91 protein-coding genes, 1 tRNA gene and 2 pseudogenes (2 of these 94 running past the window's edge) are annotated in these 115343 nt (G+C 47.5%); 37 read left to right on the forward strand and 57 right to left on the reverse strand.

What is annotated here, in order from left to right; genetic code table 11:
- The 6 genes from iadA to prmB form a co-directional block, all read right to left on the reverse strand.
- Positions 1-621 carry the 5' portion of a beta-aspartyl-peptidase gene (iadA, locus tag CPY98_RS13860; RefSeq protein WP_096388111.1) on the reverse strand. 543 nt of this gene lie to the left of the window's left edge, so the window shows 621 of its 1164 coding nt (coding positions 1-621); the start codon lies at positions 619-621; its stop codon lies off the left edge, out of view.
- Between the two features lie 13 nt (positions 622-634).
- Positions 635-1099, reverse strand: a complete 465-nt coding sequence (locus tag CPY98_RS13865) for a YjiG family protein (RefSeq protein WP_025797773.1) — start codon at positions 1097-1099, stop codon at positions 635-637.
- A 4-nt stretch (positions 1100-1103) separates the two neighbouring features.
- Positions 1104-1784, reverse strand: coding sequence for a nucleoside recognition domain-containing protein (locus CPY98_RS13870; protein ID WP_046448606.1), 681 nt, complete (start codon positions 1782-1784; stop codon positions 1104-1106).
- A gap of 290 nt (positions 1785-2074) precedes the next feature.
- Complete coding sequence (gene mepA, locus CPY98_RS13875) at positions 2075-2902, reverse strand: penicillin-insensitive murein endopeptidase (protein ID WP_043494287.1); 828 nt, start codon at positions 2900-2902, stop codon at positions 2075-2077.
- Between the two features lie 46 nt (positions 2903-2948).
- Entirely contained in the window at positions 2949-4034 is a 1086-nt protein-coding gene (gene aroC / locus CPY98_RS13880; RefSeq protein ID WP_025797766.1) for a chorismate synthase, read from the reverse strand.
- Between the two features lie 138 nt (positions 4035-4172).
- Entirely contained in the window at positions 4173-5105 is a 933-nt protein-coding gene (gene prmB, locus CPY98_RS13885) for a 50S ribosomal protein L3 N(5)-glutamine methyltransferase (protein ID WP_025797764.1), read from the reverse strand.
- A gap of 242 nt (positions 5106-5347) precedes the next feature.
- Between prmB and smrB the strand changes: the two genes are divergently transcribed.
- Complete coding sequence (smrB, locus tag CPY98_RS13890) at positions 5348-5890, forward strand: endonuclease SmrB (RefSeq protein WP_040045550.1); 543 nt, start codon at positions 5348-5350, stop codon at positions 5888-5890.
- Positions 5891-5951: 61 nt separating this feature from the next.
- Here the strand turns inward: smrB and sixA are convergent, their stop codons facing one another.
- The 4 genes from sixA to CPY98_RS13910 all read right to left on the reverse strand — a co-directional run bounded on the left by sixA (position 5952) and on the right by CPY98_RS13910 (position 10943).
- Positions 5952-6434, reverse strand: a complete 483-nt coding sequence (gene sixA / locus CPY98_RS13895) for a phosphohistidine phosphatase SixA (protein WP_043494257.1) — start codon at positions 6432-6434, stop codon at positions 5952-5954.
- A gap of 378 nt (positions 6435-6812) precedes the next feature.
- Positions 6813-8960 (reverse strand): fatty acid oxidation complex subunit alpha FadJ, encoded by a 2148-nt coding sequence (gene fadJ, locus CPY98_RS13900; protein ID WP_096388114.1) that lies wholly within the window; start codon positions 8958-8960, stop codon positions 6813-6815.
- On the reverse strand, positions 8960-10288 hold the full coding sequence (fadI, locus tag CPY98_RS13905; RefSeq protein ID WP_046448610.1) for an acetyl-CoA C-acyltransferase FadI: 1329 nt from the start codon (positions 10286-10288) through the stop codon (positions 8960-8962). Before fadI ends, fadJ begins: the two co-directional genes overlap by 1 nt.
- A 358-nt stretch (positions 10289-10646) precedes the next feature.
- Complete coding sequence (locus CPY98_RS13910; RefSeq protein WP_074399238.1) at positions 10647-10943, reverse strand: YfcZ/YiiS family protein; 297 nt, start codon at positions 10941-10943, stop codon at positions 10647-10649.
- 404 nt (positions 10944-11347) lie between these two features.
- On the opposite strand from CPY98_RS13910, the gene fadL reads away from it, so the two are divergent.
- Positions 11348-12670: a long-chain fatty acid transporter FadL gene (fadL, locus tag CPY98_RS13915; RefSeq protein WP_043494264.1), complete on the forward strand. Its 1323-nt coding sequence runs from the start codon at positions 11348-11350 to the stop codon at positions 12668-12670.
- Between the two features lie 117 nt (positions 12671-12787).
- Here fadL and mlaA read toward each other — a convergent pair whose 3' ends face one another.
- The 10 genes from mlaA to ccmA all read right to left on the reverse strand — a co-directional run bounded on the left by mlaA (position 12788) and on the right by ccmA (position 20871).
- Positions 12788-13549 (reverse strand): phospholipid-binding lipoprotein MlaA, encoded by a 762-nt coding sequence (gene mlaA / locus CPY98_RS13920; RefSeq protein WP_043494267.1) that lies wholly within the window; start codon positions 13547-13549, stop codon positions 12788-12790.
- Positions 13550-13671: 122 nt separating this feature from the next.
- Complete coding sequence (gene ccmI / locus CPY98_RS13925) at positions 13672-14883, reverse strand: c-type cytochrome biogenesis protein CcmI (RefSeq protein WP_046448611.1); 1212 nt, start codon at positions 14881-14883, stop codon at positions 13672-13674.
- 2 nt (positions 14884-14885) lie between these two features.
- Positions 14886-15365 carry a cytochrome c-type biogenesis protein gene (locus tag CPY98_RS13930; protein ID WP_369828323.1) on the reverse strand — a complete coding sequence of 160 codons (480 nt, stop codon included), beginning with the start codon at positions 15363-15365 and terminating at the stop codon, positions 14886-14888.
- 5 nt (positions 15366-15370) lie between these two features.
- Positions 15371-15922 carry a DsbE family thiol:disulfide interchange protein gene (locus tag CPY98_RS13935; protein ID WP_025797743.1) on the reverse strand — a complete coding sequence of 184 codons (552 nt, stop codon included), beginning with the start codon at positions 15920-15922 and terminating at the stop codon, positions 15371-15373.
- Entirely contained in the window at positions 15919-17892 is a 1974-nt protein-coding gene (locus CPY98_RS13940) for a heme lyase CcmF/NrfE family subunit (protein ID WP_096388116.1), read from the reverse strand. Before CPY98_RS13940 ends, CPY98_RS13935 begins: the two co-directional genes overlap by 4 nt.
- Positions 17889-18395, reverse strand: coding sequence for a cytochrome c maturation protein CcmE (gene ccmE, locus CPY98_RS13945; protein ID WP_040045542.1), 507 nt, complete (start codon positions 18393-18395; stop codon positions 17889-17891). The genes CPY98_RS13940 and ccmE overlap by 4 nt, the downstream gene beginning before the upstream one ends.
- Positions 18392-18631, reverse strand: coding sequence for a heme exporter protein CcmD (gene ccmD / locus CPY98_RS13950; RefSeq protein WP_025797738.1), 240 nt, complete (start codon positions 18629-18631; stop codon positions 18392-18394). Before ccmD ends, ccmE begins: the two co-directional genes overlap by 4 nt.
- A complete protein-coding gene (locus CPY98_RS13955; RefSeq protein ID WP_025797736.1) occupies positions 18631-19386 on the reverse strand; it encodes a heme ABC transporter permease in 756 nt (251 codons plus the stop codon). The genes ccmD and CPY98_RS13955 overlap by 1 nt, the downstream gene beginning before the upstream one ends.
- A gap of 208 nt (positions 19387-19594) precedes the next feature.
- Positions 19595-20254, reverse strand: coding sequence for a heme exporter protein CcmB (gene ccmB / locus CPY98_RS13960; protein ID WP_025797734.1), 660 nt, complete (start codon positions 20252-20254; stop codon positions 19595-19597).
- Positions 20251-20871, reverse strand: coding sequence for a cytochrome c biogenesis heme-transporting ATPase CcmA (ccmA, locus tag CPY98_RS13965; RefSeq protein ID WP_096388118.1), 621 nt, complete (start codon positions 20869-20871; stop codon positions 20251-20253). The genes ccmB and ccmA overlap by 4 nt, the downstream gene beginning before the upstream one ends.
- 368 nt (positions 20872-21239) lie before the next feature.
- On the opposite strand from ccmA, the gene CPY98_RS13970 reads away from it, so the two are divergent.
- Positions 21240-21314 (forward strand) — tRNA-Arg (locus CPY98_RS13970).
- 115 nt (positions 21315-21429) lie between these two features.
- A pseudogene (locus CPY98_RS13975) lies at positions 21430-22021 on the forward strand (tyrosine-type recombinase/integrase); the annotation flags it as partial.
- Here CPY98_RS13975 and CPY98_RS20875 read toward each other — a convergent pair.
- A complete protein-coding gene (locus CPY98_RS20875; RefSeq protein ID WP_157743850.1) occupies positions 21972-22277 on the reverse strand; it encodes a hypothetical protein in 306 nt (101 codons plus the stop codon). The pseudogene CPY98_RS13975 and the gene CPY98_RS20875 sit on opposite strands and share 50 nt — an antisense overlap.
- Before the next feature lie 162 nt (positions 22278-22439).
- Entirely contained in the window at positions 22440-23258 is an 819-nt protein-coding gene (locus CPY98_RS13980; RefSeq protein WP_231899417.1) for a DUF2971 domain-containing protein, read from the reverse strand.
- Positions 23259-24249: 991 nt separating this feature from the next.
- On the opposite strand from CPY98_RS13980, the gene CPY98_RS21125 reads away from it, so the two are divergent.
- The 3 genes and pseudogenes from CPY98_RS21125 to CPY98_RS21130 form a co-directional block, all read left to right on the forward strand.
- A complete protein-coding gene (locus CPY98_RS21125; RefSeq protein WP_369828235.1) occupies positions 24250-24441 on the forward strand; it encodes a hypothetical protein in 192 nt (63 codons plus the stop codon).
- A complete protein-coding gene (locus tag CPY98_RS14000) occupies positions 24441-24947 on the forward strand; it encodes a YbjP/YqhG family protein (RefSeq protein ID WP_046448614.1) in 507 nt (168 codons plus the stop codon). Before CPY98_RS21125 ends, CPY98_RS14000 begins: the two co-directional genes overlap by 1 nt.
- 231 nt (positions 24948-25178) lie before the next feature.
- Positions 25179-25463, forward strand: a pseudogene (locus tag CPY98_RS21130) (recombinase family protein); the annotation flags it as partial.
- Here CPY98_RS21130 and fusA read toward each other — a convergent pair.
- Positions 25403-27505: an elongation factor G gene (fusA, locus tag CPY98_RS14010; protein WP_096388125.1), complete on the reverse strand. Its 2103-nt coding sequence runs from the start codon at positions 27503-27505 to the stop codon at positions 25403-25405. The pseudogene CPY98_RS21130 and the gene fusA overlap by 61 nt on opposite strands.
- 161 nt (positions 27506-27666) lie before the next feature.
- Between fusA and CPY98_RS14015 the strand changes: the two genes are divergently transcribed.
- The 4 genes from CPY98_RS14015 to CPY98_RS14030 all read left to right on the forward strand — a co-directional run bounded on the left by CPY98_RS14015 (position 27667) and on the right by CPY98_RS14030 (position 38960).
- A complete protein-coding gene (locus CPY98_RS14015; RefSeq protein ID WP_043494408.1) occupies positions 27667-27969 on the forward strand; it encodes a helix-turn-helix transcriptional regulator in 303 nt (100 codons plus the stop codon).
- A 785-nt stretch (positions 27970-28754) separates the two neighbouring features.
- On the forward strand, positions 28755-29426 hold the full coding sequence (locus tag CPY98_RS14020) for a helix-turn-helix domain-containing protein (RefSeq protein ID WP_226930237.1): 672 nt from the start codon (positions 28755-28757) through the stop codon (positions 29424-29426).
- Between the two features lie 57 nt (positions 29427-29483).
- The gene (locus CPY98_RS14025; protein ID WP_043494410.1) at positions 29484-29942 is read left to right on the forward strand and encodes a hypothetical protein; all 459 of its coding nucleotides are present in this window, start codon (positions 29484-29486) and stop codon (positions 29940-29942) included.
- 216 nt (positions 29943-30158) lie between these two features.
- Positions 30159-38960, forward strand: coding sequence for an Ig-like domain-containing protein (locus CPY98_RS14030; protein WP_172863847.1), 8802 nt, complete (start codon positions 30159-30161; stop codon positions 38958-38960).
- A 131-nt stretch (positions 38961-39091) separates the two neighbouring features.
- Here the strand turns inward: CPY98_RS14030 and CPY98_RS14035 are convergent, their stop codons facing one another.
- The 3 genes from CPY98_RS14035 to CPY98_RS14045 all read right to left on the reverse strand — a co-directional run bounded on the left by CPY98_RS14035 (position 39092) and on the right by CPY98_RS14045 (position 40834).
- Positions 39092-39550 (reverse strand): hypothetical protein, encoded by a 459-nt coding sequence (locus tag CPY98_RS14035; protein ID WP_025797598.1) that lies wholly within the window; start codon positions 39548-39550, stop codon positions 39092-39094.
- A gap of 64 nt (positions 39551-39614) precedes the next feature.
- On the reverse strand, positions 39615-40094 hold the full coding sequence (locus tag CPY98_RS14040; protein ID WP_043494412.1) for a hypothetical protein: 480 nt from the start codon (positions 40092-40094) through the stop codon (positions 39615-39617).
- Complete coding sequence (locus CPY98_RS14045) at positions 40091-40834, reverse strand: winged helix-turn-helix domain-containing protein (RefSeq protein WP_046448616.1); 744 nt, start codon at positions 40832-40834, stop codon at positions 40091-40093. The genes CPY98_RS14040 and CPY98_RS14045 overlap by 4 nt, the downstream gene beginning before the upstream one ends.
- A 1597-nt stretch (positions 40835-42431) precedes the next feature.
- On the opposite strand from CPY98_RS14045, the gene CPY98_RS14055 reads away from it, so the two are divergent.
- Entirely contained in the window at positions 42432-51185 is an 8754-nt protein-coding gene (locus tag CPY98_RS14055; protein WP_172863848.1) for an Ig-like domain-containing protein, read from the forward strand.
- 195 nt (positions 51186-51380) lie between these two features.
- Here the strand turns inward: CPY98_RS14055 and CPY98_RS14060 are convergent, their stop codons facing one another.
- On the reverse strand, positions 51381-52238 hold the full coding sequence (locus CPY98_RS14060; RefSeq protein WP_046448620.1) for an SIS domain-containing protein: 858 nt from the start codon (positions 52236-52238) through the stop codon (positions 51381-51383).
- A gap of 242 nt (positions 52239-52480) precedes the next feature.
- Here CPY98_RS14060 and murQ point away from each other — a divergent pair, with 242 nt between their 5' ends.
- The gene (gene murQ, locus CPY98_RS14065) at positions 52481-53395 is read left to right on the forward strand and encodes an N-acetylmuramic acid 6-phosphate etherase (protein ID WP_025797588.1); all 915 of its coding nucleotides are present in this window, start codon (positions 52481-52483) and stop codon (positions 53393-53395) included.
- A gap of 2 nt (positions 53396-53397) precedes the next feature.
- On the forward strand, positions 53398-54855 hold the full coding sequence (gene murP / locus CPY98_RS14070; protein WP_096388133.1) for a PTS N-acetylmuramic acid transporter subunit IIBC: 1458 nt from the start codon (positions 53398-53400) through the stop codon (positions 54853-54855).
- Positions 54856-54901: 46 nt separating this feature from the next.
- On the opposite strand, the gene CPY98_RS14075 is transcribed toward murP, so the two are convergent.
- The gene (locus CPY98_RS14075) at positions 54902-56356 is read right to left on the reverse strand and encodes a phospholipase D family protein (protein ID WP_046360610.1); all 1455 of its coding nucleotides are present in this window, start codon (positions 56354-56356) and stop codon (positions 54902-54904) included.
- Between the two features lie 356 nt (positions 56357-56712).
- Between CPY98_RS14075 and leuE the strand changes: the two genes are divergently transcribed.
- Together leuE and CPY98_RS14085 are read left to right on the forward strand one after the other, a co-directional pair.
- Complete coding sequence (gene leuE, locus CPY98_RS14080) at positions 56713-57348, forward strand: leucine efflux protein LeuE (RefSeq protein WP_025797575.1); 636 nt, start codon at positions 56713-56715, stop codon at positions 57346-57348.
- A gap of 347 nt (positions 57349-57695) precedes the next feature.
- The gene (locus CPY98_RS14085; protein ID WP_025797573.1) at positions 57696-58049 is read left to right on the forward strand and encodes a helix-turn-helix domain-containing protein; all 354 of its coding nucleotides are present in this window, start codon (positions 57696-57698) and stop codon (positions 58047-58049) included.
- Between the two features lie 135 nt (positions 58050-58184).
- Here CPY98_RS14085 and eco read toward each other — a convergent pair whose 3' ends face one another.
- On the reverse strand, positions 58185-58697 hold the full coding sequence (gene eco / locus CPY98_RS14090; protein ID WP_025797571.1) for a serine protease inhibitor ecotin: 513 nt from the start codon (positions 58695-58697) through the stop codon (positions 58185-58187).
- A gap of 225 nt (positions 58698-58922) precedes the next feature.
- A complete protein-coding gene (locus tag CPY98_RS14095) occupies positions 58923-60515 on the reverse strand; it encodes an ABC-F family ATPase (RefSeq protein WP_096388135.1) in 1593 nt (530 codons plus the stop codon).
- Between the two features lie 34 nt (positions 60516-60549).
- Between CPY98_RS14095 and CPY98_RS14100 the strand changes: the two genes are divergently transcribed.
- Both CPY98_RS14100 and CPY98_RS14105 read left to right on the forward strand, forming a co-directional pair.
- The gene (locus CPY98_RS14100; RefSeq protein ID WP_096388137.1) at positions 60550-62046 is read left to right on the forward strand and encodes a recombinase family protein; all 1497 of its coding nucleotides are present in this window, start codon (positions 60550-60552) and stop codon (positions 62044-62046) included.
- 288 nt (positions 62047-62334) lie between these two features.
- A complete protein-coding gene (locus tag CPY98_RS14105; RefSeq protein WP_096388139.1) occupies positions 62335-62739 on the forward strand; it encodes a hypothetical protein in 405 nt (134 codons plus the stop codon).
- A gap of 72 nt (positions 62740-62811) precedes the next feature.
- On the opposite strand, the gene CPY98_RS14110 is transcribed toward CPY98_RS14105, so the two are convergent.
- Positions 62812-63096 carry a helix-turn-helix transcriptional regulator gene (locus CPY98_RS14110; protein WP_096388141.1) on the reverse strand — a complete coding sequence of 95 codons (285 nt, stop codon included), beginning with the start codon at positions 63094-63096 and terminating at the stop codon, positions 62812-62814.
- Positions 63097-63705: 609 nt separating this feature from the next.
- Here CPY98_RS14110 and CPY98_RS14115 point away from each other — a divergent pair.
- Positions 63706-64011 carry a hypothetical protein gene (locus tag CPY98_RS14115; RefSeq protein WP_096388143.1) on the forward strand — a complete coding sequence of 102 codons (306 nt, stop codon included), beginning with the start codon at positions 63706-63708 and terminating at the stop codon, positions 64009-64011.
- On the forward strand, positions 64008-64382 hold the full coding sequence (locus CPY98_RS14120; protein WP_096388145.1) for a hypothetical protein: 375 nt from the start codon (positions 64008-64010) through the stop codon (positions 64380-64382). The genes CPY98_RS14115 and CPY98_RS14120 overlap by 4 nt, the downstream gene beginning before the upstream one ends.
- A 586-nt stretch (positions 64383-64968) precedes the next feature.
- Here the strand turns inward: CPY98_RS14120 and CPY98_RS14125 are convergent.
- The 7 genes from CPY98_RS14125 to CPY98_RS14155 form a co-directional block, all read right to left on the reverse strand.
- Positions 64969-65610 (reverse strand): recombinase family protein, encoded by a 642-nt coding sequence (locus CPY98_RS14125; protein ID WP_096388147.1) that lies wholly within the window; start codon positions 65608-65610, stop codon positions 64969-64971.
- Between the two features lie 82 nt (positions 65611-65692).
- A complete protein-coding gene (locus CPY98_RS14130) occupies positions 65693-66877 on the reverse strand; it encodes a response regulator (protein WP_096388149.1) in 1185 nt (394 codons plus the stop codon).
- Positions 66858-67331: a response regulator gene (locus CPY98_RS14135; protein ID WP_096388150.1), complete on the reverse strand. Its 474-nt coding sequence runs from the start codon at positions 67329-67331 to the stop codon at positions 66858-66860. The genes CPY98_RS14130 and CPY98_RS14135 overlap by 20 nt, the downstream gene beginning before the upstream one ends.
- Positions 67321-70677 (reverse strand): hypothetical protein, encoded by a 3357-nt coding sequence (locus CPY98_RS14140; protein ID WP_096388153.1) that lies wholly within the window; start codon positions 70675-70677, stop codon positions 67321-67323. Before CPY98_RS14140 ends, CPY98_RS14135 begins: the two co-directional genes overlap by 11 nt.
- A gap of 481 nt (positions 70678-71158) precedes the next feature.
- Positions 71159-73027, reverse strand: coding sequence for an amidohydrolase (locus CPY98_RS14145; protein WP_096388155.1), 1869 nt, complete (start codon positions 73025-73027; stop codon positions 71159-71161).
- A gap of 27 nt (positions 73028-73054) precedes the next feature.
- Positions 73055-73597 (reverse strand): antibiotic biosynthesis monooxygenase, encoded by a 543-nt coding sequence (locus tag CPY98_RS14150; protein WP_046448622.1) that lies wholly within the window; start codon positions 73595-73597, stop codon positions 73055-73057.
- Between the two features lie 71 nt (positions 73598-73668).
- Positions 73669-74310 carry a hydrolase gene (locus CPY98_RS14155; RefSeq protein WP_025797567.1) on the reverse strand — a complete coding sequence of 214 codons (642 nt, stop codon included), beginning with the start codon at positions 74308-74310 and terminating at the stop codon, positions 73669-73671.
- Positions 74311-74719: 409 nt separating this feature from the next.
- Here CPY98_RS14155 and CPY98_RS14160 point away from each other — a divergent pair, with 409 nt between their 5' ends.
- Positions 74720-75634, forward strand: coding sequence for a LysR family transcriptional regulator (locus CPY98_RS14160; protein WP_046448623.1), 915 nt, complete (start codon positions 74720-74722; stop codon positions 75632-75634).
- Between the two features lie 9 nt (positions 75635-75643).
- Here CPY98_RS14160 and CPY98_RS14165 read toward each other — a convergent pair whose 3' ends face one another.
- Positions 75644-76549, reverse strand: coding sequence for a LysR family transcriptional regulator (locus CPY98_RS14165; protein WP_096388157.1), 906 nt, complete (start codon positions 76547-76549; stop codon positions 75644-75646).
- Positions 76550-76670: 121 nt separating this feature from the next.
- On the opposite strand from CPY98_RS14165, the gene CPY98_RS14170 reads away from it, so the two are divergent.
- Both CPY98_RS14170 and CPY98_RS14175 read left to right on the forward strand, forming a co-directional pair.
- Positions 76671-77429, forward strand: coding sequence for an SDR family NAD(P)-dependent oxidoreductase (locus CPY98_RS14170; RefSeq protein ID WP_096388159.1), 759 nt, complete (start codon positions 76671-76673; stop codon positions 77427-77429).
- 348 nt (positions 77430-77777) lie between these two features.
- Positions 77778-79430, forward strand: a complete 1653-nt coding sequence (locus tag CPY98_RS14175; protein WP_096388161.1) for a methyl-accepting chemotaxis protein — start codon at positions 77778-77780, stop codon at positions 79428-79430.
- 223 nt (positions 79431-79653) lie between these two features.
- Here CPY98_RS14175 and CPY98_RS14180 read toward each other — a convergent pair whose 3' ends face one another.
- From CPY98_RS14180 to tam, 3 genes are all read right to left on the reverse strand, one after another.
- Positions 79654-80571 carry a DUF808 domain-containing protein gene (locus CPY98_RS14180; protein WP_096388163.1) on the reverse strand — a complete coding sequence of 306 codons (918 nt, stop codon included), beginning with the start codon at positions 80569-80571 and terminating at the stop codon, positions 79654-79656.
- Positions 80572-80738: 167 nt separating this feature from the next.
- Positions 80739-81677 carry a D-alanyl-D-alanine endopeptidase gene (gene pbpG, locus CPY98_RS14185; RefSeq protein ID WP_043494464.1) on the reverse strand — a complete coding sequence of 313 codons (939 nt, stop codon included), beginning with the start codon at positions 81675-81677 and terminating at the stop codon, positions 80739-80741.
- 256 nt (positions 81678-81933) lie between these two features.
- Positions 81934-82722 carry a trans-aconitate 2-methyltransferase gene (gene tam, locus CPY98_RS14190; protein ID WP_025797555.1) on the reverse strand — a complete coding sequence of 263 codons (789 nt, stop codon included), beginning with the start codon at positions 82720-82722 and terminating at the stop codon, positions 81934-81936.
- A 202-nt stretch (positions 82723-82924) separates the two neighbouring features.
- Between tam and CPY98_RS14195 the strand changes: the two genes are divergently transcribed.
- A complete protein-coding gene (locus tag CPY98_RS14195; protein ID WP_025797552.1) occupies positions 82925-83836 on the forward strand; it encodes an EamA family transporter in 912 nt (303 codons plus the stop codon).
- A gap of 16 nt (positions 83837-83852) precedes the next feature.
- On the opposite strand, the gene dusC is transcribed toward CPY98_RS14195, so the two are convergent.
- Together dusC and CPY98_RS14205 are read right to left on the reverse strand one after the other, a co-directional pair.
- Positions 83853-84797: a tRNA dihydrouridine(16) synthase DusC gene (gene dusC / locus CPY98_RS14200; protein WP_038502962.1), complete on the reverse strand. Its 945-nt coding sequence runs from the start codon at positions 84795-84797 to the stop codon at positions 83853-83855.
- A gap of 64 nt (positions 84798-84861) precedes the next feature.
- Positions 84862-86313: a PLP-dependent aminotransferase family protein gene (locus tag CPY98_RS14205; protein WP_096388165.1), complete on the reverse strand. Its 1452-nt coding sequence runs from the start codon at positions 86311-86313 to the stop codon at positions 84862-84864.
- Between the two features lie 130 nt (positions 86314-86443).
- Between CPY98_RS14205 and CPY98_RS14210 the strand changes: the two genes are divergently transcribed.
- Positions 86444-86872, forward strand: coding sequence for a carboxymuconolactone decarboxylase family protein (locus tag CPY98_RS14210; protein ID WP_025797546.1), 429 nt, complete (start codon positions 86444-86446; stop codon positions 86870-86872).
- Positions 86873-86875: 3 nt separating this feature from the next.
- Here the strand turns inward: CPY98_RS14210 and CPY98_RS14215 are convergent, their stop codons facing one another.
- Positions 86876-87769 carry a LysR family transcriptional regulator gene (locus tag CPY98_RS14215; RefSeq protein ID WP_096388167.1) on the reverse strand — a complete coding sequence of 298 codons (894 nt, stop codon included), beginning with the start codon at positions 87767-87769 and terminating at the stop codon, positions 86876-86878.
- 127 nt (positions 87770-87896) lie between these two features.
- On the opposite strand from CPY98_RS14215, the gene CPY98_RS14220 reads away from it, so the two are divergent.
- The gene (locus tag CPY98_RS14220; protein WP_043494472.1) at positions 87897-88433 is read left to right on the forward strand and encodes an NAD(P)H-dependent oxidoreductase; all 537 of its coding nucleotides are present in this window, start codon (positions 87897-87899) and stop codon (positions 88431-88433) included.
- Positions 88434-88501: 68 nt separating this feature from the next.
- On the opposite strand, the gene CPY98_RS14225 is transcribed toward CPY98_RS14220, so the two are convergent.
- From CPY98_RS14225 to bioB, 8 genes are all read right to left on the reverse strand, one after another.
- Positions 88502-88798: a VF530 family DNA-binding protein gene (locus CPY98_RS14225; RefSeq protein WP_096388169.1), complete on the reverse strand. Its 297-nt coding sequence runs from the start codon at positions 88796-88798 to the stop codon at positions 88502-88504.
- A gap of 119 nt (positions 88799-88917) precedes the next feature.
- Entirely contained in the window at positions 88918-90936 is a 2019-nt protein-coding gene (uvrB, locus tag CPY98_RS14230; protein WP_025797538.1) for an excinuclease ABC subunit UvrB, read from the reverse strand.
- Between the two features lie 953 nt (positions 90937-91889).
- Positions 91890-92420 (reverse strand): AlpA family transcriptional regulator, encoded by a 531-nt coding sequence (locus tag CPY98_RS14235; RefSeq protein WP_096388171.1) that lies wholly within the window; start codon positions 92418-92420, stop codon positions 91890-91892.
- A gap of 16 nt (positions 92421-92436) precedes the next feature.
- On the reverse strand, positions 92437-92682 hold the full coding sequence (locus tag CPY98_RS14240) for a hypothetical protein (RefSeq protein WP_072008178.1): 246 nt from the start codon (positions 92680-92682) through the stop codon (positions 92437-92439).
- A gap of 159 nt (positions 92683-92841) precedes the next feature.
- Complete coding sequence (gene bioD / locus CPY98_RS14245) at positions 92842-93549, reverse strand: dethiobiotin synthase (protein ID WP_096388173.1); 708 nt, start codon at positions 93547-93549, stop codon at positions 92842-92844.
- Positions 93542-94309 carry a malonyl-ACP O-methyltransferase BioC gene (bioC, locus tag CPY98_RS14250; protein WP_096388175.1) on the reverse strand — a complete coding sequence of 256 codons (768 nt, stop codon included), beginning with the start codon at positions 94307-94309 and terminating at the stop codon, positions 93542-93544. Before bioC ends, bioD begins: the two co-directional genes overlap by 8 nt.
- The gene (gene bioF / locus CPY98_RS14255) at positions 94284-95444 is read right to left on the reverse strand and encodes an 8-amino-7-oxononanoate synthase (RefSeq protein ID WP_096388762.1); all 1161 of its coding nucleotides are present in this window, start codon (positions 95442-95444) and stop codon (positions 94284-94286) included. Before bioF ends, bioC begins: the two co-directional genes overlap by 26 nt.
- A gap of 5 nt (positions 95445-95449) precedes the next feature.
- The gene (gene bioB, locus CPY98_RS14260; RefSeq protein WP_025797528.1) at positions 95450-96487 is read right to left on the reverse strand and encodes a biotin synthase BioB; all 1038 of its coding nucleotides are present in this window, start codon (positions 96485-96487) and stop codon (positions 95450-95452) included.
- A 106-nt stretch (positions 96488-96593) separates the two neighbouring features.
- On the opposite strand from bioB, the gene bioA reads away from it, so the two are divergent.
- From bioA to CPY98_RS14280, 4 genes are all read left to right on the forward strand, one after another.
- Complete coding sequence (gene bioA / locus CPY98_RS14265; protein WP_096388177.1) at positions 96594-97883, forward strand: adenosylmethionine--8-amino-7-oxononanoate transaminase; 1290 nt, start codon at positions 96594-96596, stop codon at positions 97881-97883.
- Between the two features lie 180 nt (positions 97884-98063).
- Positions 98064-99827, forward strand: a complete 1764-nt coding sequence (ggt, locus tag CPY98_RS14270) for a gamma-glutamyltransferase (RefSeq protein WP_025797524.1) — start codon at positions 98064-98066, stop codon at positions 99825-99827.
- 183 nt (positions 99828-100010) lie between these two features.
- The gene (locus CPY98_RS14275) at positions 100011-103268 is read left to right on the forward strand and encodes a DEAD/DEAH box helicase (protein WP_096388763.1); all 3258 of its coding nucleotides are present in this window, start codon (positions 100011-100013) and stop codon (positions 103266-103268) included.
- Positions 103269-103393: 125 nt separating this feature from the next.
- A complete protein-coding gene (locus tag CPY98_RS14280; protein ID WP_096388179.1) occupies positions 103394-104212 on the forward strand; it encodes a pyridoxal phosphatase in 819 nt (272 codons plus the stop codon).
- Positions 104213-104849: 637 nt separating this feature from the next.
- Here CPY98_RS14280 and modC read toward each other — a convergent pair.
- From modC to CPY98_RS14300, 4 genes are all read right to left on the reverse strand, one after another.
- On the reverse strand, positions 104850-105908 hold the full coding sequence (gene modC, locus CPY98_RS14285) for a molybdenum ABC transporter ATP-binding protein ModC (RefSeq protein ID WP_096388181.1): 1059 nt from the start codon (positions 105906-105908) through the stop codon (positions 104850-104852).
- Between the two features lie 5 nt (positions 105909-105913).
- Positions 105914-106603: a molybdate ABC transporter permease subunit gene (modB, locus tag CPY98_RS14290; protein WP_025797515.1), complete on the reverse strand. Its 690-nt coding sequence runs from the start codon at positions 106601-106603 to the stop codon at positions 105914-105916.
- Complete coding sequence (gene modA / locus CPY98_RS14295; RefSeq protein WP_181875337.1) at positions 106603-107370, reverse strand: molybdate ABC transporter substrate-binding protein; 768 nt, start codon at positions 107368-107370, stop codon at positions 106603-106605. The genes modB and modA overlap by 1 nt, the downstream gene beginning before the upstream one ends.
- A 198-nt stretch (positions 107371-107568) precedes the next feature.
- Positions 107569-107718 (reverse strand): AcrZ family multidrug efflux pump-associated protein, encoded by a 150-nt coding sequence (locus CPY98_RS14300; protein WP_025797511.1) that lies wholly within the window; start codon positions 107716-107718, stop codon positions 107569-107571.
- A 205-nt stretch (positions 107719-107923) separates the two neighbouring features.
- Here CPY98_RS14300 and modE point away from each other — a divergent pair, with 205 nt between their 5' ends.
- The 7 genes from modE to galM all read left to right on the forward strand — a co-directional run.
- Complete coding sequence (gene modE / locus CPY98_RS14305; RefSeq protein ID WP_096388182.1) at positions 107924-108715, forward strand: molybdenum-dependent transcriptional regulator; 792 nt, start codon at positions 107924-107926, stop codon at positions 108713-108715.
- A gap of 156 nt (positions 108716-108871) precedes the next feature.
- Positions 108872-110338, forward strand: coding sequence for a molybdate ABC transporter ATP-binding protein ModF (gene modF / locus CPY98_RS14310; RefSeq protein WP_096388183.1), 1467 nt, complete (start codon positions 108872-108874; stop codon positions 110336-110338).
- Between the two features lie 127 nt (positions 110339-110465).
- The gene (locus CPY98_RS14315; protein WP_096388184.1) at positions 110466-111281 is read left to right on the forward strand and encodes a CPBP family intramembrane glutamic endopeptidase; all 816 of its coding nucleotides are present in this window, start codon (positions 110466-110468) and stop codon (positions 111279-111281) included.
- Positions 111282-111549: 268 nt separating this feature from the next.
- The gene (gene galE, locus CPY98_RS14320) at positions 111550-112566 is read left to right on the forward strand and encodes a UDP-glucose 4-epimerase GalE (protein ID WP_025797504.1); all 1017 of its coding nucleotides are present in this window, start codon (positions 111550-111552) and stop codon (positions 112564-112566) included.
- Between the two features lie 32 nt (positions 112567-112598).
- On the forward strand, positions 112599-113648 hold the full coding sequence (gene galT, locus CPY98_RS14325) for a galactose-1-phosphate uridylyltransferase (RefSeq protein WP_043494520.1): 1050 nt from the start codon (positions 112599-112601) through the stop codon (positions 113646-113648).
- A 10-nt stretch (positions 113649-113658) separates the two neighbouring features.
- Positions 113659-114816 (forward strand): galactokinase, encoded by a 1158-nt coding sequence (gene galK / locus CPY98_RS14330; protein ID WP_025797500.1) that lies wholly within the window; start codon positions 113659-113661, stop codon positions 114814-114816.
- Positions 114810-115343: the 5' portion of a galactose-1-epimerase gene (galM, locus tag CPY98_RS14335; RefSeq protein WP_096388185.1), read on the forward strand. 522 nt of this gene lie beyond the right edge of the window; the window shows 534 of its 1056 coding nt (coding positions 1-534); it begins with the start codon at positions 114810-114812; its stop codon lies off the right edge, out of view. Before galK ends, galM begins: the two co-directional genes overlap by 7 nt.

Consider the following 115343-nt stretch of genomic DNA (forward strand, 5'->3'; position numbering starts at 1 on the left):
TCCTTTTTTGCTGCTTCCCATATGAAATACGCTGATGCCCGCTTTGTTACCCAGTAATCCACCCACCCGTGACTGAGCCGCCATGTTCGCTAATGCGGCGTCATGCGGCGCTGAAGAACGGTGATCGGATACCGCGCACTTCACGCCGATAACGCGGTCAATCAAAGCCACGTCGCGCTCAATGCTGCCGGTGATCGTCGGCGACGGAATGCTGTAGGCCCCCGTCAACATATAGGCGGTGATCCCCTCTTCGTTCAGCGCACGTGTTTTTGCTAATAATGACTCAGGATGTCGCGTTACCGAATCTGTGCCGAGCAGGCCAATGGCCGTTGTCACGCCCGCCTCAACCAGCTTTGATAAACGCACCTCCGGCGTGCGCGTGGCAGGCCCTGCTTCACCGCCGCCGCCGATGAAATGAATATGCTGATCGATAAATCCGGGACAAAGTATCAAGCCGTTTAGATCGACAATTTTACAGTCGGGCAAAACATCGCTCGGGATCTGCGGAGCAACGGCTAAAATCTTGCCATATGCCAGTAACACATCCTGCACACCCAATGACTGAGGTGCATAAACCTGAGCCCCACGTAACAACATAAATCCTGCGGAAGTTAAGTCCATTTCCGGATCCTCGTTATCTCACAATCAGTTGCATAACCCAGATCGACAGCAGTGAATTAATCACGCAAATGCCGATAATGTGGGGATAATATTTGGCGTTAACTTCAGCCGTACCGAGGCAACGCCCGACGTTTTGTACCGGATTTCCCATCAAGTAGATGGCAGGTAATAACACCGTAACGTCATGTCCACTGAGCGTTCCCGCCGTCACTAAACTGGCGGCAACGCCAACCGCACCGCCCATGCTCAGCAACGACGCTAGCAAAACCGTCGCCGCCTCTCCGGGCAATCCCCATAGCGCCATTATCGGCTGACAAACGTCGCCCACTAAAGTGAGCAATCCGGTAATTTTCAATGCTTGAATAATAACGAATGCCATCACCACGTTAGGCAGTAAATTCGTTGTTGCGATGGTAAAGCCACGCCGGGCGCCATCAATAAACATATCCATCACATTTTTACGTACTTGAGCCGTCATGGTTTTATTCCTTATTTTTGACTACGCGCTGCTCAGCCACATTGATATATATTCGCAGAATGTTCGCACCAACAAATTTAAATAATAAAATAACGCCAAGTGGAACAATTACCGACGTTCCTAAAAAGGCAAATACGGCGACGCCTGATGAAAAATAGTTAGTAATAATGGCGCTTCCGCTGGTTTGGTAGGCGGCAAAAATAACTTTTTCCTGCTCGGTGATTTCACCATCCTGTGCCAGTTCTTTGGTCATCCCTGCTGCTGCATCGGTATTTTGTAGGTTGGCAATCAGCGCCAGCGAACAAACTCCGGGGATACCCAGCAAAGGACGTAATATGGGCGTCATCAGCTGCTGGGCAGCGCGCAGGCCGCCGAGCCCATCGGTAACGGCAATAATTCCCAGCGATAAAATCACCGACGGTGCCAACTCAAGCGCAAACAGAAAACCATCTTTAGCGCCCGTCCCATTTACACCTCGGAATGTTAATGCTGTCTTGGCACTATCACCGTTTACATGCCCGAAGGAACCATTGAGAACGGTAAAATCAAAAACTCGCCACCAGCCATCGCTGCCGGAAAATACACCAGAAAAGAAAATAATGGTGAGAAAAAATGAAAGGTAGCCTACCCACGTGACTTTTATTTTCTGGCTGGGTATTGCCAGTTCTGCTTCTTGGTTTGCCATATATTCCCTGCCCTGTGTTTGCAAATATATCCCGCCATACTTGAAATTACCGTTTTGATGCAATGTCAATTATTTGGGATATAGATTAATAATGTTTATGAAAATCTATTCTGCACTTCTCCGAGCGCTTAATAATTTAAATAGCGTGGTCAGATGATCGATTTCGAACATAGCATGTGATGAATAACGTGGGAAAATGCAAGAATGGTTTTTGCTATGCAAAAAACGCATAGCAAGGGGGATGACGATAAAAAAACGCCCCATAATAGGAGCGTTTTTATTTCACGGAATTAACCCGCAAAGTGGTTATCCAACAATGCCTGACACGATGGTGGCAACGGTGGTGGCGTAGATGGCCTTGATGGTTTACTGCCCGGAGGCGGTGGCTGGAACCAGCTTGCCAATTCCGCACCACAGCCATCACCGGCCGGTGGTGGCGTTTGGTCTTCGCACTCCAGACTATTTGCCGGACAACGCAAACGCACATGCATATGCGCGCGATGCGCAAACCAAGGTCGCACCTTGCGCAACCAATCACGGTCGCTGCCTGCGGTGTCACACAGTTTTTGTTTAATCGCTGGATTAACAAAGATGCGCGTCACTTCGTTATCTTTGGCCGCCAGCTTAATCAGTTCACCGGTCTCAGGACGCCACTGTGATGGGATCACGTTGCGGCCATTCACCGCCACTAAATCAATCGGCGTTGGCTTCAAAAGCTGTTGCTGGCTCCAGCGCTGTTTAGGCAGCTGTAGCCAAATATCAACGTCTAGGCCAGATTGGTGGCTCGCATGGCCGCCGTTGAAACGCCCACCGGCAGGCATCGCCATATCCCCAATCAGCAGCGTCCCCATTTGGCGTTGATTCACTTCTCCCGCCAAACGGTTAATAAACGCTAATAAATCTGGATGTCCATAGTAGCGGTGCTGATCGGGACGCATCACCTGATAATCATTAGCCTGTAGCGGCAACGGGTTCGCTCCTACGATACAACCATTGGCGAAACCACCAATCGCCTGCGCCGCTCCCGGCACGGGCTGAGTAATTTGCTGCCACGGCGTGAGCGCCATCGCTTGTGCGCTGACGGCTAGCGCAAACAAACCCGCCATGTAATGCTTCATTCTTTGCATAAAAGACAACCCATCATCAAAATGAGCCCAAGGCCATTTAGAAACGAGGAACGTTAGAAATTACGTCCCCACACTGCGCACGTTGGCGCAGCAAATGATCCATCAGCACGATCGCCATCATCGCTTCCGCAATCGGCACCGCACGGATCCCAACGCACGGATCGTGACGCCCACGCGTCACCATTTCAACGGCTTCGCCTTGGCGATTGATCGTTCTGCCCGGCACCATGATGCTAGACGTCGGCTTTAAGGCTAAGTGCGCAACAATATCCTGTCCGCTACTAATGCCGCCCAAAATGCCACCAGCGTGGTTGCTTTGAAAACCTTCCGGCGTAATTTCATCGCGATTTTCACTGCCGCGCTTATTCACCACCGCGAAACCATCACCAATTTCAACGCCTTTAACCGCATTGATGCTCATCAGCGCATGGGCTAAATCCGCATCTAAACGATCGAACACCGGTTCGCCTAAACCCACGGGAACTTGTTCAGCAACCACGGTCACTTTAGCCCCGATGGAGTCGCCCTCTTTTTTCAGCGCGCGCATCAGTTCGTCTAAATTTTCGAGCTGAGAAGGATCGGGACAAAAGAACGGGTTTTGTTCTACCTGTTCCCAATCTTTGATTTCACAGGTGATATCACCCATCTGAGTCAAGCAGCCACGGATCTGAACGCCGTATTTTTCTTTTAAGTATTTTTTGGCAATCGCGCCTGCAGCAACGCGCATCGCAGTTTCACGCGCAGAAGAACGGCCGCCACCGCGGTAATCGCGCGTACCGTATTTTTGTTCGTAGGTGTAATCCGCATGGCCAGGACGGAATAAATCTTTAATAGCGCCGTAATCTTGCGAACGCTGGTCGGTATTTTCAATCATTAGCCCAATGCTGGTGCCGGTGGTAATACCTTCAAACACCCCAGAAAGAATACGCACCTGATCGGGTTCACGGCGCTGCGTGGTATAGCGCGAAGTCCCCGGACGGCGGCGATCTAAATCGTGCTGGAGATCGGCTTCGGTCAAAGGAATGCCCGGTGGCACGCCGTCAACGATACAGCCTAATGCGATACCATGTGATTCACCGAACGTGGTGACACGGAAAAATTGCCCAATGCTATTGCCTGCCATGCGCGGCTCCTTAGCGTTGTTTTCTGACTTGCAGATGAATGTTGTGTTTTAGTGTCATGAATCGCGCAGGGTCGCTCTGCCTCTCCTTTTCAATAAGAAGAGGCGCATACCTGCGCGATTTGCACGCGTAACCTGTTTCTACGAACGGTAGAGCGCGAAGTGCGGTGCACAGTCGATCAGTTGCTGTTTGGTCAACATGAAGACGCCGTCGCCGCCGTTTTCAAACTCTAACCATACAAATGGAATTTCTGGGTACTGATCCATCAGGTGAACCATGCTGTTACCCACTTCGCAAATCAGCACGCCATCATCGGTAAGATAATCAGGCGCACAGGCCAGAATGCGACGCGTCAGTTTCAGTCCATCGCTGCCCGCGGCCAAGCCCAATTCTGGCTCGAAGCGGAACTCTTCCGGTAGATCAGACATATCTTCTTCATCCACATACGGCGGATTAGTGACGATCAGATCGTATTGCAGCGGCGGCAACTCGCGGAACAGATCGGAGCGGATCGGCGTAACGCTTTGATCCAGACCATGCTCCTGAATATTTTGCTCGGTGACAGACAGAACGTCCGTTGAAATATCAACGGCGTCAACTTCGGCTTCTGGGAATGCATAGGCGCAAGCAATCGCAATGCAGCCGCTGCCGGTGCACATATCTAAAATGTGGCTTGGGTTATGGTCGATAATGCCGCTGAAACGGTTGTCGATCAGTTCACCAATTGGAGAGCGCGGAACCAGCACGCGCTCATCCACATAGAATTCATGCCCACAGAACCACGCTTTGTTGGTCAGATAGGCAACCGGAATACGGTCGTTAACGCGACGGATCACGCGCTCAACGATGCGATGACGTTCGCTCAACGTTAGACGCGCAGAGCGCATATCTTCAGGAATATCCATTGGCAGGTATAAGGTCGGCAGCACCAGTTGCACGGCTTCGTCCCACGGATTATCAGTGCCGTGACCATAATAGATATTCGCTGCATTAAAACGACTGACGGTCCAGCGCAGCATATCTTGAATGGTGTGCAGCTCATTCACCGCTTCATCGACGAAAATCTTGTCCAAATTAGCCTCCAACAGACCTGTTCTTTGACCCCATGCGCGCCGTAAAAGCGGTCATGAAGTCTCAATAATGAGAAAAGTAAGCAATCCCGTAGTTTGCCATGAAGAGCCCCACAAATCAGCAGGAATATAGCTGGCATGGATATGAGCGCCTATCGCTGCGGAAAGATTGGCGACGAGTTTTTCTTAGATGCTGCGTGAAGTTTAGATACACTACGTGTAAGAGTGACTAAGGCAGATTAATAATGAAGAAAAATAAAACAATCAGCGGTGAAGATGCCGCCCTTTTTCGTGAGTCCATCAGTGGAGCACGTAAGATCGCGCAAGACACCGTGGTACACAAGCCTAAGCGCAGTACACGCAAAATAGCGCCAGAAAAAATGCTGCAAGAGCAAATTGATGCCAGCTTCTATTTCTCAGATGAATTTCAGCCACAGTTAGATAGCGAAGGGCCGATGCGTTATATCCGCCCCGATGCCAGCCATTTTGAGCTTAAAAAACTGCGGCGCGGAGATTATTCACCCGAGCTGTTTTTAGATTTGCATGGTTTAACTCAGCTGCAGGCAAAGCAGGAACTGGGCGCGCTGATCGCAGCATGTCGGCGGGAACATGTGCATTGCGCCTGCGTCATGCACGGTCACGGCAAACATATTCTTAAACAACAAACGCCGCTTTGGCTTGCTCAGCATCCAGACGTAATCGCCTTTCACCAAGCGTCCCGCGAATGGGGCGGCGATGCAGCGTTGTTAGTGTTGATTGAAATTGATGAGCGGGAAGAACGTCGGTAATCGATGGGTGTGGCGGCGATGACCGCCACATTGCCAAAAGCAGATTGCCAAAAAGAGAACGCTAAACTTTCGCCAAGACCTGCGCAGGCCCAACCTGCCAGTCAAATACGCCGCGTTCGGTGCTGATATCGAAAGAGACACCGGCAATCGCAGACGTTGCAAACATCGGCGGGGCTTCTTCTGGACAGAGCTCAGAAACCAAATAGCCAACCAAAGGCAGATGTGAAATCACCAACACGCTGCCAACACCGGTTTTCGCTAACGCTTCTAGATAGCATCCGACCATAGCGGGATCGCCGCCTGGCGTTAGCTCTGGCATCACCTCAACATTTTCAGGTAATGCTAAGCCTTCACGTACTGCCGCCAGCGTTTGCTGGGCTCGCAGATAAGGGCTCACTAACACTTTTTCAATTTTGCATGATTGCGTCTGTAGCCAAGAGGCCATACAGACTGATTCATCGTGACCACGGGTCGTCAGAGGCCTAATTGAATCGCTAGCTGCTTCAAGAGCGGCCTCACCATGACGCATAATAAAAACTTGCATATTGCACCGCTATTGTTGGCTGAATCCTGTACCGTCAGGCCAGAGGGCATTTGACGGTCGGGCATTCTGCCTGATTCGACACAGAATTAACACGCTAATTTTACCGCGCGTTAGTCACGCGGACTGAAAACATCCACGTGGGTATTGATAACAGCACACATAACTGCTGTTTATCTTTTATCCAATATCTAAATATACTACGAAACGCCGCTCAGCGCATCAGCACCGATACCGTCAGTCCAAGGCCGTAAATTACCTTGCACAGAATTGCCTGTATAGAGGCAAACAATGAAAGAGTTGCAAGCAGTGATCGACCTCTCATTCCCAGATAAATGCTTGCAACCAAGCAACATGCAGTTTTATATGAAACTCTACGAATTACGAATAAAAGCGCTGATTTTGCTCTTTCATCCGCAACAATCTCTCACACGGCGTGAAATGTGTTCCATGGCGCACACTGAGCGTCTGCAATATCTCAATCACGTTATCAATGCCTAAACGGTCCATATAACGGAATGGCCCACCCAAAAACGGAGGGAAACCGATGCCAAAAACGGCACCAATATCGCCATCTCTGGCGCTGCGAATAATCCCTTCATCTAAACAGCGAGCAGCTTCGTTGAGCATCAGCATCACGCAACGCTGAAAAATATCTGCGTCACTCATTTGTGGTTTCGGCGTCACACCGAGCAATGAATAAACTGAGGTATCAACCTCTTTCTTGCCCTTTTTCCCTTTGGCTTTATAGAGATAAAAACCGCGGCCGTTCTTACGCCCTTTACGGTTATCTTTAATCAAGGCATCAAACGCCGCGGGTGCCGCAAAGCGCTCGCCCAGTTCAGCCACCAGAATGGGAATGATTTTGGTGCCCACGTCGATACCCACTTCGTCCAACAACGCAAATGGCCCCACAGGGAAGCCGCCTTTCAGCATCGCCTGATCGATGCCATTGATGGACTCCCCTTCTAATAAACAGCGTGCCGCTTCGCTGATATAGGGAGCCAAAATGCGGTTTACGTAAAAACCGGCACGATCGCCGACGACAATCGCCGTTTTGCCCTGCTTGTGCGCCAATGCCACCGTGGTCGCAATAGTTTGCTCGCTGGTTCCTGCATGTGGGATCACCTCCACCAGCGGCATTTTGTCTACCGGACTGAAATAGTGCAGACCGATCACCTGCTCAGGCCGTTGTGCCTGCGCCGCAATCTGACTAATCGGCAGCGATGACGTATTCGAGGCAAAGACAGTATGCGCGGCACCATATTGTTCAATATCAGCCACCATTTGCTGTTTGAGTTTCAGATCCTCAAACACCGCCTCTATCACCACGTCCATCTGATTAAATCCGCTGTAATCCGTGCAGCCGGATAACAACTGCATCTGCTTTTGTCTCTCAGCCGGGCGCATACGACGAGCGCGAACCCGCTTGGTCAACGTATCCCAGCTGTAGCTGAGTGCGTGGCTAATTCCCTGCTCGCTGATATCTTTGATACGCACCGGCAATCCGCCGCGCGTGGCCGTAACACAGGCAATACCGCCGCCCATCAGCCCGCCGCCTAATACGCCGATATGATGTAATGCATGCGGTTTTGCGGCACCTCCAGCCTCTTTTTTCAGCGATGTAGAAGCGAAGAACAGGCTACGTAACGCCGCAGACTCTGGCGTCATAACCAGCTCACCAAACGCCTTCGCTTCAGCTTCATAACCACTGGCGCTACCGTGTTCTAACCCTTGGCGCACCACCTGAATAATTTTTTCCGCCGCCGGATAGTTGCCCTGCGTCTTGGCTAATGTCTTCTTACGCACGATGCTAAACAGCAGCGAACGCCCTAATGGCCCGTTAAGCAGACGTTCGATCACTGGCAGTTCAGGGCGGGTACGCCATCCCTGACGTGCCAATTGGATCGCGCTTTCCAACAGAATCGAAGCAGGAACTGCATCATCGACCAGCCCCATTTTCAATGCCTGCTTCGCACGCACATGCCTACCGGTCAGCATCAAATCTAAGGCCTGCGAAGCGCCGATCAAACGCGGCAATCGCTGAGTACCGCCTGAGCCAGGCAGCAAACCAAGCTGAACTTCTGGCAGGCCTAGTGCGGTTTTATCATCCAGTGAACAAATACGACGATGACAGGCTAATGCCAGTTCCAAGCCGCCGCCTAAGCAACCGCCGTGGATAGCCGCGACCACAGGAATAGAAAGCGCGGCAATCTTCGCCATCGTAACCTGCCCTTTTTGTGCCAATGAGCGCGCCTGTTGCTCACTTTGGCAGGCATCAAGCATGGTGATATCCGCACCGGCAATAAATGAATCCGGCTTTCCAGAAATAATCACAATGCCCTGTAACTTGTGCGTTTGCGCCTGTTGCAACACGTCTTCGATCTGCTGCACAAATTCTGCTTTAAGCGTATTCACGCGCTCGCCGGGCACATCGATGGTAATCACACCGATATCGTTGTCTACCACGCTAAAACGAAAAGCGCTCGGCTGAGTTTCTTGCATGGCGAGGTTTTCCTGAACTGACATTATTCCACCTCCACGATCATGGCAGCACCGAGCCCACCCGCGGCGCAGGCGGTCGTCAGCCCAAGCCCTCCGCCGCGACGGCGTAATTCATTCAGCGTCTGTGTGATCATGCGCGCTCCGGTGGCGGCAAAAGGATGTCCATACGCAATAGAGCCACCTAATACGTTGAACTTATTCATATCGACTTCACCAATCGCCTGCGGGCGGCCCAATTTTTCGCGCGCAAACTCATCGCTGGCAAACATTTTTAAATTCGCCAACGTTTGTGATGCAAAAGCTTCATGCATATCAATCAGGGTGAGATCCTGCAACGAGATACCGGCGCGATCTAATGCCAGCGGCGTCGCATACGACGGCCCAAGCAGCATATCCTCCCAAACATCGATCGCAGAGAATGCAAAGCTGCGCAGATAGCCTAACGGGACTAACCCCAGCTCACGCGCGCGTGATTCACTCATCATCAGCACCGCGGCGGCACCATCGGTTAATGGCGTACTGTTCGCCGCCGTTACGCTACCGTGGCGGCGATCGAAGGCGGGTTTAAGTTTGCTATAAGAGGCCATAGAAGAATCGCTGCGCACGTTATTGTCTTTATCGAGCGACTGCTTGTAAGGCGGAATATAGGCAGTGATAACTTCATCGCGCAAAACGCCTGATTCCCACGCTTTCGCCGCTAAAGTATGCGAGCGATGCGCCAAGGCGTCCTGTTCTTCTCGGCTAATGTGATGGCTTTTTGCCATCTGTTCCGCGGTGTCGCCCATACGCAGCCCGGTTGAATACTCCGCAACCGCAGGAGGCACTGGCAGGAGATCGCGTAGCTTCAGCTTGCTGAATAATTTCAAACGTTGGGACAACGTGCGCGCTTTGTTGGCATCGACCAGCGTGCGCGCCAGTGCCTTGCTAACGCCAATGGGGAGAACCGAGGACGAATCAGCGCCCCCCGCAATACCCACAGAAATGGTACCCGCCATAATGCTCTCTGCCACGTTGGCTATTGCCTGAAAACTGGTGGCACAGGCTCGCGATACGCTGTAAGCGTCGGTATGAATGCTCATTCCGGTACCTAAAACAATTTCTCGTGCAATATTCGGTGCTTCTGGCATTTGCACCACCTGCCCAAACACCAGTTGATCGATAGCCTCAGGAGAAATATTGCTGCGAGCCAGTAATTCACTCACGACCATTTTGCCTAAATCAACGGCAGGAATGCCATGAAACGCCGTCGCTTGACGAGCAAAGGGCGTTCTTAGTCCCTGCACAATCGCGATGCGATCGCCTGTGCGAGTCGTCAGAGCCAATGGGGATGACAAAGGAAGTGCCTGACTCATTTTGTGCTCCTGCGCAATACGCTAAAAATACCAAAATTGTTACCAAACCCTGAACGATGAACGTGGGGCGAACATGATTCGCATCTCGCTTTCAGTTAACAGGTCTGACCTGATAGCGTAAATTCTTAACTCAATTTTTACATTTAGCAAACAACAAAACGTAAGAACTGAGACCAGAAGCAGGTTTCTTATTCAGAGAGAATGTGGGAGAAGGAGAATAGATTTCGAGGAAATAATATAGCTAGTGAATATATGCACGGATAAAAATAGAAATACAGGCACATTAGCGGCTTTATTTAAATATAAAAAAAGCGCGGCCTAAGCCACGCTTAAAATACGACCAACTCACGCGATGCGATTAACGCAGGCCAAGTTGGAAAATTAGAGTTTCAGCTTCACAGGCAAAAGCAAAATCAACGGTCAGCGCATAGCCTTCTGCTGTTTTAGTGATGTTGCTCTTAATTTCACATGGGTCTGATTCAATACCACGTGCTTTTTGTGTCAGCTGTTCCAGCATGGCTTTCGCATCAGCTTCCGTAGCAAATACATTGCTATAGGATGCGGTGCAGTCGGTGTTATCCATGATGGTGCCGACATCAACGCAACAGCAAGCGGCTGTTTCTTGTGCACTGCATTTTTTAATAGCATCAGTCATTTCAATCATCTCCTCGATGGGGAATGAACCCCTTTTATATCGCCAATTATGATCTGGCTCAAAAAATATAAAAACTGTGGGTATTTTACTCCTCTCCCACCACAGAGACTAGTGATATGCCAGATGAATGACATTAAGTGAGCAAAATCACATTATTTGGCGGTTATTTCTCCGCACTTGTAATCAGTTCTTTATTAGTTCCGTTGTTTTTTGTTACAGAGATCTCTTTTCTTGAATCAATTTGGAAATATTTAATAAACATTCTTGCAACATACCAAGAGGTCAGACCTATACTCAGCTCACTGGTCTGATTTGTCAGATCGAACTCGGACCCTACAATCCGCGCTCCTTGTTACAGTACGTAACATAGTTTAAATAAAACACACAATAATGAGGTTTCGGTCATGCGCCAGAAAAACCTGTTTACTAAGTCAGCATTAGCTGCAGCAGTGGCACTGCTTTCATCAAACGTCAATGCCGCTGGTTTCCAGCTGAATGAGTTCTCAGCCGCTGGCTTGGGCCGAGCCTATTCCGGTGAAGGCGCCATCGCAGATACCCCGGCATCTGCCAGTCGCAACCCGGCACTATTGAGCATGTACGATCGCCCAGCGATGTCTATCGGCGGCGTATTTATCGATCCAGACGTTGATATCTCTGGTCGTTCTCCAAGCGGTCAGAGCCTGAACGCGAAAAACATCGCACCAACCGCATGGGTACCTAACTTCCATTACGTACAGCCGATCAACGACCAATGGGCCGTAGGCGCGTCTGTCACCTCTAACTATGGTCTGGCAACCGAGTTTAACGATAACTACGCAGCAGGCTCTATGGGCGGTACTACCGACCTGACCACTGCTAACCTGAACCTGAGCGCAGCATACCGTGCCAACGAGCATTTCAGCTTCGGTTTAGGCTTTGATGCGGTCTACGCCAAGGCTAAGATTGACCGCTACGCAGGTGACCTGCCGCTGCTGATTGCAGGTTCAGGCAAGTTGCCACCAGCTCTTGCGGGCCAGGTCGCACAAATCCCTGCGAATACTCAGATCAGCCACCTGAAAGGTGATGAGTGGGGCTTTGGTTGGAACGCAGGTATCCTTTATGAAGTGGATGAAAACAACCGCTTCGGCTTTACCTATCGTTCAGAAGTCAAAATTGACTTCGACGGTGATTACAAAAGCGACCTGCCATCTTCTCTGAACGGCATTGGTTCAATGATTGGTCTGCCTGCGGGTACCGATGGCAGAACCGTTCCAGGTTCTCTGACCTTAAACCTGCCTGAAATGTGGGAAGTCTCTGGTTACCACAAAGTGGCGCCACAGTGGGCCGTTCACTACAGCCTGGCATACACCAGCTGGAGCCAGTTCCAAGAGCTGAAAGCGAAAGGTTCTAACGGCCAGACGCTGTTCTATAAAGACGAAGGCTTCAAAGATGCTTACCGCATCGCGATCGGTACTACTTACTTCTACGACGACAACTGGACCTTCCGTACCGGTATCGCGTTCGATGATAGCCCAGTACCAGCCGGTACTCGTTCTATCTCGATTCCCGATCAGGATCGCGCATGGATCAGTGCGGGTACCAGCTACGCCTTCAACAAAGATGCTTCTGTTGACGTAGGTGTTTCCTATATGCACGGCTCAAAAGTGACCATCAACGAAGGTCCATACGAGTTCAAGTCCGAAGGTAAAGCGTGGCTGTACGGCGCTAACTTCAACTACGCGTTCTAATTTTTAAAACGCATCGCTATCTAAAAGCGCCCTTCTGGGCGCTTTTTTGTTTGGGAAAATATAAGTTTCAGGCATAAAAAAAGCGCCCTAAGGCGCTTTCTCACATCAAGCTTAGCGTCAGTTTGAATCGATATCTTTCAAGTCATCCTGAATCGCGGACGCATTCGGATTGATTGGCGCGGTTAGCTGTCCACCGGTTGCCAAGAAATCGTAGCGTTGGAAATACGCTTCGCGCATAAAGATATAAGGATCTGAAGAATTTTTCAGCAGGCCATCAGAATCCAGTAACTGTGCACGCGTTTCGATACCTTCAACCACCCATTTACCCGCAGACATCCAGAATGTCAGCCAGCTTAAGGTTGGATACAGATAGTCAACGTAGTCACCGCCGTCCTGACGTGGCGTCACGCTGCCGTAACCCGGAAGCACAACATACGGGCCATAAGGCACGTCGTAATAACCTAGCGTGCTACCAAAACGATGCGGCTCCTGCTTCGCTAACTTAGGATTCGCCATCGTGGCAACGTCAATGAAGCCGCCCATACCTAAAATAGTATTCAGGAAGAAGCGGTTAAAGTGCACGAAGCCATCGTAAACCTTGCCTTCAAGGAAGCTGTTCACCATGCTAGCCGGTTCTTCAAGGTTGCTGGTGAAGTTCGAGATACCGGTTCTTGCAGGCACGGGTACGTAGTCTCGCCAAGCGACGGCGACAGGACGCAGTACATACGGGTCTAGATAGTCATAATTCACGCTAAACATCGCGCGGTTAAAACCCTCTAACGGGTCAGATCGCCCCTGGGCTTCTGGTTTAGATGAACTAGACGCACACCCCGCCAGCAATACGCTTGCCAGAGCCACTCCTGTCAGCCGAAGTTTCATATCTTCTCCATGAAAAGGGACCGCTGATAACCGGCTGAAAATTGACTCTGCCGTCAGCGATCCTCATATTTTTATTCTGATCGTTCTTATGCCCAGATGCTTAGGTCTTTGCAACAGACGATTTATGGTACTTGATGATCAATCTGTACGCTAATCTGACTCTCTTTATTATAGGGCATAACCGCACTTTCACCGAACCAGTCACCCGGTTGCGGATTGGCTAAACCATCTCGAGAGATCCGCGCACGCACCTTCACCTGCTTTTGTGCCGAAAGCAAACGCTCTGGCATCATGGCATTCGCATCGGATAACGATACCGTAACCGGGAAATGCCCCAAAGGCAGCTGTTTAACCGCCACAGGAATAGGCGCAACGCCATCGGTTACAGACACCACCAGTACCGCCGTGGGCGGCAATTGGCGTTCGACATCCGGTGACAGATTAATCGTAACACTCAGCTGCGTATTATCCTCACCAGACTGCGCTTTGGCTTGCTCAATGCTGCGCTTTAACACTTCGCGGCGGCTATCATTTTCCGGCAACACGCGCAGCATCATCTCCCACGCACCGATTGCTTTCTTATAGTCACCCTGCTCGAAAGCATTAAAGGCTAACAAACTGAGAACCCGCACATCTTGATGGTTGCGCGCCATCATATTGCCCAACATATCCGCCGCTTGTTTATTGTCTTCAGGATCGTTGGAACGGGTGAGCACTTCTGCGTAACCCAATGCCACTTCCGGCTCATTCGGTGCTAACTGATACGCATGGGAAAAGGCCTGAGTAGCGGTCGTTGCATTATTCAGCGCCATACCGATACGGCCTAACATTACCCAGTCAGCCACATTGCGCGGATCGGTTTGCAGCTCGGTACGCAAGCCTAATCCTAAACGCGCAATCTCTTCCATCGTCAGCGGCTGCTTATCTTCATTCATCACGCGCTCACGCAGGGAAGGCATTTCGCTCATGACCAAATTCCAGCCCTGAACCTGCGCCAGACCGCCGGTTTTAAGATAAAAACCAACGGAAATCAGCACCAAAATGACCACGCCCGGCAGTAACACCCAGCGGTTTAACGGCTCAGGTTTCGCCGCTTGTGCATCAGGCACATCAGACAACAGATTTTGCTGTAGTTCCTCAATCATCACCTGACGCTCAGCCACCACGCCCTGCTCTTCGTCTTGCTCAAGCTCTTGCAAACGCTGATGGTAAAAACGCGTATTAAGGCGATCGCGATCTTCCGGCAGATCGCGCTGAGGCTGACGTAGCACTGGAACCAGCAATAATGCGGCAGCGATAATCAACAAAACTAAAACTATCAACCAAAAAGCCATTATTAATGTTCCCTGTCGCTGTCGTTAAGTAGCTGGTTTAAACGTTGTTTCTCGGCCTCGCTGAGCGTCTCGCTGCTCGATACCTCAGGCTCGTTAGGACGGCGACGGCGTGCTCGGGTAATCACCACGATAGCGCCCAGTAAAACAAACAGCGCAGGACCAGCCCAAAGAATAAGGGTCGCCGCGGTTAACGGCGGCTCATAGGTGACGAAGTTGCCATAACGCGCCACCATATATTCAGTAATCTGCTTGTTGGTGTAGCCCTTTTCCATCAGCTCATACACTTTCTGACGCATATCGGAGGCGATGATAGCGTTAGAATCTGCGATGCTGTTGTTCTGGCATTTTGGACAGCGCAGCTGTTCGGTTAACTCACGATACTGCTGCTCTTGTTCCACGCTTTTAAAGCTATAGGTATCTATGGCTGCCCATGCGCTCACCGAAAGCATAATGCCCGCCAGCGCACTAACCCATCGTAGCATTCGCATTATTTAGCTCCTTCATATTGGCGGTATAAAGGCTCGATCTCTTGTTGCCATACGCGATCGTTGAGATCGCCCGCATGGCGATAGCGAATAATGCCATTGCCATCGATCAGGAAAGTTTCAGGTGCGCCATAAACGCCGAGATCCAAACCCAACATGCCGTCGCCGTCATACAGGCTTAACGCATAAGGATTCCCTAAATCATTCAGCCATTTGACCGCTTTCTGGCGGTCATCTTTATAGTTCAGCCCAACGACGCGGATCCCTTTCGCCGCCAGCTTATTCAGATACTGATGCTCGGCATAGCAGGTTGGACACCATGTCGCCCATACGTTCAGCAACATCGGTTTGCCGTCGTGCAGCACGCCTTGGTCAAAGGTTTTGCCCGGCTGATCCAACGATTCCAGCTTGAATTCAGGAACAGGTTTACCGATCAACGCAGATTCCAGCATGGTGGGATCTTCCCCACCCGCGTTGCGCTGTAGCTGGATAACAAACGCCAGCACCAGCAGCATAAATAACACTAACGGGATAAAGAGCAGCTTGCGATTCATGCTGTTTTCTCCGCTTTCTCTTGTTGTGCCTTTTCTTTACGGCTTGAGCGATAGCGCGGGTCGAGCATGCATAACACGCCGCCAATCGCCATCAGCACGCCGCCGTACCAGATCCAGCGCACAAAAGGCTTGTAATAAAGACGCACAGCCCACGCGCCGTCATCGAGTTCTTCACCCAATGCCGCATACAGATCGCGAGTTAAACCGCCGTCAATGGCCGCTTCGGTCATCATGCTGCGCGCGGTCGCGTAGTAACGTTTTTCAGCACGCAGAGTGGCCTCTGGCTTACCGTCGCGCGTAACATCAATGATGCCCACCCCGCCGGTATAGTTCGGGCCTTTGATGTCATGCACATCGCGGAACACAAAGTGATAATTGTGAATATCGACGCTATCACCAGACTTCATGCGCACATCGCGCTCGATGCTGTAGCTTTGGCTAAAGGCGATACCAATTACCGTCACGGCAACGCCCAAATGGCCTAGCACCATGCCCCAGTGGCTGCGAGGCAGTTTAGTCAGCCCCTTCCAGAAACCGTGGCGATGCGTAGCGCGCTCGTGTAATTCCATCAGCGTAAGAATCACTACCCAGAATGCCATCAGCAGGCCAACCACCGTCATACCTTCAACGCGGTCCTGCATCAGCCAAGGCAGCAGCACGGAAAGGATCACGGTCACAATCATCGCAACCAACAAACGTTTCCAGAACTTAGCCGGTTCATCACGACGCCAGCGCACTAACGGTCCAACGCCTAGCAGCAGCGCGAACGGCGCCATCAGCCAGGTAAACATCGAGTTAAAGAAAGGCTCACCGATGGAAATACTGCCCAAGCCAAGCTGTTTATGCACCAGCGGCAACAACGTCCCTAACAGCACCACCAGCATGGCAGCAACTAACAGTACGTTGTTTCCTAGCAAGAAGGTTTCGCGTGAAAACACCTCGTGCTGCGTGCGGCTACGAACCTGCGCACCTTTGACCGCATACAGCAGCAATGAGCCACCGATGACGATAACCAAATAGGCCAGAATGAACATTCCACGCGCCGGATCGGAAGCGAATGAGTGCACTGAAACTAATACGCCGGAACGTACAAGGAACGTCCCCAACAGGCACAGAGAAAAAGCCGTGATCGCTAGCAGCACCGTCCACGCTTTGAACGTCCCGCGTTTTTCAGTTACCGCCAACGAGTGCAGCAGCGCCGTACCCGCCAGCCATGGCATAAAGGAAGCATTTTCTACCGGATCCCAGAACCACCAGCCGCCCCAGCCCAGCTCGTAATAGGCCCAGGCGGAACCTAAAACAATGCCCATGGTGAGGAAAATCCATGCTGCCATCGTCCACGGACGTGACCAACGCGCCCATGCGGTATCTAAGCGCCCCGCCATCAGTGACGCAATGGAGAACGCAAAGGCGACCGAGAATCCAACATAGCCCATATACAGCAGCGGTGGATGGAAAATCAGACCAATATCCTGCAACAGCGGATTCAGATCGCTGCCGTCAATAGGGAAGTTCGGTAACGTGCGCGTAAAGGGGTTGGAGGTGAGAATAATGAACAGCAAGAAGCCGACGTTAATCATCCCCATCACCGACAGCACGCGTGCCACCGAGTCCTGCGGCATGCTGCGGCTAAATAGCGCCACGGCCAGCGTCCAACAGCTTAACAGCAGCACCCAGAGGAGAAGCGATCCCTCATGTGCGCCCCACGTTGCTGCGATGCGGTAATAGACCGGAAGCTGGGTATTCGAGTTTGCCGCAACGTAGGACACCGTAAAATCGTTGGTAATAAAGGCATACACCAAACAACCAAATGAAATCGCAATGCTAAAGAACAAGCCATAGGTCAATGGACGCGCCACCGACATCATACGCACGTCTTGTCGCGCGGCCCCCCATAGCGGATAAATGCTCAGCAATACGGAGAGCGCTAATGAGAGCGATAGCAGGAAATTGCCAATTTCAGGGATCATGACTGCGGGCTCCCCGCATTCGCATTGCCACTATTCTGCTGATAGGAATCAGCTGGGCGATTATGGTTTTGCTCCATCGCTTCTTTTACCTCAGGTGGCGTATATTTTTCATCGTGTTTTGCCAACACTTCTTTGGCATGCACCACGTTGTCTTCACCCATCACGCCTTGTGCAACGACGCCCTGCCCTTCGCGGAATAAATCCGGCAAGATGCCTTCGTAAGTCACACCAATAGCGCCATGCGCATCGTAGATTTTAAATGAGACTTTCAGGCTTTGCTGATCGCGTTTCACCGATCCGGGCATCACCATCCCGCCAATACGCAAACGCTGACCCACTTCAGGCTTCTCATGGTTTTCACCTTTACCCTGTAGGATCTCCGTTGGCGTATAAAACAGATCAATATTCGAGCGCAATGCATAAAGCACCAAAGTGATCGTCACTGCCAAGCCGAGTAAAACGACAATGGCCAGATAGAGGCGACTCTTACGACGCGGGTTCATGATGATTGCTCTCCTTGTGAAGCTGACGAAGCGCGCTGCTGACCCTGCGCTTGTTTCATTCGCTGTTCACGCGCCTGATGGCGGCGAACTTCAGTCAAAATTTGGCGGCGTTGCCACTGGGTATGGCAAACCAATAAAAGTAATGGGATAAGCGTTGCGGCAACAGAAAGCCAAACGTAAAAGGCATAACCGCCCATCGCGAAGAAATCCTGCCAAGAGGAAAATGCTGGGCTCATCAGGAACGCTCCTTAGGCTGATTTTTTAGGCGAGGGTTCACTAACGCATTCACCCAAGGACGTCTACGCTCTTGCAGTAAAATTAAATTGCGTAAACGCATCAACGTTAAGGTGATGAAGAAAAACAGGTAGCCGAAGATCGCCCAACGCAGCGGATAGCGCATGCTCGGATCAATGGTATTTTGCATATTGGTCGATCCCTGATGCAGGGTATTCCACCACTCAACGGAGAAATGAATAATCGGCAGATTGACCACGCCAACGAGAACCAGAATACCGGCGGCGCGACCAGCAGTACGGCGATCCTCAAAGGCGTTATACAACGCAATGGCGCCTAAATAGAGGAACAGCAGCACCAGCTCGGAGGTTAAACGCGCATCCCAAACCCACCACGTTCCCCACATCGGCTTGCCCCACGCCGATCCTGTCGCCAGCGCAATAAAGGTAAACACCGCGCCAACCGGCGCCATTGCTGCGCTGACCAGATCGGACATTTTCATCTGCCAGACCAAACCGATAAACGCCGCAATCGCCATGGAGGCATAGATCCCCATCGACCAGATAGCCGCAGGCACATGGATGTACATAATGCGATAGCTATTACCCTGCTGGTAATCGGACGGCGCATAGCCAAAGCCCCAGATCCAACCCACTAACAGGCATACCGCCCCGGCTAATCCAAGCCACGGGACGAACTTACCGCAAAGATGATAAAGCCGCTCAGGCTTGGCAAGCTGATGTAGCCATTTCCACATTGAGATTTATGCTCACAAAACGAAAAATTTTTGTCTCGGCGTCACTGCCGAAACCCCACAAAAAGGCGCTGTCTTCTACTGCTTGCAGGCTCTTTTCAGACAATCTACTTTCATACCGCAATACATATTCGTTCGTTAGTTTGACGCATGATACTAGCGACAAACAAAAAGGTTTTGTTAATAGCTGAATTCGGCTTTACCGAATACGCTATTGCACGCTAACCCGAAGCGCAGCTGCCGCAGCAAAAGGCGACAGCGTAATACTTCCCGCCAGCATCGCGCCTAAAATGGCCAAATATCCACCGATAGGCATTCCCATCGAAGCCGCATCAATTGCCGACGTCGCAAAAATCAGGATAGGTATATAAAGAGGCAGCACCAGCAAGCTCAACAAAACGCCGCCTTTGCGCAATCCAACCGTTAACGCAACGCCAATCGAACCAATAAAGCTCAACGTCGGGGTGCCAAGCAACAGCGTTAATGCCACAGCCCACCACGTTGCCATATCAAAAGAGAGCAATAGCGCCACTAACGGAGAAAGGATTAGCAGCGGTAGTCCTGTCACCAGCCAATGGGCCAATACCTTTGCCAACACCGTTAACGCTAGCGGAGATGGCGTGAGCATCAGTTGCTCTAGGGTGCCATCCAGATAATCGTCTTTAAACAATCGTTCTAACGAAAGTAACGCCGCCAGCAAAGCCGCAACCCAGACCACGCCTGGGGCGATACGCGCCAACAGCTGGGGTTCAGGGCCGATACTTAATGGAAACAGCGTAATGACAATCAAAAAGAACCACAGCGGATTAATAATTTCAGCGCCGTTGCGAAAGGCAATTTTCAGCTCGCGGCGCAAAACGGTCATGATCATAGTGCCGTTTCCTCTCCGCTTAGGCGCAACTTACGCATGCGATAATCCAAATCCTGGTGCGTGGTTAGCAAAATAATGCCTCCCGAGCGCGTGTGTTGCTCAAACAGTGCGATCAACTTCGCCACGCCGGATTTATCAATGGCGGTAAGCGGTTCGTCTAAAATCCAGAGCTTGGCTTTACTCAGCCAGAGTCGCGCCAGCGCAACTCGGCGCTGCTGCCCGGCAGAAAGCTGGGCAACGGGAACGTCTTCATAGCCGATAAGATCAACCTGAGCCAGTGCGTCCCAAATCGCATCTTGATTATTATCGCCTTGCACTTCTTGATAAAACGCGAGGTTTTCGAACGGCGTTAACACCGATTTCACCCCGGCCTGATGGCCAACATAAATCATCTGCTGTTGATACTCTTCGCGCTGTTTACGAATAGATTTTTGTTGCCACTGAATATCGCCACTTTCAGGCTGAGACAGTCCGGCAATCATCCGTAGCAAGGTGGTTTTTCCTGCCCCATTGGGACCTTCTATTTGCACCATTTCACCCGCATTAACCTGAAAACTAAGCTGGCTAAACAGCACTCGCTCGTCACGGCTACAGGTTAGAAGGGAGATATTCAGCATCGAAGAATGTATTCCTAAAATCGAGATAGCACATCATATCATAAGCCTATAACAGCTCGTACCCCGCAGCCTGTGCGAAAACTACCCACATGGAGGTAAAATTCCGCGTCAGATCAAGGAGTGATATCACACCCTATCCAGCAGAGCACCGCCAATAGTGAGATTAGCACGCCTCCCTCTCCACCGATGCAGCGTTACGGCGAGTTACATTTGATTAATATATTTCATAAACACATAACATTGGGGAATATCGAAAAGAGAAAGTAACGCGCTTTACGAGGAAAACTTCACAAGATTGGTGACAAAGCAGGCAATCAACACCAACCACACTTATTCTATTGATAAAAATGCGTATAATGGCGGCCGTTGTCCTCTTAGTTAAATGGATATAACGAGCCCCTCCTAAGGGCTAGTTGCAGGTTCGATTCCTGCAGGGGACACCATTCTGAGTTCTCAAACCATCTCACGAAGTCCATTATTCCTTTAAATTCAAACAATAAAATTGGATCATAGTCTAAGGAAGTCTCATTCTTTCTACTGGAATCTATACACTCTTGCGATAAGCCACAAACGAATCACTTCCCGTTCTTAACAGCTGATGAGATTCCCGAATTTGTGGCTGCTTTAGAAAACTATCAGGGAAGCCAATTATCGAAGTACGCCACACAGCTGCTGATGCTGATGCTGATGCTGATGCTGATGCTGACAGGAGTAAGAACTATTGAACTGCGCGCCGTAGAGTGGAAAGAGTTCAATCTCGATAATGCTCTATGGGAAATACCAAAAGAACACATAAAAAAAAGTCGTCCCCATTTGGTTCCTCTATCAAAGCAAGCAATTGACATACTGAAAAAACTAAAAGTCATCTCTGGCAATTACACACTGGTTTTTCCTGGTCGCAATGATGTGCGTAAGCCAATGAGCGAGGCGACTATAATATAAATTCATCAAGATGATTGGCTATCATGGCAGATTAACCGGTCACGGATTTCGACATATGATGAGCACAATTCTGCATGAGAAGGGTTTTGATAGTGCTTGGATCGAAATGCAACTTGCGCATGTTGATAAGAACTCTATTAGAGGAAATTATAATCATTTTATTTATATTGAACAAAGACAACAGGATTTATTCTGTCACCTTTATTAACAGAGAGTTCGACGTCAATTATAGATTTACTATCAGGAAATTTTCTGACAATATCTATTGCTTTCAAAAAGTAATCCTCATACTTTTTACCCCCCTCGTAAATATAAGGGATTCCTTTATCTACTGTAGCAATCATTCCTTTGCCATAAGCCATTCCTGCATATTTATCCTCTATAATTACACGTCCTAAAGAGTAAGAGTCTTTTTTTAACCTCATTTTATAATATTTTAGATTTCGTCCCTGCAACACTTTCATTACTAATTTAAATAATAGGTCATTAGTTCTACATCCAAAATATATCATTTAAACTACATATAGGCGCGCCATAAATTTCATTATTAACTAAACTTTTCAAATCTCTCTTTATAATATCTCTATTTTCACCGCGATATTTATAAACCCTCATTGATAATTTCCTTAAAGCCTCCCAGTCCCAACATGCAAATTATAGTCATGTGTACCACGTTCTATTTTTTTGAAAAAAACCTTTTTGTCATTAAATATGGACTTCAATAACTTCAAGTTTTTCTCACCTGCAGAATATCCTAAAATAATACAGTCAATAGCATCATCGGAATAATCACAAACTCTATAATTATCACTATCATTAACCGCTAATTCAGAATGAATTAATCTATATTCGTCCTCATATTTCCAAGGGAGTGATTTTGAAAAAATTATATCCTTAGCTGCATTACTTCCATCATATAATCCATTCATTAAGTTTACTGGGCTATTGCTGTATTTAACATCACCATGTTGAGATGGTAATAAATCTTTTAAAAGAATTTCTTTTTTAAATCTTATACAATAACCTGAGTGTGAGCCAGCATAATGAGACCATAGCAAAGGGTTAGTTGCATTTTTAGAGAAACAACAGACAAATGATCTTAATAATGCGCCTGACACTATATTAAATACGGGGGATAGCTCATGATTTTCAATCCCATATTTTTCAAGCTGAATTTTCGCTGCATTAAATTGGCTATCAACAATATTCTCTAGAAGGCTGTGGTCATTTTTAGCCATCTCGACAAGAGAGCTTTTTGTTGGATTATTTATTATAAAATTCTTTATAGACTCTCTGCTGGTCAAAGTAACCGGAACATTCATTGAACAATCAAAAGGATCATTAAAATTACTCCCTCTTGAAAACCAAATTTTATTATCTTGTAATGCATTGAGATTGTTTATACTAAACTCACGATATTTATAAATATACAAAGCGCCCACCATAAAAAATCACATAATCCATGATTGTTTGATCATACCTCAAGTACATCAAACATTAAAATGACGAAAACGGCACTACACCGCACCCGCCTGCGGCTTTTGTATCTGAAAAATTTTTCAGTTTTGATTTTCTACAACTCGGTAGGCTAACCCGCGCCACTACTAGGATTCAGCAAAGGAATACAAACTGAAAACATTGAAAAGGATTTCAGTGTTTTTCAGTTTAGCCTCTTAATAGCTCATTCATTAAGAAAAATAACTTATTGAAATAAATATATTTTTTAGTTTTCGCGACTAGAGTTTTGTTTTTTGCAATTTGTCATGACATAAAAAAACCGAGCAGATTGAAATGCTCGGCTAACGGCAAACTTTTAATTTTATCTTGTGTAAGCCATGCAGCTTTTTTCTTTCGCCTCTGGACGTCTTGAATACGCGCACGAACATAATCACGGTATTTATCCAGAACGGAGGAGGCTCTGGGTCTTGACGTGTATTCTGGAAGCTCAGATTTTACCTTCAGGTAGCGCTTGGCGGTGTTAGGAGAGATGCCTAGTTTTTTGACGATAGCCCAACGGCTCAGTTTTGCACCGTTGGTAACACTCCCCCCATTCCGTTCCCGCTGCTGAGTTCGGTCTATTAGTGGTAGTTAAGTGTTTACAGTTAGTTAAGGGTGCAAGAGAAGAGAACTACTAAGTACGGTTTCAGAGTGGCTTGTGAAAAGCGTAATCTCATATATTTTTCGCATTTTTTGATGAGTAGAAATTTAAGTTAAGGAGTAAGAAGTAATTTTAGGCCATATCAGGGATATAAAATGAGCTGGAACAAGCAGGTAGCAATATCGTATTTGAGGACGCATGCACTCGGCAGATCGCATAGTGAATGTGCCAGATTTACCCGACTAGCAATTCTGGCGGGCGGTGTTGATATTGGTTCGCCAAACTCGCATTACGCAAAGGACTACGGTGCAAATCTGATAAGAGCGGGATTTAGCGAGGTGCCACCAGGCTCTATGTTGCTTCCCGGTGACGTGGCAGTGATTCAACCTTATCCCGGAGGTAATGGGATTGGTCATATGACTATGTCTGACGGTATGACTTGGATTAGTGACTTTGTTCAAAGTGGTATGTATCCCGGCCCTGGCTATCGCCGCTTGCACCCGTCTTTCAAAATCTATCGGATGAACTGATGAAAAGATTACTTTTGCCGGCTGTCATCTTGCTGGTAGCATGCAGCTCGGTTCCCAATCAAAACCAGCAGGCGACCAAACAGGCCAAAGAGTTTTACACGTCGTATCTGACGCAATTCGGTAGCAATGTCACGGCACCATACCCTTCTGATAAACTTAATAAATACGTATCAGCCGATACGATAGGCCGTATTAACGCTATCCAGGATATTCCAGAGCAAGAGCTAATGGAGTCTGATTACTTTACCTACGTGCAAGATTATTCAAGTGATTGGGTTCCACAGTTGCGCGTTGAGGGTGCAACGCCATTTTTGGGCGGAGAAGTGGTTCAAGTAATGGAAGGTGTTGAAAACGGCGGCTATATCCATCTTGAGGCGTTTTTACGTCGTGAGGATGGAATCTGGAAAATCTACCGAGTGCGCGATGTAACGAACAACCATGAGCATCCGATATTTAGCAGTGGGGCCATCGCTCAGGCAAAAGCCCTGAAAGAAAGTGGAAGGTAATTTAATTAACAATAAGGGGCTTAAGCAGATTTGCTCGTACCCCTTTTAACTGTTCAGAAGGACTCTCCTTTACGGACAGTCTCAATCATAGCGTTTTATGCATTCGCAAAGGTTGATTATGTTTTTATGAACGGCCATGATTTACGAACAAATCACCCAGAGAATTTAGCATAGCTGTTATTCCTTACCTAATGTGTATCAACCAGCGACTAGACTGTAAAAAATCAGCACCAGCAAATCGTGGCTGATGGTTATGCTCTGGAAGATGACTTTGTGTTTGTTGATGAGAATGTTAGCGGAACGGCCCCCGCGGAACAAAGACCAGCGTTGATGGGGGCAATCCGAACTGCTCGCCGTAATGATATATCTGTAGTAGTCGCAATTGACTGTCAAGGGCGCCACACTATCGACGTGCTAAGCACTGTCGAGACCATCAAGGCCAAATGCGCAGCAAACTATGCTTTTGCGCGGTTGGCAATGATATCTTCGGCCACGTTGCGCGGTGCTTCGGCATAATGGTGAAACTCCATGCTGTAGGTTGCGCGCCCCTGAGACATCGATCTCAACGTGGTTGCGTAACCAAACATCTCGGCCAGCGGAACGTCAGCACGAATAATCTGGCTGCCAAACCGCTCTTCCATGCCCTGCACCATGCCGCGACGGGAAGAGAGATCGCCCATGATGTTCCCTGCGTACTCTTCCGGCGTTTCCACCTCGACGTGCATCACCGGTTCCAGAATGGCCGGATCGGCTTGGCGCGCGCCGTCTTTAAAGCCAAAGATCGCCGCCATACGGAAAGCCATTTCCGAAGAGTCGACGTCGTGATACGAACCAAACGTCAGGGTCGCTTTTACGTCCACCACCGGATAACCCGCCAGCACACCGTTGCTCATGGCTTCGCGCAGGCCTTTCTCCACGGATGGAATGTACTCGCGCGGCACCACGCCGCCTTTGGTGGCATCTTCAAACTTAAAGCCGCTGCCCGGCTCAAGCGGTTCCAGACTCAGAACCACATGACCGTACTGCCCTTTCCCACCGGACTGACGCACAAATTTACCTTCGATCTCTTTCACCGCTTTGCGTAACGTCTCGCGATAAGTCACCTGCGGACGCCCGATATTGGCCTCAACGCCAAACTCGCGTTTCATGCGGTCGACGATAATTTCCAGATGCAGCTCGCCCATTCCGTAGATGATTGTCTGACCGGACTCTTCGTCCGTGTGCAAGCGGAACGACGGATCTTCCGCCGCCAGACGCTGCAATGCGATACCCATTTTCTCCTGATCGGCCTTGGTTTTCGGCTCGATCGCCAGCGAAATCACCGGTTCTGGGAATTCCATGCGCTCAAGCGTGATCACGTGATCCGGATCGGTCAGTGTATCGCCCGTCGTGACATCTTTCAGTCCAACACAGGCGGCAATATCCCCCGCCCGCAGCTCGTCGACTTCATGACGATCGTTGGCATGCATCAGCACAATGCGTCCAATACGCTCTTTTTTCCCTTTAACCGGGTTGTACACCGCGTCGCCTTTTTTCAGCACGCCGGAATAGACACGGATAAAGGTCAGTTGACCAACGTACGGGTCGGTCATCAGCTTGAACGCTAACGCCGAGAACGGTTCATCGTCACTCGGATGGCGTTCCGCTGGCTGCCCTTTTTCATCCACGCCATCAATAGCCGGAACGTCGAGGGGCGACGGCATCAGTTCGACCACCGCATCAAGCATGCGCTGCACGCCTTTGTTTTTAAACGCACTGCCGCACAGCATCGGCTGGATCTCACCTTTGATAGTGCGCTTGCGCAGCCCTTCAATGATTTCCGATTCGCTTAGCTCGCCTGTTTCCAGGTATTTATCCATCAGAGCATCAGTGGCTTCCGCCGCCGCCGAGACCATTTTGTCCCGCCAGATTTGCACAGTACTCAGCAAATCGTCTGGTACCGGACCATAGCTGAAGGTCATTCCCTGAGTGGCATCGTCCCACAAAATGGTGCGCATTTTGATGAGATCGACCACGCCGGTAAAATGCTCTTCTGCACCGACAGGAATGACAATCGGCACCGGATTAGCTTTCAGGCGGTCAATCATCATCTGTACCACGCGGAAGAAATCGGCTCCCTGACGGTCCATTTTATTCACGAACGCCAGACGCGGTACGTGATATTTATTTGCCTGTCGCCAGACAGTTTCTGACTGCGGCTGTACACCACCGACGGAGTCATACACCATCACCGCGCCGTCGAGCACGCGCATGGATCGCTCCACTTCAATGGTGAAATCCACGTGCCCTGGGGTGTCGATAATGTTGATCCGGTGCGGTTCAAAATTTCGATCCATACCAGACCAGAAGGCACTCACCGCGGCGGAGGTAATGGTAATCCCGCGCTCTTGCTCCTGCGCCATCCAGTCTGTTGTTGCCGCGCCATCGTGAACTTCACCCATTTTATGGCTCATTCCGGTATAAAACAGAATGCGCTCGGTGGTCGTCGTTTTACCGGCATCGATATGCGCGGAGATACCGATGTTGCGATAACGTTCGAGAGGGACGGGTCGGGGCATGATAAATCCTTAGTCAGTTTGACTTAAATAGAACAACCGAAATGGTCGTCTGTGTGTTCGTCTGTTATAATAGTCCTATTGTACGAGTATATACGAACTATTTTTTTAAGGATGAGCCTATCATTAAGATAGCTCAAACTGTGCGCTAACTTAGGAAGCCTATGATTGCTAACCATCCCGAACCTGAACAGATCACGTTGGAAAATGTCCTATTAGCCCTCGGTAACCCGCTAAGACTGGAGATCCTCCGCCTGCTCGCCGACGGCGGCGAACTCAGCTGCAACGCGCTACGTCCAGAAGAAATTGCCAAATCCACCATGACGCATCACTGGCGTGTATTGCGCGACAGCGGCGTGATCTGGCAGCGTCCACAGGGACGCGAGAATATGATTTCTTTACGTAGAGAAGATTTAGATACCCGTTTCCCAGGGTTGCTGGATACGTTACTGAGAGTGATGCAATAACCTTTGCTTCTATGCTGGGTGGCACTCACGCTAACCCAGCCTGATTTCTACAGCCGCGTCGAGCACGACTGCTGCCGATCTTGACCCAACGCCATAATACGATTGTCTCCCTTTGCTCCTATTCCCTCACTCACGTCCTATCAGCTCACTATTAAATTTCCCCCCTCAAAATCCCCATCACGAATACCTTTTACATCATCACGAATATTCCAGAATTGGATGAGTCATCCGATGAGTGGCTTATAAAACCGAATTAAAACTCTAAAAAAACCAATATAACCAGACGATAAAATTATAAAACAAAATTTCACTGATATAAATATCTGACAAGAGTAGGCCTAAGTATACTTTTGCTCAAGAAAACGAAGGCGCACCATAAAGCGCACCAATAATATCTTCACCTCTGGTCATCTAATAATAATCAGCACTAGACAGGTAGAAGAGTTACGCGGTTTTAGCCTGCGGCTGCCGCTGAGCAACATCGCTGAACAACAGAGCTCCCTTAATTTGGCCATTGTTCATTCTGTTATACGTATATTGAAGCGCGGAGTATTTCCGTTTTTTAACCATTCGTTTTTAACATAGAACGTAAAAAATGATAGTAGCCTAATGATGATTGTGGAATTTGAATTTTCAAAGTTAATAGACCGCCTCCTTCCTCAATCTATGCGGCTCAATGCCGTAAGTCATATATCGAGATTTGACTCGTTATGCTGCTGACGCTATCGCTAACCTAAGATGAGTTTCATGCTTGATTTGGACATAAACATAAAATGAAAATTACCATGAATGATGACAAGAGACACAACAAGATTTCCATTATTACGGATAACGAATACCTAAAGTTAGGTCTATTCTCCTTACTTGACGATCTTGACCCAAAAATCATCGTCAATAAGGCTATTTTTATTGATGTAGATAGTTTGAAACTTATGTCAGATCTTGGGATTATTTTAAAAAATGCCTATGCAAACCGTACATCAGTGATCCTTATTTGTTCAGCCGGCGATATGTCGATGGTATTAGAGCGATTACCGCATATCGATATTAATGCTCCGCTGTCAGTTTGGATGCGTGATATGCCCTCGTTGCTCAGATCAAGCTTAACTTATTACTTCATTAAAGAGTTCAACGATCTTATTTGTGTTAAAAAATTGGGCTCAATGAAAATGGCTATTATTCTTATGGCAAATAAAGGATGGACGTTTAGCCTGATAGCCAGAACGCTTAGAATTTCGCATAAAACGCTTTACCGCTATACGGGTGGACTCGTCTCATACTTTAATGTGAAAAATATCAACTTCTTATTTTATTTTTTGAGAGCGAGATTTCCGCCCTCTTATTTTGATTCGCGTTTTGGTGACTATTCACCAAGAACGCCGTTGTTGTCATTCGTTGCAGGGAAAGTTCTTCCTCAACACCCTGCGCGAGTTGCACCACACTTGCCCCAACCGTAGCCAATACTGGCCGTTTAATAATGATTTAATCATGATGTAATTAAGGAGCTATTTTATATGAACATGGGTTCATCAAAATTATTGATCTTGGGATCAATCTGTCTGTTGGCTGCATGCTCAACTCAGCCAACAAAGAAGCCTCAGAGCAACAACCATAAAACAGCTGCGGCAACGACTGGGTATACGAATGCAAATACACCAACGGATAATTATATTGCAAAACGCACCGCAAACTTGACCGGCATCACTTTGGCTTCAACCAATAACGTTTGTGTTGACCACTTTAATTTCCTCAGAGAGACACAGGCTCCTCAATATCAAAAATATACCAAAGACTATGGTGACATTGGCAAAGGATATCGTTTCTTGAACGTCAATAAAAACATTATGGATAACGACGCCAAAGAAGTTTATACCATGTCGCTTGAAATGAAATTAGATACATTATGTTCAAAAGTGCAATACACCGGATATTCCGTTGTTAAAGGAAAAATAAAAGAACTCGCCGGAATTTAATTCCACATAAAAATAGATTTCTAGCAAGAGCCCTTCTTTTAAGAAGATAGGGCTCTTTGTGTATTTCATAAAAATATTACATTGGTATTCGTTATGAGAAAAATAATTTCACCTAGAGGGATGAAAATAACCTCTTGGGGGATAATCTTTATTCAGGTTCTTACACCATTGTTAATTTCCGCCAGCTCTGTTGCTCGGGCCACTGAATATAACAATATGGAGGAGACAATTCTTGGGCTGCAATCCGTCGTTGATAATAATGCGAAAACGATCATTCAGCCGACGTCTCCTCTAATAACGAAAGAAAAAAAGAACCTGCCAGCGTTAACCACAACGCCAGAATTTCAATCTCTTTTTCCGCCGGAAACAACTCCGACGCCTTCAGCTCCCGTAAGCATAACACCAGAACAACCTTTATCTCATTTACCCTCTCTCGGCAGCGATGCAGCTTCCCGTGATTCAGCTCCAGCCGCCGATCTCACGGGTAATGCAATGCAAGCAGGGCAAATTCTCTCCAGTGATAACGTCACCAATGCATCAATTAATTATGCTAAAAGCATTGGCGAGGGATTAATTAATCAGCAAATCAACGATTGGCTGAACCAAAAAGGTACTGCGCGCGTTAGCGTAGGTTCTGATAATAAAATTGCAGGCGATATGTTACTTCCCATCATCGGGGATAATGACAGTCTGTTCTTCTCTCAGGTTGGGCTTCACGGAAATGAAGACCGAAATACCGCTAACTTAGGCCTCGGCTATCGTCAGTATATTGGCGATTGGATGTACGGGGTTAACACCTTCTACGACTACGATTACACCGGCAAAAATGCGCGACTCGGCGTTGGCGGTGAAGCGTGGACCGATTATTTGAAACTGGCGGTTAACGGCTACTATGGCTTAACCGACTGGCATCAATCTCATCTCTCGGACATGAAGGATTACGATGAGCGCCCTGCCAATGGTTTCGACCTACGTGCAGAAGCCTACTTGCCGTCATACCCCCAGCTTGGGGCGAATATCAAATATGAACAGTACTTCGGCAAAGGGATCGATCTTGGTACAGGCACAAATCCAGATGATTTAAAAAATAATCCAAAAGCCCTGACGCTAGGTTTGAACTATACGCCGGTGCCATTAGTCACCATTAAAGGCGAACACTCCATGGGTGATAAAGATGATAGCCGCATTGGGCTGGACATCAACTATCGCTTTGGTGTGCCTTGGGCGCAGCAAATCAGCGCAGACTCCGTTGACGCACTCCGCAGCCTGATGGGCAGCATGTATGAGTTTGTCGATCGTAACTATGAAATTGTAATGCAGTACCGCAAGCAGGATTTACTGCGTATTTCCCTGCCGAATAAAGTGACGGCCAAAGCGGCTGAAACCATCATCCTTCCATTGACGGTTTCTAAAGCCAAATACGGTCTGAAAGACGTTGACTGGACGGCATCAGCAGAATTCCTAGCGAACGGTGGTTCATTCCGAAAATTATCGTTAACGCAGTTGGAAGTTAAATTACCGCCCTACGTCTATACCAAACGCGCGAATGCCGCTCAGGGTTACGTGATTAAAGCCGTTGGCGTCGATAACAATGGTAACAATTCGAATACTGCGGCAACTACGATTAACGTGGAGCCTTCTAAGAATATCATTAGTGAATTGGCTATTACCCCATCAGGTTCGGTTCCAGCCAATGATTCTGATTACTTCACCGTAACGGCCTTTGTTCGCGATGAACAAAGCCAGCCGATGGTGGCTGAGCCTATCACTTTTGATATTGATAACCTTAAAGGCGCAGACGGGCGCTCAGCGGCCACATTGTTTAAAGATGGACGTTCCAGCCCTCAATCGTTGACGGTTAACACCGACGGCAACGGTAAAGCGACGGTCTTCGTACGGAGCAAACTGGCAAAAATCGGCGTCATTACGGCTACCATGAATAATGGTAACTATAAGTCGGGTCAGGTTGAATTCATTGCCGACGCGGCTTCCGCGCAGATCAGTGCGCTAGAAATCATTAAAAACCACGCGCTGGCCGATGGGAAAAGCACCAATAAACTGCAAGCCACGGTAAAAGATGCCAACGGCAACGCGCTTGCCAATGTGCAGGTCGGTTTAGATGCAACGCACAATGCCAGCCTAGTGAATGGTTCAACGATGATGACCGATTCCGAAGGTCAGGCCATGGTGTTAGTCACCAATGCCATCGTCGGTGATAGCACCATCACGGCACGTATTAACGGCAGCGCAAAAACCCAAGCAGTGACGTTTATTGCAGACAAATCAACGTCTGTGATTAGACAAGGTGATATGACCGCGACTCAGGACGCTATCGCCAACGGCACCGCAACCAACAAGATTACCGCCAAAATCACCGATGCTAATGCGAATACTGTTTCTGATGTCACGGTACATTTCACCGTCAGCAACGGGGCCAAAATCACCACGGTGAAAGGCGTGACAGGCGATGATGGGATTGCTACGGCGACGGTGACCAGCCTCAAGGCCGATACCTATACCGTAACGGCGCGAATTCAAGAATCAGGAAATAGCGCTCAAGCGGATACTCGCTTTATTGCTGATAGTTCAACTGCAACCATCACCGATAGTAATTTGACCATCGATCCGAACGGCGCATTGGCCAACGGCGTAAACACCGACAACGTAGCCGTTATCGTTACCGATGCCAATAATAACCTCGTACCAAATGCTACGGTGAATTTCGTTGTCGCATCTGGCGCAACCATTACCACGGTGATCGGCACCACCGGCGCAGACGGCAAGGCGACCGCAACGGTCACCAGTAGCACATCCGGCACATACGCCGTCACAGCGACGGTTAATGGGCATTCAGCCAGCAAAGACGCGGTATTCGTTGCCGATAGCGGCACAGCGACCATTACGTCTGGCGATCTGAAAGTCACCGCCGATAACGCGTTGGCCAACGGAACCGCGATGAATGCGGTACAAGCCAAAGTAACCGATGCGCATGGCAACACCGTTCCCAACGTTACGGTGAATTTTACCGCTGACCACGGCGCAATCGTCACCACTGCATCAGCGGTAACAGACGCCAGCGGCTTGGCCAGCACGACCCTCAGCAATATAACGTCGGGGACAACCAACATTGTTGCCGCCATTAACGGCACAAACCAGAATGTAAATACTAACTTCGCACCGGACGATTCAACGGCAACGATCACCAAGGGGAACCTCGTCGTTATCCAGAATAACGCCAAGGCCAACGGAAGTGATGCCAACTCGGTACAGGCGAAAGTTACCGACGCCAACGGAAATCTGGTACCAAATGCCACGGTTAACTTTAGCGCTAATCATGGTGCCACAGTCGTTACGGCATCAGCGATCACCAATGCGCAGGGTCTTGCCAGCACTGAGCTGACCAATACGCTGTCGGGTGCCGCTACCGTCACGGCGAAAATTAACGGTCAGAGTATCGCCGTTGATACTCAGTTTGTGGCCGATGGTTCAACGGCGGTCATTGTCAAAGGCGATCTAACGGTCACCGCTGATAACGCCAAAGCCGATGGGCATGCAACCAATGCGGTGCAGGCGAAAGTCACGGATGCAAACGGGAACCTTGTGCCTAATGCGTCGGTCAGTTTCAGCGCGGATAACGGGGCGACTATCGCAACGGCCACCGCCACCACCAACGATCAAGGCTTAGCAACGACGTCGCTCACCAACTTGACGACCGGCGTAGCGAAGGTTACCGCAACCATTAACAGCAGCAGCCAAGTCGTAAATACTCACTTCGTGGCTGATGATGGCACCGCAACGATTGTCAGTGGCAACCTCACCGTTCTGGTGAATAACGCCAAAGCCAACGGCGCAGACACCAACTCAGTTCAGGCGAAAGTCACGGATGCCAATGGTAACCTCGTCCCAAATACCGTGGTTAGCTTCACGGCAAATCATGGCGCAACGGTGATCACGGCTTCTGCTACCACCAATGAAAACGGCCTAGCAACGACAACACTAACCAACGTGAGCGCGGGGGTCACCAACGTTTCCGCCGCGATTAACGGGAATAGCCAGAATATCGATACAACGTTTGTGGCCGACGATAGCACCTCGACGATTGTTAAAGGTGACTTAACGGTTATCATCAACAATGCTAAAGCCAACGGTACGGACAGCAACAAAGTTCAAGCCAAAGTGACAGACGCCAATGGCAACCTTGTTCCTAATACGCCGGTCAACTTTACGGCGAATAATGGTGCAACGGTGGTGACTGCATTAGTCACCACGGATAGCCAAGGGTTAGCAAGCACTTCCCTCACCAACATCACGGCAGGCATCACCAAAGTAACCGCAACGGTCAACGCCAATAGCCAAAATGTTGATACAACCTTTGCCGCCGATGACAGCACGGCAACCATTGTCAGCGGCGATCTCACTATCACCATTAACAATGCAAAAGCCAACGGCACCGACGCGAATAAGGTTCAGGCCAAGGTAACAGATGCCAATGGCAACCTCGTTCCCAATACCGCCGTCAGTTTCGCCGCCGATAACGGCGCAACGATTGCCACAGCGTCAGCCATGACGAATAGTCAGGGCTTGGCTAGCACTACTCTGACTAACGTCAAGGCTGGAATCACCACCGTCACCGCAACCATTAATGGCGATAGCCAGAACGTGGCGACCACCTTCGTGGCTGATGACAGCACGTCAACGATAACCAGCGCGAACTTAACGGTTACCGTGAACAATGCGAAGGCCGATGGCGTTGATATCAATACGGTGCAGGCTAAGGTCACTGATGCGCAGGGAAACTCGGTTCCTAACGCAACGGTCAGTTTCACAGCCAATAACGGCGCAGGCGTCGCGACGTCATCCGTCACGACCGATGCTCAAGGACTTGCCAGTACCAATCTGACCAACGTGACAGCCGGGATCACCAAAGTGACTGCTGCCATCAACGGCACAAGCCAAACGGTGGACACGTCCTTTGAGGCGGATGGCGGAACTTCAACTATCACCGATGGCAACCTAACCGTAACGCTTAACAACGCCAAAGCCGATGGCTCAGCCACCAATGCGGTTCAAGCAAAAGTGACCGATGCAAAAGGCAACGCGGTGCCTAATGTTGATGTCAGCTTCAGTGCCAATAATGGCGCCACGGTTATCACTGCAACGGTCACCACCAATGCTCAAGGCTTAGCGAGCACAACGTTAACCAACGTTACCGCGGGCACCACCAAAGTAACGGCGGCTATCAACGGCAATCGCCAAAGCGTTAACACAACGTTTATCGCCGATGATGGCACCTCCACCATTACTGATGGCAACCTGACCGTGACCGTCAATAATGCCAAAGCAAATGGTTCGGCAACCAATGAGGTTCAAGCAAAAGTCACCGATGCCAACGGCAATACGGTGCCAAACGTTGAAGTGCGTTTCTCTGCTAACAACGGTGCATCGATTATTGATGCCGCTGTAATGACCAACGAAAACGGCGTAGCGGTAACCACGCTCACCAACGTGACTGCGGGAAATACCAAGGTCACCGCAGTGATTAACGGATCGAACCAAACCGTTGATACCACCTTTGTCGCGGATGACACGACTGGCACCATCGTCAACGGCAATTTAACGGTCACCGCAGACAATGCGAAAGCTAACGGCACCGCCACCAATGCCGTTCAGGCCAAAGTGACCGATGCTAATGGCAACCTTGTGCCAAACACCGTGGTGAGTTTCACCGCCACTAACGGCGCAACGGTCACTACCGCATCGGCAACCACTAACGCTCAGGGATTAGCAAGTACCACTCTCACTAACGTGAAAGCGGGCGTGACCAAAGTGACAGCCACGATTAACGGCGATAGCCAGACGGTAGATACCACGTTTATCGCGGATGATACGACCGGCACCATCGTGAATGGCGCGCTGACCGTTATCGTCAACAACGCCAAAGCCAACGGTACTGACAGTAACAAAGTTCAGGCTACAGTCACCGATGCTAACGGAAACCTTGTACCAAATACCGTGGTCACCTTCGCGGCAGATAACGGCGCAACGGTCATCACCGTATCGGCAACCACGAACGCACAAGGGTTAGCAAGTACGACGCTGACCAATGTGCAAGCGGGTATTACCAAAGTCACTGCGAGCATTAATAGCAGCAGCCAAACGGTAGACACCACGTTTGTGGCCGACGATAGCACCGGAACCATTGTCGCAGGTGATTTAACGGTTACGGTCAATAACGCTAAAGCCAACGGTTCAGACACCAACGCCGTTCAAGCGAAAGTCACCGATGCCAACGGCAACCTGGTTCCAAATACGGCAGTCACCTTTGCAGCCAATAACGGCGCAACGGTCACCACCGCATCGGCAACCACGGACGCCCAAGGGCTGGCTAACACCACGCTGACCAACGTCAAGTCGGGGATCACCAAGGTTACCGCCACCATTAATGGCAATAGCCAAAACGTGGATACCACCTTTGTCGCCGACGACAGTACCAGCACCATTGTGGATGGCGCGTTAACGATCACCGTTGATAATGCCAAAGCCAACGGCACAGACACCAACAAGGTTCTGGCTACGGTGACGGATGCCAATGGCAACCGAGTACCCAATACCACCGTTAGCTTCTCGGCAGACAATGGCGCTGCGATTACCACCGCAACGGTAACCACCGACGATCAAGGTTTAGCGGCAACCACCCTCACCAACGTGAAGGCGGGGATCACCAAAGTCACTGCCGCGATTAACGGCAACAGCCAAACGGTAGATACCACGTTTGTGGCCGACGACAGCACCGGTACCATCGTGAGCGGCAACTTAACGATTACGGTGAACAACGCCAAAGCTGACGGCACGGAAACTAACGCGGTTCAGGCTAAGGTTACCGATGCCAATGGCAACCTCGTTCCAAATACCACGGTCAGCTTCACGGCTAATAACGGCGCAACGGTGACGACCGCATCGGCAACTACCGATGGTCAAGGACTCGCCAGCACCACGCTAACCAACGTTAAATCGGGGATCACCAAGGTTACAGCCAGCATTAACGGCAATAACCAAAGTGTGGATACCACCTTCGTGGCCGATGACACAACGTCTACGATTGTGAGCGGCGACTTAACGGTGACCATCGATAATGCCAAAGCCAACGGCACGGACAGTAACAAAGTTCAAGCCAAGGTAACGGACGCCAATGGAAACCGAGTACCGAATACCGCCGTCAGCTTCGTAGCAGACAACGGTGCAACGGTCATCACCGCATCGGTCACTACCGACGACCAAGGTCTGGCAAGCACCACGCTGACCAACATCAAAGCGGGGATCACCAAAGTCACGGCAACGGTTAACGGCAACAGCCAAACGGTAGATACCACGTTTGTGGCTGACGACAGCACCGCGACCATCGTGAACGGCGACTTAACGGTAACCATCAACAACGCCAAAGCCAACGGCACGGACAGCAATAAAGTTCAAGCCAAGGTAACGGATGCCAATGGCAATCTCGTGCCGAATACCGCAGTTAGTTTCACGGCAGATAACGGCGCAACGGTCATTACCGCATCAGTGACAACCGACAGCCAAGGTTTAGCGAGCACCACGCTCACCAATATCAAAGCTGGCGTTACCAAAGTTACCGCCACCATCAATGGTAATAACCAAACGGTAGATACCACGTTCGTGGCCGATGACAGCACGTCTACCATCGTAAGCGGTGATTTGACGGTAACCGTGGACAACGCCAAAGCCGATGGTACTGCCACCAATAAGGTACAGGCCAAGGTCACGGATGCGAATGGCAACCTAGTGCCTAATGTTAACGTCAGTTTCACGGCGGATAACGGCGCAACGGTAACAACCGCAGCAGTCAGCACGGATGCGCAAGGTCTAGCAACCACCACGCTGACCAACATCACGGCGGGGATCACCAAAGTCACGGCGGCAATTAACGGTCATAACCAAACGGTAGATACCACCTTTGTAGCGGATATCACTACTGCAGCGGTAACTACCGTGACGCTCGACGACAGCGTGACCGATAAAATAGCCAACGGGACCGATTTCTTTACCTATACCGCTATTGTTAAAGACGCGCATGGCAACCTCGTTCCGAATGCAACGGTGAACTGGTCTCAGGACAAAGGTAATACCGTAACATTACAGGCTGCGAGCAGCGCGACCGACGTCAACGGCAAAGCAGCCATGGTACTGACCAGTACCTCTGCAGAAGCATTATTGGTGCAAGTGTCCGCATCCTTAACAAACGGAACGCCGGTTGATGCCAATCAGAAAGTTAACTTCAAACAACAGCTAGTGAAATTACATGGAGTAACTAAGAACGCGATAAACAATGCCATGATCCCAAATACGAAGATCGAGCTCTCTTTATCTGAAAATAACGCAAATCCGGAATACTCCGTGACCAGCGGTACCGATGGTAAATACGAGATCAGTATTCCGCAGGGGGTTTATTATGTGAAAGCCAGCGCAACCGGCTTTATCACGTTAGATTCAACGCTCGATATCCAAACGGTTACAGACCAGCAGAAGGACTTTGTTCTGTCGCCAAACTTAGATGGCAAAGCGGCGCGTATTGTTCTCACGTGGAATGATAAACCTGCTGACCTTGATTCCTATCTCTGGGTGCCTAAGGTGGGAAATCCAACCAGTTTAATAAAGGTTAATTATGGTTCTAAATCACCAGCCGGTGCAGATGCAACGCTAGATGTGGATGCAAGAAATGGCTATGGCCCCGAAACTATCACGGTAGATAGCATGCATCCGGGCGTGTATTGCTACGTCGTCAATAGATTCAGCGCATCACCTGTTGCCTATGGTGGCGCCAAAGTTAAGCTTTACTTATCCGATGGAACATCGCAGGAGTTTAAAATTGAAGATGCAACCGGCGCCACTGATAACATGTTGAATTGGACCGTGTTTAAAATTGATACAACATCTGGCCAAACTGACATCAACGTAGTAAATACACTAGCGAGTTCAGGAAATAATGGGGACTGCAAGTAAGACTAACTAACAGTTGATGAATTTAAGACAATAATATCAATGGCGCTAAAATTATTTAGCGCCATTTTTATTAGAGCAAGAAAGTTGATGATTGATGAATACAACTAAATTGAATAGTGTTATCTCGCTGATTAGATATCAGAAAGACCTTTACGTTTTTCGTTAACTAGAATAAAGCTCGAGTACTGAATTTTTGAACACAGTGTCTCTAGCTTCATTTTTAGCTCCATCGTGTACACTTTCTTGGCATCCTTATCCATGATATTTTTATTTGAGTTGAGAAACTTAAACCCGTCGGTGATCTTATTGTAGTCTTCAGCATACTTAGGGTATTGGCTAGACTTCTCCTCGCGTAGGAAATTATAATTATCCATACATTTATTATTCGTAGATGAATAGGAATGGCCACCGACAATACTGCTTTTAGGCGGCGTATTCTCTTCCGTTGGCGTTAGCTGACTGTTAGCATAAAAATAATCATACTCCAACTCATCTCCTCGGTAGTTTTGATTCGTTTTATTTGGCGAAGAACAACCGGACAGAAAAAAAGTTGTTCCTATAAGAAAAAATCCTATCTGTTTTTTATTCATACTATTTCCATTAATGATTAATAGAGGGGTATTGGTAAAGCCGTTCATTCAAACAAAATGGGCATTATGAGGTACAGGCAAACACAAAATTATTCGCACGACCGAACAAATAAGTGTTTTTAATTTTATGTACACTGATGTTAATTTCTTTTAAGTCTTTATTACGGAAAAACAAAAAATCAAGGATAGGTTCTGGTGAGAAAGACTCATCAACGGAATCATGGAAGTATGTGATCAGTTGAGCATCGTAGATAACAATACGTTTGGGTGCCACGACATGATACTTGAAATCAACGCTGCGAATGACATCCTGAGACACGCCATTTTTAGTTAAATACCCCGTCATTTCGGCATGCCCTTGCATTTTATCATTCAGACTAAATGAAATATTCCCGTCCAGCAGGTCTTTACTTTCACTATCGCTATAGGAAAACTCGCCATCGCATACAAAATTATATGATGGCTCATAGATAAAACAGACGTAGATAACTTCAAACGCCAATATGAAAGTAAAAAGGAGCAAAGTGACAATTTTTTTGTTCATTTTATATAGTATCCTTTACAAAAAAAGTATTCGTTTCTTCTTTTATCGACAATACATTCCGCAAGAAATGAACGCCCACTCCCTCGACTTTCTGGCTTTACAATAAATATTCTTTCAGGAATACATCGCACTTCACTGACTGTAATCAGCTTCACTGATGACTCCAACAAATCGCGTGATTGTCCTCGTGTATACTCAGGTAGAACATTGACGCTACAAGCATCAAACTTCCCGATATTTACGATAGGTGTATCGAGACTGTAGGTATCATTTTTGTATAAAACGTAGGTAAAAAACACCGCAATAAAAATGGCCAGCGCGCTCATTGTCACAGTATAAATATAGCTTTTGTTACTCTGTTTTAGACTCTTATCCTTTTCAGTAAAATTCACGGGTTCTGCGTTACACTCTTTTTCTACACAGATAGATGCATTTAAACTAAACCCTACCTTTGGAATAGTTTTAATCACCTCATCATCAATACCCAACAAGGAAAATGTTCGCCTAAGAATAGAGATATATTGGTTAAGTGTATTATTAGATGAACGTAAGCCTTGCTTGTCCCATATATCTTCTAAAATTTGCTCTCTAGAAAGGATTTCACCTTTCTTATTGAGCAATAGACAAAGAAGATTACAGTTAGTAATCGTTAAGTTAATAACTTGCTCAGGGCTTTCTATACTCCAAATGGCACCGTCTGCAGGCTTAAACCTAACCGTCTCATTAATTTTATAAATCATGAATTTTACATTATATTGATTCAATTTATCACACTCACATCAGAGAAACTGAGCTATAAATACAGATAAGGCCCTCTGTTTTATAGTAAACAAGAACGCTGTTATAAAAAGCGTGTGAAATGAGATTTTTTCATATTTTCCCTCAATATTTTATAGATAAACCTTTTTACTTTTTCAGCACTTGTGAAGTAGTAAGAATCATCTCAAATAAAACCGAGCGGGTAAAACAAGTGATGTGTGTGATTTATACAATTTATAAGAATTTTATTAAAACAATAATTATCCCAAGACAGGCAAAAACACCAAATATAAATAAATCAACCTGCTAGCTATGGGTTATTAATCTGCTTAACATGGTTTTTATAGAAGATTTGCAATAATTTGATTGTGAAGTGTTTTTATAGAAAAGAGTGATTTTTTAGGAAAATTACCGCATTAATCGCCGCCTAAAAATCAATTTCATCATGAGTTTTATTTTAGCTTACAGCTAAATTACCGCAATAACTCGAGATATAAATCTACCTTATAATTATAAAGACGACAATTTTCTTCAATCTTAAGCATCTCTATAGTATTTAGTATTATTTTTAATGAACATAAGGTGGTGATTGTTCTATGAAGATGTTTTAGAGGTTTAAAAATCACAATATTCAGATATTCCTCATCAATGAGGGGGATAAAAACCCCACCTCATCGCTTACATTAAAATACAAACAACATAATTACAACAAAATAAGATCATAATTAACGATAATTGATATCATAATAGGTCACTCTGGTTATCGACTTCGCTTGCTCAATCATCTCAAGGATGCGATGAATCAAGCTGTGGCTTCTTTCACTGTCTTCTTGCAAAAAAAACAATAGATCGGTGATCGTGTTCTGTGCCGTACGCGCAGAAATAGACGAGCTACGCAACCTCAACCAAAGATGGTCATACCACGAGTACCAAACCATGATTTATTCTCATTTCGCAAACACAGCGCGCTTCACCGTCTGTACTCTAGATAGACCTGTGAGTAAAACATAATTAATTAGCAGTTAATAGATTATTCACTTTTAATTAAATTAATGATTATAGACATACATATTAAAAAAACATTTGTTTGAGGTATGTTTATAACTAATTAAAAAATAACATTTTAAAAAATATTTTATTTACGCCATCAATATTCTAGATTCCAAATATTCCATAAAATTTAGTAAAAAAAGGCATGGTGCTATTTTTTACAATTACCACTCCGTCTATATCTAGTAATGTGATAATGAGAGATATAGAATCCTTGTTCTCATTTTGGCGTAATTAGTTTTCTTATTCATTTTTTAAGAATATATTCAGCCAAATATAATACGCAAAACAAATGATAGATAGAAGCCTAACAAGGATTGCGAGGCTTGCATGACAGAAAAGAGTTAATTATTTATCAAATAAATTCTTTCCCCTTAATTTATATAATATGGATATCAACAAACGCTTCACTTAAACAATTTAAATCCACTTATCAATCAATACCCTATCTTCTTATGAATAAATATGAATACGCTACACAACATGGAAGTCGTTATGAAAAATGATAAAAGGCACACTAGCATATCAATGAGAAAAATAATCTCACCCAAGGGGGTAAAAATTACCTCTTGGGGGCTGATCCTTATCCAACTTCTTACACCATTGCTGATTTCTGCCAGCTCTGTTGCCCGCGCGGCTGAATATAGCAATATGAAGGCGCCGACGCTTGGTTCGCAATCCATCGTAGATAACACGGCAAACAACACCATTCCCTCTCTGGGAAGTGATAATACCGCATCGCCGAAGTCCGCCCCTGCCCCCGACTCTACAATGAGCGATAATGCAATGCAGGCCGGGAAAATTCTTTCCAGCGATAACATTGCTAATTCCTCTATCAACTATGCGAAAAGCGTGGGTGAAGATTTAATTAACCAGCAAATTAACGACTGGTTAAACCAAAAAGGCACAGCGCGCGTCAGCGTCGAATCTGATAACAAGATTGCAGGGGATATGTTACTTCCCATCATTGGAAATAACGACAAGCTCTTATTTACGCAACTTGGAATGCACGGTAATGAAGATCGAAATACCGCTAACTTAGGCCTCGGCTATCGCCAATATATTGGGGATTGGATATATGGCATTAATACCTTCTACGATTATGATTACACTGGGAAAAATGCGCGATTAGGCGTGGGCGGTGAAGCGTGGACTGATTACCTGAAACTGGCTGTCAATAGTTATTATGGTCTAACTGACTGGCATCAGTCTCATCTCTCTGATATGGACGATTATGACGAGCGGCCAGCGAATGGCTTTGACCTGCGCGCAGAAGCCTATTTGCCTTCATACCCACAACTGGGCGCCAACATTAAATATGAACAATACTTTGGCACAGGCATTGATTTAGGCACGGGCACCGATCCCGACGATTTAAAAGATAATCCAAAAGCACTGACCCTCGGCCTGAACTATACACCAGTCCCCCTGTTCACCTTGAAAGGTGAGCACTCCGTAGGTGATAAAAATGAAAGCCTCATCGGCCTTGATGTCACCTATCGCTTTGGTGTGCCATGGGAGCAACAAATTAGCACTGACTCGGTAGATACACTCCGTAGCCTGAAGGGCGGCATGTCTGAATTTGTCGACCGCGACTATGACATTGTTATGCAGTATCGCAAGCAGGATTTACTGCAGATTTCATTACCCGATAATGTGAATGCTAACGCTGCCGACACGATCGTCCTTCCTCTTACCGTGACCAAAGATAAATACGGCCTAAAAGATGTCGATTGGACGGCATCGCCTGAATTCATCGCAAACGGTGGGACATTCCGCAAACTATCACTCACCCAGTTGGAAGTGAAGTTGCCCGCATACGTGCATAACCAGCACGCCAATGCTGCGCAAAAATATGTCTTTAAAGCCGTGGGTATAGATAACAATGGCAATAGCTCAAACACAGCAACGACCACCATCAACGTCGCGCCATCTAAAACCGTCATTAGCCAATTAATTATCACCCCGTCAGGCGCAGTGCCCGCCAATAATACGGATTATTTCACCGTAACGGCCGTCGTTGTTGACGATAAGGGCCAACCGATGGCTGCACAAGCGATCACATTCAATGTGGATGATCTCAAAGACAGCAACGGCCAGTCCGCAGCAACGCTATTCAAAGACAATCATTCTGATGGTCAGGAACTCACAGCAAATACGGATAGTCAGGGAAAAGCGACAATATACGTGCGCAGTAAACTGGCTAAAGAAGGCACGATCACCGCGACCATGAGTAACGGTAACAACATCTCTGGCCGGCTAAACTTTGTTGCCGATACCACTTCGGCACAGATCAGCGCGCTGGACGTCATTAATAACAACGCCCCGTCCGATGGACAAAGTACCGATAAACTCAAAGTCACTGTTAAAGATGGTAATAACAACCCGCTTGCCAATGCCACCGTTGAGTTAAGTGCCTCCCATGGTGCAACGCTTGTCGGAGGTTCTACCGTGGTCACTGACACCGAAGGGCAAGCCACCGTCCTCGTGACTAGCCTCAACGGGGGCGACAGCACGATCACAGCACAAATCAACGGCACCACCAAAACCCAAGTCATTACCTTTGTTGCCGATAAATCAACGCCAACTATTGCGCAAGGCGATCTGACAGCCACTCAAGATGCCGTTGCCAACGGTACCGCAACCAACAAGATCACCGCCAAAATCACCGATGCCAATGCGAAAACGGTTCCCGATGTCACGGTACATTTCACCGTCAGCAACGGAGCTAAAATCACCACGGTCAACGGTGTTACCGGCAGTGATGGCATCGCTACAGCGACGGTCACCAGCCTCAAGGCAGAGACCTATACCGTCACGGCTCAAATTCAAGACTCAGAAAACAGCGCCCAAGTGGATACCCACTTTATCGCTGACAGCGCAACCGCCACCATTACCGATAGTCATCTGACTATTGATCCGAACGGCGCGTTGGACAACGGTGTAGACACCGACAACGTAGAAGCGATTGTCACGGACGCCAACGGAAACCTTGTGCCGAATATCCCAGTGAATTTTGTTGCCGCATCTGGGGCAATCATCACCACGGCGATCGGCACCACGGACACTAATGGTAAGGCGACCACAACGGTCACCAGCAAAATATCCGGGAAATACGCCGTCACGGCGACGGTCAACGGAAATTCAGCTAGCAAAGACGCGGTATTTGTCGCTGACAGCGGAACGGCGAGGATTGCCTCTGGCGATCTGAAAGTCACTGTGGATAACGCGTTGGCCAACGGAACCGCAATGGATGCCGTTCAAGCCAAAGTCACCGATGCATATGGCAACCCCGTTCACAACGTTACAGTAAGCTTTACCGCCGACCACGGTGCTGTAGTCACCACCGCATCAGCGGTAACAGACGCCAGCGGCTTGGCCAGCACAACCCTAAGCAATACAACGTCGGGAACCACAAACATTGTTGCCGCCGTTAACGGCACAAACCAGAATGTAAATATTAACTTCGCACCGGATGATTCAACGGCAGCGATTATCAACGGCAACCTCGTCGTTACCCAGAACAATGCCAAAGCCAACGGCACGGACAGCAACAAAGTCCAAGCCACTGTGACAGACGCCAACGGAAACCGCGTTCCCAATACGACGGTGACCTTCGCGGCAGACAACGGAGCCACGGTCATCACGACATCGGTCACCACTGACGCTCAGGGACTGGCAGAAGCTGCACTGACTAATGTCAAAGCGGGGGACACCAAAGTTACAGCAACGGTTAACGGCAATAGTCAAAACGTGACGACCACCTTTGCGGCCGACGACAGCACGTCAACGATAACCCGTTCTAACTTCACGGTAACCGTGAACAATGCGAAGGCCGACGGCGTCGATACCAATACGGTGCAGGCTAAGGTCACCGATGCGCAGGGGAACGCGGTTCCTAATGCCACCGTCAACTTCACGGCCGACAATGGCGCAGGCGTCGTGACATCATCCACCACCACCGATAATCAAGGCCTTGCCAGTACAAATCTGACTAACGTCAAAGCCGGGACCACCAAAGTGACGGCAGCGGTTAACGGCCATAGCCAAACGGTAGACACCACGTTTATCGCCGACGACAGCACCGCAACCATCGTAAGCGGCGACTTGACCGTAACCGTCAACAACGCCAAAGCCAACGGCACGGACAGCAACAAAGTTCAAGCCAAGGTCACTGACGCCAGTGGAAACCCTGTGCCGAATACCGCGGTCAGCTTCGTGGCGGATAACGGCGCAACAGTCGTCACTGCCTCGGTGACGACCGATGACCAAGGTTCGGCTACCACTACCCTCACCAACGTCAAAGCGGGGATCACTAAAGTTACGGCAACGGTTAACGGCCATAACCAAGCGGTAGACACCACGTTTGTCGCCGATGACAGCACCGCAACCATCGTGAGCGGCGACTTGAATGTAACCATCAACAACGCTAAAGCCAACGGCGCGGACAGCAACAAAGTTCAAGCCACCGTGACAGACGCCAGTGGTAACCCAGTACCGAATACCGTGGTCAGCTTCACGGCGGACAACGACGCAACAATCGTCACGGCCTCTGTAACCACCGACGGACAAGGACAGGCCAGCACCACGCTGACCAACGTTAAAGCCGGGATCACCAAAGTGACGGCAGCGGTTAACGGCAACAGCCAGACGGTAGACACCACGTTTATCGCCGACGACAGCACGGCAACCATCGTGAACGGCGACTTAACGGTAACCGTCAACAATGCCAAAGCCAACGGCACGGACAGCAACAAAGTTCAAGCCACCGTGACGGACGCCAGTGGTAACCCGGTGCCGAATACCGCTGTTAACTTCACTGCGGATAACGGCGCAACAATCGTCACTGCCTCGGTAACCACCGATGACCAAGGTTTGGCTACTACTACCCTCACCAACGTCAAAGCGGGGAGCACTAAGGTTACAGCAACGGTTAACGGCCATAGCCAAACGGTAGATACCACGTTTGTCGCCGACGACAGCACGTCAACGATAACTCGTTCTAACTTCACGGTAACCGCGAACAATGCGAAGGCCGACGGCGTCGATACCAATACGGTGCAGGCTAAGGTCACCGATGCGCAGGGGAACGTGGTTCCTAACGTCACCGTCAACTTCACAGCTGACAATGGCGCAGGCGTCGCAACGTCATCTGCCACCACCGATAATCAAGGCCTTGCCAGTACAAATCTGACTAACATCACGACGGGGATCACGAAAGTCACGGCCTCCATCAATGGCACCAGCCAAACGGTGGATACATCCTTTGAGGCTGACAGCGGAACATCTACGATTACCGCAGGTAACCTGACCGTAACGCTTAACAACGCCAAAGCCAATGGCTCGGCCACCAATGCGGTTCAAGCAAAAGTGACCGATGCTCAAGGCAATGCGGTACCGAATGTTGATGTCAGCTTCAGTGCGAACAACGGCGCCACGGTAATCTCGGCAACCGCCAAAACCGATATTCAAGGCCTAGCCAGTACCACACTAACCAACGTGACCGCGGGCACAACGAAAGTCACGGCGGCCATCAACGGCAACCGCCAAACGGTAGACACCACGTTTATCGCCGACGACAGCACCGCAACCATCGTAAGCGGCGACTTGACCGTAACTGTCAACAACGCCAAAGCCAACGGCACGGACAGCAACAAAGTTCAAGCCAAGGTCACTGACGCCAGTGGTAACCCGGTGCCGAATACCGCGGTCAGCTTCACGGCGGATAACGGCGCAACAGTCGTCACGGCCTCGGTGACGACCGATGACCAAGGTTCGGCTACCACCACCCTCACCAACGTCAAAGCCGGGATCACTAAGGTTACGGCAACGGTTAACGGTAACAGCCAAACGGTAAACACCACGTTTGTCGCCGATGACAGCACCGCAACCATCGTGAACGGCGACTTGAACGTAACCATCAACAACGCCAAAGCCAACGGCGCGGACAGCAACAAAGTCCAGGCTAAAGTGACAGATGCCACGGGTAACCTGGTGCCGAATACCGCGGTCAGCTTCACGGCAGATAACGGCGCAACAATCGTCACGGCCTCGGTGACCACCGACGGACAAGGGCTGGCCAGCACCACGCTGACCAACGTCAAAGCGGGGATCACCAAAGTCACGGCAGCGGTTAACGGCCATAGCCAAACGGTAAACACCACGTTTGTGGCCGACAGCGGCACGGCGACCATTGTAAACGGCGATTTGACCGTAACCGTCAACAATGCCAAAGCCAACGGCACGGACAGCAACAAAGTTCAAGCCACCGTGACGGACGCCAGTGGTAACCCGGTGTCGAATACCGCTGTTAACTTCACAGCGGATAACGGCGCAACAATCGTCACTGCCTCGGTGACCACCGATGACCAAGGTTTGGCTACTACTACCCTCACCAACGTCAAAGCCGGAAGCACCAAAGTGACAGCAGCGGTTAACGGCCATAGCCAAACGGTAGATACCACGTTTGTGGCCGACGACAGCACGTCAACGATAACTCGTTCTAACTTCACGGTAACCGTGAACAATGCGAAGGCCGACGGCGTCGATACCAATACGGTGCAGGCCAAGGTCACCGATGCGCAGGGGAACGTGGTTCCTAACGTCACCGTCAACTTCACAGCTGACAATGGAGCAGGCGTCGCAACATCATCTGCCACCACCGATAATCAAGGACTTGCCAGTACAAATCTGACTAACATCACGACGGGGATCACGAAAGTCACGGCCTCCATCAATGGCACCAGCCAAACGGTGGATACGTCCTTTGAGGCTGACGGCGGGACATCTACGATTACCGCAGGTAACCTGACCGTAACGCTTAACAACGCCAAAGCCAATGGCTCGGCCACCAATGCGGTTCAAGCAAAAGTGACCGATGCTCAAGGCAATGCGGTACCGAATGTTGATGTCAGCTTCAGTGCGAACAATGGCGCCACGGTAATCTCGGCAACCGCCAAAACCGATATTCAAGGCCTAGCCAGTACCACACTAACCAACGTGACCGCGGGCACAACGAAAGTCACGGCGGCCATCAACGGCAACCGCCAAACGGTAGACACCACGTTTATCGCCGACGACAGCACCGCAACCATCGTAAGCGGCGACTTGACCGTAACCGTCAACAACGCCAAAGCCAACGGCACGGACAGCAACAAAGTTCAAGCCAAGGTAACGGACGCCAGTGGTAACCCTGTGCCGAATGCCACCGTCAGCTTCACGGCTGACAATGGCGGCGCGGTAACGACTGCAACGGTGACCACCGATGACCAAGGCTCGGCTACCACGACCCTCACCAACGTGAAGGCAGGGATCACCAAAGTGACAGCAACGGTTAATGGCAATAGCCAAGCAGTAGATACCACGTTTGTCGCCGACGGCAGCACCGCAACCATTGTGGATGGCGCATTAGCAATCACTGTTGATAATGCGAAAGCTAACGGCACAGACACCAATAAGGTTCTGGCGACTGTCACGGATGCTCAGGGTAACTACGTGCCTAATACCAGCGTCAGCTTTACAGCAGATAATGGTGCAACAGTCGTTACTGCCGCGGTGACCACCGATGACCAAGGGCTAGCAAGCACCACGCTGACCAACGTTAAAGCGGGGATCACCAAAGTGACTGCGACGGTTAACGGCCATAGCCAAACGGTAGACACCACGTTTGTGGCCGACAGCAACACGGCGACCATCGCGAGCGGCGACTTAACGGTAAGCGTCAACAATGCCAAAGCCAACGGTACGGACAGCAATGCGGTTCAAGCCAAGGTCACTGACGCCACGGGTAACCCAGTGCCAAATACCGCTGTCAGCTTCACGGCAGATAACGGCGCAACAGTCGTCACTGCATTGGTGACTACCGATAACCAAGGTTTGGCTACCACTACCCTCACCAACGTGCAGACAGGGATCACCAAAGTCACGGCAACGGCTAACGGCCATAGCCAGACGGTAGACACCACGTTTGTTGCAGACAGCAGCACGGCGACCATCGTGAGCGGCGACTTGACGGTCACCGTGGATAACGCCACAGCCGACGGTGTTGCTACCGATAAGGTGCAAGCTAAAGTCACGGATGCGAATGGAAACCTAGTGCCGAATGTTAGCGTCAGTTTCACGGCGGATAACGGCGCAACGGTAACCACGGCAACGGCAATGACGGATGCGCAAGGTCTGGCAACGACAACGCTGACCAACATCACGGCGGGGATCACCAAAGTCACGGCAACGGCTAACGGTCAGAGCCAAACGGTGAGTGCGACCTTTGTGGCGGATATCACGACCGCAGCGGTGAATACCGTCACGCTCAACGACAGCACGACCAATAAAATAGCCAACGGGACCGATTCCTTTACCTACACCGCCATAGTGAAAGATGCACACGGCAATCTTGTTTCGAACGCCACGGTGAACTGGTCTGAAGACCAAGGTAATGCCGTAACCTTGCAGGCTGCCAGCAGCGTTACCGACGCTAACGGCAAAGCCACCATGGTTCTGACCAGTACCACTACGGAAACATTATCAGTGCAAGTATCGGCATCCTTAACCAACGGAACCGCGGTTAACGCAGATAAGAAAGTTAACTTCAACCAACTGATCGTGGAAGTACATGGGGTTACCAAAGATGCGACAAACAACGCCATAATCCCGAATGCCCAAATTAGTGTCTCTAATACCAGTGGTGGCGGCACCATGATCGGAGACAGCGATACAGAGGGTAAATACGACATGGCTCTTCCTGTGGGGACTTATAATGTCAAAGTCAGCGCAACCGGCTTTACCACATTAAATACAACGCTCGATATTCCAGCGGTAACGGACCTACAGCATGATTTTAATCTGTCACCGGATTTAGCAGGTAACGCGGCGCGTATTGTTCTCACATGGAATGCCCAGCCCTCTGACCTAAATGCCATGCTCTGGGTGCCTTCCATAGGCGATCCATCCAATAAAATTCCAGTTAGCTACATGAATCAATCGCCGAGCGGCGCAGATGCAGCGCTGGATGTGGATGCAACACATGGCTATGGCCCTGAAACCATCACGATAAAGAGTATGCATTCAGGAGTGTATTGTTACTTTGTAAGTAAAGTCGCTGGGGCTGTCGACAGTGGCGCGAAGGTTAATCTTTACTTATCCGATGGAACATCACAGGAGTTTAAAGTTAATGATGAGCACGGCACCAATAGTTGGAGTACATGGACCGTGTTTAAAATTGACACCACGTCAGGCCAAGTTAAAGTCCAGGATGTAAATAAGCTAGGAAACCAATGTAATTAATTCTGTGTTACTGCCATCGTAGTAATGGTGACCGCTCAGACGGTCACCGATGTTGATAAATTTAAGACAATAGAATCAATGGCGCTAAAGTAATTTAGCGCCATTTTTTTACTGGAAGTGGCACCAATATGCCACGAGCACGGCGCGCGAGTCGTCGCTCTTTAAAGCAGACTCACTATCAAAAATACCTATGACTTACTTAAGCTGCTCAATCATCTCTTGGCTGCGATGAATAAAGCTGCGGCTTCTTTCGCTATCTTCCTGCAACAAGCAAACGAACAACAAATCGGTAATAGTATTTTGTGCCGTGCGCGCAGAAATAGAAGAGCTACGCCAGCGCGCCTCATCAGCAATGGTATCAAGAACAAAATCAGCCAGCTTTCTGAGCGGGCTATCTTGCAGCGACGTTATCGCTATGATTTTTGCCCCCTTTTCCTGCGCCGCTTGAGCCGCAATCACTATCTCTTTCAACGCTCCCGAGTAAGAGATAACAATTTGCACATCCCCTTCCCCTAACGATTGAGCAACCGTCATCTGCACGTGACTGTCCATTTCATTCATCACGGGGTAGCCTATTTTCATCAGCTTATATGCCAAGTCTTTCGCCACCAGCGACGAGCCGCCCATGCCCATGATCTGTACTCGGCGCGCCGCCTTGATTTCAGCAACCACACTCTCCAACTGCGCCAAGTTCACGCTGTCGGTCGTCATCCTCAGAGCCTGTTGCTTCGCTCGGAATAGTTTTTCTGCAATCACTGACGGCGTGTCATGAACATTAATATCGTTATGCAAATGCTGTTCTGATTCAGCGTTCTGCTTACTTTGCTGCCCCCACTCCTCAATCAAGGCCATTTTGAGGTTAGTAAACCCTTTGAACCCCAATCGCTGAGCAAATTTCACAATGCTCGACTGGCTGATATTCAAAATGCTGGCGAGCTCTTGCGAAGAGCACTGCTTCAACTTATCGGGATTAGCCAAAATATAATCGGCAATAATACGTTCACCGGGCGTAAAGGCGTCTTTGTTGAGAGTGATTCGTTGTAGGCAGCGCATTTGGACTCGGTCAGCAGGAGGTAAGTAGCCGCTATCTTACCTTGCATAGCGCAAAAAATGGAGGCTGGATTCTTAGGTAAGCATTCACTTCGTCCATGACGCAGCCCAATTGGCAGGCATTTCTAAGCGGGAGAAAGAGTCGATATCAATCACAAAAAATGCGCATAAAATTATTAATTCTTTAAATTGCATTAATTTTGGAATAATTTATTCCTCAACTTTACGCATCTGAGAATACTGAAATGAACATTGACCTCTCCCGTCTGCAAACTGAAGGCCGTAACATCGCCAGCGAAAACATCGACACCCTGTCTACTTTAGATATGCTGACGATTATTAACCAAGAAGATCAAAAGGTTGCTCTAGCCGTTGAGCGTATTCTGCCGCAAATCGCGCAGGCCGTGGATGCTATCGCTCTGGCCTTTAGCCAAGGTGGGCGTCTTATTTATTGCGGCGCAGGCACCTCGGGGCGACTCGGTATTCTAGACGCAAGTGAATGCCCGCCAACCTACGGCACCCCGCATGAGCAGGTGGTCGGGTTAATCGCCGGAGGCCACACCGCGATCCTACGCGCGGTGGAAAATGCCGAAGATAACGTCGAGTTGGGCGAGCAAGATCTGAAAGACCATCAACTCTCTGAGCGTGACGTGGTTGTGGGTATCGCCGCCAGCGGAAGAACGCCTTATGTTATCGGCGCGATGAAATATGCGCGCTCAGTTGGCGCCACCACCGTTTCATTAACCTGCAACGCCAGCAGCGCCATGAGCCAATTAGCCGATATCGCGCTTGAAGCCGTGGTAGGGCCAGAAGTGGTAACGGGTTCATCAAGAATGAAAGCGGGTACAGCACAAAAAATGGTGCTGAATATGCTCACCACGGGAGCGATGATCCGCAGCGGAAAAGTGTATGGCAACCTCATGGTGGATGTTGAGGCTACCAACGCCAAGCTGGTTCAACGCCAAATTGACATCGTCATGCAGGCCACAGAGTGTAGCCGCGATGAAGCCGTTAAAGCGCTCAGCGAATGTAAAAGACACTGTAAAACCGCCATTTTGATGATTCTCGCCCAGCTCTCTGCGGCAGAAGCCAGCACGGTTCTTGCGCAAAATAATGGTTTTATCCGCCAAGCCTTAGCCTCACGTACTCAGGGAGTTTAGCGATGGCTAAAATAACGGATGCCACCATCGCGCAAATTTTGGCGAACGTTGGCGGTAATAACAATATCACCCTATGCGGGCATTGCATGACGCGGCTACGCCTTACCTTAGTCGAGCGATCTCGCGTTAATCACGCCGAGCTAAAAAAGATCGCTGGGGTCATGGGTGTTATTGAAGGCAACGACCAGCTGCAAATTGTACTGGGGCCTGGCAAGGCGCAAACCGCCAGTGAAATGATGAATGTGAGCCTTAGCCAATCTTCGTCACAATCACCAGCCGATAGCAGCACGCCAGAAACTGATTTGAATGCCCTTGCGGCGGAAAATAAAAAGCAGCTCAAGAGTAAGCAAAATAACGCCTTTCACAGCTTTCTGACAAAATTCGCGACGATCTTCACCCCGCTCATTCCCGGCTTTATCGCTGCGGGTCTGCTACTCGGCATCGCGACGCTGCTCCAGCAAACATTAATACTCGACGGTGAAATCGCGCCGATTTGGCTCACTAGCCTGATTGGCTATATGAAAACCTTCAGCGTGGGCTTATTTACCTTCCTGAGTATCCTCATCGGCTTCAACACCCAAAAAGCCTTTGGCGGAACCGGCGTGAATGGTGCCATTATCGCGTCGTTGTTTATTCTGCGTTACAGCGCAGAAGGAACCGTGGGCTACTACGCAGGGATCGATAACTTCTTCGGTTTAGTGATAGACCCAAGGGGCAATATCATCGGTGTGCTGCTGGCCTGTATGCTCGGCGCGTGGATTGAGCGAAAAGTACGCAAGGTTATCCCTGATAACTTGGATATGATCCTCACCTCCTCCATTACGCTACTCATCACCGGTGCCATAACCTATGTGGTTATCATGCCAATCGGCGTCGAACTCTTTAAGGGTATGTCTTGGCTGTTTCTGCATTTAAACGGTAACCCATTCGGCACCGCATTATTGGCGGGGCTGTTCCTGATTGCGGTGGTATTTGGTATTCATCAGGGATTTGTACCGGTTTATTTTGCTTTGATGGATGCACAAGGATTTAACTCCTTGTTCCCTATCCTGGCAATGGCCGGTGGCGGGCAGGTTGGTGCTGCGTTAGCGTTATACTTAAGAGCCAAGCCGGGCTCGACCCTACGTATGCAAATTAAGGGTGCCATATTTCCCGGATTACTCGGAATTGGCGAGCCGCTGATTTATGGTGTCACGCTGCCCCGCTTAAAACCGTTTATTACCGCCTGTTTTGGTGGTGCCGTAGGCGGGTTCTTTATCGGACTGGTGGCTTATATGGGACTACCTATTGGTTTGAATACCGTATTTGGTCCGTCTGGTTTGGTTTCCATACCGCTGATCACTTCATCGCAAGGCATCTATGCCGGTATGCTGGTTTATGTTGCAGGCGTTGCCATCTCGTATGCTGCTGGGTTTATTCTGACGCTACTGTTTGGCTGCAAAAACGTTGACCTGACATAATGATATTTAGCGCCATGCGTTCAGTGACACATGGCGCTAACCGTAATTATAGCAGCCACTCAATCGGCAAATAATATGCGATTCTGGCTAAAATACGTTTGTATAGCGGGCTATCAGGCTCTTTATGATGAATTTCTTTTTCATCATTTTCGTACTCTATCCAATTAATTTTTCGCCGCGGGGCAAGCACTAACTGAAATGCTTTATCATGCAGGCTAGCAATAAATCGCTGATGAGTGGACGAAGCCAGCGATTCACTTTCTATCACAAATCCCATCTCGGTATTTAACCGAGCCGAGCGCGGGTCGAAATTAAATGAACCAATAAAGACTAGTCGCCCGTCAACCGCAAAAGTTTTGGCATGCAGGCTGGAACCAGAGTGCCCGGTTAAGCCCCGATCGCGTAAGCGCTCTTTCCTTGCAGGCCGCTCGGTTTCATTGGCTTTCATTTCAAACAATTCAATACCGCAACGCAGCAGGGTTTTTCGCCATTTGGCGTAGCCCGCATGCACAATGGCCACATCGTTTGCCGCAAGAGAATTGGTGAGTACCGTCATTTTCACCCCCTGCCGCGCTAAATAAATCAGCTGTGACACACCGGTACGGGTAGGGACAAAATAGGCTGAGATGATATCCATGCTCACTTTTGGCTCACCAATCATCTTAAATAGGCGTGATGCCATAAGCGCTTTCGTCGCCAGCTCTCCGCGCCCTTTAAGCGGATCATCGCTGAACAACTGCACCTTTGCCCACGTCAACGGCAGCTCATTGTTCTCCATTTTACGCGCTAGAAATTTATCACGCAGACGCTTTAAATATTCTTTGGCTCGCGCTCTACCGCCAACCTCTTCAATCGTTAGGCCATGCAGAAAGCGTTTTTCCGACGCTTTACCAAGAACGTCTTCTGCCGGAGATACACACGCTGAAGTCCAATAACGCTCGAAATCCTGACAAACATCCGCAACCACGTTGCCGACGGCCAACACGTCTAAATCAGAAAAAAGCGGCTGCTCACCAATACCGAAATACTCATCCCCCACATTGCGCCCACCGACGATGGTCGCCTGACGATCAAACGTCATGCTTTTGTTGTGCATACGCCGATTAAGCCTTTTAAAATCGGTTAAGTAGCATAGACAACGCATGCGCCGTAGTTGGAAGGGGTTAAAAAGTTTTACGCTGATATTGGGATGCGCGTTGAGACGACGCAGTGATTCATCCAAACCGCCGGTGTTGTTGTCATCCAGCAATAAACGAACCTTTACCCCACGCTCGGCGGCGCGAAATAATGCACTGAACAGCAGTCGACCCGAGAGATCGTTGTGCCAGATGTAATACTGCACATCCAGCGTTTTCTCAGCCATGTTGGTGAGTAAATATCTTGCAGCGAAAGCGTCATTGCCCTCTTCTAAGGGATAAACACCGCTCAACTCAGGATGGCGATCGCATAGCGGTTGGATAAGCCGAGCTAAACGAGAATTAACTAATTGTTCACTGCTCATCACAAATATTACTCACTGAATCACCTTGGAAGGATGGTGGCCTGAGAAATCAAATTTGAACACTCGTGCATAGAGCATAGGCTAAAAATATAGCATGCCAGCAAATAGGCTTAGAGAGAGATTGTCTTAAAATCGGCTCCATTAAAAATCTCTTAGTTAAATCGCACTTATCGTTCAAATAGCGCCTGTAACAAAACGCTGCCGCTGCGCATTTTATCTTCCAGTGACTAAATGTTATACAGATCACACTATACTGCCAAAATCCTTTTAAAAGAGTACAATACGCCATCGATTTTTGGGGCGATGAGCCCGGTATTCGCAACTTATTAATAGCGTGAATTAAAGGTGAGGTTGTTGTGTTTGAGAGCTATGGTGTACTCAATATCTGGACGTACGTTCTCGGTGCGATTTTCATCATTATGGTACCGGGGCCAAATACGCTGTTTGTACTCAAAACTGGTATTACGCGCGGCGTTAAAGAAGGTTACAAAGCCGCGCTAGCGGTCTTTATCGGTGATGCGGTTTTGATCTTTTGTGCCTATATCGGCATTGCGTCGCTGATCCGCTCTTCCCCATTTTTGTTTTCGCTGGTGAAAATGCTCGGCGCGCTCTATCTGCTCTATCTTGGGCTGAAAATCCTGTACAGCACGCTGTCTAAAAAAGGTCAAAGCCAGAGCTCAGCGCACGAAGAACCTGAGCATGTTTTTCGTAAAGCGTTAACGCTGAGCTTAACCAACCCTAAGGCGATCCTGTTTTACGTATCGTTCTTCGTACAGTTCATCGATATGAACTATGCACATAGCGGCATTTCCTTTGCAATTTTAGCGGTCATTTTAGAAATGATTAGCTTCTGCTATATGACGCTGTTGATCTTTTCCGGCGCTGCGCTAGCGCATTTCCTGAGCGAAAAGAAACGCCTCGCCAAACTGGGTAATTCGATGGTGGGTCTTTTATTCCTCGGATTTGCTACCAAACTTGCGACTTCTGCTTAATACAACACGGCTTGAAGCAAAAGGCTCCTTTTCAGGAGCCTTTTTTGCGTGTTAGAGTTTCTCTTGCAGATATTTAATAAAGTCATTGTTTGCTTATTACGCAAAACAGTTAAAGATCAAGAAAATTCATCGCCTCCCTTACAAACTCCATAATTTTTCCTTTCTTGTTTGTTATCCACACAAGTTTTTACCAAGTGTATATTTCATATTTTTTTATTGAGATAACTTTACAAAAAAATATTTATTCTTATATGCGAGCTATTCTCTTTATTTTTAGGTCCAGTAGTATCATTACTCGTGAAATTATCTTTTTTGTTTGTGCCAAGCCACAGACTAAGGTGACCAGATTGAGTACTAAAGGACAACATCAGCAACTGGTAGAAACACTGTCTGAATGGATAGAACAGAATTTAGATAAACGTATCGTGATTGATGATATTGCGAAGCGGGCGGGATATTCGAAATGGTATCTACAGCGATTATTTAAAGAGGTGACAGGCGATAACTTAGCGTCTTATGTTCGCCATCGCCGATTGATGCGCGCCGCAGCAGAATTAAAACGGACGGATAAGAAAATTATGGATATAACACTGCAATATGGTTTTGAAAGCCAGCAGACCTTTACCCGCGCCTTCAAGCGACGCTTTGGGACTTCACCGGGGGTATTCAGACAGGCTCCATCCTCCATGTATGAGAATTAAAATGAGTGATAATTCCTATAGGATCAAAAAATTTATCTTAATCTCACCTCATGTTTATCAGAGCGAGTGTTTATTAGAGCGAGGAGAAACACCCTCCTCGCTGCTATTCATGATTCAATAACGTGTTATGCGTCGTTATTTTTTGACAGAATCTTGAATCTTAGTGTCTGCCTGCCATACACGATATTTCACATCAACACCCTGCGGCACATAGACTACGATTGGCAAACGGCTGTTATAACGCTGCATGGCGGAATCACCCAAGTTTGCCGTAACAAACTGGCTGTGCTTGGTGTTATCAGGGCAAGCCATCATGGTTGATGCAGGCTCTGAAATTTTTTCCATCACTAAGTAGTCATAACCCCAACCAGACAGCGTTTTGCTTTCCAGTTTGCCGCCCATCATATGGCGATTGCAGTCTACATCCATTGTTTTGCCAATCAGCAACTCAACTTTGAAGTCATTTTCATTTTCTTGCTTCGGTAAATAAATGACCTGACGGCTCATGCCTTTTTCCGCTTGCGGATAAGGTGCAACTTTTTCCAGTGGCTGTTTGCTGAGATCGTCATTTGCACCCGCGGTAGCCGCGATAGCACCGGCAGAAGAAGCCAATAATAAGCTAGCCAATACGGCTGAAACCTTGTTCATAATATGTCCCTACATACAGATAATGATATTAATGTCACTACGTTAGCATAGCGTGGCAAAAAACATTATAGGTCAATTCTGATTAATTCACGTTGCTGATGTAGTCATATTTTATATTTCAAAAGAAAACTCCGAATAAATGAATATGTGATGTTTAGACATAAAAAAAGGCTATTCCGTAAACGGAACAGCCTGATTAATTCAGCTAGGATAATTTATGAATAATTATTCAGCGCCTTGGCTGCGCAGATAATCTTCATAGTTACCAGAGAAATCAATCGTCTTGGTTGGCGTAATTTCTAAAATACGCGTCGCCAGTGAACTAACAAATTCACGGTCATGGGAGACGAAGACCAATGTGCCTTCGTACATTTCCAGCGCCATGTTGAGCGCTTCGATAGATTCCATATCCATGTGGTTCGTTGGTTCATCCATAACCAAGATATTTGGACGCTGCATCATCAGCTTACCAAACAGCATACGACCCTTTTCACCACCGGACAGCACTTTGACCGACTTTTTAATATCGTCTTGGCTGAACAGCAAACGGCCAAGATAGCCGCGAACAACCTGCTCGTCGTCGCTTGGCTGTTTCCACTGGCTCATCCAATCAAACAGGGTTAAATCTTCAGCAAATTCGCTTTCATGATCCTGTGCGTAGTAACCGATGTTGGCGTTTTCAGACCATTTAGCAAAACCGCTATCTGGCTCAAGCTCGCCCACTAAGGTTTTCAGCAGCGTAGTTTTACCCACGCCGTTGGTACCAAGAACGGCTAGCTTGTCGCCCACTTCCAGCAACATACGCAGGTTTTTGAACAGCGGGCCATTATCAAAGCCTTTGCTTAAACCATCAATTTCCAATGCGTTACGGAACAGTTTTTTATCCTGTTCGAAGCGAATGAATGGGTTCTGGCGGCTAGAGGCTTTAACTTCGTCCAGCTTAATTTTATCAATCTGGCGAGCACGCGAAGTTGCCTGCTTAGATTTCGAGGCGTTCGCACTAAAGCGGCTAACAAACGACTGCAGTTCAGAAATCTGTGCTTTCTTTTTCGCGTTATCAGACATCAAACGCTCGCGCGCCTGCGTTGCCGCCGTCATGTATTCGTCGTAGTTGCCCGGATAAACGCGCAGCTCGCCGTAATCCAAGTCAGCCATGTGCGTACACACCATATTCAGGAAGTGACGGTCATGGGAAATGATAATCATGGTGCTGTTGCGTTCGTTCAGCACGGTTTCCAGCCAACGAATGGTGTCGATGTCCAAGTTGTTGGTTGGTTCGTCGAGCAGCAGAATGTCTGGGTTCGAGAACAGCGCCTGCGCCAGTAAAACACGCAGTTTCCAACCTGGTGCAATTTCACTCATCAGGCCATAGTGTTGCTCAACGGGAATACCCACGCCCAGCAATAACTCGCCCGCACGCGACTCGGCGCTGTATCCATCCATCTCGCCATATACGACTTCTAGATCGGCCACTTTATAGCCTTCTTCTTCCGTCATTTCTGGCAGCGCATAGATGCGATCGCGTTCGGCCTTCACGTCCCACAGTTCAGTGTGGCCCATGATAACGGTATCGATAACGGTATAGTTTTCGAATGCGAACTGATCCTGACGCAGTTTACCCAAACGTTCGTTCGGATCGAGGAACACGTTACCGCCGCTTGGCACTAAATCGCCGCCGAGGATTTTCATCAGCGTGGATTTACCGCAGCCGTTTGCCCCGATAAGACCATAGCGATTTCCGCCACCAAATTTGACAGAAATGTTTTCAAACAACGGCTTACTGCCGAACTGCATCGTGATATTGTTGCAAAGAAGCAAAATTGGTACTCTCTTGTAAGTTACTGAGGTGTATATGAAACAAAACGGAAAAGCATACTCTTACATAAGATTTTCATCAAAGAAGCAAGAGCAAGGCGACTCAATAAGACGCCAAACAGAACTTGCTGAACAGTATGCACATGCTAATAATTTAATTGTATCAGATAAGAACTTTCAAGACCTCGGAATCTCAGCATTCAAAGAGGGCAATAGACCTTCGCTTGGAGATATGCTCGAAGCAATCGAGAAGGGTCAGATTGAGCAAGGTTCGACTATCATCATAGAATCTTTGGATCGTCTGAGCCGAAGAGGCATCGACGTTACTCAGCAGATCATAAAATCGATTCTGCAAAACAACATCTTCATCGCTTCACTTGCCGATGGCCTATTACTAAACAGGGAATCAAGCAACGATCTCGTAAGTGTCATCAGGATAGCTCTTGCGGCAGACCTTGCTCATAAAGAATCCGAAAAAAAATCTCAGCGTTTACGCGAGACCAAAGGACAGCAGCGACAACGAGCATTGAATGGTGAGATTATCAAGAAAGCATTGCCATTCTGGTTAGAGCGAAAAGAAAATAATTATATTTTTAGTAATAGGGTTGAGACAGCCAAAAGAATTATTGAATTACGCCGAAAAGGGTTTGGAACTAATAAAATTGCAAAAACACTAAACATCGAAGGTCATAAACCATTACGTTCTGCCGGCTGGAATCATACAACTATTGGTAAAACAATAAATTCAGTTGCTATTTATGGTGCATATCAGACATCAGAGACAACTAAAGATCGGAAGGTTATTCTACTTGATATAGTAGAAAATTACTATCCTGCTCTCATCAGCAAAGAAGAGTTTATTCTTCTACAGTCTGATCAGAAACATAATAAACCTGGATATAAATCTGAACATAACACTTTTACTGGAATATTAAAGCATGAATGCGGAGGGGCCCTTGTAAGGAAATTCCAATTCGTTTCGGGGAAAACGTATCAATATCACGTTTGCGCTAATGCATGTGATGGAAAATGCAACGTGACTAAAAGTTTTAAAAATATAGAAATAGCACTTTACAAGATAATGAAGGAACTCAAGCTTGAAAAAAAAACCAGTATTGATGAGACATTACTCTTAGAATGTAACTCTGTGAAAGCAAAGATTCAGCAGCTAAACGAAATGCTTCTTAAGTTATCCAAAATTCCAATTAGTGTAATTCAAACGATTAACAATCTTGAGGAAAAACTACAGGAACTCGAGGGTAAAATTAAGCAACAGAACAAGATGATTATCTCAGAACGTGCATTTGACTTTAACTTATTGCAGGAAATTAAAGATCCCCAAGAACTGAACATGATGCTTAAACGAGTAATCGAAAAGATTATTGTATTTAACATTGGTAAAAGATGGAGAATAAAAGTCATGTACAGAAACAAACACACCCAGAGCTTCATTTGGGATGGTGAAAAAATGAGCTTCATCTCTGATACTAAAAAATTAGTTGAACTCTCTAAATCACAAATCGAAGAAGTATGATTTATTGAAATTTAATTTATTTTCATTAATAATAGTAGATATAAATAATAGTTATAAAATCATTCAACAGAAAAAACATTCATTCAAAAAATTAAATAAATCTGAGCCTATTGAAGTTATCAAGAGAATACAATTTGAAAAATTAATGTCATTTTTTGTGTTTACTTAAAAAGTTATACAACAGATGGGCAGAAACGGAATTTTCTAGTCAATAATGGTGAGATATTGTTGAAGTCAGAAACTAAAGCGACATAGAGTTAGTATAAAAACCTAAAGAAGGGAATAAAAATGAGTAATGATTATTATTTAAATGAACATGATTGTGAAAAAGGATGCCCATGCCTTCTTATTCGTTCTGATTGGAAGGATGATAAAGGCGACTGGAAAGAGTCAGTTTTAGCATTTAAAAACGCTAATAAGAAAAATTTTATACCTCATTTTTTCTTTATCGATGAAGCTGGATATTACGATCTTGAAGAAGATAAAAAACATTTGGATAGTACTATGTTCAAAGTATTCTGTACTGAGAATAACAAAATAACCATTGAACAGATTAATGACTGGAATGCCAAACCAAACTCAGAAAAGGAATACTTCGCCGGGAATGAAGCAAGATCAATGGAAAGTTTTAAATTCACTTCACGCATAAAAGACCTTGATGCTGAACTTAATGATTTACTAGATAACATTTAATTCAAAGGGACCATAAGGTCCCTTTAACATAAGTTGCAACAATCAAGTTAAAGAACATATTATAATTCTATTTCAACAATGTTGGGCTAATATGGCCCTTTTATCAGACTCACTCAACGAACCAAACAAAAGTATAAATTGAGACAAGTCATCTTCAGGTGTGTACAAAAAAGAAACAGGCACTTTCAATATTTTGGCAAGTTTGCATGCCATATCAAAATCTGGAGTGTGTTTTCCTCTCTCATATTGGTTCATCCGTGCACTGGCTGAAGCCTCATCAATACCAGCAAGTACACCAAGTTTTTCTTGCGTAAGCCCTGCTCTAAGCCGAGCTTCTTTCAACCTTTTTGTAAGCATATAAACCTCAGCCAACGTCTTTGGCTAAGATTTTCTTAGTTTAACACTGTTAATTTACTAAGCATTACTTAGTAAATTCAGTTTTGAGCATTGCATCAACAGTGAAAGTACAACATTGCTGCAAAATTCATGATCGATTTAGCCGATCGATTGTTGGATACCGATCTATTAAAACGATTATCTAGCATGGCCCCATAGCCTTATGATTACTTCGTTTGTTTTGCTTGCCTACTACGAGTATTTTTTATTAACAAATTGATTTAAAAGGAATTATAGTTATTCTAAGTCTTTCTAATCTATCATTCTTCGACAAACAGCACGGTGAAAGACATCTAGTTTAGCTATGTAATCCTTAGTTTCCAATGTATACAATACTAAGTAATACTTAGTATTGTATACATCAAGCAGTAAAAACTGCTCCTAAACCATTTGTCTATCAACTAACACCAGTTACTCGGTAGACAAATCCTTAACACAGCACTCTTAGGAGACTAAAGATTGTACATACAAAATCTACGTGGTCAGGGACAAGAAGCGTAGATGATGAACGTGAGACCACAGAAAAATCAAAACTAGATTCCAACAAACAAAACATAAGTAAGGCTAAAAATGTTAAAAAAATCTATTTTACCTCTTGCTTTATTTTCCTTCGTCGTAATGCTCACTGGTTGTAAGAAAGAACCAATACCAGACTTTGAATGTTCGTATAAACAATATGGCAGTGGTGTAACTGATACAAAAAAATTTAAAAATCGTATTGTCTCTGATGATGAAAAATACTTCATCTACAAATCAGATGACAATGGGTATACATTTAAACTTGAAGTAGATCGCCGAACGCTGTCAGCAACAATGATAATGACAGAAAACAAAACCAATGAGGTTTTATCTTATTTAACAGGAAATTGTAAATGAAAAGATTAGTTATAGCTTCATTATTAGTATTCTCGTTTGGTGCTTCTGCATATTCAGTCAATATGGAAGAACTCACTAACTTCGGAAATCAAATGCGAGATCGATTTTCTCCACCGCATGAAATACATAAAGCTAATAACACACCGACTTGTTTCGCTAGCGTAACGAATGAAAAAACAGGTAAAATAACTCGTACTAAGTTAAATTTGGTTGGTGAACATTCACAAAAAGGAACACAGCATACCTACCATGAAGAAGAAAATACTGGTAGTACAACAGTCTGGTTCGACAGCCGTACTGGTAAAGGTGAGATTTCAATGATGAATAGTCGGGAGGTCATTGCTAGTGGAACGGTAAGTAACTGTAAATAAAATAAACCGTTTCGTTAACACCACAATCATAATAGATACGATCTGTAAAATTTTACATGGTCGAATCTATTATGCATCTTCGATGCAGCGGCAAAGCCGCATTCTATCTTCTCAGACTTAGTTAGTAGTAAGGACTAACAGAAAACCTGTAGAACCATTATAACACTCATTTTTTAAAGCAAATAACTAATGCATTAATCAATAACTATTATGCATCTTCGATGCAGCGGCAAAGCCGCATTCTATCTTCTCAGACTTAGTTAGTAGTAAGGACTAATAGAAAACCTGTAGAACCATTATAACACTCATTTTTTAAAGCAAATAACTAATGCATTAATCAATGACTATTATGCATCTTCGATGCAGCGGCAAAGCCGCATTCTATCTTCTCAGACTTAGTTAGTAGTAAGGACTAACAGAAAACCTGTAGAACCATTATAACACTCATTTTTTAAAGCAAATAACTAATGTTTCAATTATTAGCAGACCAGATGTAGTGGTTGTAAAGACACTATACTTACGATACCACAACTTTAATGAGACCAATTGAACAAAATTCGAACAATAAGTTTTGTATAGCTACCAGCTATTTTCCAAGAGCGTTACGTAACGTTGTGCGAGATACAGGTTGTCCTAACATTTTCAAATGAGATAACATTTGAGCCTCAGTAGCGTTCTGAACGATTAACTTACTCAGATTGGTACGAATCATTTCATAACGTTCTAAAGCTTCCTGGCGTCGTTTAGACGACCTTATAGCTACAGAGCGTTGTACTGCTTCCAATTTATAACCGTATTTTTTTCCATGCTGGCGTCCATTGGCAAATCCATCTTTTATACGTTCTGCGATCCGTTTGCGCTCAAAAGTCGCAACTGAAGCCATGATGGTCAAAACCATTTCTCCGATAGGAGTTGAGACATCCAAAGAAATATCGAGTATAGATAATGAAACTTTATGTGCTTGAAGAAACTTAACAGTACTCAAACAATCAGCTGTATCTCTAAAACCTCTATCTAGTTTAGCAATAATAATAATATCGCCTGCTTTAACGCACCCTAATAGTTTACTTCCGTTTGGTCTCTTTGAAAACGGAAGCGAACCAGATATATTTACATCAGAAAATATTTTGTCTGGATTTACTTTATCTCTAATCAAGTTTATTTGGTTATCAGTTGTTCCACTATCGCTTTCAGCCTTTGAAACACGTGTGTATGCATAAATAGTCATAACGCCTCCTTTTCTTGATAGAATTATAATCAGCGTAATACACTATGTACATAGTCAGTGACAAATACGTTAGTTCTTTGATCTACGATTTGTATACAAAATACAAAAAACAAACAAAAACTAATAAGTAAACTAATTCTTTTACCTTCCCAAAAATAGATATGCTCTTTTCAAAAAACACATTTAGTAATGAATCATCTTCTCTATTATCTATGATGTCAATTGACTCGGGATTACCAATTAGAGGCAACCAAGACCTCTCCATAAACTTATCATTCTGTTCAAAGTAATGACTGTGCCCTCCTTTGTAGTATCGATTAACGAAACGATTGTTATTTAGACCGTAAAATCCAATTCTTCCAGCCATTCCCGTATTAGGTACTAAAGCCTCTGACAAAAAAAGAATACGATCATCAGAACCGCAATCGTTAACAACCCTTGCATTGGTTTTGTCTAAAATCATTTGAAAATCAAAATTTGAAGGTAAAACACTCCCCGCAAGAACTATGAGTTTAATATTTATTTTCTCTCCCTTTTTTAGCAAGTAATCATTTATACCTTTAACTACAATATAAGTGCCAAAACTATGGCAAAAAAACATCATTTCTTTGTTTTCATTGTTCCTATCCCTAATGCTAATCAACTCCTTTGCGAAATGTTTTAGCTTAACTTTTCTCAAGAATGGAATAAAAAATGAAATAACAGTAAAATAACCGTACTTATAAGAATGAAACTCTACAGTATTAACTTTTGATTCAACTATTTTTTTTAATCTTTCCTGCCATGAGCCTTTTGTTCTTATTCCATGAACTGTAATACATAAAATTTTATTTTCACTTGTGTAATTGGACACTCGACGAGTTGATTCAAATTCAATTGCTTTTAGTAAAATTCCTTTCCATTCCGTGTTACGATTCGAAGCTTCGATTAGAACTTCACAATGCTGTTCAAACTGACGGCGAAAAGTTTCAATGTCGTCAAAATGAGCTGTTATTCCAACTATTTTACCTGGCTTTTTTAATGTTGGTCGATTTTTGATTTCATTTAACAAGTTGAGACCAAATTGAGCACGAGGCGACTCAACTCTCTTTGGTAATACAACATCAAGAATTAAGAAATCAAAGCAAATATTTCGTAATATCGATTTTGCTGTTTGCGTGTTCTCAGCTAAATAAATATCGTTTTCAGACAAACCAATATTTTGAATGAGTAAATCTTTAATTTCATTTCTTCTGGTTTCATTATCATCAACTATGAGAATTTTCATTCGACATCCCTTTTACAGCTCCAATAAGTTCCTCTCTCCATTCGCTCTTAGTATTGCTATATAAAATGAATCCCATACATCCCTTCTGATATTGACTTAATAGTTCGTCCTTCAAAGACTCATAAGAGTAAGAATTAACATTATCACTGAAACTTTTATACTGTGTAATAAATATAAATTTTGAGTGCTTACTTCTTTTACTCATTTTTCTTGCAAGTTCTTTTCCTCCAAACACTCTAAAATCACCACCTGAATTTGTAGTTGTTTTGTCAAAAGTTGGCAAACTCATATCAAGTAATATTAAATCGAACTCGTATTTTGTAATCATCTTCCATGCAGAAGTAAAAGAGTATGATTCTGTTACATTTATTTCTTTAAACTCTGATTGCAGAACCTCTACAATTCTCTTTCTTTTAAATTCATTATCTTCAACAACTAGAATATTAATATCCATAAGCAATTTCCACCTTAAACACATTAGCTTCATAGCTTGGTAGTAGACTATAATATTTTGAAACATTTTTAAGCGCATGGAGACATTTGTATAAACCAGAACCGCCATTATTTAACAAAAGATCATTATCGTTCATGTTCATCAGTTTTGATCGGATTTTTCCAAAATGACCATTTTTAATCAGCTCAATTGCTCGCTCTGACATCTCATTTAATATAGTTATTCTAAATTTATCGTTCCCATCCCCAGAAATATTAATTATAACTTCAAGATTATCTCTTGAAAATTTATAACTATTATTTAGAAAATTAATCAGACATAGAACCAGAACATATAAATGTGATCCAGGAATATAATGATTTGACTCTTTGTTTATTTTAATATTTATTTCACAATTATTAATTTGTTGAAAACACTTTACGGCTAAATGTATTAATTTCTCTAGCTCTATATTTTCAAGTTGCGTAGTTTTTTTCAATGAAAACCATTCACAAACGGTCCGGATATGTTCTTTAACTTCGGTATTTGATAATCTAATTTCATCTAAAAGGACACTCATCGAAGTGCCTCTTTTTACATAATTAATAGACTCTATAAGCTCAGCATAAAGATCATCTATCTGAGGAGCAAATATAACATTTAGTTTCCTCTTCATTAAATATAAGCACTCGCCTAATTTGTCATTGAACAACGCAAATATTGCTGATGAGATCTGCTCCAAAGTTTTGTTGTCATCAAGCATTTTTTTTACATCTGCAAATTCATCTAACGATATTTCAAAGAAAAAAACCCGATCTTCTTCATCTCTGTCCCAAGCAGTTTTCATCCAGTTCTCAGCAGTGTCAATTAATTTATTGAAATCTGAACTAAATTTCACTAGTAGGTTATCTATATCGTTTAAAATATGCTCACTGATAATATCATAGTACTCAAGCCAATATGTGTTCGACTTATAATTTCCACTTTCATCTAATTCAGTAATCAGATGTTTACTTTGTGGGGAAGAGCAAATTAAATTGCTAAAGAACCCATGTCTTATTTCAGAACTTAAGTTGGTATCTAGGCCAATTTCTTTATTATTAAAATACTCAACTAAGAGAGTGTTTATTATTCTACCTACAATGATATTCTTATCGCCTTTTAAAATCGTTCTGTCTTCAATCTGATATTTTATATCCGAGTCGGATATTTCAACTCCACTATCATCATGATATCTCGCGATCAGACCTTCTATCTCCTGTTTTCTTTTTTCTAATATGTGCTTTGTATCAACAAAAATTTTCGCGTTATTAAATCTCGCAGCCTCACTATCGATTAAAATTCCATCGACTATATACTTGCATTCTTTATCAATATCAGTTTGTTTAATATACCCGAGTGATACAAGCTTGTTTAATATTTTTATTCGTTCAATCTTTAAATCATTGTCATCATCAAAGCACCCCAAATAATCCATAACATCGACTTTAGAAATATTGTAAAGGAAAATTATTTCCTTCTCATTCAAATTATCAGTAAGTAACTCACTCGGTCTTTCAATACCTTGCAATATAATGAACTCCTCAAAGAACTCGTTTATAACCTCACTATTATCTTTATTGCTATATAAATTATAATAATATGCGCAAATAACCGAGTTCAGTGAATATACTTTTCTCGCATCAATGAAGTTAACTATCTCCTCAAGAGGAAGACAAATATTTGAGTTGGTATTACTAATAAGTTCATCGGTTGCATATTCTATTAAGCTAACAAAATCGTCTTCAATTAGGTAATATTCTACTTTTAATTCAATAGCATCTTTACGAATTTTAGTGAGATTATCATATTCATTTATCAAATTGATTGCATTTTGTTTAGATTTCTCAATAGCATCAATCGCTGCAAGTTTCAATCTCCTGACAGGATCTACATTCTTTATTGAATCATCAAAGTATAAAGAAGGTGGCGAATCGAGATTACAGGCTAAAGGAGTCAATGATGTATGTAAAAATTTTGATTTGCTAATAATATCAATTTTCTTTTTTTCATCAAAATAGAATGGAGCAGCTTTCATAATACTGATCAGTATATGATCTGAAAGTTCTAAACTAGAATAAATTATTGATAAATTGATTAATTGTGAGATTGCTTGATTAGAATCTTTTAATGAATATATTGCTATTAGGTTATTTATTATACTCGAAAGCAATGGAGGTAATGATTTTGGCCGCCGTGATGTGTATATATATGACTTTGCTATCAAATTTACTTTTGTAATCAAATTCGAAATGTCTTCTATATTCTCTTCTAATCGGTCTAAAAGTGAATTGTAATTACCCTCTGTATATTCATGGACCTCTCGATCAATGCTAATGACTTTATGCTCTTTTATATCTCCTTGCAGTAACTTGAGAAGTTTAGATAGAAGATCTAAATGTATATTAGACTCAATCTTATTGATAAGTATAGTAAACCCTTCTAAATCATCATCATTAAAATTTGATTTAGTTAATTTGTATATGACAACTTTTTGCAACGAGTCAAAAAGATCAATCAAAGGCAGCTTTTGGAACCAGTTGAGTGAATATCCGAGATCAACATCGTCATAAAGTGGGTACTGTAGACACATTAAGGAATAAAATGCAGCTATATTTAAAGCACCGCCTTCAATGTATTCTTTATTAGATCGCCTAACCATAGTCTCAATCGCTATACTTGCCTCTACACTATGGGATTTCCAACCACAGACCCTAATAACGTCGTATAAAGATTCGGATATTTTATCCGTTTTCCATTTTTCTACCAATTCATCAATAAGCTTAAATTCATTTTTCGCCGTTAGAACAGCTATTCTATAATTCATCTCCCATAAAGAAAGTCCAACTAAATTATTTACTTCATCCAATCTAACATATACCTCATCAAAACATCCTTTAATAAAGAGTTCTTCTATGTCAGAGCGAATTTTATTTACTTTATTAATTGTAACATGTTCTCTTAAGAGAATGGATTCGAATAGTCGCAACAGTCTTCTGTTATTAAAATCATTCTGCCCCATAATTTCTTGTGTAATTAATTCACCAGGTGGCATTGTTGACTGATTTAAAAAACTGAAAACTTCGTCATCTTTTAGGATAATATCAAGTGCATTTTCAAATTCTTTATCAGTTGACTTTGCCAAAAAAAAATGGAATGCGTCTCTTTTTGCTTCTTTTGGATTTTTTAATTTATTCTTTGGCTTAAGGACTGCTGCCACAACTTCATGAGTTTTTTTGGTTTTATTTCTTAACTTCCGTATTTTAATTTTTCTCATATAGTTCTCACAATTAATCTTCTTTTTATGATTAAGTTGAATATTATTCATAATCAATCTATATTTCAAACTAACTATTGGAATATACAATAGTAACTTATTGAAACTAATATCTCACGCTACCGCCCATAATATCCGTTTGTAAATGGATATTACAAATAAGCTCTCTTATGGACACTCATCAAGGTTAAAGCAAACTGATTAGATTAGAGCGTTTCGAAGCTACCAGAATTATAATTGTAAAAAAGGTATGAATGAAGACTTACCTAGCGCGTGTTTCTTTATAAGACTATGAAGCTAGCGTTTTTTTATTTACTTTGAAACTGTATCGTGATGTTATTGCTGATTAACAAGACTAGTACTCTTAAGAAATGTGATTTTGGGCACATTATGCCATAAGTTGGCGTTTTTATCGCCCCTATGAACAAAGGGAATTCTATTTTGACAGGCAATAAAAAAGCGCTGGAATCATCCAGCGCCCATAAACAAACATCTCATCGTTTTCAAACGGCCATAGGCCAACTCATTGAAATCAGAATGAGAAACAAGAGCAACCTAAAACGCCCCAAAATGCCTGCTCATCCGACACAGGAATTGCAGATTTACGTGCTTTATCATGAGAATGCCCATGCACACCACAAGAACCGCAGCATTGGTGCATCTGAGCCAAAACACCGGCTTTATTCTCAGCAGGTGGAGCCGAACGATAATGACCCGGAACCTTAACTACCGGAGACCAATCTGGCACCACCGGAATCGATGGCGGAGCTAACGGAGTGAACGCACCCGCGGCATATACCACTTTGCCATCCACGATCGTCATCACTGATTCGATACCTTTAATGGCCTCTTCCGCTACGCTGAAGAAATCTTGCGACAGCACCACCATATCCGCCAACTGCCCGGTCTTGATATGGCCTTTTTTGCCCTGTTCGTTAGAGAACCATGCGCTACCTGCAGTCCATAGATCCAAAGCCACGTCGCGTGGTAGACGATTGTTATCATCGTACATCGCCATACCACCAACCGTTCGGCCCGAAACTAACCAATACAGCGCGGTCCACGGGTTATAGCTGGCAACGCGTGTGGCGTCAGTCCCCATGCCTACCGGCACGCCCATCTCCAACATTTTTTGGATCGGCGGGGTCTGTTTCACGGCGTCTTTGCCATAACGCTCAACGTAGTATTCGCCTTGGAACGCCATACGATGCTGAACCGCAATTCCACCGCCCAACGCTTTGACGCGCTCTATATTCTGCTCGGTAATAGTTTCAGCGTGGTCGAAGATCCAATGCAGGCCATTGAATGGAATTTCACGATTCACTTTCTCGAATACGTTAAGCATGCGAGAAATCGATTCGTTATAAGTGGCGTGTAAACGGAACGGCCAGCGGTTTTCCACCAAATGGCGTACCACTCGTTCCAATTCATCTTCCATACCTTCAGGTAAATCAGGACGAGGCTGGAGGAAATCTTCGAAGTCAGCGGCAGAAAACACCAACATTTCACCGGCACCGTTGGCACGATAAAAATCGGTGCCCTGCCCTGGCGTTAGCATATCGGTCCATTTCTGGAAATCTTCCAGCTCTTGCTTAGGACGCTGTGTGAAAAGGTTATAGGCGATACGTACCGTCATCTGCTTTTCATCATGCAGTTGCTGAATAATTTCGTAATCTTCAGGATAGTTTTGGAAACCACCGCCTGCATCAATGGCGCTGGTCACACCCAGACGGTTTAGCTCACGCATAAACTGACGGGTCGAGTTCACCTGCATTTCAAGCGGCAATTTTGGCCCCTTGGCCAGCGTTGCGTACAGGATCATGGCATTTGGTTTGGCGATCAGCATTCCCGTAGGATTGCCTTTAGCATCACGAACGATCTCACCACCGGCCGGATTTGGTGTGTCTTTGGTGTAGCCCACCGCTTTCAATGCGGCACGGTTTAAGAGTGCGCGATCGTAAAGATGTAGCACGAATACTGGAGTATCCGGCGCAGCATCATTCAGTTCTTCAATCGTTGGCATCCGGCGTTCAGCAAACTGAAACTCAGTCCAGCCCCCAACAACGCGAACCCACTGCAGCGATGGCGTTCTATCCGCCTGATCTTTCAGCATACGCAGTGCATCAGCTAAAGATGGCACGCCTTCCCAACGCAGTTCAAGATTGTAATTCAGGCCGCCGCGAATCAGGTGCAGGTGGGAATCATTCAGACCAGGGATCACAGTATGGCCTTTTAAATCAACCAGCTGTGTGCCTTCACCGGCAAAACCCATCACGTAAGCAGTTGTGCCAACAGCCAGAATTTTACCGTCTTTGATCGCCACCGCGTCGGCCAGCGGATTTTCTCGATCGAGCGTATGAAACTGACCATTAGTGAGTATCAGTGAAGCATTTTGAGACATAAGTCGTACTCCTATCACCTAGGTTGACTATTTCTTCAGCCAGCCAGCAAATATGCGTGTAACCAATGGCATCCACATAAACACCACCAGCCCCACCACGCAGGCGTCATTAATAAAATGCAGCAGTAGCGTACCTTTAAGCTCAGGCAACAACATTCCGGTTATCCACGGCACCAGATTAGTACTGGGAAAGATCACCAGCAGCGTAATAAGAAACTGCTTCCATTTTTGCGGGCGTTTAACCGTAGGGGTGCTTGGCGTGAACCAAAATTCTGGTTCGGTACGAACTTCATAGTGTTCTTCTTGCGCGAGGATCGGCTGGATTTCAGCCACCAACTTTTTACGCAGATCGGAGTTGGTCCATGCGTAAAGATTATCCAGCGTATCGAAGCGGATCACGATGTTATAAGCTTCGCTTCCAGCCGTTGGCCGAATAACATGGACACCAAGATGCCCCGGAAATTGCTGCGCAGCAGGCATGATGCGGGCGAGCCATGCCTCATAAGCTATTGCCTGATTAGGTTGCAGATTATGCGTAATAACCAAGGTTACGGTATTGGTTGCTGCCATGCTGGGGCATCCTGATTGGAAAAACGGAAGTGATTGAGGCGAGATAATCCCGCCCCATAGAAATCTACAGATTAAGCTTTACGCTGCGGTGCACCGTGCACCAAGGTGTAAGCGTAATCAACGCCCATACCGTAAGCGCCGCTATGTTCGCGCACCAAATCCATGACTGCGTCATAGGTTTCTTTACGCGCCCAGTCACGCTGGTACTCCAACAGAACCTGCTGCCAGGTCACTGGTACCGCACCGGCTTGAACCATACGGTCGATTGAACGCTCATGCGCGTCAACTGAAGTGCCACCAGAAGTATCCGTTACTACGTAAACTTCAAAACCTTCTTCCAATGCCATCAGCGCAGGGAACGTCAGGCAAACTTCGGTCCACAGCGCAGAGATAACCAGTTTTTTACGGCCGGTCGCTTTAACCGCGGCAACAAACGCTTTATCTTCCCATGAATTCATAGAAGTACGTTCAATAGGCGCAATTTCAGGATGAACAGCTAACAACTCTGGCCAGATATAGCCACTGAAACTTTTAGTTTCAACAGAGGTGTAAATAGTCGGCACATTAAAAATCTTACCGGCTTTAGCTAATGCAACGGTGTTATTCTTCAAGGTTTGACGGTCAATATTCGCCACCCCAAAAGACATCTGCGGCTGATGGTCGATAAAAATCAGTGTTGAATTCTTTGGATCGAGCAATTCACGAATTGACATGTAATATCCTTAATTTTCATTTAGTTGAATAATACTTTCGTACCTGTGATGAACGGACTACATGCTAGGTATTCACTGAATTAGTTGATAGCTGGAAATTTTTAACAACTTATTAAGTTATTTTATGTTGCGTAAATTCTTATTTATTATTATCGCGCTAACAGTATTGTAGAGATTATTGCTTCACGCCAAGTTTCGATATATCTTAATTCAACGGAGAAACAGAATAATCACCTATACCTGCCAGTAATATATTGGTAACGTTCGTAATATTAATTACTTTATATATTCGTGACAGATTAAAGAATATTCCTAACATTATTTTTAAACAAAGATATTCCTAAACAAAGAAAACGACCAACACCGTACACTATGAGTAAATTTTATTTCTTAAAATTAGAAGGTTACGATGCGCGTAAATTTGGATGTTCTACTGATTCTTGATGCACTGGAAAAACATGGTAGTTTTGCTGCAGCAGCCGAGTCGCTTTTTAAAACACCCGCAGCACTAAGTTACATGGTGCAGAAATTTGAAAATGACCTCAGCATCAAACTCTTAGACCGTTCAGGTCATAGAGCAAAATTTACCGATACGGGAAAAATAGTATTAGAAAAAGGCAGGATTTTACTGAGCGCCGCTCGTGAGTTAGAAAAACAGGCTGTCCAGATCGAATCTGGTTGGGAAAAGGAACTGACTATTGCGCTTGACGGCTCATTCCCTTTCCATCTGTTGCTGCCCATGATTGAGGAGTTTTATCAGCTCAATTGTCTGACCCAGCTTAGATTTACCCACCATACTCTTTCCGGCTCATGGGAACAGCTGACTCAAAACGATGCTGATATTATTTTGGGCGCCATCAACGAACCCCCTACCTCAACGGAATTCTCTTACCATATGTTAGGTATGTTGGAGAATGTGTTTGTTATATCACCCTCTCATCCCTTGGCCACCGCGGATGAGCCACTTGATCCACGCCTAATCTGTACTCACCGCGCAATCGTTATCGGTGATACGGCTCGCTTCAGTACTGGGCAAGCTACCAACTATTTGCAGGAGCAGGAACGTATGGTGGTTTATGATTTTCATAATAAATTGCTGGCGCTGGTATCAGGTTTAGGCTGTGGATTTATGCCACGCCATATCGTCGAGCCTTATTTAAAAACGGGAACATTAGTTGCAAAAAAAACCACATCAAGCAGACAGAAAGATCTGGCTTATCTGGGGTGGAACAACGCGTCTGAAGGCGTAGCATCTCGTTGGTGGCGTGAAAAAATTCTCGAAAGCGAGTTGATTAAATTTATGTATCAATATGAAAAATCTTAACCTGTAATATTATTCGACATACTGTTTACGGATCACCTCTGACATCCAATCCATAAAAACCTGTACCCGCATGGCTAAGTTACGGCGATGTGGGTAAAGCAACGAAACGGGCATGGCAGGGGCCGGTAGGTGTTCTAAAATTGAAACTAATGTCCCCGCTTGCAAAGCCTCTCGCACACCAATAATCGGTACCTGAATAATCCCTAATCCCGCTATGCAGGCCGATGAATAAGATTCCGTGCTGTTCACCGTCAGCGCCCCTTGCATATCCACTGCCTTAATATCACCTTGCGGCATAACGTAGGAAAACTTATCCCTAGGGGCACCTTGAGCGCTTTGATAATGGATCAGGTGATGACGCTGCAAATCCGCTGCGGTTTGCGGGCACCCCTGCTTTTCCAAATAGGCTGGGCTGGCACAATTCACCATTTGCAACTGACCTAAAGGGCGAGCAATGAGGCCAGAATCTTGCAAGGTCCCCACTCTCACCACACAGTCAAAACCTTCTTGAATTAAATCAACGCGTCTATCGCTGCTGCTAAGTTCTAATTCAAGCGCGGGATGAGCGGATAAAAAAGCGGCTAGACCTTGCTGAATCACAATCTTGGCTAACCCGCTAGGCATATCAACGCGCAGACGCCCAGAGAGCGGAGCATTTGACGTGCGAAACATGCCCTCAAGCTCCTCGATGTCTGCCAGCACATCTTGGCATCTCGCATAGCACCGCTGCCCATCTTGAGTTAGCGTTACCTTGCGCGTCGTGCGATGCAGAAGCTGGGTACCAAAATGATTTTCAAGCTGTTGAATCGCACCAGAAACCGCCCCCTTAGGTAACCCCATTCGATCCGCGGCACGACTAAAACTAGACAGTTCGGCTACGCTGATAAACACCTGCATCGCAGTGATTTTATCCATTTTGATTATTCTTATTTTATGAACAGTATTGTCATATTTAGCACGTTTATTTCATTTCAAACAAACAATATGATTCCTGACATGGCCTGCATCGGCAGCGCCCCACACGAGGGTTATGAACATGAGTAATAAGATTGCACTGATTACCGGCGCAAGCCGTGGCTTAGGTAAAAGCATGGCGCTGCATCTTGCCGCGCAGGGAGTCGATGTCGTTGTAACCTACCGCAGCCAACAAGATGAAGCCAACGACGTGGTGAAACAGATTGAACAGACCGGTGCACAGGCCGCTGCCTTACCCTTAGATGTTAGCCAAGCCAGTTCCTTCACTCATTTCCGTACCGCGTTGGAACAAGTGTTAGGGCAAAAATGGGGACGCAAAGATTTCGATTTTTTGGTTAATAATGCCGGTATTGGCATCAATGCTCCCTTCGCCGAAACCAGCGAAGAACAGTTTGATCAACTCATGAACATTCAGCTTAAAGGGCCATTCTTCCTCACTCAGGCTCTGCTGCCCATCATCATAGACGGTGGACGTATTATTAATATTTCCACTGGTTTAAGCCGATTTGTTCTACCAGGCTTTGCAACCTATGCAGCGATGAAAGGCGCAATGGAAGTGCTGACACGCTATCAGGCCAAAGAACTCGGGTCGCGCGGCATTAGCGTGAATATTCTCGCTCCAGGTGCTATTGAGACAGATTTTGGCGGTGGCGTAGTGCGCGATAACAAGCAGGTTAACAACTTTATCGCCTCACAAACCGCCTTGGGACGCGTGGGTTTACCTGAAGATATTGGCAAAGCCGTCACCATGTTGTTGTCAGAAGAGGCGGGCTGGATTAATGGTCAACGTATTGAGGCCTCGGGTGGCATGTTCCTCTAAGGCGTAGACTGTTTTAGATTACCTTTTGATCCCAAAGCCTACATTTTATGTGGGCTAATTTGATTTTATAAAGTTATTCCTAATTGCAAAATAATTAACAAGCTTATTTATCATTTTCTACTAAATACACACATCAACGATGGAAATATAAAAACAGCATAATGTTATTATTATGTTTTAATTGATTCAATTAAGTTAACGATAGATTTATACCATCGTTTTTAAGCATCAAGATTTATTAAATAGCTAAAGTTTTTAGTTTTTCAGCCGAAAACAGAGAGCACTTCCCACGGCAATGACAACGTTATTTGTCCTATTGCATCTGATTAAATTTAGGTTGTGCTATCTATGTTCGAACGATTAAAAATCTCTCAGGGATTAATGGGTGTATTAGCCCTATTCTGTATTATTCAAATTTTCTCCGGTTCTTGGAGCATTCTTGATGCCTCAGGCACGAATGACCGACTCACGCAAATCTCCTCCGGCTTTAACCAAATCATGGCGATGGATAACGCCTATGCTTCAGTCACCGAGATCCGTGAAGAAGTACTCAAAGACGCGCTGATGCTCGCAACTCAGCCGCAAGATGCCAAGGCGCGTCAGTCACTCGGTGAACTGCGCCAAAATCTGAACGAAGTCGATCAGCAGATGGAGAAGTTTTATCAACTCTCTCAAGCCAATCAAAATGAAATTGAGCGCACTAAAAACGTTAAATCGCTCTATGAAAGAGCTCGCGGTGATCTGCTGCAATTGATTGTCAGCCTAGAAAATAACGATCTGGTTAAATTCCAGTCGATTATGCACAACAGTTCATCCACGCATTTTATGTCTGCACTGGATGACACATCAGCCTACGTAGCCAATTCTATTATTACGCCTGCAGCCAACGCGGCTCAGGCCAGCTATCGTCAAATGTTGCCGCTTTCGCTTTCCTTTATGTTCGTATTTATTGTCCTGACCGGCGCGGTTTTGGTGTGGATAAGAAAATATGTGCTGAATAAAATCAATCAGGTTATCGACTATCAAGCGGCCATTGCGCACGGTGATTTATCGATTGAAATTGATGCCAATGGCAACAACGAAATTGGCAAACTGATGCAAGGACTGAAGCACATGCGTGATGAGCTGGCGAATACCGTCAGCGCAGTGCGCGCAGGCACTCAGAATATCTATACCGGCGTACAGGAAATTGCGGCAGGCAACAGCGACCTTTCCAGCCGTACTGAGGAACAGGCAAGCTCGCTTGAAGAAACCGCAGCCAGCATGGAACAGCTTTCTGCTACGGTAAAAAACAACGCCGATAGTGCAAATGCAGCAACATCATTAGTAAAACGCGCGTCAAGCAGCGCCGTTAACGGCGGTGAAATCACCCGTAAAATGGTGGTCACCATGAGTGATATTGCCGATAGTTCCCGCAAAATTGGCGATATCACCAGCGTCATCGATGGAATCGCTTTCCAAACCAATATTCTGGCGCTGAATGCGGCGGTTGAAGCGGCTCGGGCTGGCGAACAAGGTCGTGGATTTGCCGTTGTGGCCGGTGAAGTGCGCAGTTTAGCGCAGCGCAGCGCTCAGGCTGCCAAAGAGATTAAAACGCTGATTGATGCATCCGTCTTGCGCGTCGATCAAGGCAATGATTTGGTTGAAAACGTCAGTGGTGCAATGACAGAAATTGTGACCGCCATTGGCCAAGTCACCGAAACCATGCAAGAAATATCCAGCGCTTCAGAAGAGCAAAGTCGCGGGATCACCCAGATCGCGCAGGCCGTTAATGAAATGGATAAGGTCACCCAGCAAAATGCGGCCTTGGTTGAACAATCCGCTTCCGCTGCCAGCGCCCTTGAAGATCAGGCCGATCGTTTAAATCAAACCGTTGCGCTCTTCAAACTCGCCACATCAGGTTCTGCGCCCGAGAAAATTCGAGTACAGCCACAGGCTGTAGCTGCGCCAAAATTGAAAGCCGTTGCCGATGATAATGGTGAGAATTGGGATAGCTTTTAAGGTGCAGAGTACATCGATTTTAAGTAAATCGATTTTAAGTAAATCGATTTTAAGTAAATCGATTTTAAGTAAATCGATTTTAAATTCGGCCTAACTATCTCGCGATAAAACTCCGCCCAACGATGAATACCGAGTTTCATCTATGTTCCACAGATGTGCGACCAAACTCGATACAAACCGGCGGGCGGAATTTTACCTAGCAACGTATACGCTAAGGAATGCCTTATCCTTTTCTCGGGATCAGCTTCCCAACGCCACTCACTACCAGTAATACAATCGCCCCAGCGATAACCCCAAACACGAGATTAAGCAGCGTAGGGCCAAGGCCAGCAATCACGGTACCAACCGTTGGCAGGTCAGCTCCACTTTCTGCTAAATGTTCGAAGTAGTGATGCACCCACGGTAAACCGTGAACGATAATCCCACCGCCCACCATAAACATCGCCGCCGTACCCACTACGGAGAGGATCTTCATCAAGTACGGTGCAGCATCAACGATCCAACCGCCCAGTTTTTGAACCAATGCCGAGCTTTTTTTGCTCATCCACAGGCCTAAATCATCAAGCTTCACAATGCCTGCCACGATGCCATAAACGCCCAGCGTCATCACAATGGCAATCCCACTGAGGACGATCACCTGCTGGATAAACGGGGCAGCGGCGACCGTGCCGAGCGTAATCGCTACAATTTCGGCGGAGAGAATAAAATCAGTGCGTATGGCTCCTTTGACCTTAGCCTTTTCGTAGGCGCGTAGATCGTCGGGCATTTTCTCTTCGGCTTTTGGCTGATGTTTTTCCTCTTTGCCGTGCAACACTTTATGCGCCAGTTTCTCAAAACCTTCGTAGCACAAAAATGCGCCACCCAGCATCAGCAAAGGCGTAATCGCCCACGGTGCAAAAGCACTGATCAACAAGGCGAGCGGTACTAAAATCACCTTATTGAACAAGGATCCCTTTGCCACCGCCCATACCACCGGCAGTTCTCGGTCAGCTGAAACGCCAGTGACCTGCTCCGCGTTTAAGGCTAAATCATCCCCTAAAACCCCTGCGGTTTTGCGGGCTGCCATTTTGCTCATCAGCGCTACGTCGTCTAACACTGAGGCAATATCATCTAATAACGTTAGTAAGCTACCACCAGCCACATTGAAATCCTTAAGCTTTAATCACTGAGATAATGATAGGGGTTAGGGGGAAAAATGTCGCGTTAATCTCAAGACCCGCTTTATGCATAAAAAAACGGCAGGGGTTTTAGCCCCTGCCGTTCTTATCGTGAGACGGAAAACCGTCAGCGTCGGATAATTTTTAAAAACTACTTATTATCAGCAACCTGTACACTGCCATGCAGGCCTCTCTGCTTTTTATAGCTCAGCGCCGCCGCAGGAACCGGCGATGCTTTACCGGTTAACATCCAATCTCGCAGGCGATTAGCATCGGCAAAATGAGTATATTTTCCGAAAGCATCCAGTACTACCAGCGCCACCTGACGGCCACCGATAGTGGTACGCATCGCCAAGCAATGACCGGCCTGATTCGTAAAGCCGGTCTTAGTCAGTTGGATTGCCCATTTATCATTACGCACCAAGTGGTTGGTATTGTTAAATGTTTCGGTATAAACCGGGTTTGAGAACGTCACCGACTTGGTTTCTGTGGTGCTCAACTCGCTAATCAACGGGTAGTTTTTGCTCGCCGTCAGCAGCTTGGTTAAATCTCTCGCCGTGGATACGTTGTTCACAGAAAGTCCAGTGGGTTCAACGTAGCGGGTATGCGTCATTCCTAGCGAACGCGCTTTAGCATTCATCGCTTTAATAAAGGCGTTGTAGCCGCCCGGATAATGATGGGCAAGGCTTGCCGCAGCGCGGTTTTCCGAAGACATAAGCGCCATTAACATCATTTGACGACGGCTGACCTCACTTCCCACACGCACCCGAGAAAAAACGCCTTTCAGCTCTTTGGTATTGTGGATATCGACCGAAATCACTTCATCCATCGCAGGTTTGGCATCTAACGCCACCATTGCCGTCATCAGTTTAGTGATTGAAGCAATAGGAACCTGCACGTCTGGGTTACTCGAATAAATGACGCTATGGGTTTTTAAATCCACCACCATTGCACTGCCTGACGCTAATACCAAAGAAGAGGCATTATGCGTTGTTGGCGCGTTCTCACTTGCGAGCACGTTTGGAACGCTGGCCACGCTGCTGCCTAAAAGCAACAGGCTTAATAAAGAATATCGGAGTTTTACAGGCATGATCACGTATCAATCAAATGTTCGATAACACCGAGGGCAGCATAAAATAGTGTGCTTAAATCCCCGGAACGCTGCTTGCCGCGCCACACAAGGGATGTAGGCCGACAAGCTGGCGATAATCATACTCTTAACGTGAATGTTTGAGCTACGAGAAGATGTAATAATTATGTTTCTGGTTGTGAGTTTAATATTCAGATCGTCATTTATTTTTATTGATTAAAAATAATGAATAACACCTAAAACAAAACCCGCGTCGCTAAATCGCTCCGTTCTCCACATTGCGCGCCACAATAAATAGGCGAGGGAACGCTAATAGCACCTTTCCATCGGCGCGCGGTGTATAGACTTGCTCGAGTTCGCATAAATAGCGGCGAAGAAACTCGGGGCGCTGATCCTCGCTGAGTTTATCAAGGAAGGGACGTAATCCCGTGGAGCTCAGCCAATCAATAATGGCCGAAGCCGATGGCATGACGTGGTAATAAGTCGTGCGCCAAATATCAACTTCACATCCTTGTAATGCCAGAAGATCGTAGTACTCCTCAGTGGTCAGCAACTTTTTGCGCACGGATTCGGCTTCACCATTCAAACTCTCCCATGGCCCCTCCGCCGCAACTTTTCGCATCAATGCATGAGAAGGCTGATTGAGATTATCCGGCATTTGAATCGCCAGAACGCCATTATCCGCCAGCTGCGCGACCAAATGCGGCAACAGGGTTTCATGATCCAACACCCACTGCAAAGCCGCGTTAGCATAAATAACATCTTGCGCTTCATCAGGCTGCCAATGGCTGATGTCTGATTGTACAAAGGTACACTGCGGCAATCTTTCCTGTGCTTTGTTGAGCATATTGAGTGAAGTGTCCACGCCGGTCACCTGCGCCGTTGGCCACGCCTGCGCTAATAGCGCCGTGCTGTTACCAGGCCCACAGCCCAAATCGCTCACCTTCATAGCGTGAGGATGATGAATTCTGGCAAGCAATTCACGCGCTGGACGGGTTCTTTCCGCCTCAAAGCGCAAATACAGTTCTGGATCCCAATCGCTCATGACGTTTTCCTTTAAGCAGAATCTTCTGTTGGATAGCCAAATTTATGCTTCCCCACGCTTCTAAGCAGGCTAACTATGTCACCTTACTCTTTATTCAGAACATATCCCGTTCGCGGGTATCTCACCTTGATGACTTTAGCTATAGTTTTGCATCCAAGCCAGCGAGAAAAATCAAAAAAGCGCGCCCTTTCAAGGAGTCATAATGTCCATTAGAGATATGTTGTTAGCCCTGTGTGTCGTCGTTATCTGGGGCGTAAACTTTGTGGTCATCAAGGTGGGTTTGCACGGTATGCCGCCTTTGCTCCTCGGCGCACTGCGTTTTATTCTGGTTGTGTTTCCGGCGATATTTTTTGTACCACGTCCAAAAATCCCGCTGAAGGGGATCGTTATTTATGGGCTCACCATCAGCTTCGCACAGTTTGCCTTTTTATTTTGTGCTATCAATCTAGGTATGCCGTCAGGCATTGCCTCCGTGGTTCTGCAATCGCAGGTATTCTTTAGCGTTTTGCTTGGCGCATTGATTCTTGGTGAGAAAATCAAACGCAGCCAGATCATCGGAATTCTTATGGCGGCGGTAGGCATGCTGGTACTCGCCAAAGGCGGTATGACGGGAAGCTTAACCGACATCCCTTTAATCGCCCTGCTCTTTACGCTCGCGGCAGGATTCTCATGGGCATGCGGTAACATTACCAATCGTTCCATCATGCAAAATGCAGGCAAGACCAGCATTATGTCGTTGGTGGTGTGGAGCGCATTGGTGCCTATTTTGCCTTTTTTACTCTGTTCGTGGCTGTTCGAAGGACAAGCCGTAATTGAAAGCAGCGTGATGAATATTGGCATCCCAACCGTTCTGGCCCTGTGCTACATCGCGTACCTCTCCACCCATATTGGCTACGGCCTGTGGGGAAGCTTGCTAACCCGTTATGAAACGTGGCGCGTAACGCCGTTCGCTCTGCTGGTGCCGGTCGTTGGATTAACCAGTGGCGCACTTATTTTAGGCGAGCAAATTTCGACTTTGCAGATTTATGGTTTGCTGCTCATCATGCTGGGATTATTGGTGAATGTTTTTGGCGGGAAACTGATGGCTAAGCGAGCGCGGTCGCTTAGCCATTGAGAAAGAGTCGTTAACGCTAGAGTCGTTCAATAGCGCGGGCAATATCGGCCGAAGTTTTCAACGCACGGATTTCACTGAAAACCTCTGAAGCTTCGGCATATTCTTTACGCAAATACCCCAGCCACTGCTTAATGCGAGCGACATGATATAACCCGGTGTCGCCCTGCTTCTCAAGTCGCACATATTTTTTGAGCAGCAACATCACCTCAGGCCACGGCATTTTAGGCGCATTTTGCTTAATGACTCGGCTCAAATTCGGCACATTGAGCGCTCCACGGCCAATCATCACCGAATCGCAGCCGGTAGCCGCCATGCAATCTTGCGCGCTTTGCCAATCCCAAATCTCACCGTTCGCGATCACGGGAATACTCAAACGCTGACGAATTTCGCCAATCGCCGCCCAGTTAATTTTGTCGGCTTTATACCCATCTTCTTTGGTACGTCCGTGCACGGTAATTTCGGTTGCGCCCGCTTGCTGTACCGCATCGGCAATTTCAAACTGGCGCGCACCCGAATCCCAGCCAAGACGCACCTTCACCGTAACCGGTAAATGTGACGGCACGGCTTCACGCATCGCTTTGGCACCCAGATAAATCATCTCAGGATCTTTGAGCAGCGTCGCACCGCCGCCGCTGCCGTTGACCATTTTCGAAGGACAGCCACAGTTCAAATCTACGCCCCACGATCCGAGCTCAACGGCTCGCGCTGCATTTTCGCCCAACCACTGAGGATGTTGCCCCAGTAATTGCACGCGCACGGCGGTTCCTGAAGGCGTTAGGCTTTGATTAGCCAGTTCGGGGCAAAGACGGTAATACACTTTTTCAGGCAGCAGGCTGTCCACCACGCGCACAAATTCGGTGATGCAGAGATCGTAATCATTCACTTCGGTCAGCAGTTCGCGCACCAAAGAGTCGAGAACCCCTTCCATCGGTGCTAAAAGCACCCTTTTTACTGTCTGCATCATTCAGCCTGCATGCTCATCATTATTATTTGCGCCTAAATTTGAGGCGCAAATGGTACTGAGTTCAGCGCTCGCCCGCAACGGGAGAACAACGCGCCAGCACATTCAGCAATAATTCCACCCAGTTCTGGGCCATAGCTTCACTTTCCACGTTGGTAAAACCTAAGATCAACCCGTGTGGCGGATTTTCAGTGCCGTGATACCAAACGCTAAGCGCCTCCAACGCGAGCCCCTGTACCCGCGCCTCTCTTTCAACCAAAGCATCATCGAAGCATTCGGGTAAACGCACCAGCAAATGCATACCGCCCGCCTGAAGCTCGGTGATTAGCCGATAACGCGTCTGTCGCTGTAATGCCTGTGCCAGCCAGAGCCGACGCTGAGCATACAAACTGCGCATTTTCTTTAGATGACGATAAAACTGACCTGAATAAATAAACTGTGCCGTGGTGGCCTGCATCAGCGTGGGGCACACGCAGGGATACGTCCGCATGGTCTGGTGAAACTGAGGAAGTAGAGCCTCCGGCACCACCACGTAGGCAATGCGCAATCCGGGAAACAGCACCTTGCTGAAGGTGCCAACGTACAGCACGCGTTCTAGTTGATCTAAACTTTTCAGCGCCGGTAACGGATGCCCTTGATAATGAAATTCGCCATCATAGTCATCTTCAATAATCCAACTTTGCTGGCGCTGCGCCCACGCTAAAAGCTGCATGCGCCGTGGCAGGCTAAGTCCTAAGCCAAGCGGGCTTTGATGTGCTGGCGTAACCAACGCTGCGCGTGCCTGTGCATGATCGCGCACGCCTTTTTCCACGCACAATCCCTGCTCATCCACGGGGATGGGCACGGGGCTCACGCCAAAATCTTGCAGCACATGCCATGGGAACGGAAAACAGGGTTCTTCTAACCAAACTTCATCGCCACGTTTAAGTAAGGCATTCGCAATCAGTGACAGCACCGAGCGATAACCAGCCGCGATAAATATCTGGTGCGCCGCGCAGCGAATACCGCGTGAGATATGCAGATACCCGGCTAACGCCTCTCGCAGCGTAAGAAAACCTTGAGGTGCCGGATGAGAAAGTTCTTCACGCCGAGTCTGACGCGCACACTGGCTTAATAAACGATTCCATTGCCCTAAAGGAAATGCATCCAAAGCGGGTGCACCGAGTTGAAACGGCAACCGCTGTGAAGAAGGCAAAGGCATACCGGCATGACGAGGCGCTTCTAATATCGGTTTGGGGATCTCAGCGCTTTTCGCCATATTTAGCCGCCGAGAAACCCGCGTTCCGCCCTGCTGGCTATTTTCGATATATCCTTCACCGCTCAGCAATCCATAGGCCGCTTCAACGGTTCCACGGGCAACGCTTAAATCGCTGGCTAAGCCCCGCAGGGAAGGCAACCGCTCGCCGGGAGTGAGCACGCCATCAGTAATCGCCATCTTAATTCGTTGGTAAATTTGGCGATAAATTGGCTCTTTAGCTGAAGGATCAACAACGAGAAAAGCGTGAAGAGTCGCCATAATATGGCCTATAAAAATAGTAAAGATATGGCTCTATATACTAGGCCATATTGAGCGTAAAGTCGCTTTATCAAACCACGAGAGCGACGCGCCTTAGCGCTGTTCAGATGTATTTTGCGGAGAATAAATCATGTCACACCTGCGTCTTGCCTACGGCAAACTTTCCCCTGAGGCCTACAACGGCCTTATTCAAACCAGCATGGCATTAAGCAAAAGCTCATTAGGCCATCTGGTTGAACTGGTTTACCTGCGTATTTCCCAAATCAACGGCTGCGCATTTTGCTTGGATATGCACAGCACGGCGCTGCGTAAAGCCGGTTACAGCCAACATAAAATGGATATTTTATCTGGCTGGCGTATGGCTGAAGCGTTCGACGCGCGTGAACGTGCAGCGCTAGACTGGGCTGAAGCCGTCACGCATATTTCATATTGTGGAACGTCCGATGAATTATTTGCGACGTTGAAAGAACACTTTAACGATACTGAAATTGCTGACTTAACTTTTGCCATTAGCCTTATGAATGCCTTCAATCGTATGGCAATCAGCATGCGTCAGTAAGACCTAGCTACGCGGAGGGAAGTGGGTTAATACAAAGTCGACCCACACTCTGACTCTTGGCGGTATATCCGCCGAGGGATACCAAATATGCATCGAACGCGCTTGCGGCCAAAACGGCTCCAGAATCGGTATTAAACGCCCACTGCGAAAGTGCTCCTCGAGATACCAATCCGCCAAACACACAATGCCCATATGGCTCAGCGCCGCATCAACCAAGCTATCGGGCGATGTGGCAATAAATGACGCCTGCTGCTCATTCACGCTACCTTCATCATCCCACCACGCCATCAGCTTTCCGCTACCGGAATTTCGATGTATTAGGCGGTGATGCGAGAGAAGATCGTCTATCGTTTGTGGCGTACCTAAACGCGCTAAATATTCAGGCGATGCCGCCATTTTGCTGTAGGCCACACACATTTCGCGCCCCACTAATCGACTGTCGGTAGCGGTACGTTGACCAATCGCCACATCAATATTCTCACCGATGAGATTAACTAAACGCGGCTCCATCTCAAGATCGATGGTGACCTTAGGAAAGCGTTGGCTGAATATCGGCAGCAACGGCATTAATCGATGGCGACCAAAACCAGGAATGACGCTCACGCGCACCAATCCTGAAGGCTCTTCACTCAGCTGTCGCTCGTCCAAGGCCTGATTTAATGCCTGCCATAATGGCGTTATCCGACGGCGAAAATCGGCCCCCTCTTCCGTCAGCATGACAAAATGCGTATTGCGCGCAAATAAGCGGATATTTAAACGCATTTCTAATGCCCGCACATTCTTACTCACCGCCGCAGCGCTAATACCCAACTGACGAGCCGCAGCAGAAAAACTTTGCGCCTCTGCCGAAGTCAAAAACGCGGGGATTAGTCGATATACGTCTATAGGCAATGCCATGCTTTTAACCTTAGGTTGAAACAGATTTACTGTTTTACAGGCTACACCAGCGCGTGCAGAAATGAAAAAATACCCGTATCGATAACGTTATCACTCTCACTATCATTGAAATCACAAGAGAAAAACTATGAAAAAAGTGCTGGTATTAGCCGCGCATCGCTTTCCCGATCAGTCACGCATCAGCCATGCGGCGATTGATGCCTTGAAAACACAGAAAAACGTCACCGTTAACGAGCTGATGCGCCACTATCCCGATTACAATATCGACGTAGAGCGCGAACAGAAACTGCTCACTGAACACGATATTGTGGTGATGCTCTTCCCCTTCTATTGGTATAGCTCTCCGGCGATTTTAAAAGAGTGGCAAGATGCCGTATTAACCTATGGTTTTGCCTATGGTAGCCAGGGCAAAGCATTACATGGCAAATCGCTGATGATCGCGACCTCAACAGGAGGCAATGCGCAGGCGTATACCGCCGAGGGATACAACCGCTATCCTGTTGAAAGCCTCTTATTACCGTTTAACAATATGAGTCATTTGGTTGGCATGCATTGGTTAGACCCATATTTGATTCAGGGCGCTAACGATATTACGGATCAATTAATTGATACTGGTGTGAATGGATTACTGAGTCGAATCCATGAATTGCAAAACGCTGACTGATTTTTGACGCTGTCATCCTCTCTGCTGGAGGATGACAGACCAAACTCGGCTTATTTAAATAAGCGGTTTTAAGAAGGTTTCTTCTCTTCCCATTTACCCCAAGGATTTGTCTCTGGGGCTTTGGCTTCTTGGGTGACAGCAGGCATGTCTGCCAGTGAATCAATATACAGCTCTTCCACTTTTTGCCGAGCCCACGGGGTGCGGCGCAAAAATTTCAAACTCGACTTAATGCTAGGATCGCTTTTGAAGCAGTTGATGCTGATAACCTTCGCCAACTCAGCCCAGCCATAACGCTCCACCAGTGATGTCAGCAAAGCTTCCAGCGTGATGCCATGCAAAGGGTCTTTAGATGTTTGGGCGTTCATGGAAATTCCTGTCGGCAATGGACTCAATACGAGTTTAAAAAATTTTCGCACACCATACTGACTGCGGCCTGAGAGTGCAAGCCGCAGGCGTGCCGGAACCGTCAGCACCTTTTTAGGTATCAAGACATCGCAATGAACTGATCGCGCAACGCTTGAATATCATCCCTGAGGCTGGCGGCCTCTTCAAACTCAAGATTTTGAGCATGTTTATACATCTGCGCTTCCAGATCGCGAATTTTCTGCTCGATCTGTTTTGGTGACAGCGCTTGATAAGCCGCAGAAGACTCAGCCGCTTTGCTGCTTCGCCCATGCTTACCTTTACCACGTGACGACGCTTCACCCAGTTGGAGAATATCGGAAACTTTCTTATTCAGCGCCTGTGGCGTGATGCCATGCTCAAGGTTATACGCTTCCTGTTTTGCACGACGACGTTCAGTTTCACCAATCGCTTTCTCCATAGAGTTGGTGATGCGATCGCCATAAAGAATCGCTTTACCATTCAGGTTACGTGCCGCACGGCCAATGGTCTGAATCAGCGAACGCTCTGAACGTAGGAAGCCTTCTTTGTCCGCATCTAAAATCGCGACCAAAGAAACCTCTGGCATATCGAGCCCTTCACGAAGAAGGTTGATACCAACCAGAACATCAAATTCACCGAGGCGAAGATCTCGGATGATCTCTACACGTTCGACGGTATCGATATCAGAGTGCAGATAGCGAACCCGCACACCGTGTTCATCGAGGTATTCAGTTAAGTCTTCCGCCATTCGCTTGGTCAACGTAGTGACCAGTACACGCTCATTAATCGCCTCGCGAATACGAATTTCAGAGAGTAAATCGTCAACCTGCGTGGCAACCGGACGCACCTCAATCAATGGATCAAGCAAACCAGTCGGACGCACAACCTGATCGACAATATCACTGCCTGATTTTTCAAGCTCATAATTACCTGGGGTTGCAGACACATAAATAGTTTGCGGTGCCAAAGCCTCAAACTCTTCAAAGCGCATTGGGCGGTTATCAAGCGCAGAAGGCAAGCGGAATCCATACTCCACCAGCGTCTCTTTGCGCGCTCGGTCGCCGCGATACATGCCGCCAATTTGAGGTATGGTGACGTGGGATTCATCGATCACCAGCAGCCCATCGGCAGGAAGATAATCAAACAGCGTTGGCGGCGCTTCACCCGGCTTACGCCCAGAGAGATAGCGCGAGTAGTTTTCAATGCCCGAGCAATAGCCTAGCTCGTTCATCATTTCGAGATCGAACTGTGTACGCTGCGTCAACCGTTGCTCTTCTAGCAGCTTGTTATTGGCCAGCAATACTTTGCGCCGCTCTGCCAAATCAACCTTAATATCTTCCATCGCCTGCAAGATGCGTTCACGCGGCGTAACGTAGTGCGTTTTTGGATACACGGTAAAACGCTGAACTTCTTGGATCAGTTGGCCCGTTAATGGGTCGAACAGCGATAGACGCTCCACTTCCTCATCAAACAGCTCAACGCGTAATGCCTCATCCTCGGATTCGGCGGGGAAAATATCAATCACTTCACCGCGAACGCGGAAGGTACCACGCTGAAACGCCTGATCGTTGCGCGCATATTGCAGTTCGGATAAACGGCGCAAGATAGCTCGCTGATCGATAATCATGCCACGTGTTAAATGCAGCATCATTTTCAAATAGGCATCAGGATCGCCCAAGCCATAAATGGCTGAAACCGAGGCCACAACAATGACATCTTTGCGCTCAAGCAGCGCTTTCGTTGCTGAAAGCCGCATTTGTTCAATATGTTCGTTTACCGAGGAGTCTTTCTCAATAAAGGTATCTGAACTCGGCACATAGGCTTCGGGCTGGTAATAGTCATAGTAAGAGACAAAATATTCCACAGCATTTTCTGGGAAAAACTGCTTCATCTCGCCATAAAGCTGTGCCGCCAACGTTTTGTTGGGTGCCATGACCATAGTTGGCCGGTTGAGGTCGGCAATCACATTGGCAATCGTAAACGTCTTACCTGATCCCGTTACACCTAACAGCGTTTGATGCGCCAAACCATTTTCTAAACCTGCCTCTAAACGACGAATCGCCTCAGGCTGGTCGCCGTCTGGCTTGAATGCAGAATGCAATTTGAACGTTTTACTCATGAATCAACACCTTGCTTAAATGCATTTGTCTTTTAGAAGGGCCACGGCATTTTCGAATGCTTAATCGTCCGGCATTGATTATGGAAGGCCTACCCAATTTTGCCACTGACTCTCTATATATCCTGCGAGGGATTTCTCCCCACAGCTAGAGAATCACGTTCACGGTAATGCGAGAAGAAGATTGCTATGATACTGGATATAAAACCAGCTTCAAACCTTATCTGCACCGTTTTGTGTATTTCCCCATGCTCTATCACCGCTTTAGGCAACCCACAAAAAAACCAAATTACATCCGTTTTACAATTTTCACCTACCGGTGACATTTATCCCCAATGCAGCTCGCGAATTAACTTTTTTAGCCTGCGCTTGTCAAGACTGTTTTGTTGCGCAACACGATTCTTTACCTAGTGCTTGATTTTAAATAACTCATTGAATATAAACAACTTTAAAATATAGTTATCATATCAACCAAAGCGTGTGAAAGCCGCGCTGGCTCTGGATTTTGATGAGTTCTCTAAACCTAATGCACAAGGTTATCCACAGGAATAGTGGATAACTTGCACCACTCCGCTTGGCGCTTGAGTTACGGAAAAATGACAATCTGTCAGTAAATCGACTTCGGAGTCCTTTTTTTAGTTAATTTTTTAGCTATTTTTTCTTTTTGATATACTTATTTGCACTAACAAAAGTGCTTGCTAGGGTAACTTATTTCGTCGTGCGAGGATTCAGTGCTTGATCTTTTATTCCCTTGATGAATTACGCCTGCACCACTGTGTTTTTTTTGAGCACCGCCGTGGTGCGGAATTTATCAGCGTTTTTTTACTCTCTTTTTGGGGTTTCATCGGCTCTTATTAATATCGGCCTAAAACGATCCAAGCAATGAATTCACCCACGCTTTGGTTGTTAATGTTTTGTATGGAGAATGGCTTTTTGGGTTGCAGTGTTCTCAATCGCTATTTTCTTAACCAGCCAGAAATCTCTCGCTGAAAACGACTATCAGCTTCGTTGAGGGCACGATGTAAATTACACTGCATATTGACCGCTGCCAGCTCTAACAATCGGGAGTCTATAGTGTAGTTTTTAACATCTCTTAACCATGTCAGAACGCTGGCAAGATGCCAAATAGCCGTTTTCCCCTGATGCAGAGGCGCAGGGAAATGATTCCCTCCTTGCTCCATTAACTTGCGCATATTTTGGCGAGAAAACCCCAAACGCTCAGCAATATCAGTTAGGCCTACAAAATCCGGTGCGGCCTCACACAGCACTGCATGTGGCAGCACGCTCAGCACATCTTGAATGGCCGTGGATATCGCCTCATTGGCGTCCTCGGCGGTGCGACAAAAATTCATGGCAATACGGCCAGCCACCCCCACGCCGATGGTGGCATCAGTGCAGCCTGCAGCGCCTAATACCTCAAGATAGTTTGATGGTTCATCATTCTGATCGGGCAAAGAAAAAATGAGTGTAAATTCATAATCCTTCATGTTCTATCCTCTGTCATTACTTGGCATGATGAGCGCAATGCTCAACGATTTTTTTAAGCTGACGCGCATGGTTTTCCGCATTCTTTGGCGTAGACCAAATGCATGTAATGCAAAACTCACCGCAGCGGCACTTCTCTTGGGGATAAGGACAATACATTTTCCCCCACGCATGACTACCGCCTACTTCAATACGCCAGCCGTTCAACTCAACGAAATTAAGCGCCTGTTCAATTTCCTTTTTAGGATGTATCGCTCTGCTCATTTTCTGCTCCCAGCTTAAAAAAACACCACGAAGTTGTCAAGTGACAACCTTTTCTATTTAAGAAAGCGCAAAATACATGGGATAAAAAAAGACATACAGAGGGAATGCAGAAGACTGGAATCCGCTACGCAAAATAGTTTTGCGTAGCGTTGTATTGCATTAATTCAGGGAAGAGAGATCCAAATATGCGGCGAGCGCTTTCGCATCTGCGTGCGGGATATGCGGGATTTCCCCCAAGCATGGGGCAGGTAATAATTGCTTAAGCGTCGCCATATATTCAGCGTGGCGCTTTCCTGGCGCTACCACACAGTTAGCCACCCATCCGCCCAGTTTTAATCCAGATTGCTCAATGGCCTGAGCCGTTAGCAAGGCGTGATTAATACACCCTAGCTTCACCCCCACGACGAGTATCACAGGCAGCTGTTCTCGAATGACCCATTGCGCAAAAGACGTGGTCTCACTAAGCGGCGTGAACCACCCTCCAGCGCCCTCTACCAGCGTCCAACTCGACTTTTTGCGTAACGCCAGCAGCCCCTGTGACATCACGTCAAATTCGATAGGTCGATTTTCATCAGCGCTAATAATGTGTGGTGACGTAGGCTCTTCAAAGGTATAGGGGTTCACTTCTTCGTAACTGACGGATATTGATGAGGCCGCTTGTAAAGCAAGCGCATCGGTGTTTCGCAGTTTTCCCTCACGCCATTCACTGCCAGAAGCTACGGGTTTATACCCAACTGTATCTTTTCCTCGCAGAGTCGCGGCTTCCAATAGCGCACTACTGACGACCGTTTTTCCCACTTCAGTGTCGGTTCCGGTAACAAACCATGCCTCGCTTAAACAAGGCAGCTCATATGTCTTTTCATTCACAATGCAAAACTCCGATGACCAACTGATAGCTCAAAGGCAAACCTTCGGCCTGTTGAGGATAAACGCGGGCTAGTTGCGCAAAACGTCCACGGCTAGTTAGCCCTGAGTTTCGGCCTTGGTGTATGTGCGTAGCACCAATGCCTTTGAGTGACTTCATTAAGGTGATGACATCGGGATAAAATTCAGTCTCATGAGTTAACTGTAAATCATGTGAAAACGGCTCACAGGCCAGTTTGATTGCGTCAAATGCTAAGAACTGGTTTACATGCGTTTGGCCATCCACTTGCTGCCAAGCCTGAGCTAACTCCGTCAGCGAGCCTTGTGCCAACGTTGAGAACGCAATCTTTCCCCCCGGCTTCACGACACGGCTCATCTCAGCCAATGCAGAACCTAAAGAGCCACACCACTGAATAGCCAGATTGCTAAAACAGAGATCGACGCTGTGATCAGGTAACGGGATATGTTCGATATCAGCGAGGAGATATTGCTCCGCGCTATCTAAGATACGCGATTTCTCAAGCATACCTTCAGCCAAATCGAGAGAGATGACGTGTGACCCTGCGCGGCGGAATTCACGGCTAAAAACCCCTGTACCGCAGCCCGCATCCAACACTTTCAAGCCCGATAAATTATTGAGCTGAGATAAAATCTTTTCCCCGCAGCGCCGCTGAAAACCTGCAACGGCGTCGTAACTGTCCGCGGCGCGGCTAAACGCCGCCGCCACCGCAGACTTATCAACGCAAAATGTATGCGGTAGCATGCAGCGCCTCCAATAAACGGTTTATATCCTGCGCGCCATGCGCCGCGCTGAGAGTAATGCGCAGACGTGCGGTTCCGGGGGGAACCGTTGGCGGACGAATTGCGCTGACCCAAATCCCCTGCTCCCGCAGTTGCTGAGCTAAATCCAGCGCAGCCTGATTCTCTCCGATAATCACGGGTTGAATCGCAGAGCTTGATTCCATCAGCGTTAAACCTAAATCGTTTAATCCCTGACGAAGCTGCAATACGTTATGGTTCAGTTGGCTACGTAGCTCATCACCTTCACGTACTCGGCGCAGCGCAGCTGTAAGCGCACAGGCCTGGGCAGGAGGCATGCTGGTGCTATATATCAAGTGGCGCGCAAACTGAATGAAGTATTCAGCCACGGATTCAGAACACAAAACGGCGGCACCGCTGAGCCCAAAGGCTTTGCCAAATGTCACCACCAGCAATTCCGGTTTCACTTTTTGTGCGTCGCAGGTGCCACGCCCTTGCTCGCCATATACGCCAATGCCGTGCGCATCATCCACCATCAGCCATGCTCCGGCTCGTTGACTTTGTTGATGCAGATCCGCCAGCGGCGCACTATCACCGTCCATGCTGAACACGCCTTCAGTCACCACCAGCGCTCGCCCTTCTCCACCGCTGTTCAGCAGTTTTTCGAGGGAGTCTGGCTGGTTATGTTGAAAACGTCGCAGCGTTGCTGGTGATTGAATGGAAGCTTCCATCAGCGACGCATGGCTGAGCTTATCAGCAAAGATGCTGTCACCTTTTTGCATTAGCGCGGCGATAACGGCCTGATTGGCCGCATAACCCGAGATAAACAGCAAAGCACGCGGATAGCCTAACCACGCCGCTAACTGTTGTTCTAATTCCGCATGCGCAGTGGTGAAACCCGTAACATGCCCAGAACCAGCACTGCCTACACCATAGCGTTCAGCGCCTTGTTGCCACGCGTCAATGACCGATTTATCGCGGCTTAGGCCAAGATAGTCGTTAGACGAGAAATTGAGATATGACCGCCCATTCACGAGGATCTCACGCCCGCTGCCCGTTTCACTCACGATCCGCGAACGATAGGCTCCGGCTGAGCGACGCTCGGCCAGCGCATTCTCGATATGCTGTTGAAAATTCATCATGATTACACGGCGGCGTTATAAAACTGCTCAGTATCGGCATGCAGCAGTTGTTCAGTGAGGTGCTGCTGTTGCTGATTGTCGCCGTGTTCAGTTTCGGTCAACTGAGGGTTTAGACCCAGTTTGCGGAACAGCTGAACGTCTTTATCTTCACCCGGATTCGGCGTGGTAAGCAGCTTGCAACCGTAGAAAATGGAGTTGGCTCCCGCCATAAAACACATGGCCTGAGTTTGCTCATTCATCTGCTCACGACCAGCAGAAAGACGCACATAAGACGTTGGCATCATGATGCGCGCCACAGCAATGGTACGAATGAAATCAAAGGCATCCACATCGTCGTTATCCGCTAACGGCGTTCCTTTGACCTTCACCAGCATATTAATCGGCACGCTTTCCGGCGCTTTTGGCAAATTCGCTAGCTGCGTGAGCAAGCCGGCTCTGTCACGTACGGTTTCACCGAGCCCAACAATCCCCCCCGAACAGACTTTAATACCGGCATCACGCACTTTTTCCAGCGTATCCAAACGCTCCTGATAGCTACGGGTCGTGATGATACTGCCGTAAAACTCTGGCGAGGTGTCGAGGTTGTGGTTGTAATAATCCAGCCCCGCATTGGCTAAACGGTTAGCCTGTTGGTCGGATAGCGTTCCGAGCGTCATACAGGTTTCCATCCCCATGTCTTTGACGCCCTGCACCATTTGCTCAAGGTACGGCATATCGCGATCGTGTGGGTTTTTCCATGCAGCGCCCATACAGAATCGTGTAGAACCGGCGGCTTTGGCCTGTCGCGCAGAGTCCAGAACCTGCTGCACTTCCATCAGCTTTTCGGTCTCTAAACCCGTTTTATAGCGTGAGCTTTGTGGACAGTATTTGCAGTCTTCGGGGCAAGCACCAGTTTTAATCGAAAGCAGCGTACTTACCTGCACCTGACGCGGGTCAAAATGCTGGCGATGAACCTGCTGAGCCTCAAACATTAACTCGAGGAACGGCTTTGCAAACAGAGCTTGGGCTTGCTCTAATGTCCAGTGATGACGATCTGCCATGATGGCAACTCCCTATTCAATTTGAGGGGAAAAAGTGTCGTCAGTTTAGAAAAAAGCGGTACACTGTCAACCAAATGATCACAATTTTAGTTTACCAATACCTATTATGACCCCATCTGATATCGAGTTCGACCGCCGCCACATCTGGCATCCGTACACGTCAATGACCCAGCCATTGCCCTGTTATCCCGTGACTTCGGCGCACGGGTGTGAACTGCATTTGGAGGATGGACGTCAGTTGGTCGACGGCATGTCTTCTTGGTGGGCCGCGATTCACGGATACAACCATCCCGCGCTGAACCAGGCCGTGACTCAGCAACTTTCAGCCATGTCACACGTGATGTTTGGCGGGATCACTCATCCTTCCGCCGTTGCGCTTTGCCAGCGCTTGGTGGATATCACGCCTGAATCACTTGAGTGCGTTTTCCTCGCAGATTCCGGTTCCGTCGCCGTGGAAGTGGCGATGAAAATGGCATTGCAGTACTGGCATGCTCGCGGGGAGAAACGTCAGCGTTTTCTAAGCCTAAGCAACGGCTATCACGGTGATACCTTTGGCGCCATGTCGGTATGCGATCCAAAGAACTCCATGCACAGTTTGTATCAGGGCTACCTTCCTGAGCATCTGTTTGCACCCGCACCACAGTGTGCTTTTGGCAATGAGTGGAATGAAATGGACTTTGTGCCTTTCGCCCGCTTGCTATCGGCGCATCATCAGGATATTGCGGCGGTTATTCTGGAGCCTATCGTTCAAGGCGCGGGAGGCATGCGTTTCTATCATCCACGCTATCTTAAACTGGTTCGAGCCGCCTGCGAGCGTCATGGGATCTTGCTCATCGCCGATGAAATTGCGACGGGATTTGGCCGCACGGGCAAACTTTTTGCCTGCGAGCACGCGGGGATCACGCCAGATATTTTATGTTTAGGTAAAGCGATTACCGGTGGCTACATGACCCTATCTGCCACAATCACCACGCGAAATGTGGCAGAAACAATCAGCAACGGCGAAGCGGGATGCTTCATGCATGGCCCAACGTTTATGGGTAATCCACTCGCCTGCGCCACGGCGGTGGCCAGTTTAGATATTCTTGCCAGCGGAGAGTGGAAAACGCAGGTTGCGGCGATAGAGCGCCAGCTACAGCAAGAGCTCTTGCCGCTTAACGATCACCCTCAGGTGAAACAGGCTCGCGTCCTAGGGGCTATCGGCGTTGTTGAAACGCATAAAGCGGTGAATATGGCTAACTTACAGCGCTATTTCGTCGAACAAGGGGTTTGGGTGCGTCCTTTCGGTAAGTTAATTTATCTGATGCCACCTTATATTATTTCTGCCGAACAGCTCACCAAGCTCACTCGAGCCGTATCCATGGCCTTAGATCAAGCCGAACATTTTCTGGACTAGCGTAATTAAAAAAACCTAGCAGTAACCCTGAAAGTTCAGAGTCTCTCATTCCTGTCTACGCTTATTAGCGAGATCACCTTTTGGTGGTCTCGTTTTTGCTTAAATAATAAGCGTCATAACGATAACTCACACCTATGAGTGTGAATACGCACTAATAATCGAATTAGACAGGAGTTTTAGATGAAGAAATGGCCACTTGCGCTGATGGCTTCAGCGCTTTCTCTCGCACTATTACAGGGCGCTAACGCCGCCTCAATGCCCGCCGTTGAGGCAAAAAACGGCATGGTTGTTAGCTCTCAACATCTGGCCTCTCAGGTTGGGGTTGATATCCTCAAAATGGGAGGCAACGCCATTGATGCCGCTGTCGCCGTTGGCTACGCTCAGGCGGTGGTTAACCCTTGCTGCGGTAATATCGGCGGCGGCGGTTTTATGACCATACATTTAGCCAACGGTGAAGATACTTTCATTAACTTCCGTGAAACGGCACCGGCCGCCGCTAGCGCCAATATGTATCTCGATGAGAACGGAAACGTGAAGAAAGGCGCTAGCCTCTATGGTTATCTTGCCGCCGGTGTTCCGGGAACGGTTTTAGGGCTCGATACCGCGCAGCGTAAATATGGCAAACTGACACGTCAGCAGGTGATGGAACCGGCTATCAAACTGGCTCGCGATGGCTTTATTCTCAATCGCGGTGATACCGATATTTTAGATACCACCATTGCTAAGTTTCGTGACGATCCCGAAGCCGCGCGCATCTTTTTACGTCCAAATGGCGATCCCCTTCAGCCCGGCGATCGGCTGATTCAAGCCGATCTGGCTAACACACTTGAATCTATCGCACAAAACGGCCCCGATGCTTTTTATCAGGGGAAAATCCCTCAGGCCGTTGAAGCCGCGGCGAAAAAAGGGGGTGGGATCCTGACGGCTAAAGACTTCGCCGATTTTCGCATCGCAGAAACTGCGCCGATTACCTGCTCTTATCGCGGCTATGAATTTGTATCTGCGCCACCGCCAAGCTCTGGTGGCGTCACGCTTTGCGAAATTCTCAACGTTTTGGAAGGGTACGACCTCAAGGCATCGGGCTTTAATTCTGCCCAAACCATTCATACCATGACGGAAGCAATGCGCCATGCCTATATGGATCGCAATACGTTTTTGGGCGATCCGGCATTTGTGAAGAACCCTACGGAAAAACTGCTCAGCAAAGAGTACGCCGCCGAAATTCGTAAGCAGATCCAGCCTGAGATCGCTACGCCTTCGAGCCGCGTTCAACCGGGTATGGAACCTCATGAAAAACCAGAAACTACGCACTACTCTATCGTTGACCACAGCGGTAATGCGGTTTCCACCACCTATACCATCAACGGACGTTTTGGCTCCGTCGTGATTGCGCCCGGCACCGGATTTTTCCTCAACGACGAGATGGATGATTTCACCGTTAAAGTGGGCGAGCAAAATATGTATGGCTTAGTACAGGGCGCAACCAACGCCATCGCACCGGGTAAACGCCCTCTATCATCCATGACGCCAACGCTGGTGACTAAAGATGGCAAAGTCTTTATGGTTGTTGGCTCTCCGGGTGGCTCGCGAATCATCACCATCACATTGCAAACGGTATTGAACGTTATCGATCACGGCATGGCACCGCAAGAAGCCGTCGATGCCCCGCGAATTCATCACCAGTGGCTGCCGGATGAAGTTTACTTCGAACAGCGCGGCCTCTCGGCAGACACCCAAAAACTGTTGCAGGAACGCGGCTATAAACTGGTTGAGCAAACCCCTTGGGGAGCCGCTGAACTCATTATGGTCGGTCTGCCGGGCGCCGCCGGTGTTAGCTCAGAGAGCTCGGGTAATGACTCGGCGGTATCCGGGAAAGTACGTGAAGGCTTTATCTATGGCGCTAATGACGTTCGGCGTCCTTCGGGTTCTGCCGTTGGCTACTGATTAGCAAATCGAGCCTACTTCCGCCCCTAGAGACTAGGGGCATCCCCCTTTGTGGCCGTTTATCTGTTAGAATACCCTTTCTTTTTTTCACGCAGGTGCGCGCAGCTGCATCATTGGGTGAAAACTTCTCAACGTCTATGTGCTGTCATTTTCCTTTCAAACGATGAAGAAGAGATCAAGATAATGCCGTCAGTTTCCTATGACCGAACTCAGGTTGCTCATTGGTTAGGTCATGCGACCTTGGCCAAGGCGCGAGATTATTCGCGAGCCGTTTCGCAACTCCACTGGCAGGGCAATATGCTCACGGCCAAGGTACAAGGAACCGAAAGACGCCCCTACGCGGTGGTTATCTACTTCCACGATAAACAAAACCAGTTACGCATTGAGGGCGAGTGCTCGTGCCCCGTGGGTTTTAACTGTAAACACGTTGCCGCCGTTCTTTTGGCGGGCCTCGAAGAGCAAGAACCCACCGCCACCGGTGCGCGGCCTGAGCTGTTACGTTGGCTAGAGGCCTTTCGCGCGCAACAGACATCTTCTATTGCGGCTAAAAAACCCACTCAGACCTTAGCCTATGTCTTGGCATGGTCAGAACACCGACAGCATCATGAAATTCGGCTCTACAAAGCAAAGTTAGATAAAGACGGCTCCGTACGCAGCATCGATCAGCAGTGGCACAATATTGAGCCCGCGCTAGTGAAGCCGCCTAAATTTGTTACGCCTGAAGATTTTCAAATCCTGCGCGAGCTGTGGATCGAACGACCGCGTAACGGCATAGCAGCGTTTGAACTACAGGGAACCAGCGGCGCTGAGCTGATCCGCAAAATGATGGCAACGGGCCGTTTCTTTGTGATTGATTCCAATGAGCCTTTGTATCTGGGCGAGCAACGTCCGGGTGAAGTTCAGTGGCAGCGCTTGCCCGATCATCGTCTGCGCCCCATATTGCAGGTTCAGCCTCAGGCATCATGGGTATTGCCCACCACGCCGCCGTGGTATATCGATACGCAAAGCGGCGAAGCGGGCACCGTTGAACTCAATCAGCCCTTCGCTCAGTTAGATGAATTCTTGTCCATGCCTCCGATTTCACTGAGTGAAGCACCATTAGTAGCTGCGGTTCTGGGCGAAATCGCGCCTGAATTCCCTCTACCACCGAGTATGAACTCTTCAGAACTTCGCGTTATTGACGTCGAGCCCGTTCCCGTTTTGCAGCTTGATACCCAAAATGTCTATATGGGCGGTTTTGGCAACTATGGCTATCGTAATTGGCCTCTCGACTTTGCGACTTTTTCCTTCGATTACGATGGAATTAGCGTTGATCCTAAACAGGACACCACGCTATTCCCCGCTGACAACGGCAATGTGATTCAAATTCAGCGACGTAGCGATATTGAAAAACAACGCGCCAAAGAGCTTAAAAATTGCGGCCTAGAACTCATTACGCTAAGCGATAAAACTCGGCCGCCGACATTACCCGATACCATTTACGGTCTGCCAAACCCTGAGAGTTGGCCTTCGTTTGTCAGCCATACGCTGCCGACTTTGGAAAACAAAGGCTGGCGTATCGTGATGACCCACGATTCCAACTTTAATATCATTGAAATCAACGATATTAGCGGCAGCATCCAGTCAAGCGACGAAGGCTGGTTTGACGTTGAAATGGGTATTTTAGTCGGCGACCGTACCGTTCGTCTCGAGCCATTGTTGGCTGACCTGTTTCGTCGCGATCGCCGCTGGTTAGACGGCGAACTCGAAACCATCGACGATGATGAAGGCATTATTCTTAGCACCGAGCAAGGCGAGCGTTTGCGTATCGCTGCCAACCGCCTCAAGCCGGTCGTTCGCGTACTTGTCGATCTGTTCGCTCAATTAGGCCATGGCAAGGAAACGCTGAAGGTTTCCGCGCTTGATGCGGGCCGACTGGCCGCCTTAAGCGATACAGGACGCTGGCAGTTCCACGGAGAAACCTCCATTCAGGCTTTAGCCCAGCGTTTACAGGATGGGCCGGGAGTACAGCTGGTGGCGGTTCCGACAGGCCTTCAGGCAACGTTGCGTGGCTATCAGCATCAAGGCCTGAGCTGGATGCAATTTCTGCGCGAACAAAACATCTCGGGCGTGCTGGCCGACGATATGGGGCTGGGCAAAACGGTGCAAACGCTGGCGCATATCCTGCTGGAAAAAGAATCAGGCCGGCTCGACCGTCCTGCGCTTATCGTGGTACCCACTACCTTAGTACACAACTGGCGCGAAGAAGCGGCACGTTTTACTCCCGATCTTAATGTTCTGGTTCTCAGCGGGCCGCAGCGAAAAGATCTCTTTGATCGCATCGAACAGTGCGACCTGATTTTGACCACCTATTCTCTGCTGTGGCGAGATCAGAAAGTCCTCACTCAACATGATTACCATCTGTTGATCCTTGATGAAGCACAGTACGTTAAAAATGCGACAACGCGTGCAGCCACCGCATTACGTGACCTCAATGCACGCCATCGTTTATGTTTAACCGGCACGCCGCTGGAAAATCATCTGGGTGAAATTTGGTCGTTATTCGACTTTTTGCTGCCTGGTTTCCTCGGCAGCCAAAAAGAGTTTAACCAGCGCTGGCGTGTGCCTATCGAAAGAGACGGGGATACCGTGCGTCGTGACTTATTGGTTCGACGCATTCGCCCATTCATGCTGCGCCGCCGCAAAGATGACGTCGCTACTGAGCTACCACCAAAAACCACGCTGTTACGCACCGTTGAGCTGAAGGGCTCACAGCGCGATCTGTATGAAACAGTACGTACCGCGATGCAGGAAAAAGTTCGTACCGCCATTGACTCTCAAGGCATGGCGCGCAGCCATATTATCGTTTTGGACGCATTGCTTAAACTGCGCCAAGTTTGTTGCGATCCTCGCTTGGTCAATTTGGAAAAAGCGGCGTTGGTGAAAGAATCAGCCAAGCTCGAGCTGCTGCTCGAACTCCTGCCTGAGATGATCGATGAAGGTCGCCGTATCCTGTTGTTCTCGCAGTTCACCGGCATGCTGGATCTAATCTCACAGGCATTGGATAAAGCCGGCATTGCCTACGTCACGTTGACCGGCTCAACGGCGGATCGTCATGCGCCAGTACAGCGTTTCCAACGGGGCGAAGTTCCCCTGTTTTTAATCAGCTTAAAAGCTGGCGGCGTTGGGCTAAATCTAACGGCGGCTGACACGGTGATCCATTACGATCCGTGGTGGAATCCCGCGGCTGAAAATCAGGCTACCGACCGTGCACACCGAATGGGGCAAGACAAACCGGTGTTTGTTTACAAACTGATTGCCGCTGGCAGCATTGAAGAAAAAATCGTGGCGCTGCAGGATAAAAAAGCCGCGCTGGCTGACAGCATTTTATCTGAAGATACCAGTGGGTCTGCGAAGTTCTCGGCTGACGATCTTAGCGCGCTGTTTGAGCCGATAGATTGACCCCGTGAGCTAAGCCGCACCGACAGTTTTCCGTTTTTCAAATCAGCGTTGAGGTGTAACATTTGTCCTTAATGAGAACTCGCTGATTATAAACAGACTTATTATTAACCATTAAAGGAATGCGTATGAGCTACCGCATGATTGCGCTTGATCTGGACGGCACCCTGCTAACCAGTCGTAAACAGATACTGCCTGAATCGCTGGCTGCGCTGGAGTTGGCACGCAAAGCAGGTTTAGAAGTGATGATCGTTACCGGTCGCCATCATATTGCCATTCATCCCTTCTATCAGGCACTTAACCTCAACACCCCAGCTATTTGCTGCAATGGCACCTATCTGTACGACTATCAGGCGCGCAGCGTGCTGGCGTCAAACCCGTTGACCGCTGCGCAAGCTCGTCAGGTGTTAAAACGCCTAAACGATGCTGATATCCACGGCCTGATGTACGTCGATGACGCTATGCTATATCAGCAAACTAGCGGCCATGTCATTCGCTCTCATGCTTGGGCGGAATCTCTACCAGAGAATCAACGTCCAACTCTGCTTCAGGTTGAAAGCCTCCAGCAAGCCGCAAACGATGTTAAAGCGATCTGGAAGTTCGCTACCTCCGATACCGATATTGCCAAACTGCGCGCTTTCGCTAACGGCATCGAATCGGATCTGGGACTCGCCTGTGAATGGTCTTGGCACGATCAGGTCGACGTTGCGCAAGCGGGCAACAGCAAAGGTAACCGGTTAGCTGAGTACGTCGCCTCACGCGGTATTGAAATGTCTGAAGTCATCGCCTTTGGCGATAATTTTAACGACATCAGCATGCTAGAAAGCGTCGGACTAGGAGTTGCTATGGGCAATAGCGCCGACGAAGTCAAAGCGCGCGCCAAAGCCGTTATCGGTGGGAATGAAGAAACTTCTATTGCCGATTTCCTAAAGCAAAAAGTTCTATAGTTTCATTCAACCGACGCCGCAAGGTATCTATTCGAGCCAACCGTATTCGAGTCAACCGATCTTAAAGGGTGAGGGAGGTGTATTCCCTCACACCTTAGCTACGTTTTAGCTTACTGTTCTTGATATCATTTCTCAGATATTATTTCTCAGGTATGATTGAACAGTAATCTAATCAGCCGCATCACTGCGACGATGAACTCTAAAACAACAATTATTGCTGATAATAGACTCATCCGTTTGCTCCCTGCATAAGGAGCATGACGCCTGCATGACTTACCTTTACATTGCCTATCGCCACACTGGATCACATGTTAGGGCGATCGTGCCATACTCCAAGCCAAGGCACCGGTCAGCACCACCTGTTCCAGCTAGGACTTAAGAAATCTTCTTTCATCCACGTTGGCATGCCTCCCTAACGACACTGATTATATATACAGCTTCTCACGTCTGTATATTTCGCCAAATTTACAATTATCTTAAGTTATTTGTGTATTGATACAGGTATGAACCTATCGCTATACTCTTCCCGTTAGGGTGATCGTGCCGTACATTTTTCGCCTTCGGCAACCAACCGTTAGGCGCACAAACAAAAAACTCCGCACAAGGCGGAGTTTTTTGTTTTATTCATCTGTGAATATTAGCGGCTGATCGACACACTTTTAATTTGCGCATACAGCTTTTGGCCCACGTGAATATTGAGTTCATCACGCGCCCACGGAGTGATGCGCGCCCATAAGATCGCCTCTCCCACCGTTAGCTTTACTTCCACTTGTTGGTCAACATCCAAGCACTCTACTACCGTGGCTGCCAAAATATTACGAATGCTCGTCGCTGCGGGAGGTTCTAAAACTAACGACACATCCGCAGCATTAATGCGTATGCGCAGCTGGCTCTGTGGCGCAGCATCGAGTTTACCCACCCAAATATGCTGCTCACCGAGCGATAGTGCCGTCATGGCATAGTGCTCATGGTGCTTTAATACGCTGACATTGAGCACGCTGCTCTGCTCTTCTTTTTGCAGCCAAGGACGTAAAGCGCTGCTCGCCCAAACCTCTTCAAGCTCGCCAAACGCACGGACTTGGCCTTGGTCAAGCAACAACACATATTCAGCCAAACGTAAAATTTCATCCATGCTGTGGCTGACATAGAGGATGGGGATATTCACGTCTTGCGCCAAGCGCTCTAGGTACGGCAGAAGCTCACGTTTACGGGGAACATCTAACGAAGCCAAAGGCTCGTCCATCAGCAAAACTTCTGGAGCCGTTAACAACGCGCGCCCAATTGCAACGCGTTGCTTTTCACCACCCGACAAGCTAAATGGAAAACGGTCCAGCAGTGCCTCAATACCTAGCAATTTAACGATGCTGTCAAATTGCGGACGCATCGACGCAGCCATGCCGTATTCCAGATTTCCACGCACACGGTAATGAGGAAACAAACGCGCATCTTGAAAAACGTAGCCAATGCGGCGCTTTTCCGGCGGTAAACAAATACGGCGCGCAGTGTCGACTAACGCCCTACCATTGAGAACGACAGACCCTTTTTGCTGACGAGTCAGCCCCCCGATCACATTAATAAGCGATGTTTTTCCCGCGCCGGATAATCCAAAAATAGCCGTAATGCCCTTTGAGGGAAGCGTTGCTTTAACGTCGAGATTCAAATCGCCAAGGCGCTGATGGATATCGAGTTCTAACATGCGTCTTAGCCCCCCAGCCGCTTCTGGCTCCATCGCGCCAGCCATTCAGACAGCAGCAATGAAACCAAAGATAAAACAATCGCAATGGCACACAGGCGAGCGGCATCCGCTTCTGCACCCGGTGTTTCAATCAGGGTATACATCGCGAGAGGAATCGTTCGGGTTTCGCCAGGGATGTTGGACACAAAGGTGATAGTTGCGCCAAATTCACCGAGCGAGCGAGCAAACGCCAGCACGGTTCCAGCCAGAATGCCGGGGAACGAGAGCGGCAGCGTAATGGTGAAAAATACCCGCCAAGGATTTGCTCCCAGAGTGCGCGCAGCCAGCTCCAGCTTGGAATCAACCGCAGCCAATGCGAGGCGAATGGCACGAACCATCAGAGGAAAGGCCACCACCGCAGAAGCTAACGCCGCACCATGCCAGCTAAAACTGAAACTAAAACCAAACCAGTCATAAAGCCACGCACCAATCACGCCCTTACGGCCCATGCCGATTAATAGCAAATAACCAATCACAACCGGAGGTAAAACCAGCGGCAGATGGATAATGCTATCAAGCAGAGACTTGCCGGGGAAATTGCAGCGCACCAACACCCACGCAGTAAAAATACCGACGGGTAGACTAAAGATAACGGCCGTTCCTGCCACCTGTAGGCTCAGGACGACCGCTTCCCACTCATATGCACTCAGAAACATTAGCGCGGGGTAAATCCATAACGGGTGAAGATAGCCGCGGCTTCCGGCGTGCGCAGATAGTCATAAAATGCTTTTACCGCTGGCGTTTGTTTATCTTTCACAATGGCCATTGGATATTCAACAGGCTTATGTGAATCCGCTGGGAAGATACCAACAACTTTCACTTTTTTGCTCGCGACAGCATCAGAGCCGTAAACAATACCTAAAGGTGCTTCATCGCGTTCCACCAAGGCCAGCGCTGCGCGTACATCGTTAGCACGCGCCATGAGTGGAGACAGCTCATCCCACGCCCCCAGTTTCTGTAATGCTTCTTTCGCATAAATGCCAGCAGGGACGTGATCAGGATCGCCCACCGCCAAACGGCCACCGTTCAACAATGCTTTCCAATCCGTTTTTTTGTCGATATTCACTTTATCGATTTTGCTGTCTTTTGAGGCGACCAATACCAATTCATTACCTAACAGAGTGATGCGGGTATCAGCAACCATCGCTTTTTTATCAATCGCAAAATCCATCCACTGCTGATCTGCGGAGATGAAGAGATCTGCTGGAGCGCCTTGATCAATTTGGCGCGCAAGTGTGGAAGAGGAGGCAAAGGAAGAAACAACTTTTACGTCTTTTCCTTTTTCATACTGTGCAGCAATATCTTGCAGTGCGTTAGTTAAGGAAGCCGCCGCAAATACGGTAACTTTTTCTTGTGCGATAGCAACCTGACTTACGCCAACGGCTAAAACCGTACCTACAACCAACTTATTCCATGCTTTCATCAGTGACCCCATTAAAATGATGTGATGCCCATACGTTATGTATTTGATTATATGACGTGAGCGACATCAGTGTCACTGACAATATCGGTGCGATATCAGTAAACATGAAGTGAGTTTGATTTATCGAAAAAGTTTGCAGCATCTCAAACAAAAACGCCCAGCTATCATCGCTGGGCGTTTCGTAAAAAATATCACGTTTTAGTGATTAGAACGTTTTTCATCAGAATGACCAACGCCGGAGAAAATGTTAAACACCTCTCCCAAGCCATAAATCAAACCAAGAATGGCAGCCATAACCACGGGAACCATGATTGCAGCAAATACCAAACTCTTTAATAATTCCAACATAACAGCCTCACTCAGTGTTAGTTGCAGCAATTCAGCCACACTATCTCATACTGACTCATAATACAGAATCTCGCTGCATATATTAAACAGCTTAGCGTAAATTGTACGCCCTAAACGTGCGGTCTGAAGTTATTCGCATATGCGGTTTGCGTCTTAGGGGCGTTATCAGCGAAAATGAAAGCATAACCTGTGAAGGATGAACCCTATGCAAGCCGAAATTTTACTGACGCTAAAACTCCAGCAACGCCTGTTTGCCGATCCGCGTCGGATTGAATTACTCAAACAGGTACGCCACACCGGTTCTATCAGCCAGGGCGCTAAGCTAGCCGGAATTAGCTATAAAAGCGCTTGGGATGCCGTGAATGAGATGAACCAGCTTTCCGAGGAGTCGTTGGTCGATCGCGCTACCGGCGGTAAAGGCGGCGGCGGCGCCAAAATCACCCGCTACGGTGAGCGCCTGATTGCCCTTTACGATCTTCTTGGGCAGATCCAGCAAAAAGCGTTCGACGTGCTAAACCAAGACGATCTTCCTTTAGATAGCCTGCTGGCGGCGATCGCGCGTTTCTCCTTACAAACCAGCGCCCGTAATCAGTTTTTTGGCACCGTTACCGAACGCGACCACCAGCAGGTACAGCAGCACATCAGCGTACTGCTCGCCGATGGGAAAACCTTATTGCGTGCCGCCATCACGGAACAAAGCGCCGAACGTTTAGCGCTGGCTCCTGGTAAAGAAGTGCTGGTATTAATCAAAGCCCCGTGGGTGAAATTAACCACCGACACCGCACTCGCTCATGCCGCAGATAACAACTTAACCGGCACCGTGAGCCACATTCAGTCGGGTGCTGAAAACAGCGAAGTTCTGGTAGAGCTAGACGGTGGTGTAACTCTCTGTTCTACCGTTGATAATCAAACCATGGCCCATCTAAAACTGAGCTTGGGTGAAACGGTAACGGCTCAGTTCAATGCCGATCAGGTGATTTTAGCCACCTTGGCCTAAGCACCGATGCCGATAAAATAGCGCTCCCTCCTTAATCGGAGGGATATCGCACCGTTATCATTCTTTCGTGTAAAATCTCCCGCTGCTCGCCTTGACACCCCATGGCGTACTGATTATCCCTAATAGCTGAAAACTTTTTAGGGAGCCGTATGCCGTATGACCTCATTAAGCTTTAGCCAAGCACGCTTTCGCCTTGGCGATACTCGGACGCTTTTTTTACCGGAACTCACCCTTCATTCTGGCGAAAGCTGGGCGTTTGTGGGTGCAAATGGCAGTGGAAAATCAGCGCTGGCGCGGGCGCTCACGCAGGACTTACCAAAGCTTAACGGCGAAACAACATCGGCATTCGCTCACCCTATCCGCCTCTCTTTTGAGCAATTGCAAAAACTGCTCAGCGACGAATGGCAGCGCAATAACACCGACATGCTTAGCGAAGGCGAAGATGATACCGGCCGTACTACCGCCGAAATTATTCAGTCTGAAGTGAAAGATTCAAAACGCTGCCAACAATTAGCCGCTCAGTTTGGTATCGAACCGTTGCTCGAACGCCGCTTTAAATACCTTTCGACTGGTGAAACGCGTAAAGCTTTACTGTGCCAAACGCTGATGAGCCAGCCTGATTTGCTGGTGTTGGACGAACCCTTTGATGGGTTAGACGTTAACTCACGTGCGCAACTCGCACAGATGCTGCAAACGCTAAACACTGAGGGAATAACAACGGTGTTAGTGCTCAACCGGTTTGATGATATCCCTGATTTTATTGAGCATGTTGGCGTGTTGGCAGAATGCGAACTCACCCACGTAGGGAATCGCTTAGATGTCTTATCACAGGCGTTAGTCGCGCAGTTAGCTCACAGTGAAAGCCTTGCGGATATGCGATTGCCTGAAACTGAAGATCCTCGCCAACAGGATCGGTTACCCCACGATCAGCCACATATCATCCTGAAAAATGGCTGTGTTCACTATAACGATCGCCCCATCCTCAACCATCTTGATTGGCAGGTCGATCCACAACAGCATTGGCAGATCGTCGGCCCCAACGGGGCAGGTAAATCTACGCTGCTCAGCTTAATCACCGGCGATCACCCGCAGGGATATAGCAACGATCTCACATTGTTTGGCCGTCGTCGCGGCAGCGGTGAAACCATTTGGGATATCAAAAAACACATCGGCTATGTAAGCAGCAACCTGCATCTGGAATATCGCGTTAGCACCAGCCTGCGTAACGTCATTTTGTCCGGTTTTTTAGATTCAATTGGCATTTATCAGGCGACGTCCGACAGGCAGGAAAAACTGACCGACCAATGGCTGGAAATGCTGGGCATGCAGGCACTGAGTCATCACCCTTTCCACGATCTTTCATGGGGGCATCAGCGTTTGGCGCTGATCGCTCGTGCGTTAGTAAAACATCCCGCATTGTTAATTTTAGATGAACCATTACAAGGGCTTGACCCTATTAACCGCCAACTGGTTAAGCGCTGGATTGATATTCTGATGACCGATGGCAATAGCCAGTTGCTGTTTGTTTCTCATCACGCAGAAGATGCCCCCGATTGCATCACTCATCGCCTGACGTTTATCCCCGATGGCGATTCCTATCGCTACCAAATCGATCGGTTATAACACCCTGCTCATCCGCTTTGCCTCTTTTTACAGGGCTTTACTTGTCTTAAAGCCCGCTTCTCAGAGCAGTTAACTAATTTCTCTGTGTTATCATTCAAGCTTAAATATAAAACACAAAGGAATATCTATGTGGGGTGCTCTAGCCGCTTCCTTAGCCGTGCTTTCGTTTCAACGACAGCTATCCGCTTTTTTACTTCTCTCTGCTACCGCGCTGGCGTTCAGCCAAGGCATTCTTAATTTTAATGCTTTAGCCTTTATGGCCGTTGTCGTGCTTGCTGGGCTAGCCCGCTATCGCTGGGAACATCAGCAAAAAGGCGGATTCAACAGCGAAATCTTACTCGTGTTAGCCGCCATCGTGCTGTTTCTGCACATGGTACCCGGCTTCAATAACCCTAAAATCCTCGACAAAGTGATTGCCGGTCCACACAGCGCGCCATTCTCGATGTACTACAACTTCGACAAAGCGCTGGTTCCTTTTATTCTCTTACTCGCCCTGCCAACCTTATTCCGTGCACCTATTGCAGCGTCACGACCGGCGTGGAATTGGGTTTTGCTTGGCATTAGCGTGCCCGTTTTATTACTTATCGCCGTGGCTCTAGGCGGCTTGCGCATCGAACTTCATCAGCCCGCGTGGATATGGCAATTTGCACTGGCTAATCTGTTCTTTGTTTCTTTGGCAGAAGAAGCGCTCTTTCGTGGCTATCTGCAGCAACGCCTCAGCGGCTGGTTAGGCCACCTTCCCGCGCTGATGATTACCGCGGTTATTTTCGGTCTAGCGCATTTCGCAGGCGGTTGGCTAATGGTAATTTTTGCCGGATTAGCTGGCGTGATTTATGGTCTGGCGTGGATGTGGAGCGGTCGGCTATGGGTGGCAACGCTGTTCCACTTTGCGCTGAACATCATCCACCTCTTGTTCTTTACCTATCCGATGTATCACGCGTAACCCTTAAATTTATCTGCCTCACGGGTCTTCGCCTGAAGACCCTATTTTATCGCTCAAGTTTTATATTCTTCGCCGTGTAACCGTTACCACTCATTCTCGATTTATATGAACTTGCAGACAGCCTTGTCACACCGCACAATAGACCCTTATCGGAATCTGAGCCGTTTGCATTGTTGTGTAAACGATTCCATTTATTTAGCATAGATCACCTTTTTCACGGTTTTCTCATGCTACCTTTACTGCATTGAATGTTCCAAAGGAGCGAATCATGATTGTTTTAGTTACTGGTGGTAGCGGTTACATTGGCAGCCATACCTGCGTACAGTTAATCGCCGCTGGGCATACGCCGATCATCTTAGACAATCTTTGCAATAGCAAAGCCAGCGTTTTGGAACGCATCAACACTCTGACCGGCACCACGCCAACCCTTTATCAAGGTGACATTCGCGACCGCTTGTTACTTGACCGTATTTTCGCTGAAAACCAGATTGACTCGGTGATCCACTTTGCGGGACTAAAAGCCGTGGGTGAGTCAGTGCAAAAACCGCTGGAATATTACGATAACAACGTGAGCGGTACGTTAACGCTGCTAGAAGCAATGCGCGAAGCAAATGTCAAAAATATGATTTTCAGCTCTTCCGCAACCGTGTATGGCGATCAGCCAAAAATCCCTTACGTTGAAGATTTCCCTACAGGAAACCCATCAAGCCCTTACGGCCGCAGCAAATTGATGGTTGAGCAAATCCTCGAAGATCTCCACCGTGCCGATCCGGAATGGAGCGTTAGCCTGCTGCGCTATTTCAATCCGGTTGGCGCTCATCCATCTGGATTAATGGGTGAAGACCCGCAGGGCATTCCTAATAACCTGATGCCTTATATCGCTCAGGTTGCCGTAGGCCGCCGTGACTCTTTGGCGATTTTCGGCAATGACTATCCAACCGAAGATGGCACCGGCGTACGTGATTATATCCACGTGGTCGATTTAGCCGACGGTCATTTGGCCGCGCTCAACGTCATGACAAACAAGCCTGGCGTACACATTTACAACCTCGGCGCAGGCGTTGGTTATAGCGTGCTGCAAGTGGTGAACGCCTTCAGCAAAGCCTGCGGCAAACCGGTGAATTACCACTTTGCCCCCCGCCGTGCAGGCGATCTTGCCGCGTACTGGGCGGACTCCACCCGCGCAGACAAAGACCTCAACTGGCGCGTCACCCGCACGCTGGACGATATGGCGCAGGACACCTGGCGCTGGCAGTCACAGAATCCGCAGGGCTATCCCGAATAAGTCCCTGAATAATATTTTAAGGAGCACCGATAATGACCACATTTAATCCGGTCGATCACCCTCATCGCCGTTATAACCCATTGACAGATCAGTGGGTGTTGGTCTCTCCGCACCGTGCCAAACGCCCGTGGCAGGGTGCACAGGAAACACCGTCGAATCAAACGCTGCCACAGCATGATCCAGACTGTTTTCTGTGTGCGGGCAATACGCGTGTTACCGGCGATAAAAATCCCGATTACACCGGCACCTATGTTTTTACTAACGACTTTGCGGCGCTGATGCCCGATACCCCTGATGCACCGCAAAATGACGATCCTTTGATGCGCTGTGAGAGCGCGCGTGGCACCAGCCGCGTTATCTGTTTCTCACCCGATCACAGCAAAACGTTGCCTGAACTTTCCCTGCCCGCTCTTGAAGAGATCGTTAAGACCTGGCAAACCCAGAGCGCCGATCTTGGGAAAACCTATCCGTGGGTGCAGGTATTTGAAAATAAAGGCGCCGCGATGGGATGCTCTAACCCGCATCCGCACGGACAAATTTGGGCTAATAGTTTCCTCCCTAATGAAGCTGCGCGCGAAGATCGCCTACAGCAAACCTATTTCGAACAGCATAAAACGCCGATGCTGCTGGACTATGCCAAGCGCGAAATGGCCGACGGCAGCCGTACCGTGGTGGAAACCGAACATTGGATTGCAGTGGTTCCATACTGGGCCGCATGGCCTTTTGAAACGCTGTTGCTGCCGAAAACGCACACCTTGCGCATTACCGATCTCAATGCCGAGCAGCGTGCGGATTTAGCCCTTGCACTGAAAAAACTCACCAGCCGCTACGATAACCTGTTCCAGTGCTCTTTCCCGTACTCCATGGGCTGGCACGGTGCGCCGTTCCATGAGGTTGACTGTGTACACTGGCAGTTGCACGCACATTTCTATCCCCCACTGTTGCGCTCTGCAACCGTGCGTAAATTTATGGTCGGCTACGAAATGCTGGCCGAAACTCAGCGCGACTTAACGCCTGAGCAAGCCGCTGAACGTCTACGCGCAGTAAGTGACGTCCATTACCGTGAAGCCAACGCCAAATAAGGAAACGAAAATGAGTCTGCAACAACTTACTACCGTGACACAGGATATTTTTAATCGTTATTTTGGCTATGCTCCGGCAATGACGGTACAAGCACCCGGCCGTGTGAACCTGATTGGCGAACATACGGATTACAACGATGGCTTTGTATTGCCCTGCGCTATTGATTATCAAACCGTGATTAGCTGCGCTAAGCGCGACGATCGCAAGGTGCGCGTGATTGCCGCCGACTACGATAATCAACAAGATGAATTCTCTCTTGATGCTCCATTTGAATCCCATCCCACCATGATGTGGAGCAACTACGTGCGCGGCGTACTGAAATATCTGCAAATCCGTAATCCTAACTTCGGCGGCGCAGACTTAGTGATCAGCGGCAACGTCCCGCAAGGTGCAGGGCTGAGCTCATCGGCCTCGCTTGAGGTTGCCGTGGGTCAGGCATTCCAAGCACTGTACAACCTGCCTTTAGACGGCGTTCAGTTGGCGTTAAACGGTCAAGAAGCAGAAAACAAATTTGTCGGCTGCAACTGCGGCATCATGGATCAACTGATCTCCGCACTGGGCGAAGAAAAACACGCGCTGCTGATTGACTGTCGCTCGCTGGCGACGCGTTCGGTTCCTATGCCTAAGGACGTGGCGATCGTGATTATCAATTCCAACGTTAAGCGTGGACTGGTCGATAGCGAATACAACACCCGCCGTCAGCAGTGCGAAGCCGCAGCGCAGTATTTCAACGTAAAAGCCCTGCGTGATGTCACGCTGGCCGAATTCGAAGCTAAACAGGCTGGATTGGAAGCACTGACCGCGCGCCGCGCCCGTCATGTGATCACTGAAAATGACCGCACTGAAGCGGCCGCCAAAGCGCTTGCCTCAGGCGATCTTAAACTGATGGGCACATTGATGGCGGAGTCCCACGCCTCAATGCGTGATGATTTTGAAATTACCGTCAAACCTATCGATATGCTGGTTGAAATCGTGAAGGACGTTATCGGTGAGCGCGGCGGAGTTCGTATGACGGGCGGCGGCTTTGGCGGCTGTATCGTCGCCCTGATGCCGTTGGACCTGGTTGAGGAAGTTCGCACCACGGTTGAACGTGAATATCCGGCACAAACCGGCCTGAAAGAAACCTTCTATGTCTGCTATCCATCACAAGGAGCCAGCGTATGCTAAATTTTGCTGATACCTCCCGTGCACCGGACGGCGAGCCGTTTCAATTCACCACGCTAACCAATAGCGCTGGCAGCATTGCCACATTCATGGACTGGGGCGCAACCTGGCTTTCATGCCAGATCGCGCTGAACGACAGCAGTTTGCGTGAGGTTTTGCTCGGCTGCCAAACGCCCGAGCAGTTTACCGAACAGGGTGCCTTTTTAGGTGCTACGGTAGGTCGTTATGCCAACCGTATCGCTAAAGCACAGTATGTGTATCAAGGTGAAACCGTCGTTTTACATCCGAGCCAAGGTGAAAATCAGCTTCACGGCGGGCCTGAAGGATTCGACAAACGCCGTTGGAAACGCATTTCACATGATACTCATCATGTGACCTACCAGCTAGACTCTGCCGATGGCGATCAGGGTTTCCCCGGAAATCTCGTTGCCCAAGCAACCTATCGCCTCACGGAAGATAACCGCGTTGAGATTAGCTGGCAGGCAAAGGTGGATAAGACCTGTCCGGTGAATTTAACCAACCATGCCTAC

Source organism: Hafnia sp. CBA7124 (assembly GCF_002355555.1).
GTDB lineage: Bacteria > Pseudomonadota > Gammaproteobacteria > Enterobacterales > Enterobacteriaceae > Hafnia > Hafnia alvei.

Bases quoted from the DNA above. Each gene is read 5' to 3' on its own strand.
- CPY98_RS13865 (WP_025797773.1), bottom strand. From the start codon at position 1,099: ATGACGGCTCAAGTACGTAAAAATGTGATGGATATGTTTATTGATGGC.
- CPY98_RS13870 (WP_046448606.1), bottom strand. From the start codon at position 1,784: ATGGCAAACCAAGAAGCAGAACTGGCAATACCCAGCCAGAAAATAAAA.
- mepA (WP_043494287.1), bottom strand. From the start codon at position 2,902: ATGAAGCATTACATGGCGGGTTTGTTTGCGCTAGCCGTCAGCGCACAA.
- aroC (WP_025797766.1), bottom strand. From the start codon at position 4,034: ATGGCAGGCAATAGCATTGGGCAATTTTTCCGTGTCACCACGTTCGGT.
- smrB (WP_040045550.1), top strand. From the start codon at position 5,348: ATGAAGAAAAATAAAACAATCAGCGGTGAAGATGCCGCCCTTTTTCGT.
- sixA (WP_043494257.1), bottom strand. From the start codon at position 6,434: ATGCAAGTTTTTATTATGCGTCATGGTGAGGCCGCTCTTGAAGCAGCT.
- fadJ (WP_096388114.1), bottom strand. From the start codon at position 8,960: ATGTCAGTTCAGGAAAACCTCGCCATGCAAGAAACTCAGCCGAGCGCT.
- fadI (WP_046448610.1), bottom strand. From the start codon at position 10,288: ATGAGTCAGGCACTTCCTTTGTCATCCCCATTGGCTCTGACGACTCGC.
- CPY98_RS13910 (WP_074399238.1), bottom strand. From the start codon at position 10,943: ATGACTGATGCTATTAAAAAATGCAGTGCACAAGAAACAGCCGCTTGC.
- fadL (WP_043494264.1), top strand. From the start codon at position 11,348: ATGCGCCAGAAAAACCTGTTTACTAAGTCAGCATTAGCTGCAGCAGTG.
- mlaA (WP_043494267.1), bottom strand. From the start codon at position 13,549: ATGAAACTTCGGCTGACAGGAGTGGCTCTGGCAAGCGTATTGCTGGCG.
- ccmI (WP_046448611.1), bottom strand. From the start codon at position 14,883: ATGGCTTTTTGGTTGATAGTTTTAGTTTTGTTGATTATCGCTGCCGCA.
- CPY98_RS13930 (WP_369828323.1), bottom strand. From the start codon at position 15,365: ATGCTACGATGGGTTAGTGCGCTGGCGGGCATTATGCTTTCGGTGAGC.
- CPY98_RS13935 (WP_025797743.1), bottom strand. From the start codon at position 15,922: ATGAATCGCAAGCTGCTCTTTATCCCGTTAGTGTTATTTATGCTGCTG.
- CPY98_RS13940 (WP_096388116.1), bottom strand. From the start codon at position 17,892: ATGATCCCTGAAATTGGCAATTTCCTGCTATCGCTCTCATTAGCGCTC.
- ccmE (WP_040045542.1), bottom strand. From the start codon at position 18,395: ATGAACCCGCGTCGTAAGAGTCGCCTCTATCTGGCCATTGTCGTTTTA.
- ccmD (WP_025797738.1), bottom strand. From the start codon at position 18,631: ATGAGCCCAGCATTTTCCTCTTGGCAGGATTTCTTCGCGATGGGCGGT.
- CPY98_RS13955 (WP_025797736.1), bottom strand. From the start codon at position 19,386: ATGTGGAAATGGCTACATCAGCTTGCCAAGCCTGAGCGGCTTTATCAT.
- ccmB (WP_025797734.1), bottom strand. From the start codon at position 20,254: ATGATCATGACCGTTTTGCGCCGCGAGCTGAAAATTGCCTTTCGCAAC.
- ccmA (WP_096388118.1), bottom strand. From the start codon at position 20,871: ATGCTGAATATCTCCCTTCTAACCTGTAGCCGTGACGAGCGAGTGCTG.
- CPY98_RS20875 (WP_157743850.1), bottom strand. From the start codon at position 22,277: ATGAAAGTGTTGCAGGGACGAAATCTAAAATATTATAAAATGAGGTTA.
- CPY98_RS13980 (WP_231899417.1), bottom strand. From the start codon at position 23,258: ATGGTGGGCGCTTTGTATATTTATAAATATCGTGAGTTTAGTATAAAC.
- CPY98_RS14000 (WP_046448614.1), top strand. From the start codon at position 24,441: ATGAAAAGATTACTTTTGCCGGCTGTCATCTTGCTGGTAGCATGCAGC.
- fusA (WP_096388125.1), bottom strand. From the start codon at position 27,505: ATGCCCCGACCCGTCCCTCTCGAACGTTATCGCAACATCGGTATCTCC.
- CPY98_RS14015 (WP_043494408.1), top strand. From the start codon at position 27,667: ATGATTGCTAACCATCCCGAACCTGAACAGATCACGTTGGAAAATGTC.
- CPY98_RS14020 (WP_226930237.1), top strand. From the start codon at position 28,755: ATGAATGATGACAAGAGACACAACAAGATTTCCATTATTACGGATAAC.
- CPY98_RS14025 (WP_043494410.1), top strand. From the start codon at position 29,484: ATGAACATGGGTTCATCAAAATTATTGATCTTGGGATCAATCTGTCTG.
- CPY98_RS14030 (WP_172863847.1), top strand. From the start codon at position 30,159: ATGGAGGAGACAATTCTTGGGCTGCAATCCGTCGTTGATAATAATGCG.
- CPY98_RS14035 (WP_025797598.1), bottom strand. From the start codon at position 39,550: ATGAATAAAAAACAGATAGGATTTTTTCTTATAGGAACAACTTTTTTT.
- CPY98_RS14040 (WP_043494412.1), bottom strand. From the start codon at position 40,094: ATGAACAAAAAAATTGTCACTTTGCTCCTTTTTACTTTCATATTGGCG.
- CPY98_RS14045 (WP_046448616.1), bottom strand. From the start codon at position 40,834: ATGATTTATAAAATTAATGAGACGGTTAGGTTTAAGCCTGCAGACGGT.
- CPY98_RS14055 (WP_172863848.1), top strand. From the start codon at position 42,432: ATGAGAAAAATAATCTCACCCAAGGGGGTAAAAATTACCTCTTGGGGG.
- CPY98_RS14060 (WP_046448620.1), bottom strand. From the start codon at position 52,238: ATGCGCTGCCTACAACGAATCACTCTCAACAAAGACGCCTTTACGCCC.
- murQ (WP_025797588.1), top strand. From the start codon at position 52,481: ATGAACATTGACCTCTCCCGTCTGCAAACTGAAGGCCGTAACATCGCC.
- murP (WP_096388133.1), top strand. From the start codon at position 53,398: ATGGCTAAAATAACGGATGCCACCATCGCGCAAATTTTGGCGAACGTT.
- CPY98_RS14075 (WP_046360610.1), bottom strand. From the start codon at position 56,356: ATGAGCAGTGAACAATTAGTTAATTCTCGTTTAGCTCGGCTTATCCAA.
- eco (WP_025797571.1), bottom strand. From the start codon at position 58,697: ATGAACAAGGTTTCAGCCGTATTGGCTAGCTTATTATTGGCTTCTTCT.
- CPY98_RS14100 (WP_096388137.1), top strand. From the start codon at position 60,550: ATGAAACAAAACGGAAAAGCATACTCTTACATAAGATTTTCATCAAAG.
- CPY98_RS14105 (WP_096388139.1), top strand. From the start codon at position 62,335: ATGAGTAATGATTATTATTTAAATGAACATGATTGTGAAAAAGGATGC.
- CPY98_RS14110 (WP_096388141.1), bottom strand. From the start codon at position 63,096: ATGCTTACAAAAAGGTTGAAAGAAGCTCGGCTTAGAGCAGGGCTTACG.
- CPY98_RS14115 (WP_096388143.1), top strand. From the start codon at position 63,706: ATGTTAAAAAAATCTATTTTACCTCTTGCTTTATTTTCCTTCGTCGTA.
- CPY98_RS14120 (WP_096388145.1), top strand. From the start codon at position 64,008: ATGAAAAGATTAGTTATAGCTTCATTATTAGTATTCTCGTTTGGTGCT.
- CPY98_RS14125 (WP_096388147.1), bottom strand. From the start codon at position 65,610: ATGACTATTTATGCATACACACGTGTTTCAAAGGCTGAAAGCGATAGT.
- CPY98_RS14130 (WP_096388149.1), bottom strand. From the start codon at position 66,877: ATGAAAATTCTCATAGTTGATGATAATGAAACCAGAAGAAATGAAATT.
- CPY98_RS14135 (WP_096388150.1), bottom strand. From the start codon at position 67,331: ATGGATATTAATATTCTAGTTGTTGAAGATAATGAATTTAAAAGAAAG.
- CPY98_RS14140 (WP_096388153.1), bottom strand. From the start codon at position 70,677: ATGAATAATATTCAACTTAATCATAAAAAGAAGATTAATTGTGAGAAC.
- CPY98_RS14145 (WP_096388155.1), bottom strand. From the start codon at position 73,027: ATGTCTCAAAATGCTTCACTGATACTCACTAATGGTCAGTTTCATACG.
- CPY98_RS14150 (WP_046448622.1), bottom strand. From the start codon at position 73,597: ATGGCAGCAACCAATACCGTAACCTTGGTTATTACGCATAATCTGCAA.
- CPY98_RS14155 (WP_025797567.1), bottom strand. From the start codon at position 74,310: ATGTCAATTCGTGAATTGCTCGATCCAAAGAATTCAACACTGATTTTT.
- CPY98_RS14160 (WP_046448623.1), top strand. From the start codon at position 74,720: ATGCGCGTAAATTTGGATGTTCTACTGATTCTTGATGCACTGGAAAAA.
- CPY98_RS14165 (WP_096388157.1), bottom strand. From the start codon at position 76,549: ATGGATAAAATCACTGCGATGCAGGTGTTTATCAGCGTAGCCGAACTG.
- CPY98_RS14170 (WP_096388159.1), top strand. From the start codon at position 76,671: ATGAGTAATAAGATTGCACTGATTACCGGCGCAAGCCGTGGCTTAGGT.
- CPY98_RS14175 (WP_096388161.1), top strand. From the start codon at position 77,778: ATGTTCGAACGATTAAAAATCTCTCAGGGATTAATGGGTGTATTAGCC.
- pbpG (WP_043494464.1), bottom strand. From the start codon at position 81,677: ATGCCTGTAAAACTCCGATATTCTTTATTAAGCCTGTTGCTTTTAGGC.
- tam (WP_025797555.1), bottom strand. From the start codon at position 82,722: ATGAGCGATTGGGATCCAGAACTGTATTTGCGCTTTGAGGCGGAAAGA.
- CPY98_RS14195 (WP_025797552.1), top strand. From the start codon at position 82,925: ATGTCCATTAGAGATATGTTGTTAGCCCTGTGTGTCGTCGTTATCTGG.
- dusC (WP_038502962.1), bottom strand. From the start codon at position 84,797: ATGCAGACAGTAAAAAGGGTGCTTTTAGCACCGATGGAAGGGGTTCTC.
- CPY98_RS14205 (WP_096388165.1), bottom strand. From the start codon at position 86,313: ATGGCGACTCTTCACGCTTTTCTCGTTGTTGATCCTTCAGCTAAAGAG.
- CPY98_RS14210 (WP_025797546.1), top strand. From the start codon at position 86,444: ATGTCACACCTGCGTCTTGCCTACGGCAAACTTTCCCCTGAGGCCTAC.
- CPY98_RS14215 (WP_096388167.1), bottom strand. From the start codon at position 87,769: ATGGCATTGCCTATAGACGTATATCGACTAATCCCCGCGTTTTTGACT.
- CPY98_RS14220 (WP_043494472.1), top strand. From the start codon at position 87,897: ATGAAAAAAGTGCTGGTATTAGCCGCGCATCGCTTTCCCGATCAGTCA.
- CPY98_RS14225 (WP_096388169.1), bottom strand. From the start codon at position 88,798: ATGAACGCCCAAACATCTAAAGACCCTTTGCATGGCATCACGCTGGAA.
- uvrB (WP_025797538.1), bottom strand. From the start codon at position 90,936: ATGAGTAAAACGTTCAAATTGCATTCTGCATTCAAGCCAGACGGCGAC.
- CPY98_RS14235 (WP_096388171.1), bottom strand. From the start codon at position 92,420: ATGAAGGATTATGAATTTACACTCATTTTTTCTTTGCCCGATCAGAAT.
- CPY98_RS14240 (WP_072008178.1), bottom strand. From the start codon at position 92,682: ATGAGCAGAGCGATACATCCTAAAAAGGAAATTGAACAGGCGCTTAAT.
- bioC (WP_096388175.1), bottom strand. From the start codon at position 94,309: ATGCTACCGCATACATTTTGCGTTGATAAGTCTGCGGTGGCGGCGGCG.
- bioF (WP_096388762.1), bottom strand. From the start codon at position 95,444: ATGAATTTTCAACAGCATATCGAGAATGCGCTGGCCGAGCGTCGCTCA.
- bioB (WP_025797528.1), bottom strand. From the start codon at position 96,487: ATGGCAGATCGTCATCACTGGACATTAGAGCAAGCCCAAGCTCTGTTT.
- bioA (WP_096388177.1), top strand. From the start codon at position 96,594: ATGACCCCATCTGATATCGAGTTCGACCGCCGCCACATCTGGCATCCG.
- ggt (WP_025797524.1), top strand. From the start codon at position 98,064: ATGAAGAAATGGCCACTTGCGCTGATGGCTTCAGCGCTTTCTCTCGCA.
- CPY98_RS14275 (WP_096388763.1), top strand. From the start codon at position 100,011: ATGCCGTCAGTTTCCTATGACCGAACTCAGGTTGCTCATTGGTTAGGT.
- CPY98_RS14280 (WP_096388179.1), top strand. From the start codon at position 103,394: ATGAGCTACCGCATGATTGCGCTTGATCTGGACGGCACCCTGCTAACC.
- modC (WP_096388181.1), bottom strand. From the start codon at position 105,908: ATGTTAGAACTCGATATCCATCAGCGCCTTGGCGATTTGAATCTCGAC.
- modB (WP_025797515.1), bottom strand. From the start codon at position 106,603: ATGTTTCTGAGTGCATATGAGTGGGAAGCGGTCGTCCTGAGCCTACAG.
- modA (WP_181875337.1), bottom strand. From the start codon at position 107,370: ATGAAAGCATGGAATAAGTTGGTTGTAGGTACGGTTTTAGCCGTTGGC.
- CPY98_RS14300 (WP_025797511.1), bottom strand. From the start codon at position 107,718: ATGTTGGAATTATTAAAGAGTTTGGTATTTGCTGCAATCATGGTTCCC.
- modE (WP_096388182.1), top strand. From the start codon at position 107,924: ATGCAAGCCGAAATTTTACTGACGCTAAAACTCCAGCAACGCCTGTTT.
- modF (WP_096388183.1), top strand. From the start codon at position 108,872: ATGACCTCATTAAGCTTTAGCCAAGCACGCTTTCGCCTTGGCGATACT.
- CPY98_RS14315 (WP_096388184.1), top strand. From the start codon at position 110,466: ATGTGGGGTGCTCTAGCCGCTTCCTTAGCCGTGCTTTCGTTTCAACGA.
- galE (WP_025797504.1), top strand. From the start codon at position 111,550: ATGATTGTTTTAGTTACTGGTGGTAGCGGTTACATTGGCAGCCATACC.
- galT (WP_043494520.1), top strand. From the start codon at position 112,599: ATGACCACATTTAATCCGGTCGATCACCCTCATCGCCGTTATAACCCA.
- galK (WP_025797500.1), top strand. From the start codon at position 113,659: ATGAGTCTGCAACAACTTACTACCGTGACACAGGATATTTTTAATCGT.